At 72.4% G+C, this 113,897-nt stretch carries 97 protein-coding genes (2 of these 97 running past the window's edge); 50 read left to right on the forward strand and 47 right to left on the reverse strand.

The annotated features are described in order from the left end of the window. A protein-coding gene (gene ctaE, locus AC07B0_RS17300) for an aa3-type cytochrome oxidase subunit III (RefSeq protein ID WP_008738823.1) crosses the window boundary here: on the reverse strand, positions 1-530 show its 5' portion. 91 nt of this gene lie to the left of the window's left edge; 530 of the gene's 621 nt are visible here — the first part of the coding sequence; its start codon is at positions 528-530; its stop codon lies off the left edge, out of view. Between the two features lie 198 nt (positions 531-728). On the opposite strand from ctaE, the gene AC07B0_RS17305 reads away from it, so the two are divergent. Further along, a complete protein-coding gene (locus AC07B0_RS17305; protein ID WP_281204605.1) occupies positions 729-1,130 on the forward strand; it encodes a DNA-binding transcriptional response regulator in 402 nt (133 codons plus the stop codon). Between the two features lie 81 nt (positions 1,131-1,211). Here the strand turns inward: AC07B0_RS17305 and AC07B0_RS17310 are convergent, their stop codons facing one another. The 4 genes from AC07B0_RS17310 to ctaC form a co-directional block, all read right to left on the reverse strand. Beyond that, positions 1,212-2,459 (reverse strand): L,D-transpeptidase, encoded by a 1,248-nt coding sequence (locus AC07B0_RS17310; protein WP_356878722.1) that lies wholly within the window; start codon positions 2,457-2,459, stop codon positions 1,212-1,214. A gap of 144 nt (positions 2,460-2,603) precedes the next feature. Beyond that, the gene (locus tag AC07B0_RS17315; protein ID WP_356878720.1) at positions 2,604-3,002 is read right to left on the reverse strand and encodes a cytochrome c oxidase subunit 4; all 399 of its coding nucleotides are present in this window, start codon (positions 3,000-3,002) and stop codon (positions 2,604-2,606) included. Then, positions 2,999-4,732, reverse strand: a complete 1,734-nt coding sequence (ctaD, locus tag AC07B0_RS17320) for an aa3-type cytochrome oxidase subunit I (RefSeq protein WP_467291021.1) — start codon at positions 4,730-4,732, stop codon at positions 2,999-3,001. The genes AC07B0_RS17315 and ctaD overlap by 4 nt, the downstream gene beginning before the upstream one ends. Next, complete coding sequence (gene ctaC / locus AC07B0_RS17325) at positions 4,729-5,745, reverse strand: aa3-type cytochrome oxidase subunit II (protein WP_356878716.1); 1,017 nt, start codon at positions 5,743-5,745, stop codon at positions 4,729-4,731. The genes ctaD and ctaC overlap by 4 nt, the downstream gene beginning before the upstream one ends. 283 nt (positions 5,746-6,028) lie before the next feature. Between ctaC and AC07B0_RS17330 the strand changes: the two genes are divergently transcribed. Further along, positions 6,029-7,408 (forward strand): aminotransferase class V-fold PLP-dependent enzyme, encoded by a 1,380-nt coding sequence (locus tag AC07B0_RS17330; protein ID WP_478898534.1) that lies wholly within the window; start codon positions 6,029-6,031, stop codon positions 7,406-7,408. Between the two features lie 66 nt (positions 7,409-7,474). Here AC07B0_RS17330 and AC07B0_RS17335 read toward each other — a convergent pair whose 3' ends face one another. Further along, the gene (locus AC07B0_RS17335) at positions 7,475-8,452 is read right to left on the reverse strand and encodes a carbohydrate kinase family protein (protein WP_356878712.1); all 978 of its coding nucleotides are present in this window, start codon (positions 8,450-8,452) and stop codon (positions 7,475-7,477) included. Positions 8,453-8,584: 132 nt separating this feature from the next. Between AC07B0_RS17335 and AC07B0_RS17340 the strand changes: the two genes are divergently transcribed. Beyond that, positions 8,585-8,800, forward strand: a complete 216-nt coding sequence (locus AC07B0_RS17340) for a hypothetical protein (RefSeq protein ID WP_356878710.1) — start codon at positions 8,585-8,587, stop codon at positions 8,798-8,800. A 95-nt stretch (positions 8,801-8,895) separates the two neighbouring features. Further along, the gene (locus AC07B0_RS17345) at positions 8,896-10,386 is read left to right on the forward strand and encodes a hypothetical protein (RefSeq protein WP_356883662.1); all 1,491 of its coding nucleotides are present in this window, start codon (positions 8,896-8,898) and stop codon (positions 10,384-10,386) included. A gap of 145 nt (positions 10,387-10,531) precedes the next feature. Here the strand turns inward: AC07B0_RS17345 and erpA are convergent, their stop codons facing one another. Continuing rightward, positions 10,532-10,888 carry an iron-sulfur cluster insertion protein ErpA gene (gene erpA, locus AC07B0_RS17350; RefSeq protein ID WP_008738845.1) on the reverse strand — a complete coding sequence of 119 codons (357 nt, stop codon included), beginning with the start codon at positions 10,886-10,888 and terminating at the stop codon, positions 10,532-10,534. A 345-nt stretch (positions 10,889-11,233) separates the two neighbouring features. Here erpA and nadA point away from each other — a divergent pair, with 345 nt between their 5' ends. After that, positions 11,234-12,421: a quinolinate synthase NadA gene (gene nadA / locus AC07B0_RS17355; RefSeq protein WP_356883664.1), complete on the forward strand. Its 1,188-nt coding sequence runs from the start codon at positions 11,234-11,236 to the stop codon at positions 12,419-12,421. Between the two features lie 121 nt (positions 12,422-12,542). Continuing rightward, a complete protein-coding gene (locus AC07B0_RS17360) occupies positions 12,543-12,857 on the forward strand; it encodes a hypothetical protein (RefSeq protein ID WP_478898535.1) in 315 nt (104 codons plus the stop codon). A gap of 153 nt (positions 12,858-13,010) precedes the next feature. On the opposite strand, the gene AC07B0_RS17365 is transcribed toward AC07B0_RS17360, so the two are convergent. From AC07B0_RS17365 to AC07B0_RS17375, 3 genes are all read right to left on the reverse strand, one after another. Next, on the reverse strand, positions 13,011-16,133 hold the full coding sequence (locus AC07B0_RS17365; protein WP_478898536.1) for an efflux RND transporter permease subunit: 3,123 nt from the start codon (positions 16,131-16,133) through the stop codon (positions 13,011-13,013). Between the two features lie 179 nt (positions 16,134-16,312). After that, on the reverse strand, positions 16,313-17,032 hold the full coding sequence (locus AC07B0_RS17370; RefSeq protein WP_356883670.1) for a response regulator transcription factor: 720 nt from the start codon (positions 17,030-17,032) through the stop codon (positions 16,313-16,315). A 51-nt stretch (positions 17,033-17,083) separates the two neighbouring features. Then, the gene (locus AC07B0_RS17375; RefSeq protein ID WP_467291008.1) at positions 17,084-17,905 is read right to left on the reverse strand and encodes an adenosylcobinamide-GDP ribazoletransferase; all 822 of its coding nucleotides are present in this window, start codon (positions 17,903-17,905) and stop codon (positions 17,084-17,086) included. An 85-nt stretch (positions 17,906-17,990) separates the two neighbouring features. Here AC07B0_RS17375 and AC07B0_RS17380 point away from each other — a divergent pair, with 85 nt between their 5' ends. Continuing rightward, positions 17,991-18,809 (forward strand): hypothetical protein, encoded by an 819-nt coding sequence (locus tag AC07B0_RS17380; RefSeq protein WP_478898537.1) that lies wholly within the window; start codon positions 17,991-17,993, stop codon positions 18,807-18,809. 95 nt (positions 18,810-18,904) lie between these two features. On the opposite strand, the gene pspAA is transcribed toward AC07B0_RS17380, so the two are convergent. Further along, positions 18,905-19,183: a PspA-associated protein PspAA gene (gene pspAA / locus AC07B0_RS17385; RefSeq protein ID WP_478898538.1), complete on the reverse strand. Its 279-nt coding sequence runs from the start codon at positions 19,181-19,183 to the stop codon at positions 18,905-18,907. Between the two features lie 13 nt (positions 19,184-19,196). After that, positions 19,197-19,988 carry a PspA/IM30 family protein gene (locus AC07B0_RS17390; RefSeq protein WP_356883678.1) on the reverse strand — a complete coding sequence of 264 codons (792 nt, stop codon included), beginning with the start codon at positions 19,986-19,988 and terminating at the stop codon, positions 19,197-19,199. Positions 19,989-20,271: 283 nt separating this feature from the next. Here AC07B0_RS17390 and AC07B0_RS17395 point away from each other — a divergent pair, with 283 nt between their 5' ends. Then, entirely contained in the window at positions 20,272-20,880 is a 609-nt protein-coding gene (locus AC07B0_RS17395; protein ID WP_356883680.1) for a DUF3043 domain-containing protein, read from the forward strand. A 110-nt stretch (positions 20,881-20,990) separates the two neighbouring features. Then, entirely contained in the window at positions 20,991-21,698 is a 708-nt protein-coding gene (locus AC07B0_RS17400; protein WP_356883682.1) for a class I SAM-dependent methyltransferase, read from the forward strand. Between the two features lie 69 nt (positions 21,699-21,767). On the opposite strand, the gene AC07B0_RS17405 is transcribed toward AC07B0_RS17400, so the two are convergent. Beyond that, complete coding sequence (locus tag AC07B0_RS17405) at positions 21,768-21,980, reverse strand: hypothetical protein (RefSeq protein WP_356883684.1); 213 nt, start codon at positions 21,978-21,980, stop codon at positions 21,768-21,770. 93 nt (positions 21,981-22,073) lie between these two features. Between AC07B0_RS17405 and AC07B0_RS17410 the strand changes: the two genes are divergently transcribed. From AC07B0_RS17410 to AC07B0_RS17430, 5 genes are all read left to right on the forward strand, one after another. Next, positions 22,074-23,279 (forward strand): bifunctional adenosylcobinamide kinase/adenosylcobinamide-phosphate guanylyltransferase, encoded by a 1,206-nt coding sequence (locus AC07B0_RS17410; RefSeq protein WP_478898539.1) that lies wholly within the window; start codon positions 22,074-22,076, stop codon positions 23,277-23,279. 73 nt (positions 23,280-23,352) lie between these two features. After that, entirely contained in the window at positions 23,353-24,417 is a 1,065-nt protein-coding gene (gene cobT / locus AC07B0_RS17415) for a nicotinate-nucleotide--dimethylbenzimidazole phosphoribosyltransferase (RefSeq protein WP_467290999.1), read from the forward strand. A gap of 80 nt (positions 24,418-24,497) precedes the next feature. Continuing rightward, positions 24,498-26,381, forward strand: a complete 1,884-nt coding sequence (locus AC07B0_RS17420) for a phosphatidylglycerol lysyltransferase domain-containing protein (RefSeq protein ID WP_478898540.1) — start codon at positions 24,498-24,500, stop codon at positions 26,379-26,381. Next, positions 26,378-27,112 (forward strand): hypothetical protein, encoded by a 735-nt coding sequence (locus AC07B0_RS17425; protein WP_356883692.1) that lies wholly within the window; start codon positions 26,378-26,380, stop codon positions 27,110-27,112. The genes AC07B0_RS17420 and AC07B0_RS17425 overlap by 4 nt, the downstream gene beginning before the upstream one ends. An 81-nt stretch (positions 27,113-27,193) precedes the next feature. Further along, positions 27,194-28,369: a sensor histidine kinase gene (locus tag AC07B0_RS17430; RefSeq protein WP_356883694.1), complete on the forward strand. Its 1,176-nt coding sequence runs from the start codon at positions 27,194-27,196 to the stop codon at positions 28,367-28,369. Positions 28,370-28,562: 193 nt separating this feature from the next. Here the strand turns inward: AC07B0_RS17430 and AC07B0_RS17435 are convergent, their stop codons facing one another. The 5 genes from AC07B0_RS17435 to AC07B0_RS17455 all read right to left on the reverse strand — a co-directional run bounded on the left by AC07B0_RS17435 (position 28,563) and on the right by AC07B0_RS17455 (position 35,331). Continuing rightward, positions 28,563-29,366 (reverse strand): endo alpha-1,4 polygalactosaminidase, encoded by an 804-nt coding sequence (locus tag AC07B0_RS17435; RefSeq protein ID WP_356883210.1) that lies wholly within the window; start codon positions 29,364-29,366, stop codon positions 28,563-28,565. After that, positions 29,363-30,013: a spherulation-specific family 4 protein gene (locus tag AC07B0_RS17440; protein ID WP_356883252.1), complete on the reverse strand. Its 651-nt coding sequence runs from the start codon at positions 30,011-30,013 to the stop codon at positions 29,363-29,365. Before AC07B0_RS17440 ends, AC07B0_RS17435 begins: the two co-directional genes overlap by 4 nt. A gap of 62 nt (positions 30,014-30,075) precedes the next feature. After that, complete coding sequence (locus tag AC07B0_RS17445; protein WP_467290992.1) at positions 30,076-31,677, reverse strand: hypothetical protein; 1,602 nt, start codon at positions 31,675-31,677, stop codon at positions 30,076-30,078. After that, on the reverse strand, positions 31,674-33,188 hold the full coding sequence (gene pelF / locus AC07B0_RS17450) for a GT4 family glycosyltransferase PelF (RefSeq protein WP_356883214.1): 1,515 nt from the start codon (positions 33,186-33,188) through the stop codon (positions 31,674-31,676). The genes AC07B0_RS17445 and pelF overlap by 4 nt, the downstream gene beginning before the upstream one ends. Before the next feature lie 112 nt (positions 33,189-33,300). Beyond that, the gene (locus tag AC07B0_RS17455) at positions 33,301-35,331 is read right to left on the reverse strand and encodes a hypothetical protein (RefSeq protein ID WP_469379939.1); all 2,031 of its coding nucleotides are present in this window, start codon (positions 35,329-35,331) and stop codon (positions 33,301-33,303) included. Between the two features lie 359 nt (positions 35,332-35,690). Between AC07B0_RS17455 and AC07B0_RS17460 the strand changes: the two genes are divergently transcribed. The 5 genes from AC07B0_RS17460 (at position 35,691) to aceE (ending at position 44,581) form a co-directional block, all read left to right on the forward strand. Then, entirely contained in the window at positions 35,691-37,220 is a 1,530-nt protein-coding gene (locus tag AC07B0_RS17460) for a leucyl aminopeptidase (RefSeq protein WP_356883218.1), read from the forward strand. A gap of 310 nt (positions 37,221-37,530) precedes the next feature. Then, entirely contained in the window at positions 37,531-38,919 is a 1,389-nt protein-coding gene (lpdA, locus tag AC07B0_RS17465; RefSeq protein WP_356883220.1) for a dihydrolipoyl dehydrogenase, read from the forward strand. 53 nt (positions 38,920-38,972) lie between these two features. Next, complete coding sequence (gene sucB / locus AC07B0_RS17470) at positions 38,973-40,769, forward strand: 2-oxoglutarate dehydrogenase, E2 component, dihydrolipoamide succinyltransferase (protein ID WP_478898541.1); 1,797 nt, start codon at positions 38,973-38,975, stop codon at positions 40,767-40,769. Between the two features lie 185 nt (positions 40,770-40,954). After that, positions 40,955-41,578, forward strand: a complete 624-nt coding sequence (locus tag AC07B0_RS17475; RefSeq protein WP_356883254.1) for a GntR family transcriptional regulator — start codon at positions 40,955-40,957, stop codon at positions 41,576-41,578. A gap of 318 nt (positions 41,579-41,896) precedes the next feature. Then, positions 41,897-44,581, forward strand: a complete 2,685-nt coding sequence (gene aceE, locus AC07B0_RS17480; protein ID WP_469379934.1) for a pyruvate dehydrogenase (acetyl-transferring), homodimeric type — start codon at positions 41,897-41,899, stop codon at positions 44,579-44,581. Between the two features lie 70 nt (positions 44,582-44,651). On the opposite strand, the gene AC07B0_RS17485 is transcribed toward aceE, so the two are convergent. Then, positions 44,652-46,040: a serine/threonine-protein kinase gene (locus AC07B0_RS17485; RefSeq protein WP_478898542.1), complete on the reverse strand. Its 1,389-nt coding sequence runs from the start codon at positions 46,038-46,040 to the stop codon at positions 44,652-44,654. A gap of 126 nt (positions 46,041-46,166) precedes the next feature. Between AC07B0_RS17485 and AC07B0_RS17490 the strand changes: the two genes are divergently transcribed. Continuing rightward, positions 46,167-46,685, forward strand: coding sequence for a DUF4240 domain-containing protein (locus tag AC07B0_RS17490; protein ID WP_356883228.1), 519 nt, complete (start codon positions 46,167-46,169; stop codon positions 46,683-46,685). A 17-nt stretch (positions 46,686-46,702) separates the two neighbouring features. Here the strand turns inward: AC07B0_RS17490 and AC07B0_RS17495 are convergent, their stop codons facing one another. Continuing rightward, complete coding sequence (locus AC07B0_RS17495) at positions 46,703-47,473, reverse strand: SDR family NAD(P)-dependent oxidoreductase (protein ID WP_467290981.1); 771 nt, start codon at positions 47,471-47,473, stop codon at positions 46,703-46,705. 86 nt (positions 47,474-47,559) lie between these two features. Between AC07B0_RS17495 and AC07B0_RS17500 the strand changes: the two genes are divergently transcribed. Further along, a complete protein-coding gene (locus AC07B0_RS17500) occupies positions 47,560-48,225 on the forward strand; it encodes a TetR/AcrR family transcriptional regulator (protein ID WP_467290979.1) in 666 nt (221 codons plus the stop codon). Positions 48,226-48,261: 36 nt separating this feature from the next. Here the strand turns inward: AC07B0_RS17500 and AC07B0_RS17505 are convergent, their stop codons facing one another. After that, complete coding sequence (locus AC07B0_RS17505; protein ID WP_356883234.1) at positions 48,262-48,639, reverse strand: hypothetical protein; 378 nt, start codon at positions 48,637-48,639, stop codon at positions 48,262-48,264. Positions 48,640-48,801: 162 nt separating this feature from the next. Continuing rightward, positions 48,802-50,211, reverse strand: coding sequence for a type I glutamate--ammonia ligase (glnA, locus tag AC07B0_RS17510; protein ID WP_356883236.1), 1,410 nt, complete (start codon positions 50,209-50,211; stop codon positions 48,802-48,804). Positions 50,212-50,396: 185 nt separating this feature from the next. Here glnA and AC07B0_RS17515 point away from each other — a divergent pair, with 185 nt between their 5' ends. Beyond that, positions 50,397-50,864 carry an RDD family protein gene (locus tag AC07B0_RS17515; protein ID WP_478864725.1) on the forward strand — a complete coding sequence of 156 codons (468 nt, stop codon included), beginning with the start codon at positions 50,397-50,399 and terminating at the stop codon, positions 50,862-50,864. Positions 50,865-50,974: 110 nt separating this feature from the next. On the opposite strand, the gene AC07B0_RS17520 is transcribed toward AC07B0_RS17515, so the two are convergent. From AC07B0_RS17520 to AC07B0_RS17540, 5 genes are all read right to left on the reverse strand, one after another. Continuing rightward, positions 50,975-51,673: a DUF4191 domain-containing protein gene (locus AC07B0_RS17520; protein WP_356883240.1), complete on the reverse strand. Its 699-nt coding sequence runs from the start codon at positions 51,671-51,673 to the stop codon at positions 50,975-50,977. Positions 51,674-51,683: 10 nt separating this feature from the next. Then, positions 51,684-51,881, reverse strand: a complete 198-nt coding sequence (locus AC07B0_RS17525; protein ID WP_281210004.1) for an SCO2195 family GlnR-regulated protein — start codon at positions 51,879-51,881, stop codon at positions 51,684-51,686. A 212-nt stretch (positions 51,882-52,093) separates the two neighbouring features. Continuing rightward, on the reverse strand, positions 52,094-53,041 hold the full coding sequence (lipA, locus tag AC07B0_RS17530) for a lipoyl synthase (RefSeq protein WP_356883242.1): 948 nt from the start codon (positions 53,039-53,041) through the stop codon (positions 52,094-52,096). Positions 53,042-53,150: 109 nt separating this feature from the next. Further along, positions 53,151-53,948, reverse strand: a complete 798-nt coding sequence (lipB, locus tag AC07B0_RS17535; protein WP_478898543.1) for a lipoyl(octanoyl) transferase LipB — start codon at positions 53,946-53,948, stop codon at positions 53,151-53,153. A gap of 88 nt (positions 53,949-54,036) precedes the next feature. Further along, on the reverse strand, positions 54,037-54,345 hold the full coding sequence (locus tag AC07B0_RS17540) for a hypothetical protein (RefSeq protein ID WP_356883246.1): 309 nt from the start codon (positions 54,343-54,345) through the stop codon (positions 54,037-54,039). A gap of 173 nt (positions 54,346-54,518) precedes the next feature. Between AC07B0_RS17540 and AC07B0_RS17545 the strand changes: the two genes are divergently transcribed. Beyond that, complete coding sequence (locus AC07B0_RS17545) at positions 54,519-55,958, forward strand: NsdA family TPR-like regulatory protein (protein WP_356883248.1); 1,440 nt, start codon at positions 54,519-54,521, stop codon at positions 55,956-55,958. A 77-nt stretch (positions 55,959-56,035) separates the two neighbouring features. Here the strand turns inward: AC07B0_RS17545 and AC07B0_RS17550 are convergent, their stop codons facing one another. The 3 genes from AC07B0_RS17550 to AC07B0_RS17560 all read right to left on the reverse strand — a co-directional run bounded on the left by AC07B0_RS17550 (position 56,036) and on the right by AC07B0_RS17560 (position 59,413). Then, positions 56,036-57,310, reverse strand: a complete 1,275-nt coding sequence (locus AC07B0_RS17550) for an NAD(P)/FAD-dependent oxidoreductase (RefSeq protein WP_356883250.1) — start codon at positions 57,308-57,310, stop codon at positions 56,036-56,038. A gap of 194 nt (positions 57,311-57,504) precedes the next feature. Next, positions 57,505-58,395 (reverse strand): TIGR01777 family oxidoreductase, encoded by an 891-nt coding sequence (locus AC07B0_RS17555; RefSeq protein WP_469379920.1) that lies wholly within the window; start codon positions 58,393-58,395, stop codon positions 57,505-57,507. A gap of 331 nt (positions 58,396-58,726) precedes the next feature. Beyond that, positions 58,727-59,413, reverse strand: coding sequence for a VIT1/CCC1 transporter family protein (locus AC07B0_RS17560; protein WP_478898544.1), 687 nt, complete (start codon positions 59,411-59,413; stop codon positions 58,727-58,729). Between the two features lie 76 nt (positions 59,414-59,489). Between AC07B0_RS17560 and AC07B0_RS17565 the strand changes: the two genes are divergently transcribed. Both AC07B0_RS17565 and AC07B0_RS17570 read left to right on the forward strand, forming a co-directional pair. Next, positions 59,490-60,572, forward strand: a complete 1,083-nt coding sequence (locus AC07B0_RS17565) for a PP2C family protein-serine/threonine phosphatase (RefSeq protein ID WP_356877494.1) — start codon at positions 59,490-59,492, stop codon at positions 60,570-60,572. 142 nt (positions 60,573-60,714) lie between these two features. Continuing rightward, positions 60,715-60,963 carry a hypothetical protein gene (locus AC07B0_RS17570; RefSeq protein ID WP_356877493.1) on the forward strand — a complete coding sequence of 83 codons (249 nt, stop codon included), beginning with the start codon at positions 60,715-60,717 and terminating at the stop codon, positions 60,961-60,963. On the opposite strand, the gene AC07B0_RS17575 is transcribed toward AC07B0_RS17570, so the two are convergent. After that, positions 60,958-61,212, reverse strand: coding sequence for a hypothetical protein (locus tag AC07B0_RS17575; RefSeq protein WP_356877492.1), 255 nt, complete (start codon positions 61,210-61,212; stop codon positions 60,958-60,960). The two genes, AC07B0_RS17570 and AC07B0_RS17575, sit on opposite strands and share 6 nt — an antisense overlap. Before the next feature lie 107 nt (positions 61,213-61,319). On the opposite strand from AC07B0_RS17575, the gene AC07B0_RS17580 reads away from it, so the two are divergent. After that, positions 61,320-61,700: an ArsC/Spx/MgsR family protein gene (locus tag AC07B0_RS17580; protein WP_478898545.1), complete on the forward strand. Its 381-nt coding sequence runs from the start codon at positions 61,320-61,322 to the stop codon at positions 61,698-61,700. Between the two features lie 4 nt (positions 61,701-61,704). Here AC07B0_RS17580 and AC07B0_RS17585 read toward each other — a convergent pair whose 3' ends face one another. Further along, entirely contained in the window at positions 61,705-62,250 is a 546-nt protein-coding gene (locus AC07B0_RS17585; RefSeq protein ID WP_478898606.1) for an AAA family ATPase, read from the reverse strand. 181 nt (positions 62,251-62,431) lie between these two features. Here AC07B0_RS17585 and AC07B0_RS17590 point away from each other — a divergent pair, with 181 nt between their 5' ends. Then, a complete protein-coding gene (locus AC07B0_RS17590) occupies positions 62,432-62,968 on the forward strand; it encodes a hypothetical protein (protein WP_356877490.1) in 537 nt (178 codons plus the stop codon). Positions 62,969-63,040: 72 nt separating this feature from the next. On the opposite strand, the gene AC07B0_RS17595 is transcribed toward AC07B0_RS17590, so the two are convergent. After that, positions 63,041-63,994 (reverse strand): Gfo/Idh/MocA family protein, encoded by a 954-nt coding sequence (locus tag AC07B0_RS17595; RefSeq protein WP_478898607.1) that lies wholly within the window; start codon positions 63,992-63,994, stop codon positions 63,041-63,043. Between the two features lie 206 nt (positions 63,995-64,200). On the opposite strand from AC07B0_RS17595, the gene glnII reads away from it, so the two are divergent. The 3 genes from glnII (at position 64,201) to AC07B0_RS17610 (ending at position 67,202) form a co-directional block, all read left to right on the forward strand. Then, on the forward strand, positions 64,201-65,220 hold the full coding sequence (gene glnII / locus AC07B0_RS17600) for a glutamine synthetase (protein WP_356877489.1): 1,020 nt from the start codon (positions 64,201-64,203) through the stop codon (positions 65,218-65,220). A gap of 125 nt (positions 65,221-65,345) precedes the next feature. After that, complete coding sequence (locus tag AC07B0_RS17605) at positions 65,346-66,272, forward strand: DUF6891 domain-containing protein (protein WP_478898546.1); 927 nt, start codon at positions 65,346-65,348, stop codon at positions 66,270-66,272. Positions 66,273-66,620: 348 nt separating this feature from the next. Beyond that, positions 66,621-67,202 carry a winged helix-turn-helix domain-containing protein gene (locus AC07B0_RS17610; protein WP_356877487.1) on the forward strand — a complete coding sequence of 194 codons (582 nt, stop codon included), beginning with the start codon at positions 66,621-66,623 and terminating at the stop codon, positions 67,200-67,202. Positions 67,203-67,313: 111 nt separating this feature from the next. On the opposite strand, the gene AC07B0_RS17615 is transcribed toward AC07B0_RS17610, so the two are convergent. Both AC07B0_RS17615 and AC07B0_RS17620 read right to left on the reverse strand, forming a co-directional pair. After that, complete coding sequence (locus AC07B0_RS17615) at positions 67,314-68,759, reverse strand: PepSY-associated TM helix domain-containing protein (RefSeq protein WP_478898547.1); 1,446 nt, start codon at positions 68,757-68,759, stop codon at positions 67,314-67,316. A 75-nt stretch (positions 68,760-68,834) separates the two neighbouring features. Further along, positions 68,835-69,695: a hypothetical protein gene (locus AC07B0_RS17620; protein WP_478898548.1), complete on the reverse strand. Its 861-nt coding sequence runs from the start codon at positions 69,693-69,695 to the stop codon at positions 68,835-68,837. A 92-nt stretch (positions 69,696-69,787) separates the two neighbouring features. On the opposite strand from AC07B0_RS17620, the gene AC07B0_RS17625 reads away from it, so the two are divergent. The 8 genes from AC07B0_RS17625 (at position 69,788) to AC07B0_RS17660 (ending at position 77,659) form a co-directional block, all read left to right on the forward strand. Next, positions 69,788-70,372: a rhomboid-like protein gene (locus AC07B0_RS17625; RefSeq protein ID WP_469379909.1), complete on the forward strand. Its 585-nt coding sequence runs from the start codon at positions 69,788-69,790 to the stop codon at positions 70,370-70,372. Positions 70,373-70,472: 100 nt separating this feature from the next. Beyond that, positions 70,473-71,267, forward strand: coding sequence for a tyrosine-protein phosphatase (locus AC07B0_RS17630; RefSeq protein ID WP_356877483.1), 795 nt, complete (start codon positions 70,473-70,475; stop codon positions 71,265-71,267). A 140-nt stretch (positions 71,268-71,407) separates the two neighbouring features. After that, complete coding sequence (locus AC07B0_RS17635; RefSeq protein WP_356877482.1) at positions 71,408-73,327, forward strand: hypothetical protein; 1,920 nt, start codon at positions 71,408-71,410, stop codon at positions 73,325-73,327. A 262-nt stretch (positions 73,328-73,589) separates the two neighbouring features. Next, positions 73,590-74,486, forward strand: coding sequence for a metal-dependent hydrolase (locus tag AC07B0_RS17640; RefSeq protein ID WP_356877481.1), 897 nt, complete (start codon positions 73,590-73,592; stop codon positions 74,484-74,486). Then, positions 74,483-75,526, forward strand: a complete 1,044-nt coding sequence (locus tag AC07B0_RS17645) for a PDR/VanB family oxidoreductase (RefSeq protein ID WP_478898549.1) — start codon at positions 74,483-74,485, stop codon at positions 75,524-75,526. Before AC07B0_RS17640 ends, AC07B0_RS17645 begins: the two co-directional genes overlap by 4 nt. A 63-nt stretch (positions 75,527-75,589) precedes the next feature. Further along, entirely contained in the window at positions 75,590-76,300 is a 711-nt protein-coding gene (locus AC07B0_RS17650; protein ID WP_478898550.1) for a TetR/AcrR family transcriptional regulator, read from the forward strand. A 25-nt stretch (positions 76,301-76,325) separates the two neighbouring features. Next, entirely contained in the window at positions 76,326-76,850 is a 525-nt protein-coding gene (locus tag AC07B0_RS17655; RefSeq protein WP_356877478.1) for a GNAT family N-acetyltransferase, read from the forward strand. 194 nt (positions 76,851-77,044) lie between these two features. Further along, entirely contained in the window at positions 77,045-77,659 is a 615-nt protein-coding gene (locus AC07B0_RS17660; RefSeq protein ID WP_478898551.1) for a polysaccharide deacetylase, read from the forward strand. Between the two features lie 145 nt (positions 77,660-77,804). Here AC07B0_RS17660 and pulA read toward each other — a convergent pair whose 3' ends face one another. From pulA to AC07B0_RS17695, 7 genes are all read right to left on the reverse strand, one after another. After that, positions 77,805-83,183, reverse strand: coding sequence for a pullulanase-type alpha-1,6-glucosidase (gene pulA, locus AC07B0_RS17665; protein WP_478898552.1), 5,379 nt, complete (start codon positions 83,181-83,183; stop codon positions 77,805-77,807). A gap of 98 nt (positions 83,184-83,281) precedes the next feature. Continuing rightward, on the reverse strand, positions 83,282-84,988 hold the full coding sequence (locus AC07B0_RS17670) for a carbohydrate-binding module family 20 domain-containing protein (protein WP_478898553.1): 1,707 nt from the start codon (positions 84,986-84,988) through the stop codon (positions 83,282-83,284). A gap of 1,118 nt (positions 84,989-86,106) precedes the next feature. Continuing rightward, positions 86,107-87,123, reverse strand: a complete 1,017-nt coding sequence (locus tag AC07B0_RS17675; protein WP_356877473.1) for a LacI family DNA-binding transcriptional regulator — start codon at positions 87,121-87,123, stop codon at positions 86,107-86,109. After that, entirely contained in the window at positions 87,111-88,700 is a 1,590-nt protein-coding gene (locus AC07B0_RS17680; RefSeq protein WP_469379898.1) for a glycoside hydrolase family 13 protein, read from the reverse strand. Before AC07B0_RS17680 ends, AC07B0_RS17675 begins: the two co-directional genes overlap by 13 nt. Before the next feature lie 49 nt (positions 88,701-88,749). Further along, positions 88,750-89,706, reverse strand: coding sequence for a sugar ABC transporter permease (locus AC07B0_RS17685; RefSeq protein ID WP_478898554.1), 957 nt, complete (start codon positions 89,704-89,706; stop codon positions 88,750-88,752). Then, positions 89,703-90,746, reverse strand: coding sequence for a carbohydrate ABC transporter permease (locus AC07B0_RS17690; RefSeq protein WP_356877470.1), 1,044 nt, complete (start codon positions 90,744-90,746; stop codon positions 89,703-89,705). Before AC07B0_RS17690 ends, AC07B0_RS17685 begins: the two co-directional genes overlap by 4 nt. A gap of 6 nt (positions 90,747-90,752) precedes the next feature. Then, positions 90,753-92,027 carry an extracellular solute-binding protein gene (locus AC07B0_RS17695; RefSeq protein WP_356877469.1) on the reverse strand — a complete coding sequence of 425 codons (1,275 nt, stop codon included), beginning with the start codon at positions 92,025-92,027 and terminating at the stop codon, positions 90,753-90,755. Between the two features lie 222 nt (positions 92,028-92,249). Here AC07B0_RS17695 and AC07B0_RS17700 point away from each other — a divergent pair, with 222 nt between their 5' ends. The 3 genes from AC07B0_RS17700 (at position 92,250) to AC07B0_RS17710 (ending at position 96,127) form a co-directional block, all read left to right on the forward strand. Beyond that, the gene (locus tag AC07B0_RS17700) at positions 92,250-94,055 is read left to right on the forward strand and encodes a glycoside hydrolase family 13 protein (protein ID WP_478898555.1); all 1,806 of its coding nucleotides are present in this window, start codon (positions 92,250-92,252) and stop codon (positions 94,053-94,055) included. A 26-nt stretch (positions 94,056-94,081) separates the two neighbouring features. After that, entirely contained in the window at positions 94,082-95,125 is a 1,044-nt protein-coding gene (locus AC07B0_RS17705; RefSeq protein WP_356877467.1) for a LacI family DNA-binding transcriptional regulator, read from the forward strand. Between the two features lie 117 nt (positions 95,126-95,242). Next, positions 95,243-96,127 (forward strand): phosphatase PAP2 family protein, encoded by an 885-nt coding sequence (locus AC07B0_RS17710; RefSeq protein WP_467290928.1) that lies wholly within the window; start codon positions 95,243-95,245, stop codon positions 96,125-96,127. A 46-nt stretch (positions 96,128-96,173) separates the two neighbouring features. On the opposite strand, the gene AC07B0_RS17715 is transcribed toward AC07B0_RS17710, so the two are convergent. Both AC07B0_RS17715 and AC07B0_RS17720 read right to left on the reverse strand, forming a co-directional pair. Beyond that, positions 96,174-97,763, reverse strand: a complete 1,590-nt coding sequence (locus tag AC07B0_RS17715) for an amidohydrolase (RefSeq protein ID WP_356877465.1) — start codon at positions 97,761-97,763, stop codon at positions 96,174-96,176. Continuing rightward, positions 97,685-99,277 carry an APC family permease gene (locus tag AC07B0_RS17720; protein WP_478898556.1) on the reverse strand — a complete coding sequence of 531 codons (1,593 nt, stop codon included), beginning with the start codon at positions 99,275-99,277 and terminating at the stop codon, positions 97,685-97,687. The genes AC07B0_RS17715 and AC07B0_RS17720 overlap by 79 nt, the downstream gene beginning before the upstream one ends. Before the next feature lie 121 nt (positions 99,278-99,398). Here AC07B0_RS17720 and AC07B0_RS17725 point away from each other — a divergent pair, with 121 nt between their 5' ends. After that, positions 99,399-100,001: a TetR/AcrR family transcriptional regulator gene (locus tag AC07B0_RS17725; protein ID WP_356877463.1), complete on the forward strand. Its 603-nt coding sequence runs from the start codon at positions 99,399-99,401 to the stop codon at positions 99,999-100,001. A gap of 57 nt (positions 100,002-100,058) precedes the next feature. On the opposite strand, the gene AC07B0_RS17730 is transcribed toward AC07B0_RS17725, so the two are convergent. After that, positions 100,059-103,046, reverse strand: coding sequence for a bifunctional [glutamine synthetase] adenylyltransferase/[glutamine synthetase]-adenylyl-L-tyrosine phosphorylase (locus AC07B0_RS17730; protein WP_356877462.1), 2,988 nt, complete (start codon positions 103,044-103,046; stop codon positions 100,059-100,061). Positions 103,047-103,235: 189 nt separating this feature from the next. Between AC07B0_RS17730 and AC07B0_RS17735 the strand changes: the two genes are divergently transcribed. The 5 genes from AC07B0_RS17735 to AC07B0_RS17755 all read left to right on the forward strand — a co-directional run bounded on the left by AC07B0_RS17735 (position 103,236) and on the right by AC07B0_RS17755 (position 109,399). Continuing rightward, a complete protein-coding gene (locus tag AC07B0_RS17735; protein WP_478898557.1) occupies positions 103,236-105,713 on the forward strand; it encodes a PIG-L family deacetylase in 2,478 nt (825 codons plus the stop codon). Positions 105,714-105,908: 195 nt separating this feature from the next. Then, a complete protein-coding gene (locus AC07B0_RS17740; protein WP_356877460.1) occupies positions 105,909-107,981 on the forward strand; it encodes a PIG-L family deacetylase in 2,073 nt (690 codons plus the stop codon). 216 nt (positions 107,982-108,197) lie between these two features. Continuing rightward, positions 108,198-108,356, forward strand: coding sequence for a hypothetical protein (locus tag AC07B0_RS17745; RefSeq protein WP_356877459.1), 159 nt, complete (start codon positions 108,198-108,200; stop codon positions 108,354-108,356). Between the two features lie 147 nt (positions 108,357-108,503). Next, on the forward strand, positions 108,504-109,094 hold the full coding sequence (locus AC07B0_RS17750; protein ID WP_356877458.1) for a sigma-70 family RNA polymerase sigma factor: 591 nt from the start codon (positions 108,504-108,506) through the stop codon (positions 109,092-109,094). A gap of 116 nt (positions 109,095-109,210) precedes the next feature. Further along, positions 109,211-109,399 carry a hypothetical protein gene (locus AC07B0_RS17755; RefSeq protein ID WP_478898558.1) on the forward strand — a complete coding sequence of 63 codons (189 nt, stop codon included), beginning with the start codon at positions 109,211-109,213 and terminating at the stop codon, positions 109,397-109,399. Positions 109,400-109,682: 283 nt separating this feature from the next. On the opposite strand, the gene AC07B0_RS17760 is transcribed toward AC07B0_RS17755, so the two are convergent. Next, entirely contained in the window at positions 109,683-110,957 is a 1,275-nt protein-coding gene (locus AC07B0_RS17760; RefSeq protein ID WP_478898559.1) for a Gfo/Idh/MocA family protein, read from the reverse strand. Between the two features lie 80 nt (positions 110,958-111,037). Beyond that, on the reverse strand, positions 111,038-112,399 hold the full coding sequence (locus AC07B0_RS17765) for a glutamine synthetase family protein (protein ID WP_285542283.1): 1,362 nt from the start codon (positions 112,397-112,399) through the stop codon (positions 111,038-111,040). 174 nt (positions 112,400-112,573) lie between these two features. On the opposite strand from AC07B0_RS17765, the gene AC07B0_RS17770 reads away from it, so the two are divergent. From AC07B0_RS17770 to AC07B0_RS17780, 3 genes are all read left to right on the forward strand, one after another. Next, entirely contained in the window at positions 112,574-112,951 is a 378-nt protein-coding gene (locus AC07B0_RS17770) for a hypothetical protein (RefSeq protein ID WP_356877455.1), read from the forward strand. A 74-nt stretch (positions 112,952-113,025) separates the two neighbouring features. Next, complete coding sequence (locus AC07B0_RS17775; protein WP_356877454.1) at positions 113,026-113,688, forward strand: DUF3105 domain-containing protein; 663 nt, start codon at positions 113,026-113,028, stop codon at positions 113,686-113,688. Continuing rightward, positions 113,685-113,897: the 5' end (the start) of a DUF305 domain-containing protein gene (locus tag AC07B0_RS17780; protein ID WP_478898560.1), read on the forward strand. Its footprint extends 465 nt past the window's final position; 213 of the gene's 678 nt are visible here — the first part of the coding sequence; it begins with the start codon at positions 113,685-113,687; the stop codon falls past the right edge of the window. Before AC07B0_RS17775 ends, AC07B0_RS17780 begins: the two co-directional genes overlap by 4 nt.

Genomic DNA, 113,897 nt, shown 5'->3' on the forward strand with positions numbered 1-113,897 from the left:
TGTTCGTGGGTGAACCTCTTGGCCGCGTACGTCCGGCCGAGGACCAGCAGGAAGGCGATGAGACCGCCCGTCACGTGCAGACCGTGGAAGCCGGTGGTCAGGTAGAAGACCGAGCCGTACGGTCCGGACGAGAGGGACATCCCCTCGTGCTTGACCAGCTCGGTGTACTCGAACACCTGGCCGCCAATGAAGATCGCACCCATGACGAACGTGATGATGAACCACGTCCGGAGCTTCTTCACGTCACCGCGCTCGGCGGCGAAGACGCCGAGCTGGCAGGTGAGCGAGGAGAGCACCAGGATCGTTGTGTTCGTCGCCGAGAAGGGCAGATTCAAGGCCGAAGCCTGCTCTGTCCAGTACTCGGCACCCGTCACGGATCGCAGGGTGAAGTACATCGCGAAGAGGGCCGCGAAGAACATCAGCTCGGAACTCAACCAGATGATGGTTCCGACGCTGACGAGGTTCGGCCGGTTGACCGTCGGGTGCGCGTGCCCGGTATCTACTGTCGTTGCTGTCGCCACGACCGACATTATGTCGGTCGCTTATCCCGCCCTCACCCCGGGGGGTGCCGTTCGGAGTGTCAGGGGCGTGTGCAAGGCCCGAACGGCCCATCAGATCGTCCTTCCGGCGTCTCGGGCGGGGCTGTGCGAACCGATGTTGACAGCGGGTCGGACGGAGTAGCATCCCGCGCATCATCAGCGTGATTCACGGACACGTGGAGGAACGAAATGCGGGCGACTGCGCGGGTTCTGGTCTACAGCGACGACGCGGGCACCCGGGAGCAGGTGCGGCTGGCGGCCGGGCGCAGGCCGGCGGCGGACCTGCCCCCGGTGGAGTTCCTGGAGTGCGCGACGCTTCCGGCGGTCCTGACGGCGCTGGACGAGGGCGGCATCGACGTGTGCGTGCTGGACGGCGAGGCGGTTCCGGCCGGGGGCATGGGCGTGTGCCGGCAGATCAAGGACGAGATCTTCCGGTGTCCCCCGGTGCTGTTGCTGATGGGGCGTCCGCAGGACGCCTGGCTGGCCACGTGGAGCCGCGCGGACGCCGCGGTCACCCTTCCGGTGGATCCTGTCGACTTCCCCGAGGTCCTGGCGGGTCTCCTGCGCCCGCGGCTGTCCCTGGACGCCTAGCAGGGGCCCCAGAGGGCCCCTAAGGCCCCGAACGGCCCACGGGCGCCCGTACGGACGCCCGTGGGCCGCTGTGGGCCCGTACTAGACGGTCGGGCGGAGGCGGGCCTGGTCGATGGGGCTGCGGCCCTCCTGGGTGCCCTTGAGGAGGGCACTGCCCTCCCTCCAGTCCTTCCAGTCCATGTTCCAGTCGCCGAAGCCGTTGCCGAAGATGTCCATGTCGTCGCCGATGCTGTTGATCACCTTGACGATGTCGCCCTCGGTGATGTTCTCGTAGAACCAGGCGGCGTTGCCGGTGCTCATGCCGGTGCAGCCGTGGCTGACGTTGGCGACGCCGTGGGAGTCGACCGACCACGGTGCGGCGTGCACGTATTCACCACTCCAGGTGACACGGGTCGCCCAGTAGACGGGCAGGTTGTAGTACTCGCTGCCGCCGATGCCGACGGTGTCACCGCGCATCTGGACGTAGTACTGCTTGCCGAGCACCACCTTGATGCCGTTGCGGGTGGAGAAGCCGGGCTTGCCCGTGGTCACCGGGAGGGTGGTGACCACCTCTCCGTTCCGGCGGAACGTCATGTAGTGCGAGGAGGCGTCGGTGGTGACCTCCACCCGGTCGCCGAAGTCGATCTTCAGCGGCTTCGAGGCGGCGCCGTGGAGCTCGTCGGAGACGCGGACGCCCTCCAGGTTGCTCCGTACGGTGACGCTGGTGTTGGCGGGCCAGTAGTCCTTGGGCCGGTAGTGGAGGTTCTTGTCGTCGATCCAGTGCCAGGCGCCCTCGGTGCCGGCGGCCGCGTCGACGACCAGGGCCCGTTCCACGACGGCACGGGCCGCCTTGTCCTTGACGGGTTCGTTGAGCTCGGCCGTGATGGGCTGCCCGACGCCGTACTTGCCCTCGTCCGGGCCGAACTCGACCTTGAGGACCTTGTCGGCCGGTGTGGTGTCGAAAGCCAGCGTGCGCTGCCCCGGAGCGCCCTTCTGGTTCTCGGTGCTCACGGTGACGGCGTAGTGGACGCCCGCGGCCATCGGGGTGGTGCTGTGCCAGCGGTCCCCCTTGGCGGAGAGTTCGCCCGCCAGACGGCGTCCGTGGGTGTCCACGACCGTCACGTCGGTGATCCGGGACTCGGCTCCCTTGACGGTGACTTCCAGGGGCTTGTCCGGATCGGCGGGACGGCCGCCGGAGGCCTGGTTGAAGGCAACGTGGTCGCCCGCGTCGTACGGGCGGGCTGACAGCGGGTTCTTCTCGCCGGACCCGCATGCGGTGGCGCCGGCCCCGAGGGACGCGACCAGCAGGGAGCAGCTGAGTACCGTCCAAAGACGCGGTGAGTGCTTCATGGAGCCAACGCTATGAAGATATGACAATTACGGCGCGCGGGGTGACTGCAAACGAGGGGCCCGGACTCCTCCGAAGAGGTGTCCGGGCCCCAAGTGCGCGGTCGGGCCGCGAGGTCCTGCTGGTGCTGCCCTGCTGGTGCTGTCCTACTGGTTCTGGTTCTCACCGCGGTAGTACTCGTACACCCAGCCCCACAGGCCGATCAGGATGATCGGGGCCGAGAAGTACATGAGCCACCAGCCGAAGATGACGCCCATGAACGCGAGCGCGCCACCGATGGCGAGCGAGAGCGGCTGCCAGCTGTGCGGGGCGAAGAACCCCAGCTCGCCCGCCTCGTCGGCGACGTCGGCCTCCAGGTTGTCCTGGGCCATCTCGTCCACGCGCTTGGCCGTGAAGGCCAGGTAGTAGCCGATCATGACGCTCAGGCCGAAGGCCAGGAAGAGCGCGGTGGTGCCTACGGGCTCCTTCGACCACACGCCGTACACGACGGCCATGACCAGGATGAAGAAGGAGAGCCACAGGAACATCTTGCCCTGGATCTTCACTTGTCGGCCTCCTTGCCGCCGGTGACGGCCTTGGCGGCGACGCTGTGGTCCTCGAGGTGGTCGAGGGCCGCGATCTCAGGGTGGTGCAGGTCGAACGCCGGGGATTCGGAACGGATCCGCGGCAGGGTGAGGAAGTTGTGCCGCGGCGGCGGGCAGGAAGTCGCCCACTCGAGCGAACGGCCGTAGCCCCACGGGTCGTCGACCTCGATCTTCTTGCCGTACTTCGCCGTCTTCCAGACGTTGTACATGAAGGGCAGCATCGACAGGCCGAGCAGGAACGAGCTGATCGTGGAGATCGTGTTCAGCAGGGTGAACCCGTCGGCGGCCAGGTAGTCCGCGTAACGGCGCGCCATGCCCTCGGCGCCCAGCCAGTGCTGCACCAGGAAGGTGCCGTGGAAGCCGACGAACAGCGTCCAGAAGGTGATCTTTCCGAGGCGCTCGTCCAGCATCTTGCCGGTGAACTTCGGCCACCAGAAGTGGAATCCGGAGAACATCGCGAAGACCACGGTGCCGAAGATGACGTAGTGGAAGTGCGCGACGACGAAGTACGAGTCCGAGACGTGGAAGTCCATCGGGGGCGAGGCCAGGATGACGCCGGTCAGACCACCGAAGGTGAAGGTGATCAGGAAGCCGACGGCCCAGAGCATCGGGGTCTCGAAGGACAGCGAGCCCTTCCACATCGTGCCGATCCAGTTGAAGAACTTCACACCGGTCGGAACCGCGATGAGGAACGTCATGAAGGAGAAGAACGGCAGCAGCACACCGCCGGTGACGTACATGTGGTGGGCCCACACCGTCACCGAAAGACCGGCGATGGCGATGGTCGCCGCGATCAGACCGATGTAACCGAACATCGGCTTGCGCGAGAAGACCGGAATGACCTCGGAAATGATTCCGAAGAACGGCAGCGCGATGATGTACACCTCTGGGTGTCCGAAGAACCAGAAGAGGTGTTGCCACAGCAATGCGCCGCCATTGGCCGCGTCGAATACGTGCGAACCGAATTTGCGGTCGGCCTCCAGCGCGAAGAGCGCGGCGGCCAGCACCGGGAAGGCGAGCAGGACCAGGACACCGGTCAGCAGCACGTTCCAGGTGAAGATCGGCATGCGGAACATCGTCATGCCGGGCGCGCGCATGCAGATGATCGTGGTGATGAAGTTGACCGAACCGAGGATCGTGCCGAAGCCGGAGAAGGCCAGACCCATGATCCACATGTCGGCGCCGATACCCGGCGAACGGACGGCGTCCGACAGCGGGGAGTAGGCGAACCAGCCGAAGTCGGCGGCACCCGAGGGGGTGACGAAGCCGGCCACCGCGATGGTCGAACCGAAGAGGTACAGCCAGTACGCGAACATGTTCAGCCGCGGGAACGCCACGTCGGGCGCGCCGATCTGGAGCGGCATGATCCAGTTCGCGAAGCCCGCGAACAGCGGGGTGGCGAACATCAGCAGCATGATCGTGCCATGCATGGTGAACGCCTGGTTGAACTGTTCGTTCGACATGATCTGCGTGCCCGGACGGGCCAGCTCGGCGCGCATGAAGAGCGCCATGATCCCGCCGATGATGAAGAACACGAACGACGTGACCAGGTACATCGTGCCGATGGTCTTGTGGTCGGTGGTGGTGAGCCACTTCACGACGACATTGCCCGGCTGCTTGCGCCGTACCGGCAGCTCGTTCTCGTACGAGTCAGCTGCGGCGGCACCCTGAGATTCGTTGAGGATGCTCACAGTTTGTTCACTTCCGCATTCCGGGCCGGGTCAGTCTGCTGGATACCGGCCGGGAGGAAGCCGGTCTGCCCCTTCTCGGCCAGCTCCTTCAGGTGCGCCCGGTACTCCTCCGGCGAGACGACCTTCACGTTGAAGAGCATCCGGGAGTGGTCGACACCGCACAGCTCGGCACACTTGCCCATGAAGGTGCCTTCCTGGGACGGCGTGACCTCGAAGACGTTGGTGTGACCGGGGATCACGTCCTGCTTGAACAGGAAGGGGACCACCCAGAAGGAGTGGATGACGTCGTTCGACGACAGGATGAAGCGGACCTTCTCGCCCTTGGGCAGGTAGAGGGTCGGCCCCGGGTTGCCCGTCTCCGGGTTCCGGTCGCCGGGGACGCCCTTCTCGTAGACGCCTTCGGCGCCCGCCGGGAAGTCCTTGGTGAAGCGGTCCGGGATGGCGTCGAGCTCCTTGGGAACCTGCGTGGTCCCGAGCTTGCCCTCGCCGGCCTGCTTCGCCCGCTCGCGCGCGGCGGGGGTGCCCGCGTCGCCGTCGACGTTCTCGACGTAGTTGAAGCCCCAGCTCCACTGGAAGCCGATCACGTTGATCGTGTGCGCCGGCTTGGCGGAGAGGGACAGCAGCTTCGACTCGTCGCGCGCGGTGAAGTAGAAGAGCACCGAAACGATGATGAGCGGGACCACGGTGTACAGCGCCTCGATGGGCATGTTGTACCGGGTCTGCGCGGGGACCTCGATCTTCGTCCGGCTACGCCGGTGGAAGATGACGCTCCAGATGATCAGGCCCCAGACCAGGATGCCCGTGATGAGAGCAGCTGCCCACGACCCCTGCCACAGGGACAGGATGCGAGGCGCCTCCTCCGTGACCGGATAGGGCATTCCGAGGCGGGGGAAGTCTTGCCAGTTGTACGTGCAACCAGTGGCGGTCGCCAGGACCGCGCCCGCAGTCAGCGCCTGCAGCAGCTTCCGCCGCATCGGGCGCCGCGGCGAGCGGTCGGAGCCGTAGGGACTCACGTAGCGCCTTCCCGAGAGTCTCGGCCCGCGCGGCCGGCTGCGGCCGTGTTCGGGTCGGTCGCCGGCCCTGACGCAGGCAGGGGTTTGGATGTTTATGCGGACCAAACCCTACTGGACGCTATTTGGGGTCGCGCGGGGAGGGTGCCCAACGCGCCGTTACTGACCCCGAAGGGGTGGATCCGCCGTACGGGGGACGGGCCATCCGGCCCTGAATGGCCCGCTCCGGACGACATCTGACGGCCCCTGACCCGGCCGTTCGCGGGGCGGGGGTTAGCGTGGCCCGATGCCGTACTTCGACACCGCGTCCGCCGCCCCGCTGCACCCCGTCGCCCGACAGGCCCTGCAGGCCGCCCTGGACGAGGGCTGGGCGGACCCGGCCCGGCTGTACCGGGAGGGCCGGCGCGCGCGGCTGCTGCTGGACGCGGCGCGGGAGGCGGCCGCCGACGCGGTGGGGTGCCGCCCCGACGAGCTCGTGTTCACTCCTTCGGGAACGCACGCGGTTCACACGGGCGTCGCGGGCGCCCTCGCGGGCCGCCGCCGGGTCGGCGGCCATCTGGTCGTGTCGGCGGTCGAACACAGTTCCGTCCTGCACGCGGCGGACGCGCACGCGGCGGCCGGGGGCACGGTCACGGAGGTTCCGGTGGACCGGCTCGGGGCGGTGGACCCCGGCGCGTACGCGGCCGCGCTGGCCCCGGACACCGCCCTGGCCTGCCTCCAGTCGGCGAACCACGAGGTCGGCACGGTCCAGCCGGTGGCGGAGACGGCCGAGGCCTGCGCGGCGGCCGGGGTTCCGCTGCTGGTCGACGCGGCGCAGTCGCTGGGCTGGGGACCGGTCGAGGGGGCGTGGTCGGTGCTGACGGCGAGCGCCCACAAGTGGGGCGGCCCGCCCGGGGTGGGGCTGCTGGCGGTGCGCAAGGGCGTCCGCTTCTCTCCCCAAGGCCCCGCCGACGAAAGGGAGTCGGGGCGCTCCCCCGGCTTCGCGAACCTCCCGGCGGTCGTCGCGGCGGCGGCCTCGCTGCGCGCGGTGCGGGCGGAGGCCGACGCGGAGGCGGCCCGGCTGCGGATCCTGGTCGACCGGATCCGGCGGCGGGTGGCCCGGCTGGTCCCGGACGTGGAGGTGGTGGGCGACGCCGAGCGCCGGCTCCCGCACCTGGTCACCTTCTCCTGCCTGTACGTCGACGGCGAGACGCTGCTGCACGAGCTGGACCGGGCCGGCTTCTCGGTGTCGTCCGGCTCCTCCTGCACGAGCTCCACGCTGACCCCCAGTCACGTGCTGCGGGCGATGGGGGTGCTGTCGGAGGGGAACGTACGGGTGTCCCTGCCGCCGGGCACGACCGCCGATCAGGTCAACGGCTTCCTGGAGGTGCTGCCGGGTGTGGTGGCGGGCGTCCGGGAGAAGCTCGGCGTGGCGGAGGCGCCGGTGGTGACGCCGGTGGCGGACTCCCTGGAGGTGGACGCCCTCGGGCTGCGGTGCCCGCAGCCGGTAATCGAGCTGGCCCGGGTCATCGGCACGGTCGAGGTCGGGGGGACGGTGACCGTCCTGTCCGACGACGAGGTGGCGCGGCTGGACATCCCCGCCTGGTGCGGGATGCGGGGCCACGCGTACCTGGGGGAATCGCCCCGGCCGGCGGGCGTGGCGTACACGGTCCGGCGCCTGGTCTGAGTCCGGCGCGACGGATCCCGCCCGCCGGGCCGGCGGGCGGGATCGGTCACGCGGTGGTGCGGTGCGTCAGGACGCGAGGTGGGCGCGGACCTCGGCGGCGGCGTCGTCGCCGTACGCCTTGGTGAAGCGCTCCATGAAGTGCGCCCGCGCCAGGGTGTACTCCTGGGTGCCGAGGGTCTCGATGACCAGGGTGGCCAGCATGCAGCCGAGCTGCGCGGACCGCTCCAGGCCGACGCCCCAGCCCAGGCCGGTCAGGAAGCCCGCGCGGAACGCGTCGCCGACGCCGGTCGGGTCGACCTTCGCGGTCTCCTCCGGGCAGCCGACGACGATCGGCTCCTGGCCGGCGCGGTCGATGCGCACGCCCTGCGAGCCGAGGGTGGTGATGCGGGTGCCGACCTTGGCGAGGATCTCCTCGTCCGTCCAGCCGGACTTCGACTCGATGAGGCCCTTCTCGTACTCGTTCGAGAAGAGGTACGTCGCGCCCTCCATCAGGGTGCGGATGTTCTCGCCGTCCATGCGGGCGATCTGCTGCGAGAAGTCCGCGGCGAAGGGGATCCCACGGGTGCGGCACTCCTCCGTGTGGCGGAGCATCGCCTCGGGGTCGTCGGCGCCGATGAGGACGAGGTCGAGGCCGCCCACGCGGTCGGCGACGGCCTTCAGCTCGATCTGGCGGGCCTCGCTCATGGCACCGGTGTAGAAGGAGCCGATCTGGTTGTGGTCGGAGTCCGTGGTGCAGACGAAGCGCGCGGTGTGCAGCACCTCGGAGATGCGCACGGAATCGGTGTCGACGCCGTGCCGGTCCAGCCAGGCGCGGTACTCGTCGAAGTCCGAGCCGGCCGCGCCGACGAGGATCGGGCGGCTGCCGAGCTGACCCATGCCGAAGCAGATGTTCGGGCCGACTCCGCCTCTCCGGACGTCGAGGTTGTCGACGAGGAAGGAGAGGGAGACCGTGTGGAGCTGGTCGGCGACCAGCTGGTCGGCGAAACGGCCCGGGAAGGTCATGAGGTGGTCGGTGGCGATGGAGCCGGTGACTGCGATGCGCACGGCGTGGACGCTCCTGCGGAGGACGGCAAGGGGACAGTCAAAACTACCCGGTCGGCGACCTGCGGCCGACCGTCCGAAACTACCCCGTAGTAGGACTTCCTTCACTCGCCGTGGCGTGCTTAACGTGCCTCCATGACCTCTACCGATGGCTTCGGGTACGCCGAGTACGCCGCCGACGGGCGGCCCGGCTTCGCACGGCTCCTGGGTGACTGCGCCCGCATGGCCCCGCACTGGGGGGTCCCGGAGGGCCCCCGGCCGGTCCGCGTGGCGCCCTCCCAGATCCACGGCGTCTCGGTCCCGCCGGACTCGGCCCGCCTGATCGCCGCCACGGCCGCCTACGGGGACTAGGGGACCAAGGAACCAGAGGACCCGGGGGAACCGGTTCCGCCGCTGCCACGTCACACCCGCATCACGTACGGCGGGACAGGCGAAGGAGCGAATCGGTGACCAGCGAACAACCCGACACATCACGCGCCACACGACGGCGGCCGTCCTGGGCCATCGGCTCGATCGCGGCCGCCGTCCTGCTGGCCGGCGGTGGCACGGCCTACTGGGCCTCGACGGCCCACGGGGACGGTACGGGTGGCGGCGGCCGTACGGGTGACAGGGCGGCCTCCGCGCCACGCGACGCGGCGACGCCCTCGGCCCCGCCCTCCGCGCCGAACGGCATCGCCCCCGGAGAGCCGGACCCGTCCGGGTCCGGGGTGACCTACAAGGCCGACGTACCGCTGCCGGAGGCCCCGGCGACCGCGCCCTCGTTCGCGGCGTCCGGCGAGATCACCTCCGACGAGGTGGCTCGGCTCGCGAAGGCCCTCGGGATCGACGGCGCGCCCCGGCTGAGCGGCGACGTCTGGCAGGCGGGCGAGTCCGCCGACGGCTCGGGGCCCCGGCTGACGGTCACCCGCAAGGCACCCGGCACCTGGAGCTTCTCGCGCTTCCAGGGCGTCCCGGGGCAGGGCGACGGTACGGGCAACGGCGTCGGCGACGACTGCGTGCGGGGCAAGGACACCTGCGGTCCGGCGACCCTGCCGCAGGGCGGCGCGGACGCTCCGGCCGCACGGACCGACTCGGGCGGCAAGCCGGTGTCGGAGGAGGCGGCGAAGGCCGCGGCGGCCCCGGTGCTCGCGGCGGCGGGCCAGGGTGACGCCCGCGTCGACGCCCGGCTGGTGCAGGGTTCGGTGCGGGTGGTGAGCGCCGACCCGGTGGTGGGCGGGCTGCCGACCCAGGGCTGGTCCAGCAAGGTGAGCGTGGGGGCGGACTCCAAGGTGGTGGCCGGCAGCGGTGAGCTGAAGGCCCCGGTCCGGTCCGGCGAGCAGCCCGTGGTCGGGGCGGTCGAGGCGCTGGCCCGGCTGAACGCCCGGAACACCGGTGACGGCACCGGTCCGGGCCCGAGCGGCTGCGCGACCTCCGTCCCGCTGACCCCGGACACGCCGACGGGAGCCACGGACACCGTGCCGTGCAACCCGGAGCCGCGCCCGATGAAGCCGCCGCGGACGGAGTCCGTACGGGGAGCCGTGCTCGGTCTGGCGCCGGGGACGGTGGACGGCGGGCGGGGCCTGGTGCCGGCCTGGCTGTTCGAGGTGGCCGGGAAGTCCGGCGGAGCGGGCCACACCGTGGTGGAGCCGGCCGCGGCCGAGGGCGGCGGGGGAACCCCGGTGCCCCCGCAGGGCCGTACCGTGCCCGGGTTCTCGTACGCCGAGGCCGACCGGAAGCTGACCGTGAACTTCTGGGGCGGGGTGTGCAGCAGCTACGCCGTGGAGGCGCGGGAGGAGGGCCCGTCCGTCCTGGTGAAGATCACCGACACTCCGAACAAGCCCGGTCAGGCCTGCATCATGGTCGCGCAGGAGATGGCGCAGACGGTGACGCTGAAGGAGCCGCTCGGGGACCGGAAGGTGGTCGACGCGACGACGGGGAAGCCGCTCCCCCGCCAGTAGCGGCCGCCGGGGAACGCACGAGGGCCCGGGCCCCGGTCGGATTCGACCGGGGCCCGGGCCCTCGCCGCTGTGCTGGACGACGCTGTACTGGACGGCGCTGTACTGGATCGCCGCCGTACTGGTTGAGCCGTACGGCTCGGCAGGACTAGCTGAACGAGTCGCCGCAGGCGCAGGAGCCGGTGGCGTTCGGGTTGTCGATCGTGAAGCCCTGCTTCTCGATGGTGTCGACGAAGTCGATCGAGGCACCGTGCAGGTACGGCGAGCTCATGCGGTCGGTGACGACCTTGACGCCGTCGAAGTCCTTGACGACGTCACCGTCGAGGGAGCGCTCGTCGAAGAAGAGCTGGTAGCGCAGGCCGGAGCAGCCACCGGGCTGGACGGCGACGCGCAGCGCCAGGTCCTCGCGGCCCTCCTGCTCCAGCAGGGTCCTGACCTTCTCGGCGGCGGCGTCGGACAGGAGGATGCCGTCGCTCACAGTGGTCTTGTCGTCCTGTACGGACATCTGCATTCACTCCCGAAGTGGGCGGCTCCCCGCCGGAGGCTGGGGAAACGTCGGACTCTTGCCGTCGGTGGCAACCAGCGCGACCGCGGATTCATTCCGGGTCCCGCTCCTTGTTTCAGACATTCATGCTCGCACACCCGCGCGTGGGGGTGGGCCCGGCGAAGCGGACCGGCCCGGGAGCCCGTCCGGGGGCCGCCCCCGGACGGGCGAATGCGTCACATCGACACTATCGGCATCGTCAAAGTGACGTGAAGCGGCTATGATAGATAGCGTCAAATAGACGAGAAGTGGTAGCGCTGTCGTCTGGCGATGTCTTCAGAAGTTCCTAGTCGCAGAACAGAAAGGGTGCGTGTCGTGACCACCGCCCAGCCCTTGGACGTCCAGCCGACGCCCCTTGCCCTGCTGCTGCTCGGCCGCGAGGCCGACCCCAAGAGCGAGCGCGGGGTGGAGTGCCCCGGCGACCTGCCCTCCCCGTCGGACCCGAACCTCGTGGCGCGCGCCCGCGCGGCCAAGGAGAAGCTCGGGGACAAGGTGTTCATCCTCGGCCACCACTACCAGCGTGACGAGGTCATCGAGTTCGCCGACGTCACCGGTGACTCGTTCAAGCTGGCCAAGGACGCCGCCGCCAAGCCGGAGGCCGAGTACATCGTCTTCTGCGGCGTCCACTTCATGGCCGAGTCCGCGGACATCCTGACCGGCGACGACCAGAAGGTCGTCCTGCCCGACCTCGCGGCCGGCTGCTCGATGGCCGACATGGCCACCGCCGAGCAGGTCGCCGAGTGCTGGGACGTCCTGACGGAGGCGGGCATCGCCGATGTCACCGTCCCGGTCTCGTACATGAACTCCTCCGCCGACATCAAGGCCTTCACCGGCAAGCACGGGGGCACGATCTGCACCTCGTCCAACGCGAAGAGGGCCCTGGACTGGGCGTTCGAGCAGGGCGAGAAGATCCTCTTCCTGCCCGACCAGCACCTGGGCCGCAACACCGCCGTCCGCGACATGGGCATGTCCCTGGACGACTGCGTGCTCTACAACCCGCACAAGCCGAACGGCGGCCTGACCGTCGAGCAGCTGCGGAACGCCAAGATGATCCTGTGGCGCGGCCACTGCTCGGTCCACGGCCGGTTCTCGGTGGACTCGGTCAACGACGTGCGCGCGCGGATCCCCGGCGTCAACGTGCTGGTGCACCCCGAGTGCAAGCACGAGGTCGTGGCGGCCGCGGACTACGTCGGTTCGACGGAGTACATCATCAAGGCGCTGGAGGCGGCCCCGGCCGGCTCCAAGTGGGCCATCGGCACCGAGCTGAACCTGGTCCGCCGCCTGGCGAATCGATTCGCCGCCGAGGACAAGGAAGTCGTCTTCCTCGACAAGACGGTCTGTTTCTGCTCGACGATGAACCGCATCGACCTCCCCCACCTCGTGTGGACACTGGAGTCCCTGGCCGAGGGCAACCTCGTGAACCGGATCCAGGTCGACAAGGAGACGGAGAGCTTCGCCAAGCTCGCGCTGGAGCGGATGCTCGCCCTCCCGTAGGGGCCCGTACGACGCGCCGAAGGGGCGCCCGGCACCCGCCGGGCGCCCCTTCGGCATTCCCTTCCACCGGGCGGCCCAAGCGGGCGGGCGGCGGGCGTCGCCCGAGCGCACCCTGGGACCCATGGGCGATCTCGTGAGGCAGCAGCTCCGCACGGGGCACACCTGGGTCGCGAGCATCGCCTCGGTGGCCGCCCTGGCGTTCTCGGGCTACAACTTCTCGCAGTTGCAGGAAACCCCGCAGACGGAGCTCGCCCTGCCCGTGACCCTGAAGCTGGACCGGGACGAGAGCGGGACGTCCGTCATGCTGCAGCCGACCGTGTCCACCCGGTACGACACCAGCGACGTGGAGATGATCACCGACGTCCGGCTGGAGCCGACCCGATCGTGCGGCCGTTCTGCCTGGCGCTGCGCTCCGAGGACATCAAGACGATCTTGAACGAACCGGGGAGCTACTTCGAGTTCCGCAGGGACGTCCCCGGGAAGCACGCGGGCGGCTGCTACCACCGGTACGGGTGAGCTCCGGGAGGGTACGGGCAAGGCCCCGGACACCAGCGCGCGGCGGTGTCCGGGGCCTTGGGGGCCGGCCCGGTCAGACCTTGACCGGGGGTTCCGCTTCGGCCGGGGACGGGACGGGCTTCAGGCGGGCCGCCTTCTTCGCGCGGCGGCGCTCCTTGCGGAGCTCCACCATCGTGTAGAGGGTCGGCACCAGCAGCAGGGTCAGCAGGGTGGAACTGACCAGGCCGCCGATGACCACGACCGCGAGCGGCTGCGAGATGAAGCCGCCCTCGCCGGTGACGCCGAGCGCCATCGGGAGCAGCGCGAAGATCGTCGCCAGGGCGGTCATCAGGATCGGGCGGAGCCGGTGGCGGCCGCCCTCGACGACCGCCTCGACGACGCCGAGGCCCTGCGCGCGGTACTGGTTGACCAGGTCGATCAGGACGATCGCGTTGGTCACCACGATGCCGATGAGCATCAGCATGCCGATCATCGCGGGGACGCCCATGGGGGTGCCGGTGACGATCAGCAGGCCGAGCGCGCCGGTGGCCGCGAACGGGATGGAGACCAGCAGGATCAGCGGCTGGACCAGCGAGCGGAACGTCGCGACCAGCAGCATGAAGACGATCGCGATGGCCGCGAGCATGGCCAGGCCCAGCGAGCCGAAGGCCTCGTCCTGGTCCTCGGAGACGCCGCCGATGGAGGCCGACGCCCCCTCGGGCAGGTCCAGCGCCTTGATCTTCGTCTGGAGGGTGGTGCTGACGGCGCCGGTGTTCTCGCCGACGGGCCGGGCGGTGATGGTGGCGGCGCGGGCGCCGTCGATCCGGGTCATCGCGACGGGGCCGGGGACCACCTTGACCTCGGCGATGTCGCCGAGCTTGAGCGGGCCGACGGGCAGGGCCTGGAGCTCGGCCAGGGTGGTGGCCGGCTGGGCGGACCTGATGACGACGTCCCGCTCGGTGTCGTCCAGTACGGCCTTGCCGACCGGGTTGCCCCGGACGGCCTGCGCGACGACGGCGCCGAGCGCGGCCTGGTCCAGGCCCGCCTCGGCGGCCTTGGGGGTGGCGGTGACGGAGATGCGGGGCACCGACTGCGCCAGGTCGCTCTGGACGTCGGCGACGTCCTTGAGGGTGGCCACCTCGGCGCGGACCTGCTCGGCGGCCTTCGCGAGCGTGCCGGCGTCGCCGGCCTTGACGACCACGCTGAGGTTCTGGCTGCCGAAGCCGTCGCCGGCCGCGATACGGGTGTCGCCGATGCCGTCGAGCTTCGCCAGCTCGCCCTCGATGCGCTTCTTCACGGCCTCCCCGTCACCGGAGTCCTTCAGCATCACCTGGTAGGAGGCCTGGTTGGAGCCCGTACCGCCGCCGAAGGCGGCCATGAAGCCGGAGGAGCCGACGGTGACCTGGTAGCTCTTGATCCCCTCGACGGAGGAGAGCACCTTCTCGATCTTGCGGCTGGACTCGTCGGCGGCGGACAGCGAGGTGCCGGGGGCCAGCTCCTGCTTGACCGTCAGGACGTCCTGCTCGCCCTGGTCGAAGAAGTTGGTCTTCAGCAGCGGGGTCATCCCGAACGTGCCGATCAGGACGACCACCGCGATGGCCACACTGGTCAGGCGGCGCCGGGTGGCGAAGCCCAGGACCCGTACGTAGAACCGCTGGAGGCGGCTGCGCGCCTCCTTCTCCTCGGCCGCGCGGCGGGCCTCGGCGGCGCTCTCGGCGTCCCCGGCGGTCACGCCCTTGGGCGCGCTCAGGAACCAGTACGAGAGCACCGGGACGACCGTCAGCGACACGAGCAGCGAGGCCAGCAGGGCGGCGGTGACGGTGAGGGAGAACGAGCCGAAGAGCTCGCCGATCATGCCGCCGGTCAGGCCGATCGGCAGGAAGACGGCGACGGTGGTGAGCGTGGAGGAGGTGACCGCGCCGGCCACCTCCTTGACCGCGGTGAGGATCGCCGCCTCGCGCTCCTCGCCGTAGCCGAGGTGGCGCTTGATGTTCTCCAGGACCACGATCGAGTCGTCGACGACGCGGCCGATGGCGATGGTGAGCGCGCCCAGCGTCAGCATGTTGAGCGACAGGTCGCGGGTCCACAGCACGATGAGGGCGAGGACCACGGACAGCGGGATGGAGACCGCGGTCACCAACGTCGAGCGGAGCGACGCGAGGAAGACCAGGATCACGATCACCGCGAAGACCAGGCCGAGGAGGCCCTCGGTGGTGAGGCTGGAGATCGACTTGGCGACGGCCGGGCCCTGGTCGCTGACCACGGTCAGGGCCGCGCCGGAGCCGAGGGCGGAGCGCAGCTCGGGAAGCTTGTCCTTGACGGCGTCCGAGATGGCGACGGCGCTGCCGTCCTTGTCCATGGTCAGGACGACGGCGAGGCTGGGCTTGCCGTTGGTGCGCGTGATGGAGTCGGCCCTGGCCGGCTCCTGCTTGACGGCGGCGACGTCACCGAGGCGGACGGCGGGCTTGCCGGGGCCGGGGCTCAGGCGCAGGTCCTCGACCTGGGCGAGCGAGGTGTAGCCGGCGCCGACGCGGACGGTGCGGTTCTTGCCCTCCTCGTCGAAGGAGCCGGCCGGGACGGTCGCGCCGCCCGCCTGGAGGCCCTTGGCGAGGGAGCCGCCGTCGAGGCCGGCGGCCGCGAGCTTGGCGTTGTCGGGGGTGACGGTGACCTGGAGGTCCCGGACCCCGTCGATGCTGACCTGGCCGACGCCGTCGATGTCCTCCAGGACGGGGACGACGGAACGCTCCAGCTGGTCGGCGAGGGCCTGCTGGTCCTTGTCGGAGGTGACGGCGAGGATGACGGTCGGGATGTCGTCGGTGGAGCCGGCCACCACCTGCGGGTCGACCTCGGCGGGCAGCCGGACGCGAGCCCGGTTGACGGCCTGCTGGACGTCGGCGACGAGCTGCTCGGTGCCGCTGTCGCCGTAGTCGAAGGTGGCCATGACGAGGGCGTTGCCCTCGCTCGCGGTGGAGGTGATGCCGGTGATGCCGTCGACGCCCTTGAGGGTGGCCTCGATCGGCTCGACGACCTGCTTCTCCACGACGTCGGGCGACGCGCCCTGGTACGGCGCGAGCACGGACACCATGGGCAGTTCGATGGAGGGCAGCAGCTGTTGCTTGAGCTGCGGGATGGCTATGGCGCCGAAGAGGAGCGCGACGATCGACACGAGGCCGACCAGTGCTCTCTGCGAAAGGCTGAAGCGGGACAGCCAGGACATGGATGGGATCTCTCTGCAGTGACGTGTACGTACTCATGCCGTCAGGCAGGCGCGAGGGAACCCCAGCCTTTCGTACGCCGGGGGCCGATCGCGTCGCTCGCAGGTCCCGTCCTTATCTGCGGCATACCGCGTCCGCAGTAGTCCCTCCTACTGCGGCGAGCGCCGCACGCTCCGGCCGGTCACTCGGCGCGCGGCCGCACCAGGCCCGATTCGTACGCGATGACCACCAATTGCGCCCGGTCCCGCGCGCCGAGCTTGGCCATGGCCCGGTTGACGTGGGTCTTGACGGTCAGCGGGCTGACCTCCAGGCGGGCGGCGATCCCGTCGTTGGACAGGCCCCCGGCCACGTGGACGAGGACCTCGCGCTCGCGGCCGGTCAGCGCGGCGAGCCGTTCGGCGTGGGCCGAGCCGGCGGCGGGGGCGTCGGCGTGTCCGCCCTGCGCGAGGAAGCTCGCGATGAGCCCCTTGGTCGCGGCCGGGGACAGCAGGGCCTCCCCGGCGGCCGCCACGCGGATGGCGTTGAGGAGCTCGTCGGGCTCGGCGCCCTTGCCGAGGAAGCCCGAGGCGCCGGCGCGCAGGGCGGCGGCGACGTACTCGTCGACCTCGAAGGTGGTCAGCATGACGACGCGGACCGCGGCGAGTTCCGGGTCGGCGCTGATCATCCGGGTGGCGGCGAGGCCGTCGGTACCGGGCATCCGGATGTCCATGAGGACGACGTCGGCCCGCCGTTCACGGGCGAGGGCGTACGCCTGCGCCCCGTCGGAGGCCTCCCCGACGACCAGCATGTCGGGCTCGGAATCGACGAGCACCTTGAACGCGCTGCGCAGCAACGCCTGGTCGTCGGCGAGCAGCACCCTGATGGGAGCCCCGCCCTGCGTCTGCTGCACGCTCTCGTCCACGCCCCGAGGGTACGCGGCACACGGCGTCGGCCACGGGCCAGGGGGGCGGCGTCAGCCCAGGGCCAGGAGGAGGAGGGTGGTGGTGGCGGCGGTTTCGCTGAGGGCGCCGAAGACGTCGCCGGTGACTCCGTCGAAGCGGTGGACGCAGCGGCGCAGGAGGAATTCGGCGGCGGCCAGCGCGGCCAGGACGGCCGCCGCGTACTGGGCGGCGGCGGGCAGGCCCAGCGGCAGGGCGGCGAGGGCCGCCGCCGCCGTGACCAGGACGGTCACCGCGACCGCCGCGCGGTACGGGACGACGCCCGCGACCGTCGCGCCGAGCCCCTCGGGGCGGGCGGCGGGGACGCCTTCGCGGGAGGCGAGGGTCATCGCGAGCCGTGCGGTGACGGCGGCGACGACGGTGGCGAGGGCGCCCCGTACCCAGCTGTCGGCGTAGATGTCGGCGAGGGCGGCCGCCTGCACGAGGAGGACGATCAGCAGGGCGATGACCCCGAAGGGGCCGATGTCGGACTGCTTCATGATCCGCAGCGCGTCCTCGGCGGGCTTGGCGCTGCCCAGTCCGTCGGCCGTGTCGGCCAGGCCGTCGAGGTGCAGCCCGCGGGTCAGCGCGGCCGGCACGGCGACGGTGACCGCGGCGGCGAGCAGCGGCCCGCCGTCGAGGAGCACCATGAGGGCGCCGGGCACGGCGGCGAGCAGCCCGACGGCGAGGCCGGCGAGGGGGGCGCAGGCCATGCCGGTGCGGGCGGCGGGCCGGTCCCAGCGGGTGATGCGCGCGGGCAGCACGGTCAGCGTGCCGAACGCGAAGCGGAGCCCGTCGGGCAGGGAGGCGCGCTCGGAGGGCGGCACGGGGGGCGGATCGTCGAACGAATCTTTCATCGGCGGGAACGCTACCCGCTCCGGGAGGACGGTAAATTGCCTCATACGCGCCAAATCGGGAGCCGCCACACAGAGAGCTGGTGCGATGGGTCACTGGTGGTACCGCAACATCGTCGAACCAGGGAAGCTCCCGCTGCTGCTCGCCCTGCTGGCGTTCGTGACCTCGTTCCTCGTCACCCGGGTGATCACGCGGATGATCCGCGCCGGGAAGGGCCCCTTCAAGAACATCACTCCGGGCGGGATCCACGTCCACCACGTGGTCCCCGGGGTGGTCCTGGTGATCGTCGGCGGGTTCGGGGCCGTCGGCAGCGGCCGGCACGGGTTCGGCGCGGGCCTCTCGGCCGTGCTCTTCGGGCTCGGTGCGGGCCTGGTGCTGGACGAGTTCGCGCTGATCCTGCACCTCGACGACGTGTACTGGAGCGAGCAGGGCCGCAAGAGCGTCGAGGTCGTGGTGGTGACGGCGGCGCTGGTGGCGCTGGTCCTGGGCGGGTTCCTGCCGTTCGGGGTGAACGAGCTGACCGCCGACGAACGGCAGAACCGCGGGCTGGTGGTCATGAACACCGCCACCAACTTCTTCCTGGCCCTGATCGCCCTGTGGAAGGGCAAGGCGCGCACCGCGGTCTTCGGCCTGGTGGTCCCCTTCGTCGCCCTGATCGGCGCGGTGCGGCTGGCCCGGCCCGGCTCCCCGTACGCGAAGAGGTTCTACGCGAACCGCCCGCGCGCCCGCGCCAGGGCCGGGCTGCGCGCCTTCCACCACGACCGGCGCTGGGCGCACCCGCGCCGCCGCTTCGAGAACTTCATCGGCGGGACCCCCGACCCGGACCGGGCCGCGGTGGAGAAACAGGAGCGGCAGGAGAAACGGGAAAAGCACGAGAGGCACGAGAAACGCGGTCGGCGGGAGTGAGCGGGCGCGTATGCGAAGGGCCCGCCCCCTGAGTCAGGGGGCGGGCCCTTCGCACGTCGGTGTCCTGGTGCCCGTACGGCCGGCCGGCGAGGAGGTCAGCCGGGGATCAGCCCGTCGTCGCTGAGCATGTCCCTGACCTCGTCGAGCGTGGCGTCGGGTCCGGGCAGGATCAGCTCGGACGGCTCCAGCGCCTCGTCCGGGAGCGGCTCGCCGAGCCGCCGCACGGCTTCGAGCAGTGCGCCCAGCGTGCGCCGGAAGCCGTCCTCGTCACCGCTCTCCATCTCGGCGAGCAGTTCGTCGTCCAGCTTGTTGAGCTCGGTGAAGTGGTCGTCGGCCATCCTCACCTGCCCCTCCCCCATGATGCGGACAATCATGACGGGCCCCGTCCTACTGCTTGTCGAACCGGTGCTGGGTCTGCGACGGCTGGGTGGTGCCGGGGGCGCCGCCCTCGATGGCCTGCTGCTGCGCCGAGGGGCCGCCCGCCAGTTCGGCCTTCATCCGCTGGAGTTCCAGCTCGACGTCGGTGCCGCCGGAGAGGCGGTCCAGTTCGGTCTGGATGTCGTCGCGCGCCAGCCCGCTCTGGTCGTCCAGCGCACCGGAGGCCAGCAGCTCGTCGATCGCGCCGGCCCGGGCCTGGAGCTGTGCGGTCTTGTCCTCGGCCCGCTGGATCGCCAGGCCGACGTCGCTCATCTCCTCCGAGATGCCGGAGAAGGACTCGGCGATCCGGGTCTGCGCCTGGGCCGCGGTGTACGTGGCCTTGATGGTCTCCTTCTTCGTGCGGAAGGCGTCCACCTTGGCCTGGAGGCGCTGGGCGGCGAGGGTCAGCTTCTCCTCCTCGCCCTGGAGGGTCTGGTGCTGCACCTCCAGGTCGCTGACCTGCTGCTGGAGCGAGGCGCGGCGGGACAGGGCCTCACGGGCCAGGTCCTCGCGGCCGAGGGCGAGCGCCTTGCGGCCCTGGTCCTCCAGCTTGGCCGACTGGCCCTGGAGCTGGTTCAGCTGCAGTTCCAGGCGCTTGCGGGAGGTCGCCACGTCGGCGACGCCGCGGCGTACCTTCTGGAGCAGTTCCAGCTGCTTCTGGTACGAGTAGTCAAGGGTCTCGCGCGGGTCCTCGGCCCGGTCAAGGGCCTTGTTCGCCTTCGCGCGGAAGATCATCCCCATACGCTTCATGACACCGCTCATGGGCTTCGCGCGCCCCCTTCTGACGGACTTCGCTCAAGGTCACCGACAGGACCACAGTACGGGCCCTGCATCTATTACCGCACTGTTCGCGTACGGATGCGCTCCTCCTCCAGGACGACTACGCCCGCACCGTGTCAGGCGTAAGGAGTAGGTGATCCCCGAGAACCCCGGAAACGCTCCGGGGCCTCCCGGGAGTGCCCACGGGAACCGCTACTGGGAAGACGCCCGCCGTTGCCGGATCGTTCCCCGCCGGGGTGGGGCACGTGCCCTCGACCACGTAGGCTTGGGTTTTGTGTTTGGTAGCCGCTCCTCCAAGGAAGAGAAGGCCGCCGCCACCGACAAGGTGAGCGCCGACCTCTCGCAGCCCCGTGACCCGCAGGCCCCGAAGGGCCGCCCGACGCCGAAGCGTGCTGTGGCCCAGTCGCAGCGCAAGGCCGTGGTGGCCTCGACCGGCAATCGCAAGGAGGACGCCAAGCGAGCCCGTGAGCGCCGCCGCGTAGAGATGGCCAAGCAGCGCGAAGCGCTGGCCAGTGGTGACGAGCGTTATCTGCCCGCCCGTGACAAGGGCCCCGTCCGCCGGTTCGTCCGCGACTTCGTGGACTCCCGTTTCTCCGTCGCCGAGATGTTCCTGCCGCTGGCAGTGATCATCCTGGTGCTGAGCATGGTCCGGGTGCCGTCGATCCAGAACATCGCCCTGATGCTGTGGCTCGGTGTGATCGCCCTGATCATCGTCGACTCCGTCGGCCTGGTGTTCCGTCTCCGCAAGGCGCTGAACGAGCGCTTCGCGGACGAGCCCCGCCGCGGCGCCGTCGCGTACGGCCTGATGCGCACCCTCCAGATGCGCCGGCTCCGCCTGCCGAAGCCGCAGGTCAAGCGCGGGGAACGGCCCTGAGCCGAGCGACGCCCGGAGCATCTGGGGCGTCGGGGGACGGTTTCTCCGGGGGAGCCCGGCTGTGGCTGGAGGGTCTGGGCGGACTGCGCAACGCCGTCCGCCAGGAACTCGTGGGCCGGCAGGTCGAGGAACAGATCGCGCACCGCTTCCCCGTCGGGCAGCGGCTGCGCGTCCTCGACGTCGGCATGGGCCAGGGCACCCAGGCGCTGCGCCTCGCCCGCGCCGGGCACAAGGTCACCGGCCTGGAACAGGACCCGGCCATGCTGGAGGTCGCCCGGGCCGCGCTGGCCGCGGAACCCGCCGGGATCCGCGACCGGGTCACCCTGCTGGAGGGTGACGGCCGTGAGACCGGAGCCCACTTCGGGCCGGGCAGCTTCGACGTGGTGCTCTGCCACGGCGTCCTGATGTACGTGGCCGAACCCGACGCCATGCTGGCCGGGCTCGCCCGGATGCTGGCCCCGGGCGGACTGCTGTCCCTGCTCGTGCGCAACGGCGACGCGCTCGCCATGCGGCCGGGCCAGTCCGGTGACTGGACGGCCGCGCTGGCCGCCTTCGACACCGTGGACTACAGGAACCGGCTCGGCCTGGACGTACGGGCCGACCGGCTGGCCGGGCTGACGGCGACGCTGTCCGGGATCGGCGCGCCCCTGCACACCTGGTACGGGGTCCGGGTCTTCACGGACGGCACCGAGGCCGGGGACGAGCTGCCGCGCGACGAGGAACTGGAGCGGCTGCTGGCCGCCGAGGAACGCGCCGGGCGGACCGACCCCTACCGCGCGGTGGCGGCGCTCCTGCACCTGTGCGGGGTCCGCGGCTAGGCAGTTTCTTCCGGTACGCCGCTTCCCCGGACCCCGCTTCGGCGGGGTCCGGGGGCGGGCCCGGCCGGATCAGGCGTCGAGGGCCGCGCGGAGGCTCATCGTGTACAGCTCGGTGCCGCTGTCGTCGGACAGCTTCACCTGCTCGGTGCCGCCTTCCAGCAGGTCCTTCCAGTACTCACCGATCCAGGACTCCGCGTCCCCCTGCGTGGTGAACTCCTCCGGTACCACCGCCGGTGCGGTCTCGGTGCCCTCGGCCGTCTCGAACCGCCACGTCCACGCCATGTCCGCCTCCGTTGCTCGTCCGCTTCTCACCTTGAGTGTGCCCGCAGAGTAACCGGGCGCGCACCAGTCCCGGCGACGCGGGAGGATCTCCGTGTGGAACTCACTCTGCTCGGCACCGGTACACCCGAAGGACTGCCCCGCCCCGGCTGTCCCTGCGCCGCCTGCGCGGTCTCCGTGGGCACCCGGTCCCGCGCCGCGACGGCCGTACTCGTGGACGGGGCGCTGCTGCTCGACCTGACCCCGGGGGCGGTGCTGGCCGGTGCCCGCGCCGGGCATTCGCTGGCCGGCGTACGGCAGGTCCTCCTGACCCATCCGCACGACGGGCCGGCCGTCGAGCTGCCGCCGGGCCTGCCGGCCGCGGGGCGGGTCCCGGACGGGCGGGAGCTGTCGGTGATCAGCGGGCACCGGGTGCGGGCCGTGCCGATGGACGCGCCGGGCACCGGCTACGAGGTCACGGGCCCCGACGGCAGCCGGCTGCTGTACCTCCCCCCGGGCGGGGCCCCGGCCGGCACGAACGGGACGTCGGCGCAGCGCGCGTACGACATGGTCCTCGCGGACGTGCTCGGCCGGCCGGAGGCGCTGGCACGGCTGCGGGCGAGCGGCGCGGTCGGCCCGGCCACCGACGTGATCGCCGTGCACCTGGACCACGACACCCCGCCGGGCCGGGAGCTGGAGCGGCGGTGCGCGGCGGCCGGGGCGCGGGCGGTGCCGGACGGGACCACGGTGGTGGCCGGCGAGTACCACGCGGTGCCGGACGTGCCGCGCCGGACGCTGGTGCTGGGCGGGGCCCGTTCGGGCAAGTCCTTCGAGGCGGAGCGGCGGCTGGCGGCCTACCCGGAGGTGGTCTACGTCGCCACGGGCGGTACCCGCGACGGTGACGCGGAATGGGCGCAGCGGGTCGGCCTGCACCGTGAGCGGCGGCCGGCGAGCTGGCGGACGGTGGAGACCTGCGAGCTGGTGCCGCTGCTGGAGGAGGCCGGGCCGGCGCTGCTGATCGACTGCCTGTCGCTGTGGCTGACCGACGCCATGGACCGGGCCGGGGCCTGGGACGACGCGGTGTGGGCGGCGGGCGGGCAGAAGGAGCTGCGCGAGCGGGTCGCCGACCTGGTGGCCGCGGTCCGCGCGACGCGCCGTCCGGTGGTGCTGGTGAGCAACGAGGTGGGTTCCGGGGTGGTCCCCGCGACGGCGTCGGGACGCCGCTTCCGGGACGAGCTGGGGCGGCTGAACAACGCGGTGGCCGGGGAGTGCGAGCACGTGCTGCTGGTGGTCGCGGGACAGGTGTCGGTGCTCAAGGAGTAGCCGTCGCGGACGGGCCCGCCGACCCCCTCCCAGGGGGCTTGGGCAGGGCCTCACCGGCTGTACGCTCTGGCAGATGACCACGCTGAATCTCGACGACTTCTCCGATCTGATCGAGCGCCCCGACGGGGGCGTCCGGCGTGACGCCGAGGATCGCCGTGAGCGGCTGGCGGTGCCGCCCGGCGCGCTGGGCCGGCTCGACGACCTCGCCGAGTGGCTCGCCGCCGCGCAGGGCCGGGTCCCGGTCCGGCCGATCGGACGGCCGCGCGTCGTGCTGTTCGCCGCCGACCACGGGATCGCCGCCGAGGGGGTCTCCGCGCGGGCCGCGGGCACCGCCCACGAGCTGGTGCGCTCCGTCCTCGACGGGAACAGCCCGGTGTCCATCCTGGCCGGGCGGCTCGGTGCCACCGTACGGATCGTGGACGCGGGGCTGGACTGCGATCCGGAGCTGCTGCCCGAGGACGTGGTGCGCCACCGCGTACGGCGCGGGAGCGGGCGGATCGACCGGGAGGACGCGCTGACGGCGGAGGAGGCCCGCGCCGCCCTTGAGCTCGGCATCCGCATCGCCGACGAGGAGGCCGACTCCGGTACGGACCTGGTCGTGCTCGGGGACCTGAGCGTCGGCGGCACCACGGTGGCCGCCACCCTCGTCGCCGCGCTCTGCGGTACGGACGCCTCCGTGGTCACCGGCCGCGGCGGGGTGCCGATCGACGACCTGACCTGGATGCGCAAGTGCGCGGCGATCCGCGACGCGCTGCGCCGGGCCCGGCCGGTCCTCGGCGACCAGGTGGCGCTGCTGGCGGCGGTCGGCGGCGCGGACGTCGCCGCGATCACCGGGTTCCTCCTCCAGTGCGCGGTGCGCCGTACGCCCGTCATCCTCGACGGGGTCGTCTCGGCGGCGTGCGGGCTCGTGGCCCAGCGGGCGGCGTTCCGTGCCCCGGACTGGTGGCTGGCGGGCCAGGCCAGCGGCGAACCGGGCCAGGCGAAGGCACTGGACCGGATGGCACTCAACCCTGTGCTCGACCACGGCGTCACTGTGGGAGAAGGAACCGGGGCATTGCTGGCGCTCCCCCTGGTCCAGGCGGCTGCCGCGCTCGCGGCGGACCTCCCGGAGCGGGTGGTGGAACAGCCGGTGGAGTGAGGCGACGGGCGCCACGGACCCGACCAGTCCGCGGCGCCCGGACCGTCCGTGGACAGCGATGCCCCATATCATCGCTTTTCATGGGAGAGGTCCGCTTGACCAGCGCAGAGACCGACCGGAGCCCCGCACAGGCGTCCGGCAAGGGTTCCAACGGCAGGAGGGAAACCGGCGGCGACCCCGCCGGGAGGCCGGAGACCCGCAGGGGGAGCACGCGTTCGCGGCGTGCCGCGGGCTTCGCGGTCTGGTACCTGAGAACCGTCACCTTCGTCAACTTCCTGAGCGCGGTGTGGCTTTCGCTCGGGCAGGACCTGCGCCGGCACAACACCGCCGACTTCTACACCCCGTACCTGCTCACCGCGGGCTTCGCCTCCGGGCTGTTCTCGCTGCTGCTGGCGGTGACGATGGGCCGCCGCAAGCGGGCCGCCTGGATCCTGAACCTCGTCGTCAGCGGAATGCTGCTGCTGGCGTTCGCGGTCGCCGCCTTCGCCCCCTGCACCGGCGGCGAACTCGACTTCTGCTACCCGGAGTTCCGCGACCACGCGCAGAACTGGTTCTCGCTCGCCCTGACCGCGGCCTTCGTCGGCGCCCTGCTGCTGGGCCGCCACGAGTTCTACGCCAAGGGCGACCGCTCCAACCCCAAGCTGGCGACCGCCGTGGGCGCCGTCGGCCTGCTCGTCACCTCGCTGGTCGCCGCCCTGCTCGTCGGCGCGACCAACACCGACGCCGACCGCGCCGACGCGACGTTCCTGGCCCGCTGGCGGTACGGCGTGATGCGGCTGATCACCCTGGCGCCCGACGACAAGGCGTACAACGCGATCACCACGCCCGCCTGGGTGGACGTCTTCGTCAACGTGATGTCGATGCTGCTGCTCCTCGCGGTGCTGTTCGCGGCCTTCCGTTCGCGCCGCGCCGTCGACCCGCTCACCGCCGACGACGAGGAGCGGCTGCGGGCCCTGCTCGCCCGGCAGGGCGACCGGGACTCGCTCGGCTACTTCGCGCTGCGCCGCGAGAAGTCCGTCATCTGGTCCCCGACGGGCAAGGCCGCCGTCACCTACCGGGTCGTCGGCGGGGTCTCGCTCGCCTCCGGCGACCCCATCGGCGACCCCGAGGCCTGGCCCGGCGCGATCGAGCCGTGGCTGGCGGAGGCCCGCGAGCACGGCTGGGTTCCGGCCGTGATGGGCGCGAGCGAGGAGGCCGGGCAGATCTACGCCCGGCACGGCCTGGACGCGCTGGAACTCGGCGACGAGGCCATCGTGGAAACCGCCGAGTTCACGCTGGAGGGCCGGGCCATGCGCACGGTCCGCCAGGCCTACAACCGCGTCAAGCGGGCCGGGTACACCGTCCGGATCCGCCGCCACGCCGACATCCCGGCCGACGAGATGGCCGTCCTCCTGGAGCGCGCCGACGACTGGCGCGACGGCGCGACCGAACGCGGCTTCTCCATGGCGCTGGGCCGGCTGGGCGATCCTGACGACGGCCAGTGCGTGATGCTGGAGTGCACCGACGGGAACGGCGACCTGCGCGCCGTACTGTCCTTCGTGCCGTGGGGCCCCAAGGGGCTCTCCCTCGACCTGATGCGCCGTGACCGGGATTCCGAGAACGGCCTGATGGAGTTCATGGTCATCGAACTCCTGGAACGCTCCAGGGAGATCGGGGTCACACAGGTCTCACTGAACTTCGCGATGTTCCGTTCCGTCTTCGAGCGGGGATCGAGGCTCGGAGCGGGTCCGGTGCTGCGCATGTGGCGCTCGCTGCTGAGTTTCTTCTCCCGTTGGTGGCAGATCGAGTCCCTCTACCGGGCCAACGCCAAATACCGGCCCATCTGGGAACCGCGGTTCATGCTCTTCGAGAAGAGTTCCGACCTGTTGCGGATCGGTATCGCGGCGGGCCGGGCCGAGGGCTTCCTGGAGGCGCCCGGCCTGCCGAAGTGGCTGCACCGCAGACATCTGGAGACGATTCGTTGACGGCTCGGACGACGACCCGGACGAAGGCCCCGCTACGACGGTTCGCCCGCCGGGAGTGGGGCCCCCTGTTCCGGACGGTCCGGGACGCCCTCGTCCGCGACTCGTGGCGGGCGGTCCCGATGACGATCGGCGCCGTCTGCCTGACCTCCGCCTTCCAGATCGTGCAGAACACGTCCTGGGGCTTCCAGCCGGTCCAGAACCTCGGCTCGGTCAAGGCCGCCGACCCGCTGTGGCTGGCCCTCCTGCGCACGCCGCTGTCGCTGTTCGTCCCCGCGCTGGACCTGCCGGTGTGGGGGGCGCTCGCGCAGATCCTGCTGGTCTTCGGGATCTCCGAGATCTGCATCGGCTGGTGGCGGACCCTGCTGATCGGCTACGTCGCCACCCTCGCCGGGACCACCTACGCCCGGATCGGCCTCTCCGTGGGCCCCGACCATCCCCTCGGCCTGCCGGAGTCCGACCGGATCGTCAACGACACCGGGCCCTCGGCGGCGGTGGTGGGCCTGGCCATCTACGTGTGCTGGCGCTACCGGGCCTACCTCACCGGGGCCCTGGTGATCGTGGTGATGATCGCCGAGGTGCTGTTCAAGAACAACCTCGCCGGCAAGGAACACCTGGCGGCCATCGCCGCCGTCATGGCCCTGTGCGCGGTCCGCGCGAAATGGGGGCCGGTCCGCTCCCGGACCCCCCTCGGGCGACGGCCTCCGCCGCCCCCTCCCCCGCGGCCCGCCTGAGCCGTACGCGCCGCGCGCGGGAGCCCGTACCGTATCCGCGTGAGCACAGACCTCGGGCCGTTCGCCCCCACCCGCCAGTGGATGCGCGCCCATCCGCTGGCCACCGACGCGGTGCTCGCGTTCGGGGCGCTCGTGGCCATGGTCGTCGGGTCCTTCGCCGATCCGCACGGACCGCACGGGCCCACCTTCGGGACCCGCGCCCCGGATCCGTTCTCCCTGCTGCTGATGGTCCTCGGCGCGGCGGCCCTGGTGCTGCGGCGCCGACGGCCGCGCGCCGTACTCGCCGTCACCTGCGGGCTGTCCCTGCTGGAGCTGACGACCGGCGAGCCGAGGGCGCCCGTCGCCATGTGCACGGTGATCGCCCTGTACACCGTGGCGGCCCGCACCGACCGGCCCACGACCTGGCGGATCGGCCTGCTCACCATGGCCGGGCTGACGGGCGTGGCCATGCTGGCCGGACCGCTGCCCTGGTACGCGCAGGAGAACCTCGGCATCTTCGCCTGGACCGGGATGGCCGCGGCCGCCGGGGACGCGGTGCGCAGCCGCCGGGCCTTCGTCGACGCGATCCGGGAGCGGGCCGAACGGGCCGAACGGACCCGGGAGGAGGAGGCGCGGCGGCGGGTCGCGGAGGAGCGGCTGCGCATCGCCCGGGACCTCCACGACGTGGTGGCCCACCACATCGCCCTGGTCAACGTGCAGGCGGGGGTGGCGGCGCACGTCATGGACAAGCGCCCCGACCAGGCGAAGGAGGCCCTCGCCCACGTACGGGACGCGAGCCGGTCCGCGCTGAACGAACTGCGCGCCACGGTCGGGCTGCTGCGGCAGTCCGGCGACCCGGAGGCTCCGACCGAACCGGCCCCCGGACTGGCCGTACTGGACGAGCTGCTGGACACCTTCCGGCACGCCGGGCTGCCGGTGGAGGTGTTCGTGGAGCTGGGGCGGGAGCGGGCGGCCCTGCCCTCCGCCGTGGACCTGGCGGCGTACCGGGTGATCCAGGAGGCGCTGACCAACGTGCGCAAGCACGCGGGCCCGGGAGCCAGGGCCGAGGTCAGCGTGGTGCGGGTCGGCGCCTCGGTGGAGGTGACCGTGCTGGACGACGGGGGTGACGGCGCGGACCCGTCGCCGGAGCCGTCCGATCCGAACGGCGGCCACGGCCTGCTCGGCATGCGCGAACGGACGGGCGCCCTGGGCGGCTCCTGCTTCGCCGGCCCGCGCTTCGGCGGCGGCTACCGCGTCCACGCGATCCTGCCGACCTGACCCCGGCCCGGTCACGGCACTAGGGCCTGTCGTCAAACTCCCGTCGTCGCCCGGAGGGCGGCCCTGCGGCGTCTGGTGCGTGCTCTCGGTGCGCCGGGCGGAAGCCCGCGTACTGGACGTACTTGGCTTTCGCCCGGTGCGGCGAGAGCGCGTGCCAGGCGTCGCGGGGCAGACGGGAGTTTGACGACAGGCCCTAGCACTCCTTCCGCCAGGCCCCCAGTTCGTACTTCTTCTCCAGGGAGCTGAGCTTGAGCGCGCGCGTGCCCTCGCAGAAACGGTCCGCGGGGAGTTCGTACTCGACGTGGAAGACGGCCTTGCCGGCCTCGATGAAAGGTGTCAGCCGCTCGCACTCGCGGTACTCGGCGCACTGCTCGTTGACCGCGAAGTCGAAGTCGCCGACCAGCTGAGGGATCTGGTCGAGGTCGTTCTTGAGGCCTACGGCGAGCCCCCGGTCGTGGGCGAGGCGGGCGATCAGCCGGTTGTACTTCAGCTGGTCGTCGGCGGTGAGGGGGAAGCCGGAGGCGTTGCGGTAGGCGTCCATGTTGTCGGGTTCCACGGCGTCGAAGCCCTTGTCCCGGCACATGTCGAACCGTTTGGCGACGAGCGGTTCGAGCTCGGCGAGGCGGCGGATGTCGAGCCAGCGTTCGCCCTCCCAGCCGTTGCCCTTGCCGAGCATCGACTCCGGGAAGTCGCCGGCGTCGGGACGGAAGTCCTCCCAGGCACCGGTGGACAGGTAGCAGATGGTGCGCCGGCCGTCCTTCTTGAGCCGGGCCACCTGGTCCTTCGTCGTGGTGAACCCGTCGACGTCGTAGACGGGCACGTCGACGGAGGTGTCGAGCTTCCCGCTGAGCTGCCACTGCCAGGCCGTGCCGGGTCTGGGCTGCCAGCGTTCCCCCGGCGCCGGGTCCGGGCCGGGCCCCGGGTCGTCGTCCGGTTCGGCGCTGCACGCGGTGAGCAGGAGCAGCGCCGTGACCAGCAGGACGGCGAAACGCTTCATCCGGCCGCCTCCAGGGCGTACGGGAGGGTTCCCCACGGGTGCGCGCCCGTGCCGGGGACCGCGCAGTGCACTCCGGCCCGGCGCTGCGCCGCGAGTTCGGCGGCGGGGGCGTCCGGGGGAACGGCGTACACGAGGTGGCAGAAGCGCTGTGCGGGGTGGTCGGCGGTCCAGGGCGGGGCGGTGGCCGCGTCCCGGTAGGCGTCCCAGGGGCCCTCGAAGGTGACGAGCAGGTCGGCGAGCCCGGCGTACCCGGGGTGCGGGTGGACGCCGTGGTTCAGTACGAGCGTACGGGCCCCGGCGGCGCGGGCGGCGACGGCGAGCCGCGTGTAGTGCGGCAGGAGTTCCGGGTCGGCGGCGGCCTGGTCGAGGAAGGCCCCGTCGGTGGCGTACCAGTCGCGGTGCCGGAGCAGGTCCTGGACGACGGCCGCGTGCGGGCGCCGCCCGTAGTCGGTGTCGGCGTACCCGAGGACGGGCACCCCGGCGTCGCGCAGGCGGTCGGCGACGGCGGCGAACCGTTCGTCGCGGGCCCGGCCCGGCCCGCTGTCGGGGTTGAGCACCACCGAGTGCAGCCGGCCCGCGGAGCGGATGAGCCGCTCCCACTCGTCGGGGCGGTCGGCGGGGTGCTCGTACAGGGGCACCAGCAGCATGGGGTCCTTCTTCTCGTACGGGCGGGCCGGGCCGCCGAAGGCGTGGGCGTCGCGGGCGGCGCTCACCGGTGGGCCGTCGCACGGCCGAGGAGCAGGCAGACAAGGACGGCCAGGGCCGCGGCGGCGGTCCCGGCGACCACGAGCTGGACGAGCCGGGGCTGTCCGAGGCCGGTCAGCAGCGCCAGGCTCTGGGCGACGGCCGCCGAGGCGCAGACCACGGCGGCGGGCCGGACCGCCCCGAAGGACTGCAGGAGCAGGCCGGTCCACATCACGGCGCCGAGGAGGAGCAGGGTCGCGACGCGTACGCCCGTCAGACCGGGGGCGTCGGGCCACAGCAGGGTTCCGGTGACGCCGAGGGCCAGCAGCACCACCAGGTAGGAGGCCAGGCAGCGGGCCAGCGTGGTGAGCATCCGGCGCCGGAAGGCGTGCGGGGAGCGGGCCGCGCGCAGCCCGGCGAGGCTGCCGCTGCGGAACCGGTGCAGGAGCCATTCGGCGGGGCCCATGCTGAGGGTGAGGGCCACCGCCGAGGGGGCGGCGACCGCCTCGGCGGGGCCCCCGGCGAGGACCTCGCCGAGTGCGGCGTACAGCACCAGCAGGCCGGTGCCGAGGCCGAACACCCCGTACGGGACGGAGTCCCCGATGCGGGGGCCGCGCCGGGTGTACTCCTCCTCGGCGCCGCGCAGCATCTGCCAGCGCACGGGGCCGCGTTCGCCCGGGCGGTGCCGCGTCCAGCCGCGGACCCGGCGGGCGGCGGCCCGCAGGCCGCCCGCCAGCGGCAGTTCCCGTACGGCCAGGAAGCAGGCGGCCAGCAGGGACACGACCAGCAGGGTGACCCGCAGGGGCACGGGCAGGTCGAGGAACAGGGCGAGGACGGCCCCGGCGGCCATCGGGCCGAGCGCGGCGAGGAGCACCCGTTCCCGGCCGAGGACCAGCAGGACCGTGGCCGCCCCGACGTACAGGGCCTGGCCGGCGGCGAAGGCGTACGAGAACGGCGGCCCGCCGGGCACGGTCAGCGCGGCGGCGGTACCGAGGAGGGCCCCGGCGGGGGCTCCGACGAGGAGGGTGCGCCCGGCGGCGGCCCGGTCCCCGAGGCCGAGCCAGGAGTAGGCCCGGTGGGACAGGGTCTGGTCCCAGACCCAGCCGATGAGGGCCCCGGCGAGCAGGGTCAGGGTGCCCGCCGGCAGCCCGAGGCGGTCCGGGGGGCCGTCGAGCAGGGGCGCGCCGAGCACGTAGGCCAGACCGGGCAGGGCGAAGATCACCCCGCGGAGCAGGCAGGCGGTGAGGGACACCTTCCATGGGTCGGGGACGCGTTCGGGCTCCGGGAAGGAGCGGGGCACCCGGGCGTAGAGCTCCTCGGCGAGCCCGAAGGAGTCGTGGCGGCCGTAGGTGAGCCGGATGTACTCGTCGGTCATGCCGTCGGATTCAAGGATCGCGGCGATCTCGTCGGGGTGGACGGCCGCCGAGATGAACGGGTCGAGCCGTTCGGCGAGTTCGTCCATCGGGTCGGCGGCGGGCGCCCCCCGGCGCGGCCGGGGGATCGCCGGCAGGGTGCCGTCGGCGGAGCCGGACGGCCGCGGTGCGCGGCGGCCGCCCGGGGAGCCGTGGCCCACGGGTACCCAGGTCCCTTCGGGGCCGGGCGGTTTGAGCCAGAGGGATCCGCTCACCACAGGCTCCCGTCGGCCGCGAGTTCCTTGTACCAGGGGTCGGCGAGCCGCTGCGTCCAGGTGTCGCCCGCGTGGACGGGCAGGACGGGCTGGCCGGCGAGTTCCCGGTAGATGTGCCGGAAGCCGTCCACGGACTGGTGGAGGGTGAACTTCTCGACGACGCGCTTGCGGGACAGCCGGCCCAGTTCGGCGCGGCGTTCGTCGTCGCGCAGCAGGGCGAGGGTGGCGCGGGCCATGGTCTCCGGTTCCCGGGGCGGGACGACGAGTCCGGTGTCGCCGACGGCCTCGCGCACTCCCCCGACGTCGGTGGAGACCGTGGTGCGGCCGCAGGACATGGCCTCGATGATGCTGAAGGGGAAGCCCTCGCTGATGCTGGACAGCATCACGACGCTGCCGGCCGCGTAGGCCCGCGCGACCTCCTCGATGCGGCCCTCGTAGGTGATCCCGTCGCTCACGCCGAGTTCGGCGCCGAGCTCCTCCAGGCGCAGCCGGTACTCCTCGCAGCCGGCCGGGACCGGGCCGAAGAGGCGCAGCCGCAGGGCGGGCAGTTCCTCGCGCATGAACGCGTAGGCCCGGATGAGGGTTTCGAGGTCCTTGATGGGGTCGATGCGGCCGCACCAGCTGAGGGTGGGCACCTCGGGTTCGGGACCGGCCTCGGGGAAGGCGTGCGGGTCGACGCCGTTGTAGACGGTGCGGATCCGTTCGGAGTCGGCGCCTCCGCGCTCTTCCCAGCGGCGGTTGTACTGGTTGCACGGGGTGATCAGGTCGGCCTGCCGGTAGCCCTCGGTGTTCAGCTCGCGGTAGAAGCCGAGCATGAGGGCCTTGACTGGCCAGCGCTGTTCGGCGGTGCGGTAGCCGAGGTAGCGCTCGCGGAGGTAGATGCCGTGCTCGGTGAGCAGGAAGGGCACCCCGTCGAGGCGTTTGGCGGCGAGGGCGGGGAGGGTGGCGAGGCCGCTGCTGACCGCGTGGGCGACGCTGTCGGGCGGGATGCGCACGGACAGCGGGCGCAGGGCGTGTTCCAGCAGGTCGGTGGCGGTGAGCGCGTCGTGGATGGTGGGTTCGGCCTCGGCGGTGACGAGTCCGGGCCGGGTCCACACGTTCATCAGCAGGCGCAGGACCGATTCGGAGCGCAGGGCCGGGGCGAGGCGTCCGGCCCGGGCCAGCTCGGCCAGTTCGCCGAGGGCCTCGGAGAACCCTCCGTGGAGGGGGTCGATCAGGGAGAGCAGGAAGCCCTCGTAGGTTTCGGTGAAGCGGCGGTGGGCCCTGCCGCGCAGTGCGGACCGGCGGGTCCGGGACGGTGCCGGACCCCAGAGGGGGACGGCCGTGTGCCGGTAGACGTTGCGCGGGAGGTCCCAGGTGACCGGCTCGCGTCCGGAGCCGGTCAGGGCTATGACGTTGAAGTCGACCTCCGGCATGCCCCGGACGAGTTGGTCGCACCAGGTGCTGACGCCCCCGTGGACGTGCGGATAGGTGCCTTCGGTGAGCATGGTGACATGGCGCCCATGGCTCATGCGGTGTGTCCCCCCAGGACGGAAAAGGGGCCGGCGCCCGTGGGTTCGCGGTGCGCCGGCGCTAGGTGGAACGAGTGGCGGCTTGCTCGGGCCGGACGGTACGGCCCGCAGGTCAGAGGAGCTTGAGCGTGACCGCCGACTGGAGCAGCTCGGGAGCCGCCCAGGCCGATCGGTTGCCGGCGTACGCGGTGCCGAAGTCCGCGGTGCCGAGCAGGAGTTGCTTCTTCGTCCCGTTGGGCGCGGTCACCGGGGCGACGACGCCGGAGGGCGCCTTGACCGTGACGTCCTTGCCGATGCGGTACGCGGTGACCTTGTTCTCGGCCACGGCCTTGTCCCAGGCCGCGCGGCGGCTGAGTTCGACGCCGGTGTCCTTCATGCTCTGGTTGACGATCGGGGCGCTCGGCGCGTAGAGCGCCCGGTAGGTGTCGAGGACCCGGTTGACCACCGGGTAGAGGGTCCGGTCCTCGGCCAGGTTCGACTGGTGGACGTAGTGCGGACGCGGGTCGTTGGCCAGGACGTGCCGCAGGGCGGTGCGGGCTTCCTGCGGGACGACGTAGTCCAGGTAGCCGGTGCTGACGTCCAGCGGGGCGGGCAGGCAGGTCGAGGTGCCCGGGTTGTCCTCGCACGCGCCGCTGCCGCCGTGGGCCCGGCTGGTGTAGATCCAGTTGTACTCGTCGGCCATCTCCGCGTTGGTGCCCGTGTTGTAGTACACGTTCATCGGGTGGCGCGGGACGGTCAGGGCGGCGCCGACGGCCCGCTGTGCCGGTTCGCGGGAGTTGTCGCTGCCGGCCCACTTCACGCCGTTGTCCGCGAGCGCGCCGGCCAGGTTGGGGTTGTCCTGGGGCTGCTGCGGGGCGGTCTTGAGGCCCGAGTGCTCGCCGGTGACGAGTTCGGTGCGGTCGAGGGTGATGCCCTTGGAGGCGGCCCAGTTGTTGTTGTCGCGGATCTGCGCGGAGATCTCGGCCCGGCTCATCCAGTTGATCGCGCCCTGGGCGTTCTTCGTGCAGGTCCACGGGACGGTGGTGACGTCCTGCACGCAGCCGAGGAACGGGTGCGTGTAGGTGTGGTTCATCCAGCGGTACTTGGCCCGGTCGGCGACCAGCTGCGCGGTCATCGCGTCGACCCCGCCGTTCTCCGCCTTCCACTCCTCCCCGGCGCCCGCGTTGAACAGCATGTCCAGCTTGAAGTTCTTGGACGTCTGCCACTGCGCCGCGTACTGGGCGTCGGCCGCGGTCATCCGGATCGTGGACTCCTGGCCCTCGCCGCCCGCGCAGGCGTAGTCGCCCGGGGTGCAGTTCAGGTCCTTGTTCCAGCGGGCGTCCGGCGCGAACACGTCGTCGACGTGGACGGCGAAGTAGTTGCGGCTCTGGCCGAGGTGCACCCCCTGCGTCAGCCAGTCGACGATGCCCCGGGCCAGCAGCCGGTACTGCTGCTGGTGCTGGTTGTAGCCGAAGGTGACGACCAGCTCGCTGCGCCCGTCGTGCGTGTACTCGCCGACGAGCGAGGCCCGTCCGGACCCGTTCGGGACGGGGGCGTCGAGGAGGCTCGTGTAGCCGGCCCTCGGCTTGCCCATGAAGCCGTAGCTCTCCAGGATCAGGCTCGAATTGTCCTCGAAGGCCACCTGACCCCCGAGGTAGCCGAAGGGCCCCGCCTTCCCGGCGGCGGTGACGGCGGCCTGGGTGCCGTCGAGCTGGCCGCCGTAGCCGCCGTTGTCCGTGTACTCCAGGCCGACCCCGGGGTGGGCCCAGGTGTAGGCGTCGACCTGGCGGATCCCGTACGTCGTCTCGTACGAGGTGAGCGCCGCCATCTCGGCCGAGCCCGCGGGGAACGGGTTCTCGTTCGGCAGCACGACCCCCTGGTACTTGGCCCGCGGCCGCCCGTCGACGGTGTCGCTCAGGAAGGCGGCGTTGATGACCGGGCGCGTGGTGCTGCCCAGGTCGACACGCGTGTACGGCACTCCGGTGTCCCGGAGCTCCGCGGTGATCGCCTCGACCGAGCTGCCGCCGTCGTCGACGACGAGCACCTTCAGGTCGACGCGCGGCGTCACGGCCGCCTGAGCGGTCGCGGCGGGTACTGCCACGGACATCAGGGCCGCGGCCGCCATCGCGGCGGCAACCCTGTTCATCCGGTTCTTGTTGACCATTTCGGCCTTTCCCCCCGCAGGCGTCCCTCGGCGCGGCCCTTGGCGGTCGGCCGGGCCCGGGAGGCTCTGTGGAAAATCATGCAAAGGAACCCCGCGTCCCCTTGCGAGAGTGGCTCGAGTCTCTCGGACCTCGTCAGGTCTAAAGGGCAAACCTGGAACAGAGGCCACAGATGGGTGAACCTGATGCCCTCTTGATCGAACAACTTGCCAAACCTTCGAGTGGCGTACGGACGAGTGGCTGCGCGTAGGCTCGTTTCCGGCGGCCGTCGGGCCCGGAATACGATCGCTGCGGAGCGGCCGGCGACCCCGACGTGACCGCAGCGACCACATACATAAAACGGAAGCGAGACTTCACCACCGTGACTGCTCTGACTCTCAGCACTGCCGGCGCGGCGACGCTGCGCGCCGACGCCCTCGTGGTCGGCGTGGCGAAGGGCCCCAAGGGCCCCGTCGTGGCCGCCGGCGCCGAGGCCGTGGACAAGGCGTTCGACGGAAAGCTCGCCGCCGTTCTGGACGCGCTCGGTGCCTCGGGCGCCGAAGGCGAGACCACCAAGCTGCCCGCCCCGGCCGGCCTCAAGGTCCCGGTCGTGCTGGCGGTCGGTCTGGGCCCCGTGCCCGAGCAGGACGAGTCCTTCGACGAGGAGGCCCTGCGCCGCGCCGCCGGCGCCGCCGCCCGCGCCCTGCACGGCGCCAAGAAGGCGGCCTTCGCGCTGCCCCTGGACGACGCCTCCGCCGTCACCGCCGTGGCCGAGGGCGCGCTGCTGGGCGCGTACGCCTTCACCGCCTACCAGGGCGGCGAGAAGAAGGGCGCCAAGAACTCCGGCCCCAAGCAGCCCCTCGCCGAGGTGACCCTGCTCGGCGCCAAGCCGCGCGACAAGGACCACAAGGCCGCGGCCGAGCGCGCGAGCGTCGTGGCGGCCGAGGTCAACATCGCCCGCGACCTGATCAACACCCCGCCGAACGACCTCACCCCCGAGGCCTTCGCCGCCGTCGCCTCCGCGACCGCGAAGGAGAACGGCATCAAGGTCCAGATCCTGGACGAGAAGGCCCTCGTCAAGGGCGGCTACGGCGGCATCATGGGCGTCGGCAAGGGCTCCGAGAACCCGCCGCGCCTGGTCAAGCTGACCTACACCCACCCCAAGGCGGAGAAGACCCTCGCCTACGTCGGCAAGGGCATCACCTACGACTCGGGCGGCATCTCCCTGAAGCCGGCCGGCCACAACGAGACGATGAAGTGCGACATGGCCGGCGCAGCCGCCGTGTTCGCCGCCGTCGTCGCGGCCGCGAAGCTGGGCCTCCAGGTCAACGTGACCGGCTGGCTCGCACTCGCCGAGAACATGCCCTCCGGCTCCGCCACCAAGCCCGGCGACGTGCTGCGCATGTACAGCGGCAAGACCGTCGAGGTCCTCAACACGGACGCCGAGGGCCGCCTGGTCCTGGGCGACGCCCTGACCAAGGCCTCCGAGGAGACCCCGGACGCGATCGTCGACGTCGCGACCCTGACCGGCGCCATGGTGCTGGCGCTGGGCGACCGCACCTTCGGGATCATGGCGAACGACGACGCCTTCCGCACCTCGATCCACGAGATCGCGGAGGAGGTCGGCGAGGCCTCCTGGCCGATGCCGCTCCCCGAGGACCTGCGCAAGACCATGGACTCCCCCACCGCCGACATCGCCAACATGGGCGTCCGGATGGGTGGCGGTCTGGTGGCCGGCCTCTTCCTCCAGGAGTTCGTCGGCGAGGGCATCACCTGGGCCCACCTCGACATCGCCGGTCCCGCCTTCCACGAGGGCGCCCCGTACGGCTACACCCCCAAGGGCGGCACCGGCTCGGCCGTGCGCACCCTGGTGCGTCTGGCCGAGCGCACCGCCACCGGCGACCTGGGCTGACGTCCCGCCCCCTGGGACGCCCCAGGTGGGCGGGGGTGCGCCCCGGGACCCGACCGAGGTCCCGGGGCGCACCCGCTCTGGAATAAACGTCGAGGATCAGTAGCTTTCTACGCACGGGTAACCGTTACTTCGGGCAGAACGACGGTCCACCCCGGGGGCCCGGCGTCCCGCGTTCCCCCGACAAATGCGAAGATGGGTTCTCGGCAGGACAGGGCCCCCACCACAGGGCCGAAGAAACAAGCGGCCGATTACCAGCCGCCGCCCGGTCACAGAGGACCGGTGCCCGGCGCACATGCATGGAGGACGTGACGTGGCGAACGACGCCAGCACCGTTTTCGACCTAGTGATCCTCGGCGGTGGCAGTGGCGGTTACGCCGCGGCGCTCCGCGCATCCCAGCTGGGTCTCGACGTTGCGCTGATCGAGAAGAACAAGCTCGGCGGCACCTGCCTGCACAACGGCTGCATCCCCACGAAGGCTCTGCTGCACGCCGGTGAGATCGCGGACCAGGCGCGCGAAGCCGGACAGTTCGGTGTCAAGGCCTCTTTCGAGGGCATCGACATCGCGGGTGTGCACAAGTACAAGGACGATGTCATCTCCGGCCTGTACAAGGGCCTGCAGGGGCTGGTCGCCTCCCGCAAGGTGACCTACATCGAGGGTGAGGGCCGCCTCTCCTCCCCGACTTCCGTCGACGTGAACGGCCAGCGGATCCAGGGCCGGCACGTGCTCCTGGCGACCGGCTCCGTGCCGAAGTCCCTGCCGGGTCTCGACATCGACGGCAACCGCATCATCTCCTCGGACCACGCGCTGGTCCTGGACCGCGTGCCCGAGTCCGCGATCATCCTGGGCGGCGGCGTCATCGGCGTCGAGTTCGCCTCGGCGTGGAAGTCCTTCGGCACCGACGTGACCGTCATCGAGGGCCTCAAGCACCTCGTCCCGGTCGAGGACGAGAACAGCTCGAAGATCCTCGAGCGCGCGTTCCGCAAGCGCGGCATCAAGTTCAACCTCGGCACCTTCTTCGAGAAGGCCGAGTACACGGAGTCCGGCGTCCGCGTCACGCTCGCCGACGGCAAGACCTTCGAAGCCGAGGTGCTGCTGGTCGCCATCGGCCGCGGTCCGGTCTCCCAGGGCCTCGGCTACGAGGAGCAGGGCGTCGCGATGGACCGCGGCTACGTCCTGGTCGACGAGTACATGCGCACCAACGTGCCGACCATCTCGGCCGTCGGTGACCTCGTCCCCACCCTCCAGCTCGCGCACGTCGGCTTCGCCGAGGGCATCCTCGTCGCGGAGCGCCTGGCCGGCCTCAAGGCCGTGCCGATCGACTACGACGGCGTGCCGCGCGTCACGTACTGCCACCCCGAGGTCGCTTCCGTCGGCATCACCGAGGCCAAGGCCAAGGAGATCTACGGTGCGGACAAGGTCGTGGCCCTGAAGTACAACCTCGCGGGCAACGGCAAGAGCAAGATCCTGAAGACCGCGGGCGAGATCAAGCTCGTCCAGGTCAAGGACGGTGCCGTGGTCGGCGTCCACATGGTCGGTGACCGGATGGGCGAGCAGGTCGGCGAAGCCCAGCTGATCTACAACTGGGAAGCCCTGCCGGCCGAGGTCGCGCAGCTCATCCACGCGCACCCGACCCAGAACGAAGCGCTCGGCGAGGCCCACCTGGCCCTGGCCGGCAAGCCGCTTCACGCACACGACTAATCGTCACGGGCGCGACGACCACTTCCGCACTTTCGTTAGGAGCAACTGAAACCATGTCGGTTTCCGTAACCCTTCCGGCGCTCGGTGAGAGCGTCACCGAGGGCACTGTCACCCGCTGGCTGAAGGCCGAGGGCGAGCGCGTCGAGGCCGACGAGCCGCTGCTCGAGGTCTCGACCGACAAGGTCGACACCGAGATCCCGTCGCCCGTCTCCGGCATCCTGGCTTCCATCAAGGTCGCCGAGGACGAGACCGTCGAGGTCGGCGCCGAGCTGGCCGTCATCGACGACGGCTCCGGCGCCCCGGCTGCGGCTCCGGCCGCCGCCGAGACCCCGGCCGCCCCTGCCGCCGAGGCTCCGGCCGCCCCCGCCGCCGAGGCCCCCGCGGCCCCGGCTCCGGCCGCCGAGGCCCCCGCCGCCGAGGCCGCTCCGGCCGCGTCCGGCACCGATGTCGTGCTGCCCGCGCTGGGCGAGTCCGTCACCGAGGGCACCGTCACCCGCTGGCTGAAGGAGGTCGGCGAGTCCGTCGAGGCCGACGAGCCGCTGCTCGAGGTCTCGACCGACAAGGTCGACACCGAGATCCCCGCACCGGTCTCCGGCACCCTGCTGGAGATCCTGGTCGCCGAGGACGAGACCGCCGAGGTCGGCGCCCGTCTGGCCGTCATCGGCGTCGCCGGTGCCGCTCCGGCGGCCGCCCCCGCCACTGCCGCCCCGGCTCCGGCCGAGGCTGCCCCGGCCGCCGCCGCTCCGGCCCCCGCGGCCGCTCCCGCCGCTGCCGCTCCGGCTCCGGCCGTGGCCGCTCCGGCCGCCGCCGCCCCGGTCGCGGCTCCGGCTCCGGCCGCAGCCCCGGCTCCCGTGGCCGCTCCGGCTCCGGTGGCCCCGGCCGCCCCCGCCGCCCCCGCCGCCGCCGCTCCGGCCGGCGACGAGGGTGCGTACGTGACCCCGCTGGTGCGCAAGCTCGCCTCGGAGTCCGGCGTCAACCTGTCGACGGTCTCGGGCACCGGTGTCGGTGGCCGCATCCGCAAGCAGGACGTCCTGGCCGCCGCCGAGGCCGCCAAGGCCGCTGCCGCCGCTCCGGCGCCGGCCGCCGCTGCCGCTCCCGCCGCCAAGGCTCCGGCCGCCGCGGTGTCCGAGCTGCGCGGTCAGACGGTCAAGATGACCCGCATGCGCAAGGTCATCGGCGACAACATGATGAAGGCCCTGCACTCGCAGGCGCAGCTCAGCTCCGTGGTCGAGGTGGACATCACCAAGATCATGAAGCTGCGCGAGAAGGCCAAGGCCGGCTTCCTCGCCCGTGAGGGCGTCAAGCTGTCCCCGATGCCGTTCTTCGTCAAGGCCGCGGCCCAGGCGCTGAAGGCCCACGCGGTCGTCAACGCCCGGATCAACGAGGACGAGGGCACCATCACCTACTTCGACTCGGAGAACATCGGCATCGCCGTGGACTCCGAGAAGGGCCTGATGACCCCGGTCATCAAGGGTGCCGGTGACCTCAACCTGGCGGGCATCTCCAAGGCGACCGCCGACCTGGCCGCCAAGGTCCGCGGCAACAAGATCACGCCGGACGAGCTGTCGGGCGCGACCTTCACCATCAGCAACACCGGCTCGCGCGGTGCGCTGTTCGACACGGTGATCGTGCCCCCGAACCAGGTCGCCATCCTGGGCATCGGTGCCACGGTCAAGCGCCCGGTGGTCATCGAGACCGCCGAGGGCACCAACATCGGCATCCGCGACATGACGTACCTGACCCTGTCCTACGACCACCGTCTGGTGGACGGCGCGGACGCGGCCCGGTACCTCTCGGCCGTCAAGGCGATCCTCGAGGCCGGCGAGTTCGAGGTCGAGCTCGGCCTCTAAGGTCCGTCCGACCTGAAGATCCGCTTACGAGGCCCCCGCCCGGATTCGTCCGGGCGGGGGCTTCGGCGTTGTAACGAGCCTCACCAAGGGTCACCCGCCAGGAACGCATCGCAGCAGGCCACGACCGCCGTATTGTCTACGGCATCAGGCCCCGCGTGTCCCCCACAGGAGTTGAAGCGCCGATGATCACCCCACCCGTCGTGCACTCGCTGCGCGAGCAGATCCGCGAGCACATCGTGGAGGGGATCGTCAGCGGGCGCTGGAAGCCCGGCGAGCGCATCGTCGAGCGCCGCATCGCCGTCGAGCTGGAGGTCAGCCAGACGCCCGTGCGCGAGGCCCTGCGCGAGCTGGAGACGCTGCGCCTGATCGAGTCGGCGCCGAACAAGGGCGTCCGCGTAAGGAACCTGTCCGCGGCGGACCTGGAGGAGATCTACCCGGTCCGGGCCGGCCTGGAGCAGATCGCCGCCGAACTGGCGGCGCCCCGGCTGGCGGCCGACTGCACGGCCCTGGAACCGCACGTGGCGGCCCTGTGGGAGGCCGACCGCACCGAGGACGGCACCGCGCAGGTCCGGCACACCGTGGGCTTCCACCGGGAGATGGTGCGGGCCGCCGGGAACAGCGTGCTGCTGCACACCTGGGAGTCCCTGGGCATCGAGGTGTTCACGGCCCTGTCCATCCGGTGGCTGGGAACGGTCCAGAAGTCCTACGCCGAGGAGCACGAAGCCCTCGTGGCGGCCTTCCGCAGCCAGGATCCGGACATCGGACTGCTCGTGAAGCGGCACGTCCTCGGCTGCGCCCCGCGCGCCTGAGCACCTCCCGCCGAGCCCTGCCGGTGCACTCTGCGGCGCACTGGCCGCACCCCGTCTGACCTGCGGTTTCGAGGGGATCTCCAGGGGTCCGCCAGCGCCGTGTCGTGCACTCTCACCACCGGCACGGCGTGCCTCCGGCCCTGGCACCGGGTGCCGACTTTTGTCGTAGTGACATTTATTCGTCACTTTTATTTGATCGATCATCGATCAGCGCTTTACAGTCAACGCGGACCCCACCCGGGTCCGTCGACCCTGTCCTGCCCGTCAGGGTGTTTCTTCACCACCTCCTCTCCTTTGTCCGGAAGGCGGCGCACACCGATGTCCGACCCCGTAGGAAAGCTTCCGAGCGAGCTCGACCAGCTCCCGGACCGCGACACCGAGGAGACCGCCGAATGGGCGGCCTCCCTCGACGCCGTCGCCAAGGCCGCCGGTACGCGCCGCGCCGAATACCTGCTCCGCCGCACGCTCCAGCACGCCGAGGCCGCCGGCCTCGCCCTGCCGAAGCTGCTGGAGACGGACTACGTCAACACCATCCCCACCGCCGCGGAGCCCGAGTTCCCCGGTGACATGGAGATGGAAGCCAAGATCACCGCCTGGAACCGCTGGAACGCGGCCGCCATGGTGACCCGCGGCTCCAAGTACGGCGTCGGCGGCCACATCGCCACCTTCGCCTCCGCCGCGTGGCTGTACGAGACCGGCTTCCAGCACTTCTTCCGCGGGAAGGAGGCCGACGGATCGGGCGACCAGCTCTACATCCAGGGCCACGCCTCCCCCGGCATCTACGCCCGCGCCTTCCTCGACGGCCGGATCTCCGAGCAGCAGCTCGACAACTTCCGCCAGGAGTCCGGCGGCAACGGCCTGCCGTCCTACCCGCACCCGCGGCGCCTGCCGTGGCTGTGGGAGTTCCCGACGGTGTCCATGGGCCTCGGCCCGCTCTCCGCGATCTACCAGGCGCGCTTCAACCGCTACCTGCAGAACCGGAGCATCAAGGACACCGCCAACTCGCACGTCTGGGCCTTCCTGGGCGACGGCGAGATGGACGAGCCCGAGTCGACCGCCGCCCTGGCCCTCGCCTCCCGCGAGCAGCTCGACAACCTGACCTTCGTCATCAACTGCAACCTGCAGCGCCTCGACGGTCCGGTCCGCGCCAACTTCCGCGTGGTCCAGGAGCTGGAAGCCCAGTTCCGCGGCGCCGGCTGGAACGTCATCAAGTCGCTGTGGGGCTCCGCCTGGGACGAGCTGTTCCAGCTCGACACCACGGGCGCCCTGGTACGCCGCCTGCGCGAGGTACCGGACGCGCAGTTCCAGACGTACGCGACCCGCGACGTGGCCTACATCCGCCAGCACTTCTTCGGCGCCGACGCCGAGCTCGTGCGGCTGGCCGCCGTGCTCTCCGACGCCAAGATCGCGGAGTGCTTCCACAGCTCCCGCGGCGGCCACGAGCCCCGCAAGGTCTACGCCGCGTACAAGGCCGCCCTGGAGCACAAGGGCGCGCCGACGGTCATCCTCGCGCAGACCGTCAAGGGCTACACGCTGGGTGCCGGGTTCGAGTCGAAGAACGCGAACCACCAGATGAAGAAGCTGACGATCGACGAGTTCAAGGACATGCGTGACCTCCTTGGCCTCCCGATCCCGGACAGCGCCTTCGCCGACGGCGTCGTGCCCTACGGCCACCCCGGTGCGAACAGCCCCGAGGTCCGGTACCTGAACGAGCGCCGCGCGGCCCTCGGCGGCCCCGCCCCGGCCCGCAAGGTCAAGCAGGTCGCCCTGCCGGCCCCGGCCGACCGTTCCTTCGCCCCGCTGCTCAAGGGTTCCGGCAAGCAGGAGATGGCCACCACCATGGCCTTCGTCCGCCTCGTCAAGGACCTGATGCGGGACAAGGAGACCGGCAAGCGCTGGGTGCCGATCGTCCCCGACGAGGCCCGCACCTTCGGCATGGAGTCCCTCTTCCCGTCGGCCGGCATCTACTCGCCGCTGGGCCAGACGTACGAGCCGGTCGACCGTGACCAGCTCATGTACTACAAGGAAGCCAAGGACGGCCAGATCCTCAACGAGGGGATCACCGAGGCCGGCGCCATGGCCGACTTCATCGCCGCCTGCACGTCGTACGCGACGCACGGCGAGCCGATGATCCCCTTCTACATCTTCTACTCGATGTTCGGCTGGCAGCGCACCGCCGACCAGATGTGGCAGCTCGCCGACCAGCTCGGCAAGGGCTTCATCGTCGGTGCCACCGCCGGCCGCACCACGCTGACCGGTGAGGGCCTCCAGCACGCGGACGGCCACTCGCACCTGATCGCGTCCACGAACCCGGCGTCGCTGAACTACGACCCGGCGTTCGCGTACGAGATCGCGGTGATCGTCAAGGACGGTCTGCGCCGGATGTACGGCGAGAAGCCGGAAGACGTCTTCTACTACCTGACGGTCTACAACGAGCCGAAGGTGCAGCCCGCGATGCCCGAGGGCGTCGAGGAAGGCATCATCAAGGGCCTGTACCGCTTCAACACGGCGGCGGACCTGGCGGAGGCGGCTCCGGCCGCCGACGCCCCGAAGGTCCAGCTGATGGCCTCCGGCACGGCGATCCACTGGGTGCTGGAGGCGCAGAAGCTCCTCGCCGCCGAGTGGAACGTGTCCGCCGACGTCTGGTCCGCCACCTCCTGGGGCGAGCTGCGGCGCGACGCGCTGGAGTGCGACGAGGCGCTGCTGCGCGGCGAGGTCCGCACCCCGTACGTCACCCGCGCGCTGGAAGGCGCCCAGGGCCCGGTGCTGGCCGTCTCCGACTGGATGCGTCAGGTCCCGGACCAGATCAGCCAGTGGGTGGAGCAGGACTACACGTCGCTGGGTACGGACGGCTTCGGTCTGTCCGACACCCGTGAGGGTGCCCGCCGCCACTTCGGCGTCGACGCCCAGTCGATCGTCGTGGCCGCGCTGGCCCAGCTCGCCCGCCGCGGCGAGGTACCGGCGTCCTCCGTCAAGGAGGCCCGGGAGCGCTACGGCCTCTGAGCCCCCGCGCGTCCGTCCGCGAGGCGGCCCGTCCCTTCGGGGAGGGGCCGCCTCGCGGCGTCGTGGGGCCTCAGCGTCCGGGTTTCCCGCCGGGCCCGGCGGGGCCCGGCGTCGTGGTCGCCGGCGCCGCCCGTTCCGGGGGCACGGTGCCGGGCGGTACCCCCGGCGGGGGCGGAACCGGAGTGCGCACCGCGCCTGCCGGGGCGTCGGGAGACGGGGGCGGGGCCGGGGTGCGCGCGGCCGGGCGCCTGCCGGCGGAGGACCCGGGCCGGGGCTCGCGCCAGGTGGCGTACGGCTCGAAGGCCGCCGCCCGGCCGTCGGTCAGCAGGTCTCCGAGTCCGGCGAGGGCGTCGGCCACCTCCCGGCGGCGGGCCTCCAGCTCGGCGAGGTCCCGGCGGACCGCCTCGGCCTCGGCCCGGGCCGAGGCCAGCTGCTCCGCGGCCCCGGCCTGGAGCAGGTGCGCCGTCCGCCCGGCCTCCCTCAGCAGTTGTTCGGAGTCCTCGGCCGCCGACCGGCGCACCGCTTCCGCCATGGCCCGGGCCTCGTCGATCAGCTCGACCGCCCGCCGGCCCTCGTCGGACCACGCGAAGTGCTGCTTGCCGGCGATGCCCGGGACGCGGCGGAGCGCCGCGAGCACCAGGCGGGCGTCGGCCGGCCGGTGCCCCGCGTCCTTGGTCAGCAGGTTCCGCACCAGGGCGTCGAGTTCCTCGGGCAGGCCGCGCACCTGGGGGGCCAGGGGCGCGGGCTCCTCCGAGATCTGCCGGTGCAGTACGGCGAGCTGGCTGTCGGCGCGGAACGGGGGTGCGCCCGTCAGCCCGTGGTACATCAGGCAGCCCAGCGAGTAGAGGTCGCTGCGCCGGTCGACGTCGCGTTCGCCGCGCGCCTGTTCCGGGGACATGTACTCGGGGGTGCCCACGGGGGTCCCGGTCGCCGTCCGGCCCTCCCGGTACAGGGTCTCGCCGAGGAACTTGGCGATGCCGAAGTCGAGGACCTTGACGACCCCGTCCTCGGCGAGCATCACGTTGGAGGGCTTGATGTCGCGGTGGACCACGCCCCGGGCGTGCGCGGCGGCCAGGGCGGAGGCGATCTGTCCGGCCCAGTCGACCAGCCGGTACCAGGGGACGCGTCCCGATTGACGGAACACCTCGGCCAGGGTCCGGCCGTCGAGGCGTTCCATCACCATGTAGAGGGTGCGCCGGCCCCCGATCTCGGCCTCGCCGCAGTCGTGCACGGTCACGGTGTGCCGGTGCGGGAGGTTCCCGGCCGAGCGCACCTCGGCCATGAACCGGCTTTCTACCTGCCCGGAGTCCATGCCGTGAGCGGCGGGTACGGGAGCGACCAGCTTGGCCGCGACCGGCCGCCCCATCCGTTCGTCCCAGGCGCTCCACACCTCACCCATGCCCCCGTTGCCGAGCCGGCCTTCGAGCCGGTACCGGCCATCGAGCATCTCCCCCCGCATCCGGGCCTCCCCGAATTCGACGTCCGTGGTCCGGTCCGAGTATGGGGCCGGGCGGGGGTCGGACACCGGCCTTTGGCCGTATGAGCGGTGGCGGCGCGGGGGTGGACCCGTGATGCTGGAGCGGTGATGGACGAGACGGAGTTCTGGGAGATCGTCGACCGTACCCGCGAGGCCGCCGAGGGCGACCCCGAGGAGCACGCCGAGCTGCTCGTCGAGCGGCTGGCACAGCTCGATCCGGACTCCGTCCTGGACTTCGCCCGGCACTTCGAGTCGCGCTACAACCGGGCGTACACCTGGGACCTGTGGGGTGCCGCGTGGGTCCTGCTGGACGGGGCGAGCGACGACGCCTTCGACTACTTCCGGTGCTGGCTGATCGGCCAGGGCCGGGAGGTCTTCGAGGGCGGGGTCCACGACCCCGACCAGCTGGCGGAGCTGCTGGGCGAGTTCGACGAGGAGATCGACGGGGACGGGGAGGAGCTGGGGTACGCCGCCGACGAGGCGTACGAGCAGCTGACCGGCGCGGTGGCCCCGGATCTGGGCGTTCCGCTCCAGCCGGAGGAGCCGGAGGGCACCCCGCTGGACTTCGAGGACGAAGCCGTGCTCGCGGAGCGCTTCCCCCGGCTCTGGGGCCGCTTCCGGGACTGAGGCCGCGGGCGGCGGTCTCAGTAGTGCGTGCCGCCGTCGATGCGGATCTCGGTGCCGGTGATGAAGGCGCCGTCCTCGGAGCCGAGCATGGCGACGACGCCGGCCACGGTCTGCGGGCCGGCGAAGCCCTGGCCGAGGGCCGGGGCGAGCTTGGTGAACAGGCTCCAGTCGGTGTCCTCGGGCAGGCCCGGGCCGGTGCCGGTGGTCATGCCGCTCTCGATCGAGCCCGGGGCCACCGAGACGAAGCGCAGGCCCTGCTTGCTGTACTCGGCTGCCAGGGCGTGGGTCATGGACTGGATGCCGCCCTTGCTGGCCGCGTAGGCGGACATGTAGGGGTGGGCGAAGGACGCCGACGTGGAGCTGAAGTTCACGACGACGGGCTGGTCTCCCGCGAGCAGCGCCGGGAGCGACTCGCGGATCATCAGGAAGGTGCCGGTCAGGTTGACCCCGATGACCTTGTTCCACAGGTCGAGGGTGGTCTGGTGGGTGTGCGCGGAGCGCAGGATTCCGGCCGCGTTGACCAGGACGTCGACTCCGGTGAGGGCGTCGACGGCGGCGGCCACGCCCGCCTTGACCGCGGCCTCGTCGGATATGTCCAGGACGGCGGTGCTGAGCCGGGCGGCGTGGCCGTCGGCGTCGGCCCGCTCGGCGGTGGCCTTGAGTCCGGCTCCGTCGACGTCCACGGTGTGGACGCGGCCGCCTTCGGCGAGGATGCGGTGGACGGTGGCCTGGCCGATGCCGGACCCGCCGCCGGTGATGAGGACGCGACGTCCTTCGTAACGGTTCATGGGGCGAAGCGTACCGAGCTGATGGCACGTTTTGCCAGACCGTCAAAGCGTGCAATCACCGGCATGCCGGACGGTACGCTTCACCTGTGAGATCTCCTCGTCCGTACTCCCCCCAGACCGGCCCCGGAACCCAGTCGCTGACCGAGCGCCGCAAGGCCGCCACCCAGCTCGACATCGCCCGCGCGGCCTGCGAACTGTTCGCCGAACACGGCCCCGACGGCACGACCGCCGAGGACATCGCCCTCCGCGCGGGTGTGGCGCTGCGCACGTTCTACCGCTACTTCCGCAACAAGCAGGAGGCCGTGGCGCCCCTGCTCGCCGGGGGCGGCGACGCCTGGCGGGCGCTGCTCGCGGAGGAGGACCCGGGAACCCCGCTGGGCGAGGCCCTCGCCCGGGCCATAACCCGCTCGCTGAGCGACTCCCAGGCCGTCGAGGAGGGGCTGGAGGTCACCCGCGGGCTGCTGCGCGCCGCCGCGCGGGACGAGGCCCTGCGGGCCGTCTGGTACCGGGTGAACCAGGATTCCGAGGAGCGCCTGGTTCCCGTGATCGCCCGCCTCGCCGGACCGGAGGCGGAGCCCCTCCCCGTACGCCTGCTGGCAGCGGCCGCCACGGACGCGATCCGCATCTCGCTGGAGCTCTGGTCGACCACCGACGCTCCCGTGTCGGGTCCCGGCTCCCCCGCCGAAATGGCGGTCCGCTGCCTGCACGACCTCACCGGCGCGATGCCGCTGCTGCGGCGCCCGGCGGGCTAGTGCCGTGACCGGAGCCAGGCGGCCCCGGCGTTGCGGCTAGTCGTTGTAGCGGTAGCCGTCCCAGCCGTCGTTGTAGCCGCCGTAGCGGTCGCCGTCGTAGTACCGGCCGGAGTCGTAGCCGCGCCAGTCCGAGTCGTACCGGTCGTAGCCGCGCCAGTTCGAGTCGTAGTAGTTCGAGTTGTAGTAGTTGTCGCGCCAGTTCGGGTCGTACCAGCCACCGACGCCCTGCGCGCACCAGCGGTTGTTCCAGTCGCGGTCGCAGCAGTCGTCGTAGCGCGAGTCGCACCAGCCGCCCCCGCCTCCGCCCCCTCCGCCTCCGCCGGTGACCGCGGCCGAGGCGCTTGCGGCCGGCAGGAGGCCCAGGCTGAGGCCCGCAGCTCCGGCGATGACTGTGGCGATGATCCTGCGGCGCATCTTCATGCACCTCCGAACGTGTCTCGCTTATCCGGCTTTCAGGTCATTCCCACCGTCACCCGGCCCGGGCGGCCTGTCAAAGCGGAAAGGCCCCCCGCCGCACTCCGTGGAGTGCGGCGGGGGGCCTCCCATCAGGCATGACTCTCGTCCGAGCCGGTCGGCTTAGAGGTCGAAGTACAGCTCGAACTCGTGCGGGTGCGGACGCTGCGCGATCGGGGCGATCTCGTGCGTGCGCTTGTAGTCGATCCAGGTCTCGATCAGGTCCGGGGTGAAGACACCGCCGGCGAGGAGGTACTCGTGGTCCGCCTCCAGGGCCTTGAGGACGTCCTCCAGGCTGGTCGGGACCTGCGGGACGCTCGCGTGCTCGTCGGGCGAGAGCTCGTAGAGGTCCTTGTCGATCGGCTCCATCGGCTCGATCTTGTTCTTGACGCCGTCGAGGCCCGCGAGCAGCAGCGCCGCGAAGGCGAGGTACGGGTTGGACGACGGGTCCGGGGCGCGGAACTCGACGCGCTTGGCCTTCGGGTTCGAGCCCGTGATCGGGATGCGCATCGCGGCGGAGCGGTTGCGCTGCGAGTACACCATGTTGACCGGCGCCTCGAAGCCCGGGACCAGGCGGTGGTACGAGTTCACCGTCGGGTTGGTGAAGGCGAGCAGCGACGGGGCGTGCTTGAGGATGCCGCCGATGTAGTAGCGGGCGGTGTCCGACAGGCCCGCGTAGCCGGCCTCGTCGTAGAACAGCGGGTCGCCGTTCGCCCACAGCGACTGGTGCACGTGCATGCCCGAGCCGTTGTCACCGAAGATCGGCTTCGGCATGAAGGTCGCGGTCTTGCCGTTGCGCCAGGCGACGTTCTTCACGATGTACTTGAAGAGCATCAGGTCGTCGGCCGCGGCGAGCAGCGTGTTGAACTTGTAGTTGATCTCGGCCTGGCCGCCGGTGCCGACCTCGTGGTGCTGGCGCTCGACCTGGAGGCCCTGGGCGTCCAGTTCGAGGGAGATCTCGGCGCGCAGGTCGGCGAAGTGGTCGACCGGGGCTACGGGGAAGTAACCACCCTTGTAGCGGACCTTGTAACCACGGTTGTTCTCCTCGGAGCCGGTGTTCCAGGCGCCGGCCTCGGAGTCGATGTGGTAGAAGCCCTCGTTCGCGGAGGTCGCGAAGCGCACGCTGTCGAACACGTAGAACTCGGCCTCGGGGCCGAAGTACGCGGTGTCGGCGATGCCGGTGGAGGCGAGGTACGCCTCGGCCTTCTTCGCGATGTTGCGCGGGTCGCGGCTGTAGGCCTCGCCCGTGATCGGGTCGTGGATGAAGAAGTTGATGTTGAGCGTCTTGTCCTTGCGGAACGGGTCCAGACGCGCGGTGGTGATGTCGGCACGCAGCGCCATGTCGGACTCGTGGATCGCCTGGAAACCACGGATGGAGGATCCGTCGAAGGCGAGCTCCTCCGCCGGGTCGAACGCCCGCGCCGGGATGGTGAAGTGCTGCATCACACCAGGCAGGTCGCAGAAGCGGACGTCAACGAACTTGACGTCGTTCTCCTCGATGTACTGCTTCACTTCGTCGGCGTTCTGGAACATCCAACTCCTCCTACTCCCGGCCCCGGGGCAGGGGCGGGTTTTATAGCTCGTGGTGCGTCAGTGCGGTGCCGCACGCTGACCCGACCATAAGCAGACGGGATTTCCCAAGCATGACCCATTTGTTTCGCACAAGTTAACCAGGGTCCCGTCGGAGGACGATGGAGCACCACCGGTACCGTGGTCGAGTGGACAACAGGCAAGCAATCGGATCCTGGCTCTCCGGCCCCCGTGCGGCCGCCGAGGACATGGGCGTCGACTTCGGCTATCCGGGCCAGCAGCTCGGCCTGCCCCAGTCGGGGCCCGGCTCCGTGGCCCGCTTCGGGCGCCGGATCGGCGCGGTCGTCATCGACTGGGTGGGCTGCCAGCTCATCGCGTACGGGCTCATCACCGGGGGCGACCTGGCCGGTACGGGCAACTGGACGCTGGGGCTCTTCGTCGCCCTGACGATCCTGACCGTGGGCACGGTGGGCTTCACCCCCGGCAAGCGGATGCTCGGCCTCCGGGTCGTCGGGCAGGACGGCAACCGTCTCGGCATCGTCCGCGTGGTCGTGCGCACGCTGCTCCTGGCCCTGGTCATCCCGGCTCTGATCTGGGACCGCGACGGACGCGGACTGCACGACCGGCTCGCCGGCGCGGTCCAGGTCCGCATCTGACGGTCCCCGCGGAACGGCGCGAAACGCACGGCACCACGACACAGGGGCGCCCCCGAGCCTGACGGCTTCGGGGGCGCCCCTGTGTCGTATACGAAAAGCGGTTCAGCGCATCAGCGCATCTTCCCGCCGCGCGGCATCCGCATGCCCTTCGGCATGGGGCCCTTCGGGACCGGCATGTTGCTCATGAGGTCGCCCATGGCCCGGAGCTTGTCGTTGACCTGGGTGATCTGCGGGCCGGACAGGACGCGCGGCAGCTTCAGCAGCGTCGTGCGGACCTTCTTGAGCGGCACCTCGCCCTCGCCGGTGCCCACGATGAAGTCGTGGACCGGGACGTCCGGCATGATCCGGGCCAGCTTCTTCTTCTCGGCCGCGAGCAGGGTCTTGACCCGGTTCGGGTTGCCCTCCGCGATCAGGACGACGCCCGCCTTGCCGACGGCCCGGTGGACGATGTCCTGGTTCCGGTTCATCGCGACGGCCGGGGTGGTGCTCCAGCCCCGTCCCACGTTGTCCAGTACGGCCGCGGCCGCGCCCGGCTGTCCTTCCATCTGCCCGAAGGCAGCCCGCTCGGCCCGTCGCCCGAAGACGATCGCCATCGCGAGGAACGCCACCAGGAAGCCCAGGATGCCCAGGTAGACCGGGTGGCCGATCAGGAAGCCGATCGCAAGAAAGACACCGAAGGTGACGATTCCCACGCCCGCGACGATCAGACCGACCTTCGGGTCGGCCTTGCGCGTCATCTTGTACGTGAGGGCGATCTGCTTCAGTCGCCCGGGGTTCGCAGCAGTCTCTGCGTTTGACTTCCTCGCCATAAGGCGAAGTTTACGTGGCCCGCGGGGTCCGGGTCGCCGCGGCCTCGAGTACGTGCTCGGTTTCGACCCGGTCCTTGGCCCGGCGGCGGTCCTCCAGGACGGCCGTCCAGGCGTTGCGGCGGGCGCCGCTCATGAGGAGCGATTCGATGCCGCGGAAGGCCTCGGCAACGGACGGGATGGCGATGGCGCGAACGGGCGCGGCCTGCATGATGTCGGTCCCTCTCTCGGAGCTCGCATCGATGGCGTGTGCGGTGCGTGGACCCAGCGTCACTGACTGGTGTTACCAGGGCATGACCGGCCGGTCAAACGTGATGAAATATTGACGCGGCCCCCAGGCTCTCCCACTGAAGAGCCTAGGGGCCGCGTCGACGCGGTGTTACTAACTAGTAAGCATTTGTGAACGACTTCACATCGCCGCGGTCACACCGCCGCGCGCTTCTCCATCGCCTGCGTGTAGAGACGGCCGGCCCGGTAGGACGAGCGGACCAGCGGGCCGGACATGACGCCGGAGAAGCCGATCTCCTCGGCCTCCTTCGCCAGCTCGACGAACTCCGCCGGCTTCACCCAGCGCTCGACGGGGTGGTGCCGCGGCGAGGGCCGCAGGTACTGGGTGATGGTGATGAGCTCGCAGCCGGCCGCGTGCAGGTCGCGCAGCGCCTCGCTGACCTCCTCGCGCTCCTCGCCCATGCCGAGGATCAGGTTCGACTTGGTCACCAGGCCGTAGGCGCGCGCCTGGGTGATCACGTCGAGGGAACGCTCGTAGCGGAAGCCGGGGCGGATCCGCTTGAAGATGCGGGGCACGGTCTCGACGTTGTGCGCGAAGACCTCGGGGCGGGAGGCGAAGACCTCCTCCAGCAGCTCCGGGACCGCGTTGAAGTCGGGGGCCAGCAGCTCGACCTTGGTGTGGCCGCTCTCGCGGCCCGCCGTCTGCTGGTGGATCTGGCGCACGGTCTCCGCGTACAGCCACGCGCCGCCGTCGGGCAGGTCGTCGCGGGCGACACCGGTGATGGTGGCGTAGTTCAGGTCCATGGTGACCACGGACTCGCCCACGCGGCGCGGCTCGTCCCGGTCGAGGGCCTCGGGCTTGCCCGTGTCGATCTGGCAGAAGTCACAGCGCCGGGTGCACTGGTCGCCACCGATGAGGAAGGTGGCCTCGCGGTCCTCCCAGCACTCGTAGATGTTCGGACAGCCGGCTTCCTGGCACACCGTGTGCAGTCCTTCGCCCTTCACCAGGGCCTGCATCTTGGTGTACTCGGGGCCCATCTTCGCCCGGGTCTTGATCCACTCGGGCTTGCGCTCGATGGGGGTCTGGGCGTTACGGACCTCGAGGCGCAGCATCTTGCGTCCGTCGGGTGCGACTGCGGACACGACCGGCTCCCTGTGACTTCGATTCTTCGGCGCCCACCAGGGTACGCCCGTAATTTCGTACGCTCTTACGTCGGCCAACCTGGGGGCGGCCGGACGCATTCCCCGGGGGTCAGCCCACGGCGGGCTCGATCTCGCGCGGCCGGAGCTCGGCCTGCTCCAACACGTCCTTCAGGTGGCGCTCCACGACGGGCAGCACCTCCGCGATGGTGATCTCGCGGCCCAGTTCGTACGAGAGCGAGGTCACACCGGCGTCCCGGATGCCGCAGGGGATGATCCGGTCGAACCAGGTGCTGTCGGGGTTCACGTTCAGGGAGAAGCCGTGCATCGTGACGCCCTTGGCGACGCGGATGCCGATGGCGGCGAGCTTGCGGTCCTCGCGGCGCTGGCCGGCGTTGGAGGGGGCGTACTCGGGGCCGTTCAGCCGGGCGTCGAACTCCTCGTCGTGCAGACGGGGGTCGAACTCCAGGGAGAGCCCGCCGATCTTCGGGCGCTCCTCGACGGGGTCGCCGAGCACCCACACCCCGGAGCGGCCCTCGATCCGGGTGGTCTCCAGGCCGAACTCGGCGGCGGTGCGGATCAGGGCGTCCTCCAGGCGGCGGACGTGGGCGACCACGTCCACCGGGCGGGGCAGCTTCATGATCGGGTAGCCGACCAACTGGCCCGGGCCGTGCCAGGTGATCTTGCCGCCGCGGTCCACGTCGATGACGGGCGTCCCGTCGAGGGGACGCTCGCTCGGGTCGGTGCGCCGGCCGGCCGTGTACACCGGCTGGTGCTCCACCAGCAGGCAGGTGTCCCCGATCTCGTCCGCGAACCGCGCGGCGTGGACGCGCCGCTGCTCGTCCCAGGCCTCGGTGTACTCGACCGCTTCCGGCCCGAAGCCCATATGGACAAACCGAAGCTCAGTCACCGCAGCGCCTCCTCGTTGAACCTGCCGTGTGCACGTATCCGCACCCAGCCAAGAGTACGGCGGCCCCGGCGCGGCCCCTCAGGGCCCCTCAGGCACCCGGTCCGGCACCCGGTCCGAGCAGCGTCCGCGCCTCCGGCGGCGGGCCCGGCAGCTGCCTGGGACGCCTGCGCCCCCGGGGCGGCCGGTCCGGGTCCTCGTCCGCCCTCGGCAGCCGGCGATGGCCCTCGGAATGGTCGTTGACCCAGCCGCAGACCCCGCACGCGTAGCGCCCGTCCAGTCCCGCGATGTACGTGCCGCACCGACGGCACTCGGCCTCGGTGAGCTCGGGAGCAGGCAGCGGAGCCGTGGTTTCCGCGTACGCGTCGGAGTGGTGCGCCCCCTGGGGCCGGCGGGTCATGGGCCGCAGCGTACGCGGAGGTGACGGGCCGGTCCGTAAAGAGCCCTACCCATTCTGCACACGATCGGATGAATGTGGGGCAGAGAGGGCGGTACGGGCGGAGTTCGCCGCTACATTCACGCCGTTCACAGGGCCGGGACTCCGGTCCGTCACGTCAGGAAACCGTGGAGCCGATGACGGAACGACCTGCCCAGCGCGTCCCCAACCGGCAGCTCGCGGCGCTGATCGCGGAAGCCGGGTTCTCCAACGCCGGGCTCGCCCGCCGCGTCGACCAGCTCGGCCTGGAGCACGGTCTGGACCTGCGGTACGACAAAACCTCCGTGACCCGGTGGCTGCGCGGCCAGCAGCCCCGCGGCACCACCCCGGCGCTCATCGCGGAGGTCTTCACCCGGCGCCTCGGCCGGCGGCTGTCGGCGCAGGACCTCGGCCTCGACGCCTGCGCCCCCGTCTACGCCGGGCTGGAGTTCGCGGCCACCCCCGAAGAGGCCGTGGACATCGCGAGCGGGCTGTGGCGCAAGGACTCCGGATCACACGCCGAGCTGCGCAAGATCGCCTTCACCCCGGCCGGGCTCGTGGTGCCCAGCCGGGACTGGCTCATCGGCCGGGCCGACGAACGCGTCGGACGCGGCGCGGACGCCACCGCCTCCCGGGTCCCCGCCCAGGGCCGCGCCTCCGTACCCCGGCAACGGCAGATCGACCGCGGCCCCGGACAGCGGGTCACCGGCGGCGACATCGCCGCCCTGCGCTCGGTCAGCGAACTGTTCCGCACCCTCGACCACGCCTACGGCGGCGGCCACGCCCGGCAGGCCCTCGTCCGCTACCTGGAGCACGAGGCCGAACCGATGCTCCGCGGCACCTACGGCGAGACCACCGGACGACGGCTGTTCTCCGCCGCCGCCGACCTGACCCGGCTCGCCGGCTGGACCTCGTACGACATCGCCGCCCACGGGCTCGCCCAGCGGTACTTCGTCCAGGCGCTGCGCCTCGCGCAAGCCGCCGGGGACCGGCCGTACGGGTCCTACGTGCTGGTCACCATGAGCCGGCAGGCGGTCTACCTCGGACACGGCCGGGAAGCGGTGCAGCTGGCCCGGGTCGCCCAGCAGGGCGTCGGCTCGGGCCCGCCGCCCGTGGTGCAGGCCCTGCTGCACGCCGCCGAGGCGCGGGGCCACGCGGTGCTCGGCGAGGTCCGGGCCGCGACCGCCTCACTGGTACGGGCCGAACGGGCACTGGGCGCCGCCCGGCCCGGGGACGACGTACCCCCGTGGGCCCGCTTCTTCGACGAGGCGCAGCTCGCCGACGAGTTCGGCCACTGCCACCGGGACCTCCAGCAGTACCGGGCCTGCGCCCAGCACGCGGAACGCTCCCTCCAGCTGCGCTCCCCCGGCTACGCGCGCTCCCGGCTGTTCTGCCGGGTGGTGCTGGCCACGGCCCGGCTGGGACTGGGCGAACTGGACCAGGCGTGCGCGCTGGGCGCGGAGGCCGCGCAGCAGGCGATGGAGATGCGGTCGGTGCGCGCGGTGGAGTACGTGCGGGACTTCGAGCGCCGGCTGGAGCCCTACCGCGACGCCTCGGCGGTGCGCACCTACCGGGACCGGGTGGCCGCGCTGTCGTAGTCCCGGCGCGGGGGCCCGGCCGGGGTACGACGGGGCCCGGCCCCCGTGCGCGGGCCGGGCCCCGGTGCGGGTGGTTCTCAGGCCGCCGCCGGAAGGGCGGGCTCCGGGGCGGCCGGGAGCGGGATGCCGAAGTCGCGCAGCAGGGCGGTGGCGGCCCGGCGGGCGGAGTGCAGGGCGCCCTGCACGGTGTTGGAGTCCCGGTGGTCCCCGCAGACGTAGAGCCCCGCCAGGACCCGTACCGGGCGCCGCAGGTCGTACGGCGGGGGCATCGCCGGCACGGCCTCCGGCGTGTGGTGGACGGCCAGCAGGTCCCAGTCCCGGGTCGAGGTCTCGTAGAGCCGGGCCAGGCGGGAGGCGACCGTCCGAGGGGGCGGCGGCGGGCCGTGCACGGTCGTGGTGACCAGGCTCCGTCCCCCCGGCGCCCGGGTCGGGTCGACCGCGCTCATCACGGTGGTGTGCGCGAGCGGCCACTTCGGGTCCGCGTCCAGCAGCAGCGACCCGTCCCAGGGCAGCGGCGCCGGGGTGGCGTGGTGGATGACGGTCACCTCGTGGAAGCGCGGCACCCGCAGCCCCGGCAGCAGTTCGGCGGCCGCCCTGGCGCCCGTCGCGAGGACCGCGGAGCGGCAGCGGAAGTCACCGTGCTCCTCCGTGGTGACCAGGCTGGTCGACACCGACCGCACCCGGACCCCGGTGCGCACGGTGCCCGGCGGCAGGGCCTCGGCGAGCAGCCGGGGCAGGACCGCCGCGCCGCCCTCGGGCACGGCGAGCCGGCCCCGGACGAAGGTGCGCAGGGCCAGGTCGGCGACCCGGCTGGAGGTGGTGAGCTCCGGGTCGCGGAGCAGGGTGGCGAGCAGGGGCCGCAGGACCCCGTTCACGGTGCGCGGTGGCAGGCCGCGGGAGCGCAGCGCGGCGAGCGCGGAGCGTTCCGGCCGGGCCAGGACCCGTTCCTCGGGCAGGGCGGCGAGCCGGCCGAGGGCCGCGCTGAGCCGCGCCTGGTCGAGGGAACCGCTGGCCAGCGCGCGGGCGGGGGTGAGCGCCCCGGCCCGCTGCTGCCTGCCGTCGACGCCGTGCACGAGGACCCCGGGGGCGAAGGGCCGCAGGACCAGGCCCTCCAGACCGGGGGTGCGGGCCGGCTCGGTGTACGAGGTGTTGAGGAGCTGCCCGATCCGGTCGAGCCGGAACCCGTCGCCGGATTCCGTGGCCATGCGGCCTCCGGGGTCGTCGGCGGTCTCCAGGACGGTGACCGTGACCCCCGCCGCGATCAGGTGGTGTGCGGCCGCGAGTCCTGAGACCCCGGCTCCTACGATGACGACGTCCGCATGGTGTGCGGCCTGGTGTGCGCTGCTGAGCACGTGCCCCTCCCCGAGGTCGGCGCGGCTGTGTGGGGACCTCCTTCCCCCAACGGGCTCCAGGAGAACCCGAGTCCGGTGGGGTATTGCGCACAACTCCGGTCGCATGACGGTCGCATACGGGTCACGAACGGTCGCACGTGGGCGCGGGGTGCGCCGGGGGTGTCCTGCCGGGCCGGCGGGAACCGGACGTGTTCTTACGGCAGCGCCGCCCTGATCGACTCCTCGATGCCGGGGTGGCGGAAGACGAAGCCCGACTCCAGCAGGCGGGCGGGGCGCACCCGCTGACTGCCCAGCACGTCCTCGGAGAACTCGCCGAGCGCGATCCGCAGGGCCGGGGCCGGGACCGCGAACAGGGCCGGACGGCGCAGCACGCGGCCCATGGCGGCGGTGATCTCACGGTTGGTCAGCGGTTCCGGCGCGGTCAGGTTCACGGGGCCGGACAGACCCGGCGTGTCGATGAGGTGCCGCAGGGCGGCGATCTCGTCGTGCATCGAGATGTACGACCAGTACTGGCGGCCGTTGCCGAGCCGGCCGCCGATCCCGGCCCGGAACACGGGGAACAGCTTCCCCCAGGCCCCGCCCTCGGCCGCGACCACCAGGCCGGTGCGGGCGAACACGGTACGCACCCCGGCGTCCCGGGCGGGGGCGGCGGCCGCCTCCCACTCCACGCAGACGGACGGGAGGAACCCCTCCCCCGCGGGCGCGCCCTCGTCGACGGGCCGGTCGCCCGTGTCGCCGTAGTACCCGATGGCGGAGCCGCTGACGAGGACCGGCGGCGGGTCGTCGAGGGCGGCGACGGCCCGGGCGATGGCGGCGGTCCCGAGGACCCGGCTGTCGCGGATCTCCCTCTTGTACGCCGCCGTCCAGCGGTGGTCGCCCACGCCGGCCCCCGCCAGGTGCACGACGGCCCCGCAGCCGGCGAGCCCGGCGGGGTCGACGTGACCGCTCCGCGGATCCCACCGCGCCTCCTCCGGCCCGGACGGTGCCCGGCGCACGAAGCGGACCACGTCGTGGCCGTCGGCGCGGAGGGAGTGGACGAGGGCCTGCCCGATGAGTCCGGAGGATCCGGTGATGGCGATGCGCATGCCCCCCAGTCTGTGGGATGCCGGGGGCTGAGAGGGGCTGGGCGTTGCCCGGGGCGGGCAGGGGCTGGGCGTGCGCCTGGCGGGGGCTGCGGGTGGGGCCGGGGCCGGGGTGGGGTGTCGTCCGGGACGGGCATGATTTATGGCGCCTGGTCCGGGCCCCTGTTGCCGGTGGGACAGGGCGCCAACAAATCACGTTTTAGTCCCGGACGACACCCCACCCCGGCCCCGGCCCCGGCCGATCGCCCTCCCGGCCGAGTCCAGCCCGCGCCGATGCCGGGTGGAGCCCCAGGGGGTGGCACATGGGTGGGTGGGGTGGGTGGGGTGGGTGGGGTCAGGTTGGGCCCAGCCAGGTGCCGGCCGTGTAGGTGACGGCCATCGCCAGTGCGCCGCCGGCCACGTTGCGCAGCACCGCCCGCGGTACCGGGGCGCCGCCCAGCCGCGCACCGGCCACCCCGCAGCAGACCAGCGCCACGAGCACCGCCGCCACCGTCACCGGCACCCGCGCGGACGCGCCCGGCAGGACGATCGCCAGCAGCGGCAGCACCGCCCCCACCGTGAACGCCGCCAGGCTGGCGAACGCCGCGTGCCACGGGTTCGCCAGCTCGTCCGGCTCGATGCCGAGTTCCACCCGCGCGTGCGCCCGCAGCGCGTCGCGTTCCGTCAGCTGCTCGGCGGCCTCCCGGGCCAGCTCCCGGCTGAGGCCCCGTGCGGCCAGCAGGCCGGTGAGTTCGTCGAGCTCCGCCTCCGGTTCCCGCGCCAGCTCGCGCCGCTCCACGTCCAGGGCCGCCCGCTCCGAGTCCCGCTGCGAGCTGACCGAGACGTACTCCCCCGCCGCCATCGACAGCGAGCCCGCCAGCAGCCCCGCCACCCCCGCCGTGAGGATCGCGGCCCGCGACGTGGTGGCTCCCGCCACGCCCACGACGAGGCCCGCCGTCGAGATGATCCCGTCGTTGGCGCCGAGCACACCCGCCCGCAGCCAGTTCAGGCGGCTGCTGATGGCCGCGCTGGTTTCCGTCACGGCTCCACTGTCGCGGGCGGTGCTCCGAGGGGCCACCCGGCGTGCGCGGCCCGGGTGCCCGTACCAGGGTGGAGGGGTGAGACGCGTACGGGAGGACCCGGGCGGGCTGCACGGGGCCCCGCCTCCGCGCTGGGCCCGGTTCGCGCCCGCCGTGGCCATGGTGGTGCTGTGCCTCGCCCAGTGGCTGACGCCCGGCACCGTCGAGCTCGGCTACTTCCTGGCGGCCCTCCCCGCCGTGGCCGCCTTCTCCTACGGCGCGGCGGGCACGACCGTCTTCGCCGCGCTGGTCCTCGCCCTGCTCGCCTTCCCCTCGCTCGGCGTCGGGCACGCCCGGGGCTCCGACCTGGCCACGGTGGCCGTCGTCGGGCTGCTCAGCGTGGTCATCGCCTGGGTGCGGCGCCGCCGCGACGCCCAGCTCGTCAGTGTCCGTACGGTCGCCGAGGCGGCCCAACTGGCCGTGCTGCCGCCGGTCCCGGACCGGGTGGGCCCGGTGCGCTGCGCCGGTCTCTACCGGGCCGCGCAGCGCGGCACGCTGGTCGGCGGCGACCTCTTCGACGTACGGGCCGGACCGTACGGGGTGCGGGCGGTGGTGGCGGACGTGCAGGGCCACGGTCTGGCGGCGGTCGGCACGGTGGCGGCGCTGCTCGGCGCCTTCCGGGAGGCGGTGCTGGACGACCGGGGGCTGGTGGCCGTCGCGGCACGGCTGGACCGGCGGCTGGTGGCGGACGCGGCCGCGGAGTCCGTGGAGCACCCGGAGCTGTTCGCGACGGCGGTGCTCCTGGAGTTCCCGACCGGCCTGGACCTCGTACGGATCGTGTCGTGCGGGCACCCCCCGGTGCTGCTGCTGCGGGACTTCACGGCCTCGGAGGTGACGGTGGAACCGGGCCCGCCGCTGGGTCTGGGGCTGACCGGTCCGGCCCTGCCACCGGTGACGGAACTGCGCCTGCTGCCGGGCGACCGGCTGCTCGCGCACACCGACGGCGTCACGGAGGCCCGCGACCCGGCCGGCTATTTCTACCCGCTCGCCAGCCGGGTCCCGGTACTGGCGGGCGACCCCGCGGGCCTGGTCGGAGCGGTGTGGAAGGACCTGGCGGCCTTCACCGGGGGCGGCCCGCGCGACGACGTGGCCCTGCTGCTGCTGTCGCCGGAGACGGAATGACCGGTCCGTACTGATCGGATGATCAGTTGGTAACAGTGCGGGCTCCGGTCCGCTTTCCGTGTTTCCCTCGGCAGCGACGGCACCCCCGAGCACGCAGAGACGAGGCCCACCGATGCACGCACCGCACAAGCACAGGAGGCGCATGGCGGCGGTCACGGCGGCGGCCGCCGCGGCCGGCCTGCTCACCGGCTCGATGCTCCTCGCGTACGCGGCCGGCGCGAGCCACGCCGCAGGGTCCGCCGCCGTGGTCCCGGCCGGGGTACGGACCGGCTCGGTGCACGCCGTGGAGGACGAAGGAGCCGGGGGCACGGTGGTCGGCGTGCCCTTCGCCCCCGCCGCACGGTCCGGCGGGGGCCCCTCCGGCCTCCAGGGCGTCATCGCCGCGTCATGAGCCGTCGCGGATGAAGGAGCGCACCATCTTGCAGGTGAGGTTGGACGGCCGGTGGATGCCCACCCGCGCCGCCATCGTCCGGATCTTGCGGTTGGTCGCGCGCTGAGCGTCGTAGGTCCCCGTGTCGAGCAGGGATATCGCGAGCCGCATCGCCTTCAGACGGCGGTTGTGGCTCTCGTACCACTCCCGGGGCAGCCCCGCCGGCAGCGGCTTCTTCTTGGGCATCACAATGATCGCGGCAGCGGCCATCTACAGCCTCCCAAACGGTAGTTGGCTTCCTGTCGTTCTCCTTCGATTTTACCGGGGGGCACTGACAAAAGCCCCTGGCCAGACGGAGTCTGACTAGGCTTGCCGCCATGGAGATCTGGATCAATCCCGCCTGCTCGAAGTGCCGCAGCGCCCTGACCGTGCTGGACGCGGAGGGCGCCGACTACACGGTGCGCCGCTACCTGGAGGACGTACCGTCCGAGGCCGAGATCCGCGAGGTGCTGGGGCGCCTCGGGCTGGAGCCCTGGGACATCACCCGCACCTCCGACCCCCTCGCGAAGGAGACCGGCGTACGGGACCTGCCGCGCGAGGAGACCGACGAGGCCCGCCGGCGGTGGATCACCCACCTGGCCGCCCACCCGAAGCTGATCCAGCGCCCGATCATCACCGCCGAGGACGGCACGGCCGTCGTCGCCCGCTCCGAGGAAGCCGTGCGCGACGCCATGTCCCGCAAGGGTGCGGGCGGGTAGGGCACTAGGCGCTGGGCGAGCGCAGCCAGTTGGTGGCGCCCGCCACTTCGCGCGCTATGTCGGACACGGAGCGTCCGTCGGTCGCCACTCGCACCGCGTCCAGGGGCATCCGCTCGTCCAGGATCCGCGCCTTGCGGGCGCTGCCCTCCAGCTCGTGCTCCAGCTCCGAGCCCAGTTCCCGGCCCGTCAGCCGCTCGCGGACGGTGGCGTCGGAGGCGGTGAGCACCACCCGCACGATCCTGACGTCCCCGCCCATGGCGCGCCGGAACATGCCCTCGTGCTCGGTCAGGACGCTCACGGTGTGCGTGTAGATCAGGCGGCGGTACCCGAGCTCGGCGTAGTTGGACCACAGCGCCGTCAGATTGCGTTCGGCGATCTTCCTGCGGCGGGGATCCCCCTCCGGAGCGGGGTGTGCCTGCCCCATGAAATCGCCCTCGATGACGCAGTGGGCAACCGTCTCGGCGCGCAGACGCGCCGAGACCTCCCACCCCACCGTCGTCTTGCCGACGCCCGCGCGGCCTCCGATGAGCAATACCTCTGCTTGATCCATTCGATCCATGGCCGCACCCTGCCACCGGACGGCCGAGCCGCGCGAACCACTTGCGCACGGATCGGGGAGACGGGCCCGGGCGGTCCCCGCTCCACCCTCTAGGGTGAACCCGTACCAAAAGGAGCAAAGCGCACCAACAGCAGCAACAGCGAAGCGGAACCAGAAGCAAGCGAAGGCCCCCATGGATCAGCAGCCGCCCCCCACGCCCCCCATCGCCGCCGGGCATCCGATTCCGCCGCCCCGGCGCGGGGCCGACTGGATGTTCGGCGGGGTGTACGGGACCGTGCTGGCCAGTGCCCTGCTCGCCGCGCTGGACCAGAAAGGCGGGGAGTACACCCCGTTCTACGACGCCAGCTGGGTCCTCGTCACCGCTGCCGCGGCCGGGCTCGCCCACGGGTACTCGCACCACATGGCGACCCATCAGCCCGGTTCGGCCGGGTACCGGTGGCGGGTGATGGGCCGCGCCCTGTGGAACGAGTGGCCGATGATCGCGGCCACCCTGCCCACCGTGCTCCTGCTGCTCCTGGCCGGGCTCACGGAGTGGGAGCGTTACGGGGTGACGGCCGTCGGGCTCGGCCTGAACACCGCGCTGCTCTTCGCCTGGGGGGCCTTCGTGGCCGTACGCGTCGGCTACCGGCTCCGCGCGGCGCTGCTGATCGGCCTGGCCGACGCGGCGATCGGCCTGGCCATCATCGCCGCGAACGCCGTCATCAAGTAGAGCCGTCATCGGGCCACGCCGTCATCAGGCAATGCCGTCGCCAGGCAATGCCGTCCTCAGGCAACGCCGTCGTCAATCGGCGAGCTGCCCCTCCGCCCGCGCGAGGATCTCCGTCAGCCGCGCCCCGAACTCCGCCCCGCGCGGGTCGGGTACCCCCGTCCGGGCGGAGGTGAGCAGGGCGTCCAGGGCGCGGCCGTAGGCGCCGGGTACGTCGCTCCAGTCGGGCAGGGCGAAGACGCCCTCGGCCCCGCGCAGTTCGAGCCCGACGCCGGCGGCGGCCCGGGGCGCGCCGAGGCTGAGTACGGCGGTGCTGGCGGCGCCGGAGGAGTGGCGCAGGGCGAGCTGGACGACGTCGGAGGGGCCCCGTGCGGCGGTGACGTCGGTGACGTCGCCCAGTACGGGGATCAGGACGGACAGGGCGTGCGGGCCGACGTCCCACAGGCCGCCCTTGGACTTGCGCCAGGGGGAGTCGGCGTAGGCGCTGGGCGTGCCGTCGGGCGGGAAGACGGCGCCGAGCCAGTGGGCGGAGGCGGTGAACCAGCCGGTGCGCGCGGCCTGCTCGTCGACCCATCCGGCGGTGGGTTCGGCGAAGCGGAGGGTGAGGAAGACGACGGAGGCGACCTGGTGGTGCGCGGCGGCGTCGGCGACGGCGCGGGCGTCCTCGACGGTCGTGGCGACGGGTTTGTCGAGCAGCAGGTGGCATCCGGCGGCGGCCGCGCGGACGGCGAGGGGGGCTTGTACGTCCGGCGGGAGGGCGAAGGCCACGGCGTCGCAGTCGGCGAACAGCGCGTCGGGGTCTTCGTACACCTTCACGCCGTACGCCTGGGCCAGCTCGGCGGCGGCTTCGGGGCGCCGCCCCCACACTCCGGCGAATTCGGAGCCGGTGTGGGCGGCGAGGGCGGGGGCGTGGGTGCGCTGGGCCCAGGGGCCCGTGCCGAGCAGGCCGACCCGGGGGCGGGGGCTGCCGGAGGCCTGGTGGGGGGCGGGGCCGGGGGCTGCCTCGGGGGCGCCGTCGGCGGAGTTCAAATCGTACGAAATGCTCACGCGCCCAGTCTGCCGCACTCGGACGGGCGTGCGGCCGCCAACCCGCACAACCCGTCCCACCTGCGGGGTAAACCTCGGTAACACGGGGTTCACACACGGGCAACGGAAGAGAAATCGCGGCGGGGGACTCTGCGGAGGACGGAGGACACCAGGCGATCCGCAGCACCCGCAGAGTCAGGATGGGGCCCGTGAGCTACAAGGCTGAGTACATCTGGATCGACGGCACCGAGCCGACGGCGAAGCTTCGCTCCAAGACGAGGATCCTGGCGGACGGCGAGGCGCTGCCGATCTGGGGCTTCGACGGGTCCAGCACGAACCAGGCCGAGGGTCACGCCTCGGACCGCGTGCTCCAGCCGGTGTTCTCCTGCCCGGACCCGATCCGCGGCGGTGCCAACCTCCTCGTGCTGTGCGAGGTCATGAACATCGACATGACGCCGCACGAGTCGAACACCCGGGCTCTGCTGCGTCCGGTCGCGGAGGAGTTCGCCGGTCAGGAGCCGATCTTCGGCATCGAGCAGGAGTACACCTTCTTCGACGGTGCCCGCCCGCTCGGTTTCCCGGTGAACGGCTTCCCGGCGGCGCAGGGCGGTTACTACTGCGGTGTCGGTTCGGACGAGATCTTCGGCCGCGAGATCGTCGAGAAGCACCTGGACCACTGCCTGGCGGCGGGTCTGAGCATCTCCGGGATCAACGCCGAGGTCATGCCGGGCCAGTGGGAGTTCCAGGTGGGTCCGGTGGGTCCGCTGGAGGTGTCGGACCAGCTGTGGATCGCGCGCTGGCTGCTGTACCGCACGGCCGAGGACTTCAACGTGTCGGCGACGCTGAACCCGAAGCCGGTCAAGGGTGACTGGAACGGCGCGGGCGCGCACACCAACTTCTCCACGAAGGCGATGCGCGAGGACTACCGGGCGATCGTCTCGGCGTGCGAGGCGCTGGGCGAGGGCTCCAAGCCACTGGACCACGTCAAGAACTACGGCGCGGGCATCGACGAGCGTCTGACGGGGCTGCACGAGACGGCTCCGTGGAACGAGTTCAGCTACGGGGTGTCCGACCGCGGCGCGTCGGTGCGCATCCCGTGGCAGGTGGAGAAGGACGGCAAGGGTTACATCGAGGACCGCCGCCCGAACGCGAACGTCGACCCGTACGTGGTGACGCGACTGATCACGGACACCTGCTGCACGGGCCTGAAGAAGGACGGCCTGGTCTGAGACCGGCGCCACCGGCAGACCGGCGCCACTGACGGACCGGCGCCACCCGGACAGCACGGCCGCCCGTCCTCCCCCGTGGGAGGGCGGGCGCCGTGCTGTCGGTGGCGTCTGTCAGGGTGTGGCCCATGCTGCCCGTGAAGATGCACACCGAGCGCGCCGAGTCCTACGAGCGGCCCGCGGTCCCGCTGTTGTCCGAGTTGGTGGAGCGGATCGGTGCGGACGGGGACCGGTTCCTGGTGGTGAACCGGGTCCCCGACGATCCGGACGTCTTCGTCCAGGTGTGGCACGAGGCGGGCGGGGAGTACCAGCTGGAGCACCGGGCGGGCGGTCCGGACCGGCACTTCCAGGCGTTCGTGCCCTCGGCGGCGGGGGTGGTGGAGGTGATGCTCCGCTGGGCCCGGCAGGAGGAGGGCTGGGATGCGGGGCCGGCGTGGAAGCGGCTGGACTTCCCGGTGGAGGAGGTGCCGGCGCTCGACGCGGCGGTGGAGGAGCAGGTGGCGGGGCTCGTCCGGGAGAAGCTGGTGTGCGGCTACGAGGGCCGGGCGGAGCTGGCCGAGTACGCCGGGTACGTCCTCGGGGACGCGGAGGGTGGCGGGCCCGCGGTCTCGGCCGCCCAGGCGCGGCTGCTGGTGGACCGGTTGTGGCGGGAGCGGGTGGCCGAGCAGGCCGGCTGGGAGGGCGAGACCGATCCCGAGCGGGTGACGCGGGCGTTCGAGGCGCTCGGCGCGAGCGGGCTCACGGCGCGGGAGAACTTCACCTGCTGCCGCAACTGCGGGACCGGGGAGATCTGGGGTGACGGCGAGGAGGACGCGCGGGGGTTCGTCTTCTTCCACTCGCAGTGCACGGAGGGCGCGGCCGCGGGGGGCGACCTGTGGCTGCTGTACGGGTGTTTCGAACCGCCCGCGGAGCTGCGGGAGGAGCTGACGGCGGCGATCGGCCGGGAGGTGGTGGCCGCGCTGGACGGCGTGGGGCTGTCGTGGGCGTGGGACGGGTCCGCCCAGGATGCGATACGGGTGACCGGACTGGACTGGCGGAAGCGGCTGACGGGCTGACTGTTTGTCGGGAATGTGACGTCTTTACGACACCTTGATCACGGAATATGAGATTCCGCTCCACCTGGTGAGACGGGGCCTGCCCCGGGCCCCGCACATCTGCTTCAATGAGCCCATGGCCAGCCATTCGCACTCCTCGACAGGTCGCAGCGACCTCGAGCCGTTCTGGCCCTCCCGTCAGGATCACGATTTCGACCGGGTGTGTTGCCGCGCGAAGAACGCGCCGGCCCTCTAAAGCCTTCCGGGACCTCCCAAAGACCCGCCCGAGGCCTTCGGTCTGCGCGGTACGACAACGACGACGTACGTACGTCTCCTGCCGACCACTCCGCGTGAAAGAGCTGACCACTCATGGCTAACACCCGTTCCATCGCTTCTGCCGCCTCCGCTGCGACCTCCGCTCCCCTGACCTTCCCGCCCAGTCCGCGCCATCGGCTGCGGGCCGTGGACCGGGACGAGGTGGCCCGCGTCGTGGACCTGCTCCCGCCCGGCGCCACCTGGCTCCCCGCACCCCAGCACACCCTGCCGGCGCTGCCCGGCCAGCCGCCGATGGTCGGCTACCTGGTCCTCGTACCGGCCGACCAGCAGCCCATCGCCTTCGCCCCGCAGTCCGTCCCGCTCCCGGCGCCCGAAGCCCCGCGGACCACGGGCGACGCGCTCGTCCGGATCGACGCGGCGCAGCGCACCGCCGAGGTGGACGGCCAGGTCCTGGACCTGACCTACCTGGAGTTCGAGCTGCTCGCCCACCTCGTGGCGCACCCCCACCGGGTGCACAGCCGGGACCAGCTGGTGACCACGGTGTGGGGCTACGGCCACGTCGGCGACGGCCGTACGGTCGACGTCCACATCGCCCGGCTGCGCCGCAAGCTGGGCGCGGCGCACCGCGGGACGATCCAGACCGTCCGCCGGGTGGGCTACAAGTACGCGCCCTGACCGGTCCGTTCGGCCGCGGGCCGGCCATCGGGCCGAAGGCCGGTGAGCAGGCCGGCAAGCGGGCGGGCCCGCACTCCCCGGGGGAGTGCGGGCCCGCCTGTTTCGTACGTACTAGGCCTGCGGCGCGGAGGCTCCGGCCCGGCGGCGGGCCGCCGCGAAGCCGAGGAGCACGTCACCCGCGAGGAAGACGAGCAGGCTGATCCCGAGCATCGGGACGAACCACCCGGTGAGCGCGGTCAGGCAGGCCAGCGGCAGCAGGACCGTCACCGGCAGCTTCCGCCAGGCGCCGCGCGGCTGCGGCCGGCCCACCGAGAGCTTGCGCTCCTTCGTGGGCCGGCGCATCCACCACATCCGGTAGCCCCAGACGACGAGGAACATCACGGCGACGGCGAGGGCCGCGAGGGCGAGCTGGTTGACGAGCCCGAAGGTCAGGCCCATGTGCAGGTCGATGCCGAAGCGGGTCAGCTTGGCGAGCAACGGGTAGTCGGCGAAGCGCAGTTCGTCCATGATCCGGCCGTCGGCGGGGTCGACCGCGACGGAGTCCAGGTGCACGGGGAACTGCTTGTCGGTCTCCTTGACGACGTAGCCCTTGCCCTGGGCGGGAAGGGTGACGCGCAGGCTCTCGGTGACCCCGGCGGCCCGGGCGGCTTCCACGGCGCGGTCGATGCCGACGTCGGCGGTGGGCGGCGGCGGGGGCATCTCCATGCCCTCCGTCATGACGTGCCCGGCGTGCTCGTCGGCGCCGCCCGCGGCCCCGGTCAGCGAGGCGGCGACGGACGGGGTGGCCCCGCCGAGGCGGTCCTGGAGCTGCCCGATGTTCTCGCCGGCGTACCGGGACCAGGTCAGGCCCGTGGCGGACAGGACGACGAGTCCGGCGACGGCCCACAGGCCGACGGCGCCGTGCCAGGACAGGGTGCGGCGGCGGCCGGTGGCCTTGCGGTCGGGGACGACGAGGTGGGCCTTGCGGGAGCGGCGGCGGCCGATCCACAGGGCGAGCCCGCCGAGGGCGACGACCCACAGCCAGCTCGCGGCGAGCTCGCTGTAGTTCCGGCCGAACTCCCCGAGCTGGAGGCTGGCGTGGAACTCGCTGAGCCAGGCCCGCAGCGGCAGCGCGTCCCCGGCGGTGGTGAGCTGCCCGCGCACGTCGGCCGTGTACGGGTCGACGAACACGGTGAGGGTCTCGCCCTCGCCGAGTCCCGGGCTCTCCATGACGACCCGGGTGGTGGCCTCCTCCTCGGGCGACGGCCACACGCCGAGGACCTTGCCCTGGGGCGCGGCGCCCCGGGCGGCCTGCACCTGGGCGCTGAGCGGCAGGGCGCTCTCGCCGACCCGGGCGACCGTCAGTTCGTCGGAGTAGAGGATCTTCTCGGCCTGCCAGGAGCCGGCGTACAGCAGGCCGGTGGTGGCGGCGAGGAACAGGATCGGGGCTATCAGCAGCCCCGCGTAGAAGTGCAGGCGCAGGAGCAGCGGGCGCAGGGCGGCCCAGGTGCCGCCGGTGCGCTTCGGCGGTGCGGCGGAGTCCCCGGTGGGGGCGTCCGGAAGCACGTCGAGGGACATGTCGGTCCTAAGGGTTGGCGAAGACATGGGTGGGCGGCCCCAGGTCTCGCCCCCTCGCCGAAGGAGGTGCGCCGGTCAGGCGCGGGCAGGACGGCCGGGGGCCGTGGCTCGGGTGTTCCACCCGGCGGGCGGGCCGCGCCGGACCGCCGTGTGCGCGTGGACGGCTCCGCGCAGCCGGCGCGGCCGGTCGCAGGGGGCGCAGTGCGCGGGCGGGGTCGGTACGAGGGCCACGCGGGTGCGGACCAGCGCGAGGGCGCGGGCGAGCGGGCGGGCCGCCAGCAGCGCGGTCGCGCCGAGGGCGCCGGCCAGCCGGAAGACGGCGGCCTCGCCCCACGCGAGCCAGGCGGCGCAGAAGAGTCCGGCGAGGACGTGGGCGGCGATCATGCCGAAGCCGCCGTGACCGGCCATGGAGGCCATGTCGGCCATCGAAGCCATGTCGGCCATGCCTGACATTGCGTCGGCCGCGCCCGACGCGCCGTCGACCGTCCCGGTCATCCCGGCCATGCCGTCGGACGTGCCGGACGGCACCGGCATGCCCTCGGCCGTGCCCATGGGAGCCGCGCCCGGCACGTGCGTCGTCCCCGCCGGGCCCTCGGCCGCGGGCATCGCGTGCGCGTGATGGTGGCCGGGCATCGGCTCCGGCGGGGCGACGGGAACGGGAGCGGCGGTCGCGGGGTGGTGCGCCTGGCCCGCGGAGAAGGCCAGGTGGAGCGCCCCCTGGACGGTGAGCAGGGCGGCGGTGATCCCGGCGGGCCCGCGGCGGCGGCCGGCGGCGAGCCAGGCGAGTCCGCCCGTCACCGCGAAGGCGCCCGCCAGCCAGCCGACGGGGACATTCATCCTGGACATGTACGAATGCCCCAGCGCGCCCAGCGCGACGCACACGGCCGCGAACATCGCGGCCCGCACGACGCGCACCGGCGCGGGGGTTCCAGACATGTTCCGGTCATTTTCCCACGAGGCCCGGTGGTGTCCGCAGCGGGGCGGTATCCGATCATGGGCGGGTGAATCCATTGCCATGGTCATGGTCATTGCCCCTCGGCGCGGTGTACACGGCGGGGGTCCAGCTCGGGGCCCACGCGCTGGAGCGGCTGGGTCCGCCGCGCCGCGACCGGGTGCTGCGCGGCTGCTCGACGAACGTCGACAACCTCGCCGCCGGACACTGGGAGACCCTGCTCGCCAGCGCCTTCGTCGTCGAGGAACCGATGCCGCTGCCGTACGCGCTGCTGCTGGTCGCGGTGCTCGGGTACGCGGAGTACGCGTACGGCGCCTGGTGGACGGCCGCCGTGTTCCTCTTCGGGCACGCCTCGGCGACCCTCCTCGTGTACGGGGCGCTGCGGCGCACCGCCGACCGCGAGACCCGGCGCGCCCTGGACGTGGGCACGAGCTACGGGTTCAACGCCGTGCTCGGCGCCCTGACCTCGGCCCTGCCTCGGGGGATCGTGCGCAACACCGCCCGGGTGGGCCTGCTGGCGCTGGCGGCGCAGCCGGTGCTGCGCCGCGGCCGGACCTTCACCGACGCCGGGCACCTCGCGGCGCTGGGCGTGGGGATCGGCCTCTCCCTGGCCTTCGACCGGCATGCGGGACAGGATCATCGGAAAATCGCTCTTGCGTGACCTGAATGATACGAATGATGTGAATGACACGAGTAATCCAGTTGCTCGTCCCCACCCGCTCGCCCTTCCCCGCCGCGCGCATACCGCTGGAGACGCCACGATGACCGCCAAGCCCTCCACCACCGTCGCCAACCTCCGCGACCTCGGTGGCACCCCGCTCGCCGGCGGCCGGACCGTCCGCCCCGGCCTCGTGCTGCGCTCGGGCGCCCTCGACCGGCTCGACCTCGCCGCCGACCCGGTGGTGGCCGCGCTGGGGCTGCGTACGGTCATCGACTTCCGCAGCGACTCCGAGCGCGCCGACCACCCCGACCGGCTGCCGCAGGGGGCGCGGCTGGTGGTGCGCGACGTGCTGGCCGACAAGATGAACGACGGCAAGATGCCGGCCGCCACGCAGCTCAAGGACCTGCTCGCCGATCCGGTGGTGGCCGAGGAGCACCTGGGCGGCGGCCGGGCGCAGGCACTCTTCGGGTCGGTCTACCGGTCGTTCGTGAGCTCCGGCTCCGCGCAGGCCGCGTACCGCACGCTGCTCATCGAGGCGGCCGATCCGGAGTCGGGTCCGCTGCTGTTCCACTGCACGGCCGGCAAGGACCGTACGGGCTGGGGCGCGACGCTGATCCTCTCGCTGCTCGGCGCCGACGACGACACCCTGATGGCGGAGTACCTGTCGGTGAACCCGGCGGTCAAGGTGGCCTTCGCGCCCATGATCGAGGGCTTCACGGCGGCGGGCGGGGACCCGGACATCGCGCTGGCGCTGATCGGGGTGTTCCCCTCCTACCTGGAGGCGGGGCTGGACGAGGTGAGCACGCGGTACGGGTCGATGGAGAAGTACGTGCGCGAGGGCCTGGGCGTGCCGGACGGGACCGTCGAGGCGCTGCGGGCCAGGCTCGTCGCCTGACGGGCGGGGCCGATCGCCCCACGGGCCCGGCCCGGGGCCGGCGGGCCGGGGAGCCCGGACGCGTCGCGGGCCGCCCGGTTCGTCCGAACGTGTGCGCTGGGGACGGGTGACCATCCGACGAATCGCTCGTTCTGCTGAACGTGACTGCGCCGGATACCGCCACCCGCCCCCTGCCTCCCGACGTCGAGCAGGCCGAGGCCGCCATCGTCGAGCACTACCCGCGGCTGGTGCGGCTCGCCTATCTGGTGCTGCCGCCCGCCCTCGGCCGCAACCGGCGGGTGCTCACCGCCCACTCGCTGACCCAGCGGGCCCTGCCGCGCGGCCGGCGGGCCCCGGAGGCCGACGCGGTGCGCGGCGGGGTTCCGGCGCAGCGCGGGGCGGACGGGCCCGAGTCGGGGTACGCGTACGTCCGGCTGCGCGTGCTGCGCTCCGCCCTGGAGGCGGGGATCCCGCTGAGCTTCCGGGCGCTGCCGCTGCGCGGGCAGCTGCCGCCGCTGCTCCCCCAGGTGTGGGGGCTGCGGCTGTTCCCGCGTGCGGGCGGGGCCGAGGAGCTGGCGCTGGACCAGTGGCTGGCCACCCTGAACGGGCCCGGGCGGGCGGCGTGCGTCCTGCGGGCCCTGGAGGGGCTGGCGGAGCCGGACGTGTTCCGGGTCCTCACCGAGGCCGGGGTCGCCGATCCGGCGGCGGCCATCGCGGAGTCGGGGGATCCCGCGCACGACGGCCTCTTCGCCTCCCCCGAGTTCGATCCGTGCGTGCTCCAGGCCCGGCCCACCGACCTGCTGCGCCGGCGCCGTCTCACGCGGGCCGCCCTGGCGGCGGGCGCGGCCCTCGCGGTGTGCGGGGCGCTGCTGGCGCTGCCGGGCGGGGGGTGGGGCACCGACGGGCCCGCGGCCCCGCCGTACGCGCTCAACGCGGCGGCGGAGCAGGCCCTGGATCCCGGCCAGCTGGTGCGGGCCGCGCCGGCGGCCTGGCGCACCTCGTCCCGTACTGACTACTCGGCGTGGCCCGCCCGCGGCGACCGCGCCGACGACGCGGAGCTGCTGCGCCGGGCGCTGGCCGTGTGGGCGCGGCCGGGGAAGTCGGTGGTCGTCTCGGCGACCCCGGGGACGCCGTCCGGGCCGGCGATGGGGCCGCCGCAGCTGTTGTTCGCCGGGACCGTGGACCAGGCGGTGGTGGTGCTGCTGCACGACGGGCTGCGGGTGGTCCGGTACGCGGAGCCGCGCTCCGGGACGGCGGGCGCGGCCCTGGACTTCGCCCGGACGGACGGGGCGTCCGCGGACACGGCGACGGGGCTGGTGCTCAGCCGGGTCGACGGCAACGTCCGCTACCTGACGGCCCCGTGGGTCACCGGCGCGGCGCTGCGGGACCTGCTGAAGCCCGGTGAGGCGCCGGTGCCGCTGAAGCTCACCGCGGACGGGATCACCCCGCCGGTCGCGAGTCCCGCCCCGGGCGGCAGCTGTACCAGCTGGAACGCGCTGGCCCTGACCGGCGACGGGGCGACCCGGCTGGTGACGGACCTCGGGGAGCTGACCCCGGCCCGGCTGACCTCGGGTGCGCCGGGGGCCTCGCGGGACGTGTCGGAGGCGGCCGAGCTGGGCGAGTGGTCGAGGATCGCCTGCCTGCTGCCGTCGGTCCGTTCGCACGGCGTGCGCAGCGTCAACGCCTGGACGTACGCGAAGCAGCCGCTGCCCGAGGGCGACGGTACGGCGACGTGGCTGTGCACGCGGGCCGAGACCTGGCAGGGCCTGTCGGACCGGGTGCAGGCCCAGTTCCTGGCCCCCGGGGCCACGCCGGCCGCCCAGGCGGCGAAGGCCGAGGGGTCGGCGGCGTGCGGGCCCCGGGAGCCCAAGGTGCTGGCCGGGGTGCTGTGGAAGTCGCGGGCGGGGAGCTGGTACGTACTGGCGGCGGGCAGTGCGCAGTTCGCCTCGCTGTCGGTGTCGGGCAGTGGGGTGAACGGTTCCGCGAACGGGAACCGGCTGGCCCTCAAGGCTCCGGAGGGTGCGCAGGTGGATCTTTCCGGCAAGCTGACGGACGGCACGAAGGCCGGGGTGCTGCGCTAGGGCCTGTCGTCAAACTCCCGTCTGCCCCGCGACGCCTGGCACGCGCTCTCGCCGCACCGGGCGAAAGCCAAGTACGTCCAGTACGCGGGCTTCCGCCCGGCGCACCGAGAGCACGCACCAGACGCCGCAGGGCTGCCCTCCGGGCGACGACGGGAGTTTGACGACAGGCCCTAGGGGCGTGACCGGGAGGCTCGGTGGGCCGGCGGGAGATTGGCGTGTCGGAGGGGTTTTCCTCTCCGGTACCCATCAGTACATTGACGCCATGTCTAATACGCCGCTCGTGCCCGCCCCCGTGGCGTCGGAACACATAGACCTCCAGCCCCGGAACGTGTCCTTCTCCTGGCAGGACACCCCGCTCCACTGGCTGCCCGGCGATCCCTTCGCCGGGCACACCATCAACGTGCTGCACCTGCTGCTGCCCGCCGGTGAGCGCTGGTTCGTCCACGTCTACAAGCAGGTCCTCCCGTACATCACGGACGAAGGGCTGCGGGCGGACGTCATCGGCTTCATCGGGCAGGAGGCGATGCACGCCGCCGCGCACGACGACGTGCTCCCGCACCTGAGGCGCCTGGGCCTGGACCCCACCCCGTACACCGCGCAGGTGGACTGGCTGTTCGAGAAGCTCCTCGGCGACCGGACCCTGCCGCCGGGGCGGCCCCGCAGGTGGTGGCTGATGGAGCGGGTCGCGATGATCGCCGCGATCGAGCACTACACGGCGTTCCTCGGCGACTGGATCCTCAACGCCGGGGAACTGGACCGGCGGGGCGCCGACCCGACGATGCTGGACCTGCTGCGCTGGCACGGCGCGGAGGAGGTCGAGCACCGTTCGGTGGCCTTCGACCTGTTCATGCACGTCGACGGCAACTACCGCCGCCGGGCCCGGACCTGGGCGACCGCCTTCACCGCCCTGGTGTTCCTGTGGCAGCGCGGCGCCCGCTTCTTCATGGAGAACGACCCGCACCTGCCCGCCGCGAAGGCCTCCCTGGGGCAGTTCTTCCGGGCGGGGCAGCAGGGCGTCCTGCCCTCGACGGGGGCGATGCTGAAGTCGATCCCGACCTACCTCTCCCGTACCTACCATCCCTCGCAGGAGGGGTCGACGGCCCAGGCGGTGGCCTACCTGGCGACCTCGCCCGGCGCCAACGGCGGGGTGCGGCCGTGAGGCGGGCCCTGGCCGTGACGGCGGTCGCCGGTGCGGCGCTCCTGACGCGGCGCGCGCTGCGGCGGCGCATCGGCCGCTCCCCGCTCTGGCCGCTCCCGGCGCTGGAGAACCCGGTGTCGGGGCACTCCCCCCGCCGGCTGCTGCGCGCCCTGATCGTCTCCCGTACGGAGCCCGCCGACGGGGTGCTGCGGCTCGTCCTGGAGTCCGCGGAGCTGCCGGCCTGGACCCCGGGCGCGCACGTGGACGTCGTCCTCCCCTCGGGCCTGGTCCGCCAGTACTCGCTGTGCGGGGACCCCGCCGACACCGGCCGGTACACGATCGCCGTCCGCCTGATCGAGGACGGCCGGGGCGGCTCCCGCGAGGCGCACGCACAGCTCGTGGAGGGCGCCGAGCTGGAACTGCGGCCGCCGCGCAACCGGTTCGAGCTCCTCCCGGCCCCTTCGTACGCGTTCGTCGCGGGCGGCATCGGGATCACGCCGCTCCTGCCGATGCTCCGCGCGGCGACGGCGGCCGGCGCGGACTGGACCCTCCTCTACGGGGGCCGCTCGCGCGCCTCGATGCCGTTCCTGCCCGAACTCGCCTCCTACGGGGACCGGGTCACCGTCCTGCCCGAGGACGAGACGGGCCTGCCCGACCTGAGCCCCCTCGCCGCGCTCGCCCCGGGCACGCTGGTCTACTGCTGCGGCCCCGACGCCCTGATGCGGGCCGTCACCGCGGCGGCCGCGGACCCTGCGGCGGTCCGGCTGGAGCGGTTCAGCCCGGAAGCGACCGGTCCCGCGCGGGCCTTCACGGTGGAACTGGCCCGCTCGGGCACCACCGTCGAGGTCGCCGCGGACGAATCGGCCCTGACCGCGGTGCGCCGCGTCCTGCCCGACACCCCGTACTCCTGTGAGCAGGGCTTCTGCGGCACCTGCCAACACCGGGTCCTGGCGGGCGACATCGACCACCGCGACGAACTCCTCACCGACGCCGAGCGCGCCGACTCGATGCTCCTGTGCGTCTCCCGAGCCACGACGAACCGGCTGACGCTGGACCTGTAGGTCCGGCGAAAGGGCCCGGACCAGCGAGGAGCCCCTGGCCGGACGGCGAAGTAGGGTGTCGGCATGACAACCGGGGTGCGGCGCAGGATGGGTGTCGAGGAGCGGCGGCAGCAGCTGATCGGGGTTGCCCTGGAGCTGTTCAGCAACCGCTCGCCCGACGACGTGTCCATCGACGAGATCGCGGCGGCCGCGGGGATATCCCGGCCGCTCGTCTACCACTACTTTCCGGGCAAGCTGAGCCTGTACGAAGCCGCGCTGCGGCGGGCCGCCGACGAGCTGGCGCAGCGGTTCGTGGAACCGCACGAGGGACCGCTCGGGGCGCGCCTGCTGCGGGTGATGGGGCGGTACTTCGCCTTCGTCGACGATCACGGGCCGGGTTTCTCCGCGCTGATGCGGGGCGGTCCGGCGGCCGGGAGCAGCCGGACGAACGCGATGATCGACGAGGTGCGGCAGGCCGCGTACGAGCAGATCCTCGCGCACATCGGCGTACAGCGGCCGCCCGCCCGGCTGGAGCTCGTGGTGCGGTCGTGGGTGTCGCTCGCCGAGTCCACGGCGCTGCTGTGGCTCGACGGGCGCCGGATCCCGCGGGCGGAGCTGGAGCTGCAGCTGGTGCACGACTTCGCGGCGCTGGCGGCGGTGAGCGCGGCGTACGACGCGGAGATGGCGGGGATCCTCGTGCAGATCCTCGTGGACGAGCCGGCCGACGGACCGTTCGGCGAGCTGGTCGGGCGGCTGGCCGGGCTGGTTCCGGGCGGGCCCGCCGAGCCTCGTTGACCTGGCGCGCGGCGATAATGCCCGCGTGATCATTGACGACGGGGTGTTGTTCCGGCCGGCCGAGGAGAAGGACGCCGGCATTCTGGTGTCGCTGTACGACCAGGCCGCCCGGTGGATGCGCAAGAACGGGATCGACCAGTGGAAGCCGGGCGAGAAGGACGCCGCGCACTTCCGCGCGAAGATGCGCGAGGGTGAGGTGTGGCTCGCCGAGGATGCCGACGGCCGGGTCGTCGGCGCGTACGAGCTGTGGTGGTCCGACGAGGAGGCCTGGGGGGTCCAGCCGCCCGTCGCGGGCTACGTGCACCGCCTGATGGTGGAGCGGGAGGCCGCGCCCGCCGGGACGGGCCGTCGGATCCTGGAGCACGCCGAGTGGCGGATCGCCCGGACCGGGCGGGAACGGGCCCGCCTGGACTGCGTGTCGACGAACCCGCGGCTGCTCGCGTACTACCGCTCCGCCGGGTACCGGGTGGTCGGCGAGTTCCCGTCCAAGCAGGGCCGGGACGGGAAGGTGTACGGGGTGATCCTGCTGGAGCGGCGCCTCGACGTCTGACGGCGCGCGCACCCGCCCCGGCGCACGCCCCCCGCCCCGGCCCGCGCCCCCGCACGGGGGACGTCCCGGGCGCAACCACCCGGCCCGCGCCATGCCCGGTCCGCTCTCGGCCTCTGCCCGGGCTTCCGCTTGCCGCCCCTTCCGGCGCGCCGGTACTGATGGGCGCGACCAGTCGGTACCAGGAGGGGAACACCATGAGGAATTCCGGGAGCAGGACCGCGGGAGCCGTCTTGGGCATGGCGCTGGCGTGCGTGCTGGGGGCCGCGGGGGCGGCCGGGGCCCAGCAGCAGCCGTCGGCGCCTTCGGCGGCCGGTGTCACGGCGGCCGCGGGCACCGCGTCCGTGCAGGCGCCCGCCGCGGTGGTCGAAGAGGTCAGGGCGGCGACGGCCAGGCAGCGTGCGCTGGCCCCGAACGCCCGCGTCGTCTGTTACGCGGCCCACGTTCAGGACGTCGGCTGGCAGTCGACGGTGTGCGACGGCGCGGTGGCCGGGACCACCGGGCAGAGCCGCCGGATGGAGGCCGCGGTGATCGCGACCGGCGGGGTCGGCGGGGTCTGTGCCAACGCCCACCTCGCCGACGTCGGCTGGCAGGGCTGGCGGTGCGCCGCGGACGGCGCGGCCGTGACGGTGGGCACCACCGGCCAGTCGCGGCAGATGGAGGCGCTGGGGCTCCAGGTCGGCTCCGGGAGCGTCGCGGCGCAGGCGCACGTACAGGACCACGCCTGGCTGAACACGGCCGCCGGGAACCCGGTCTACGTGGGGACCACCGGGCAGTCCCGGCGGATGGAAGCCCTCCGCATCTGGGTCTGACCGGGCCCGGCTCCGCCCGCGGCGGGGTGACATGGCGGGGGCGGTGCCGGTCGTGATGACCGGCACCGCCCTGTCGTCCTGCGCGTTCCTGTCGCTCCTTTACGTTCCTGCCGTTCCTGCCGTTCCTGTCAGCCGGTGCCGCCGTTCAGGAGCGCTTGAAGACCGCCACCGTGCGGGCCGGGGTGGTGAACTCCCCCGTCGCCGCGTCGTGGACGGCGGACTTCACCGCCGGGTCGGCGCCGTTCGCCTGCACCGGGTGCAGGGCGTACCGGCTGCCCGCGAGGGCGGGAAGGCGCTGCTCCTGGGCGGTGGGCGTGGCGTTGAAGACCACCACCAGGTCGCCCAGGGTCATGGTGATCACGCCCGGGGTCTCGCCGGTGCCCGAGAGCGGGAAGGCCAGCTTCGCCTGGACGGCGTCCGCCGTGGTGAGGGCGAAGGCGCTCTCCGTCGTACGGATCCTCAGCAGGTCCCGGTAGGCGGCCGAGGCGCCGTTGATCTCGGCGCAGCCGGGGGCCGGGCCGCTCAGCAGGGGCTTCGCGTACGGCCACTTGGAGGCGTTGTCGGCGGCGGGCGGCAGGCCCCGGCCGAAGCCGTTGCCGTCGCGGCAGTCCCAGTGGAGGGCGTTGAACCAGTCGCCGCTGTCGTAGGAGTTGCGGTCCAGGGACTTGGAGCGGAGCAGGTCGGTGCCCGCCTGGGAGAGGGCCGGGCCCTGGGACAGCGCGGCCGTGGCCATGGCCAGGACCTGCATCCGGGCCTGGTCGGCGGTGGAGGTGCCCTGCGGGAGCTTGAAGGTGAGGGCGTCGGCCAGGGTCTCGTTGTCGTGGGCGTCCACGTAGGCGAGGGCGTCGCCGGGGGCGGCCGCGTAGCCGGCCGGGGCGCCGTTGTAGTCCACCTCGGAGCCCTTGACGCGGCGGCCGGTGGTGTCGGTGAACGCGTACGAGGCGAGGTTCCCGGACAGCCCCACCTTGATCAGGTCCTGGGAGTGCAGGAGGCGGGTGCGCTGTTCGGCCGGGGTGCCGTTCGCGGGCGAGGCGTTCGGGGCGGTGAACAGTCCGGAGGCGAAGCCCTGCACGCGCGGGTCCTCGTCGAAGGGGCCGCCGCCGCGCACGGCGTCGCGGGCCCGGTCGGAGAAGGTGGCGATGCCCGTGCCGGCCATGTTCTTCTGCGTGGCCTGGACGAAGCGGGCGTCGTCGGCGATCTCGCCGAAGTTCCAGCCCTCCCCGTAGAGGACGATCTTCTTGCCGTCCACCCCGTCCTTGGCGGGGGTGAGCGCGTCGAGGGCCTTGCGGACGGCCAGGATGTTGTCCTTCGGGTGGTGGCCCATCAGGTCGAACCGGAAGCCGTCGACCTTGTACTCCTTGGCCCAGGTGACCAGGGAGTCCACGACGAGCCGGCCCATCATGGCGTTCTCGGGCGCGGTGTTGGCGCAGCAGGTGGAGGTGGCGACGCCGCCGTCCGCGAGGAGCCGCTGGTAGTAGCCGGGGACGATGCGGTCGAGCACCGACTTGTCGGCCTGCCCGGAGGCGACGGTGTGGTTGTAGACCACGTCCATGACGGTGCGCAGTCCGGCGCCGTTCAGGGACTGGACCATCTTGCGGAACTCGACCGTGCGGGCGGTGCCGTTCGGGTCGCTCGCGTACGAGCCCTCCGGGACGGTGTAGTGCAGCGGGTCGTAGCCCCAGTTGTAGGAGTCCTTGGCGGCGGCCGCCGCCACGCAGGCCTGCTGCTCCTCGCTGTCGGGGGCGTACACCTTGAGGTCGCAGGCCGGTTCGGTGCGGTCGGCGGGCTTCTCCGGGATGGTGCCGATGTCGAAGGCCGGCAGCAGGTGGACGTACGAGGTGCCGGAGGCGGCCAGGTCGCGCAGGTGCCGCATGCCGGCCGAGCCGGTGTCGGTGAAGGCCAGGTACTGGCCGGGGTGGGTGCTGGTGCGGTCCGCGACGGAGAAGTCACGGACGTGCAGTTCCTGGATCTGGGCGGAGGTGAACGGCACGGCCGCCGGCTTGCGGAGGTCCTTCCAGCCGGGCGGGGCGAGCTTCGGGTCGGCGAGGTCGACGGCGAGGCTGTGCGTCGAGTCGGCGGTGAGGGCGGTGGAGTAGGGGTCGGTGACGAGGTTGCGGACGACCTGGCGGGTCGTCGGCGCCCAGACGGTCACGGCGTAGCGGTAGGGCTTGCCGGTCCAGGAGCGTTCGCCGCGCACCGACCAGACGCCCGTGGTGTCGTCGCGGCGCATGGGGACGCTGCGGCCGTCGAGTTCGAGGGCGACCTGCTGGGCGGTCGGCGCCCACACGGACAGGGTGGGGCGGCCGTCCTTGAAGACGGGGCCGAGCGGGCTGTTCGTCGCGTACAGGTCGTCGAGGACTCCGGCGAGCTGGACGCCGGTGGCGGCGAGGACGGCGCCGTTCGCGGCGCGGGCGCTCGCGACGAGCTGGCCGCGCAGGGCCTCGCGGACGCGTTCGCGGTCGCGGGGGTCGACGGTGAAGGCCGGGTAGGCCGCCAGGTGCGGGAACTTCTGCTTCTGGGCGGCGGTGAGCTCGGAGCGGTTCAGCCGCAGCCAGGCCGCTCCGGCCTCCCGGAGGGTGCCGTTCTCCGCCGTGATCCGGCCCTCGCGGGAGGCGAGGAGCTGGACGGACGCGGCGGCCGCGGGTGCCTTCCACGCGACGGTGTCCCGGTCGATCCAGACGGCCTCGGCCTTGGTGAGGTCGAGGGCGGCGGCCGATCCGGCGGGCTGCGGCAGGAGGTACGCCGCGCGGCCGCCCAGCATCCACACCTCGTGGCCGGTGGCCTTCAGGTCCAGGGACTGGTCGGTGGGGAGGTCCTTCTCGTCGCCCTTGTGGAGGATGTAGCTGAGGCTGGTGGCGCCGGCCGCGAGCGGAACCTCGTAGACCGCCCCGTAGGAGTCGGTGCGTACGGGCATCAGCGGCTTCGACCAGTCGGTGGGGTTCGCGGCGCCGGCCCAGACGTGCAGGCCCCAGCCGTCGTACGCGCCGTCGGGGCGCTGGTAGTGCAGCACGGCCTTGGTCTGGTCCTGCGGCGGGTAGGCGGGGCGGTCGGTGCGGGCGGGTTCCTTGCCCTGCTCCAGCCAGATCTCCCCGGTCTTCGTCACGTCGACGGTGCGGTCGGTGGCGACGTCCTTGTTGCCGTCCTTGTCGATGACGAGGTAGCTGACGGAGGAGGCGCCGGGCTTGAGCCTGACGTACGCGAACGCCCCGTAGGCGTCGCGGCCGGTGAAGGCGTGCCCCTCCGGCCACGGGGTCGTCTCGCCTTCCGCGAGGTTTCCCCAGGCGTAGAGCCGCCAGTTCGCGTAGTCGCCGTCGGGGCGGTTGTAGTGGACGACCGCGTAGTCGCGCTGGGTGGCGGTCGGGGTCTCCTTCGGCGGGGCCTGCCCGGCGACGGACGCGGCTCGGGCGCCCGCCGTGCGCCCGGCGGAGTCGACGACGACGGCCTTGTACCGCAGGGGCGTCCCGGCCGGGGCCGTGACGTGCTGCGTCACCTTGTACGGGGCGTGGTCGGCGGAGCCGAGGACCTGCCACGCGCCGGTACCGGCCTGCGCGGCGAACACGACCCGGTTCAGGCCGCCGCCGGTGACCTCCGCGGACAGCTCGACGGTGCCGGTCGCGCCGGGCGCCGGGGCCTTCAGGGTGAGCGCGGGCCCGGCCGTGGGCGCGGCGAGCGGTGCCACGGCCTGGAGGACCACCGAGCCGAGTGCGGGCAGCGGGACGGTGAGCTTGCCGGCCGCGGAGGCGCGGATCAGCGCGGTGCCCCCGTACAGGGTGCGGTACTGGGCGCCGGCCGGGGCGTCGACCTCGACGGTGCGGGCTCCGGCGGCGTTGTTCGCGGCGACCAGGTACTCGGTCCGGGTGCGGACGTCGGTCCGTGCGAAGGCGTACGCGGACCCGTCGGCGAGGCGCTCGCTCTGTACTCCGTCGCGCAGGGCCGGGTGGTCCTTCGTCAGCTTCGAGAGGGCGCTGATCTGGCGGTAGAGCGGGTGCTGGGGGTCGTAGGCGTCACTCGCGTGGGTACGGGCGGTGCCCAGCTGGTCGTCGTCGAGGTAGTCGGCGGTCCGAGAGGCGAAGAGGGGCTGGCGGGCGTCCTTGTCGCCGCCCGCGCCCGTGAACCCCTGCTCGTCACCCGAGTACACCACCGGGTTGCCCCGGGAGAGGAACATCAGCTCGTTGGCGAGGCGGTATCGGTCCAGGAGCTCCTGCTCCCCCGCGCCGGGACGATCCTGCTTCAGGAAGGTCCCGAAGCGGCCCATGTCGTGGTTGCCGAGGAAGGTGACCTGCTCGTAGGCGTTCGCCTTGTCGGTGGTGTACCGGTAGTCGTCGGCCAGTACGGAGCCCAGCCGGCCGGCGCCCGCGCCCTGGGAGGCGTACGCGCGGATGGCGTCCTGGAGCGGGAAGTCGAGGGTCGCGTCGAGGCGGCCGCGGGTGACGTAGGGGGAGGTGACGGCGGTGTCGGCGGAGTAGACCTCGCCGAACATGAAGAAGTCGTCCCGGCCGCGCTTGGCGGCGTACGCGTCGAGGGCGGTGGCCCACTGGGTCCAGAATCCGGTGTCGACGTGCTTGACCGTGTCGATCCGGAAGCCGTCGATGTCGAAGTCCTTGACCCACTTCTCGTAGATCTTCTCCATGCCGCTGACGACCTCGGGACGCTCGGTCCACAGGTCGTCGAGCCCGGAGAAGTCACCCTGCTCGGAGGACTCGCCGGCGAAGGTGGAGTCACCGCGGTTGTGGTACATCTGCGGGTCGTTGAGCCAGGCCGGGACCTTCAGGTTCTTCTTCGCCTCGGGCACGAAGGGGGTACGCGGGAAGGAGGCGGGACCGGTCTTCGGGAACTTGTCCCTGTCGTTGCCCTTGTCCTTCCCCTTGTCCTTCGTCTCTCCCCCGGAGTAGTCGGCGTCGTCGAAGGGGACGCCGTCCTTGGTCAGGTAGGGGAACGCGCCCTTCGACAGGTAGGAGCGGGAGCCCTCGCGGTAGTCGACGACGTCGGCGGTGTGGTTGGTGATGACGTCGAAGAAGACCTTCATCCCCTTGCGGTGCGCCGCGTCGATGAGCTTCTCCAGGTCGGCGTTGGTGCCGAAGTGCGGGTCGACCTGGGTGAAGTCCGTGATCCAGTACCCGTGGTAGCCGGCCGAGGCGGCATCGCCCTCGCCCTGCACCGGCTGGTTCTTGAAGATCGGCGCCATCCAGATGGCGGTGGTGCCGAGGCCCTTGATGTAGTCGAGCCTGTCGGTCATCCCCTTGAGGTCCCCGCCCTGGTAGAACCCCTTGTCCGTCGGGTCCAGTCCGGTCTGGAGCCGGGTGCCGGTCAGGCCGCCGGTGTCGTTGCGGGGGTCACCGTTCGCGAACCGGTCGGGCAGGACGAAGTAGAACTGCTCCCGGGTCAGGTCGTGCCGGGCCGGCTCGGCGGCCAGTTTCGCGTCCGGGGGCGGGGCGGGGGCCTGTGCGGCGGCCGCCGCCGGGAGGACGGGCAGCAGCGTCACGGCCAGGGCGGCGGCGAGCACTCCTGCGGCAGGGCGTATCAAGGCGGGTTCTCCTCGGTCGCGTGGGTCACGGGATGGAGGGCCGCCCGGCGGTGGCGGGTTCTGGGGTGCCGGGCGGCCCTGGTCTGCGGGGCGGCGGCTCAGCCGCGCCAGGTGTCGGCCGCCGTGACCTTGCCGCTCGCCGGGACGGTGGCGGTGCGGTTGGCCCCGCCCTCCCAGGTGACGTTCCCGGCGGCGTCCTTGCGCACGTACTTGTAGGCGAAGGCCGTACCGGCCGGGAGGGCGACGTCGAGCTTCCAGACGGGGTAGGCCGCCGGGTCCAGCTTCAGGGCGGCGGCCGTGTTCCAGTTGCCGAGCTCGGCCCGGTCGCCGGTGACGTACACGTCCTGGCCGGGCACGGTCGTCGCGTTGACGGCGAAGGAGACCCCGGTGGTGGCCGGGGTGGACGGGGTGCCGGTGCAGGTACGGGCGTTGACGTGCAGGGCGAGCGCCGTACCGGCGGCGACGGTCGCGGTGAACTGGCCGGAGCCGTTCACGGAGACGGGCCGTCCGCTCTGCACGTCGCAGTAGTCACCGGCCGGGAGGGAGGTCTGGAAGGTGCGGGTGAGCGCGGACCCCTCGTGGTTGACGACCACGTACGCCTTGGCGCCGCGCCCGAAGGCGATCTGGTCGCCGCCGTTGTCCCACCAGTTCGTGACGGACTGGCCCCGGGCCGCGTTGCGGAAGCCGACCATGGAGGAGATCTCCCGCCAGGCGTGCTGGCACTTCCATCCGTCGGCGTAACAGGCGTTCACGGAACCGCCGTTCGGCGGGCCGGCGTCCTTGTCGGACCATTCGTAGCCGGAGTGGACGTCCGGGGAGCCGTAGGGCCAGGCCAGCATGAAGACGTTGGCCAGGGTGTAGGCGGAGCCGTTCTTGTAGCTGAGGGTGTCACCGACGCGCTCGGTGTCGTGGTTGTCGACGAACACGCCGCTCTGGGCGGAGGGCATGTGACCCCAGGCCTCGCCGAAGTTCTTCAGGTAGGCCAGGTTCTCGTTCTGGAAGACCCGCTTGAGGTCGCGGGCGTAGCGGAACTCCTGCACGTCGCCGCTGCCGAGGTACTCGGCGGGCGAGACGGCCTCGCCCGCCCCGAATATGGCCTCCTGCTTCCAGTAGACCCCGGGGTTCGTCAGCCGGGACTTGATGTTCGCGAGGTCGGCGGCGGGCATGTGCTTGGCGGCGTCGATCCGGAACCCGTCGACGCCGAGGGAGAGCAGGTCGTTCAGGTAGCCGGCGATCTTGCCGCGTACGTGGTCCTCGCCGGTGTCCAGATCGGCCAGCTGCACCAGCTCGCAGTTCTGGACGTTGCCCCGGTCCTGGTAGTTCGAGATCGTCGCCCGGCAGTCGTCCATGTCGGCGCCGGAGTAGAGGCCCGGGTATCCGTACTTCGTGTACGAACTCCCCCCGGTCCCGGTGCCGTCGCCGGCGGCCATGTGGTTGACGACGGCGTCGGCCACCACCTTCACCCCGGCGGCGTGGCAGGTGTCCACCATCCGCTTGAACGCGACCCGGTCGCCGAGCCGGCCGGCGATCTTGTAGCTGACGGGCTGGTACGAGGTCCACCACTGGGGGCCCTGGATGTGCTCCTGGGGAGGCGAGACCTGGACGAAGCCGTACCCGGCGGGGCCGAGGGTGGTGGTACAGGCCGAGGCGACGGAGTCGAACCGCCACTCGAAGAGCACGGCGGTGACGTCCCGCTCCCCGGGCGCGGCGGCCCGCGCCTGCGGCGCCTGCGCGACGAGGGACCCGGCGGCGGCAACTGCGGCGACGGCGAAAAGGGTTGCAGCTCTGGCGGCTCTGACAGGCATGCGGGGGGCCTCCTGGCGTAGAGGTGGGGATTGCACGCGACCGTAGGGCCAGGCCGGAAGTGTTGCAAGAGTTTGCGCAAGAGGTTGCAGATTTGTTTCCGGGGGGCGGGCGGGGTTGCGCGGGGCGGGGCTCAACTCATCCGCATCAGGGAGGGTTTGGCGGTTTCCCGTCAGTCTCATCGTCTCTCCGGGGCGGACCGGTCCCTCAAGGGCGCTCACTTCGTTCGCGTCGCTACGCGATGGCCTTCGGCCACCCTTGACCGACCGCCCCACCCCGGAAAGCCGAAGACCGACGGGAACCCCCCAAAAGAACGGTCACGGGGAAGAGGGGGAGGAGCGGCCCCGTCAGCGCAGCGACGACGGGCCGGGGCCCGCCCGACCGGGCACACGACCCCCTCACAGCCCCTCCCGGGACCGGGCTCCTGGCTTACCCACCCGAAATGACGACCAGATCAGCCTGGGGTGCCGTCAGGCGCATCTGATCGCTACGCGCTCCTCATTGCATAGCGGCAGCGGCCCGTCTAGGGCTGGACATAGACCGCAGGAGGCACCTGTTCCCCGGTGTCGTCTCAGCGGCTGACGACCAGCCGTGGTCACTCTCATGGGCAGTCTGGGGTCTTTCCTGCCGGGGGGCGTCGCCGCAGGAGTACAGGCGGGCGATAGCCGCACGTCAAGGCCCATGGGTGGGGCGTGTGGGCGGTCTATGTCCAGCCCCAGGCGGTCGTCGGACGCTAAGCCGAGAGGAGCGCGTAGCGATCCGACGCGCCTGACTGCGCCCCAGGTTGATGTAGTCGTCATTTCGGGTGGGTAGCCGGTGGCTCGGTCCCGGAAGGGGGCGCGAGGGGGCCGTATGCCCGGCCTACCGGCCCCCGGCCCCTCGCCTCATCGCTGACGGGGCCGCTCCTGTTTGTCCGTCCCCGTGACCGTTCTTTTGGGGGGTTCCCGGCTGTCTTCGGCTTTCCGGGGTGGGGCGGTCGGTCAAGGGTGGCCGAAGGCCATCGCGAAGCGACGCGACGACGAAGGAGGAGCGCCCTTGAGGGACCGGTCCACCCCGGAGAGACGATGAGACTGACGGGAAACCACCAAACCCTCCCTGACGCGGACCGGCCAGGACCCCGCTACTCCCCCGGCCCCGGCCCCGTCGAGCCCCTGACCACCAGCTCCGGTTGGAAGACGTACTCCGTGCGCTGGACGGGGGTGCCCGCCACCGCTTCGAGGAGGGCGCCGACCGCGGCCGTGGCCATGGCGCGGACCGGCTGGCGGACCGTCGTCAGGGGCGGGTCGGTGAAGGCGATGAGCGGGGAGTCGTCGAAGCCGACCACCGACACGTCCTCCGGCACCCGCAGCCCCCGTTCGCGGGCCGCCCGTACGACGCCGAGTGCCATCGGGTCGCTGCCGCACACGATGCCGGTGCAGCCCCGGTCCAGGAGGGCGCCGCCGGCCGCGTGGCCCCCTTCCACCGTGAACAGGGTGCGCTGGATCAGCCCTTCCTCCTCGGCGGAGGGCACCGCCGCGAGGAACCCCTGCTCCTTGCGGGCCGAGGGCACGTACCGGGTGGGCCCGATGGCCAGGCCGATGCGCCGGTGCCCGAGTTCCTCCAGGTGCCGGACGGCCATGTCCGCGGCCGCACGGTCGTCCGGGGAGACGAAGGGGGCGCTGATGCGTTCGTTGAACCCGTTGATGAGGACGAACGGCACTCCGCGCGCCGCCAGCCGCTGGTAGCGCGCCGGGTCGGCGTGGCCGTCGGCGTGCAGGCCGGACAGGAAGACGATCCCGGTGACGCCGCGCTCCTCCAGCTGCTCCACCAGTTCGTCCTCGGTGGCCCCTCCCGGTGTCTGCGTGCACAGCACGGGCGTGTACCCGTGCCCGGCCAGGGCCTGCTCGATGACCTGGGCGAACGCCGGGAAGATGGGGTTGGTGAGCTCGGGGATGAGCAGCCCGACCAGGCCGTTGCTGCGCCGCTTGAGCCGTACGGGCCGCTCGTAGCCGAGCAGGTCGAGCGCGGCCAGCACCTTGTGACGGGTGCCGGCGGCCACGCCCGACTTGCCGTTGAGCACGCGGCTGACGGTCGCCTCGCTGACCTGGGCCTGCGCGGCGATGTCCGTCAGCCGCAGCGGGGAAGTCACCCCCGCCACCACACGGTGCTGTCGGCGGGAAGGACACCGGCCGCGTCGAGCTCCGCGCTGGACAGCAGCACTTCGCCGGGCGCCGCGAACGCGACGGGTTCGCCGGTGGTGTTGACCGTGCAGACGAAATCGCCGCGGCGGAACGCGAGGACCCCGGCGGGCGCGGGCAGCCATGCGACGGCGTCGCCGGCGCCGAGGTCGGCGTGCTCGCGCCGGATCCGCAGGGCGGCCCGGTACAGCTCCAGGGTGGAGGCGGGGTCACCGGTCTGCGCCTCGACGCTCAGGCCGGCCCATTCGGCGGGCTGGGGCAGCCAGCTGCCGCCGTCGCCGAAGCCGTACGGGGCCTGGTCGCCGGACCACGGGAGGGGGACGCGGCAGCCGTCGCGGAGGCCGTCCTGGCCGTTCTCCTTGAAGAAGGAGGGGTCCTGGCGGACCTCGTCGGGCAGGTCGGTGACCTCGGGCAGGCCGAGTTCCTCGCCCTGGTAGACGTATGCCGATCCGGGCAGGGCCAGCATGAGGAGCGCGGCGGCGCGGGCCCGGTCCAGGCTGCCGAAGCGGGTGCGGTGGCGTACGACGTCGTGGTTGGACAGCACCCAGGTGGTGGGGGCGCCGACGGGCCGCATCGAGTCGAGGGAGTCGTCGATGGCGCCGCGCAGGGCCTCGGCGTCCCAGCCGGTGCTGAGGTAGTGGAAGTTGAAGGCCTGGTGGAGCTCGTCGGGGCGCAGGTAGAGGGCGGTGCGGTCGGCGCTGGGGGTCCAGGCCTCGGCGACGCCGATGCGGTCGCCCGCGTACTCGTCGAGGACGGTGCGCCAGGAGCGGTAGATCTCGTGGACGCCGTCCTGGTCGAAGAAGGGCAGGACCTGGTTGCCGAGGAGCTTGAGCTGTTCGTCGCGGCCGAGGTCGGGCAGGCCGGGGGCCTTGACGAGGCCGTGGGCGACGTCGATGCGGAAGCCGTCGGCGCCGAGGTCGAGCCAGAACCGCAGGATGGAGCGGAACTCGTCCTGGACGGCGGGGTGTTCCCAGTTGAAGTCGGGCTGCTCGGGGGCGAAGAGGTGCAGGTACCACTCGCCGTCGGCGACGCGGGTCCAGGCGGGGCCGCCGAAGATGGACTCCCAGTCGTTGGGGGGCTCCGCGCCGTCGGCTCCCCGGCCCGGCCGGAAGTGGAAGCGTTCGCGCAGCGGGGTGCCGGGGCCTTCCCGCAGTGCCTGCTTGAACCATTCGTGCTGGTCGGAGCAGTGGTTGGGGACGAGGTCGACGATGATGCGCAGGCCCAGGGCGTGGGCTTCGCGTATGACGGCGTCGGCGTCGTGCAGGGTGCCGAACATGGGGTCGATGGCCCGGTAGTCGGCGACGTCGTAGCCGGCGTCGGCCTGCGGGGAGGCGTAGAAGGGGCTCAGCCACACGGCGTCGACGCCGAGCTCCTTGAGGTAGGGCAGTCGGGTGCGGATGCCTTCGAGGTCCCCCATGCCGTCCCCGTTGGAGTCGGCGAAGCTGCGCGGATAGACCTGGTAGATCACCGCTTCTCTCCACCAACCGGGCCGGGTGCCGGTCGGGGCGGGAAGTGCGTCGGCGAGGTGCTGGGTCATGTCGTCCTTGGAGAGGTCTGGCCGGGTGGTACGGGGCGGGCGCGGGTGGTCAGCCCTTGGTGGCGCCTGCCGTCATCCCGGCGACGAGGTGACGCTGGGCGAAGAGGAAGAAGACGGCCGCGGGGATGGCGATGAGGACGGAGGCCGCGCTCATGGCTCCCCAGTTGGAGGTGTACTGGGTGACGAAGGTCTGGAGTCCGCCGGCCAGGGTGAGGTTCTCGTCGCCGACCATGAAGGCGGAGGCGTAGGCGACTTCGCCCCAGGCGGTGATGAAGGCGTAGAAGCCGGTGACGGCGAGGCCGGGCTTGGCGAGCGGGAGGATCAGCCGCCAGAAGGTGCCGAAGGGGTTGAGTCCGTCGACGCGTCCGGATTCGTCGATCTCGACGGGGATGGTGTCGAAGAAGCCCTTCATCATCCACGCGCAGAACGGCACGGCGATGGTGAGGTACGTGATGATCAGGCCGAGCGGCTGGTTGAGCAGCCCGAGCTCTCCCATCAGGTTGTAGAGCGGGACGATGAGGATGGCCATGGGGAACATCTGCGTGATGAGCAGGGTCCACATGAGGGGTTTCATGCCGGGGAACTTGAAGCGGCTGACGGCGTATCCGGTGGTGGCGGCGATGAACACGCCGAGGACCGTGGTGACGCCGGCGACGAGGACGGAGTTCGCGAACCAGCTGAGGAAGTGGGTGTCGTCCAGCAGGTGGCTGTAGTTCGCGAGCGTCGGTTCCTTGACGAAGTCGGTGGTGATGGCGTGCTGCGCGGGCTTGAGCGAGGTCAGCAGGATCCAGAGCACCGGGAAGACGGCGATCACGGACGCGACGACGAGCGTGGCGTGCAGGCCGAAGGAGGCGAGCGGGGAGCGGCTGCCCCGGGGGCGGACGGGGTTCGGCGCGGCCGGGCGGCTCGCGGTCGCCCCGGTGGCCCCGGTCGTCCCGTCGGCCGTACCGGCCCCGTTGGCACCGTTGGCCCCGTTGGCGGCAGTGGTCTCGGTGGTCATGGTCACCACACCTCTCCCTGCTTGCGCAGCGACCGCCGGTAGACCAGCGCGAAGATCATGAGCAGCGCGAGGATGAGGACGCCCCACGTCGCGGAGCCGGCGAAGTCGCGCGGGCTGGCGATGAAGGCCTCGCGGAAGGCCTGGGTCACGAGGATCTCGGTGGAGTCCCCGGGTCCGCCGCGGGTGAGCAGGAAGATCACCGGGAACATGTTGAAGGTCCAGATGGTGGAGAGCAGGATGACGGTCATGCTCACCGCGCGCAGGCCGGGCAGGGTGATGTGGCGGAACCTCTGCCAGGGGCCGGCGCCGTCCATCTCGGCGGCCTCGTAGAGCTCGCCGGGGATGGACTGGAGGCCGCCGAGGAGGGCGACCATCATGAAGGGGACGCCGAGCCAGACGTTGACGGCGATGACGGAGAACTTGGCCCAGGTGGGGTCGTCGAGCCACGGGATCGCGGCGATGCCGCCGCCGTCGAGGACCTTGTTGAGGATGCCGTTGTCGCGGTTGAAGAGGAACCGCCAGGCGAAGACGGAGACGAAGCCGGGGACGGCCCAGGGGAGGATGAGCGCCATCCGGTAGGCGGCGCGGCCCCGGAACTGCCGGTTGAGCATGTTGGCCAGGGCGAGGCCGAGGGCGAAGGTGATGGACACGCACGCGACGGTCCACACCACCGTCCACACCAGCCGCTGCAGGAACACCGGGTCGCCGAGCACGGCCGCGTAGTTGTCGAGGCCGACGAACTCGTAGGTGGCCTCGATGTGGCGGGCGCCGATGGTCCGGGCGACGTTGCGCTCGTTGGCGTCGGTCAGCGACAGGTAGACGCCGCGCACGAGCGGCCAGCCGATGATCACGCCGAGGACGAGCACGACCGGGGCGATCATGGCCCAGGCGTACCAGTGCGTGGCGAGGGCGCGCTTGATCCCGCCGCGCCCGCCGCCGCGGGTGCTGTCGCTGTCAGTCCTGCGGCTCCGGCCGCGGGCGGGGTCGGTGGTGCCGACTTCCCCGCCCGCGGCCTTCGCCACCGACTGGCTGGTGTGAGCAGCCATGGTTCGTTACTTCCAGCCCTTGAGGATCTTGCGGAACTCGGCGCCGGCGGCCTTGGCGGCCTCCTCCGGGGTGGAGGTGCCGGTGACGGCCTTGGTGTACTCGACCTTCAGCGGCTCGAAGAGGGAGCCGTTCTCCGGGATCCAGGCGCGCTCGACGGCCTTGTCGACGGCCGGCTTGAAGAACTGGACCATCTCGCTGCTCTTGACGTCCGGCTGCTCGTAGGCGGCGGTACGGGTGGGCAGCAGGCTCAGGTCCTTGGCGGACTGGACCTGCACCTCCTGGGAGGTGAGGTACTCGACGAAGGCGTGCGCGGCGGCGCGGTTCTTGGAGCCGGCGTACACGGCGAGGTCGTGGCCGCCCTGGGGGGCGCCCGCCTTGGCGGAGCCGGCCGGGACGGCGGCGACGCCGAGGTTGGCCTTGTCCTTGAACTGCTCGCCGGCGTAGCTGTCGGCGACGGCCCAGGGGCCGTTGATCATCATGGCGGCCTCGCCGGACTTGAAGGCCGTCTGCATGTTGGTCCAGCCGTCGGTCGCGTTGGTGACCGCGGCGCCCGAGGAGACGAGGTCGCGGGCGGCCTTGAAGGCCTTGACGCCCGCGGCGTTGTCGACGGTGACCGTCTTGTTCTTGGCGTCGACGAGGTCGCCGCCCTCGCCGTAGATGAAGGGGAGGAACCAGTACGAGTCGTCGCCGCGCAGGTAGAGGCCGGTCTTGCCGCTCTTCGCCTTGATGGCGGCGGCGGCCGTCTTCAGCTCCTCCAGCGTGGTGGGGGGCTGGACCCCGGCGTCCGCGAGCATCTTCTTGTTGTAGAAGAGGCCGAGGGTGTCGATGACCTGCGGGACCGCGTAGGTCTTGCCCTCGAACTTGCCGCTGGCCGCGGCCTGCGGCAGGAACTCGGCGTCGATCTTCTTGGCCGTCTCGGCGGGGACCTCGTCGAGGTAGCCGAGGGAGGCGAAGTCGGCGACCCAGCCGACGTCGGCGCGGATCACGTCAGGGGCCTCGGCGCCGGTGTTGAAGGCGTTCTTGACCTTGTTCTGCGCGTCGCCGTACGGGACGTTGACGTACTTGACCGTGACCTTCGGGTGCTTGGCGGTGAACGCCTCGGCGATCTTCTGGAAGCTCGCCTTCTCGGCCTCGTTCGAGGTGTCCCACCAGGTGACCGTGCCGCTCAGTTCGCCGCCGGTCTTGACGTCACCGCCGTCGTCCTTGGTGTCACCGCCGCAAGCCGTCGCCGCGAGCGCCAGGGCCGCGACCAGCGCGGTGGCCGCTATGCCACGCCGCATATGAACTCCTTCGATGATCCCGGCCGCGTCCCTGCGGTCCCGAGTTGCCAGGAACGTAACAAGACTGAAAGCCGTCCGAAAGAGCTTGCGGCAATTTTCTGCAAGACGTGCTGATCGTTACATGCGTGTGTCCGTACGGTTGCCGCAGCTTGCTGTTAGTTCGAGGCACCTTCGAGTGACCGGGCCCGCAACCATGGGGTGTGTACCCGCGTTGACCCCGATATGACCCACGAGTTGACGGCCTCCGGGCTTGCAAGCGCTTCCAGCAAAACGTCCGCGAGCGGCGGCTGGTGGCGCGATGCCGTCATCTACCAGGTCTACGTGCGCTCCTTCGCGGACAGCGACGGGGACGGCGTCGGCGACCTGCGCGGGGTCCGCGAGCGGCTCCCGCACCTGGCCCGGCTCGGCGTCGACGCCGTGTGGCTGACCCCCTTCTACGTCTCGCCCCAGGCGGACGGCGGCTACGACGTCGCGGACTACCGCGCCGTCGACCCCCTCTTCGGGGACCTCTCCGACGCCGACGACCTGGTCCGCGCCGCGCACGCGCTCGGCCTGCGGGTCATCGTCGACGTGGTCCCGAACCACACCTCCGAGCGGCACCCCTGGTTCCAGGAGGCCCTCGCCGGGCAGCCGGGCGCCCGCGAGCGGTACCTGTTCCGCCCGGGGCGCGGCGCGGACGGCTCCGAGCCGCCGAACGACTGGGAGTCGGTGTTCGGCGGTCCGGCCTGGACCCGGGTGCCGGACGGGGACTGGTACCTGCACCTCTTCGCCCCGGAGCAGCCCGACCTCGACTGGGAGCATCCGGAGGTCGCCGCCGAGTTCGCGTCCGTCCTGCGGTTCTGGCTGGACCTGGGGGTGGACGGCTTCCGCGTCGACGTGGCCCACGGCATGGTGAAGGCGCCCGGGCTGCCCGACATCGGCCGCGGCGCCCAGGCCACGCTGATCGGCACCGAGCCGCTCCCCTTCTTCGACCAGGACGGGGTCCACGAGATCCACCGCTCCTGGCGGCGGCTCCTGGACTCCTACGGGGGGCAGCGGATCGGGGTCGCCGAGGCCTGGGCGCCGACCTCGGACCGGCTGGCGCTGTACGTCCGCCCCGACGAGCTGCACCAGGCGTTCAACTTCCGGTTCCTGAACTGTCCGTGGGACCCGGCCGCGATGCGGACGGTCATCGACGAGTCCCTGGCGGCGACCGCGTCGGTGGGGGCGCCGACCACGTGGGTGCTGTCGAACCACGACGTGGTGCGGCACGTGACGCGGTACGGGGGCGGGGCGCGGGGGCTGGCCCGGGCGCGGGCGGCGGCGCTGCTGATGCTGGCCCTGCCGGGTTCGGCGTACGTGTACCAGGGCGAGGAGCTGGGTCTGCCGGAGGTGACCGACCTGCCCGAGGAGGCCCGCCGGGACCCGGCGTTCCGGCGGGGCCGGCGCCGGCCGGAGGCGGCCGGGGCGGCGGGCGCCGGAGCCGGGGCGGCGGGCGCCGCCGGGGTGACGGGTCCGGCAGGGGGCGCCGTACCCGCCGAGGCCCCGGTCCCCGGCGATGCCGCCGGGGCCGCCGAGGCCGCCGAGGCCGCCGGGCAGGACGGGCTCCGTGACGGCTGCCGGATCCCGCTGCCCTGGTCCGGCGAGGAGCCGCCGTACGGCTTCGGCGGCGGCGGGACCTGGCTGCCGCAGCCCGCGGGCTGGGGCCCCCTGAGCGTCGCCGCGCAGACCGGGGATCCGCATTCCACCCTGGAGCTGTACCGGGCCGCGCTGGAACTGCGGCGGGCCATCCCGGGGCTGGGCGCGCCGGAAGCGGGCCGGCCGGCTCCGGAGTGCGGGGCCGCGGCCCCGTCGGGGATGGAGTGGCTGCCGGCGCCCGAGGGGGTGCTCCTGTTCTCCCGTCCCGGCTTCGCCTGCACCCTCAACACCCGGCCGGAGTCGGTGGAGCTGCCCTGCCCGGGGCGGCCCGTGCTGTCCAGTGCGCCGGTGGAGACGGACGGGCGTACGGTCCGGCTGCCCGCCGATTCCTGCACGTGGTGGGCAATCTGAACGTGCGCCCGGTACAGTCCAATCCCGTGACCGCACGGCTAGCCGACATCGCAGCCCAGGCGGGGGTCAGCGAAGCCACAGTCAGCCGCGTGCTCAACGGCAAGCCCGGTGTGGCCGCAGGCACCCGCGAGTCCGTGCTGGCCGCGCTCGACGTGCTCGGCTACGAGCGGCCCGTACGGCTGCGGCAGCGCAGCGCGGGGCTCGTCGGCCTGATAACTCCCGAACTGGACAACCCGATCTTCCCGGCGCTCGCGCAGGTCATCGGGCAGGCGCTGACCCGGCAGGGGTACACCCCGGTGCTGGCGACGCAGACGCCGGGCGGGTCCACCGAGGACGAGCTGACCGAGATGCTGGTCGACCGGGGCGTCTCGGGGATCATCTTCGTCTCGGGGCTGCACGCCGACACCACCGCCGACATGGGCCGCTACGACCAACTCCGCGGCCAGGGCGTCCCGTACGTCCTGATCAACGGCTTCTCCGACAAGGTGCGGGCGCCCTTCGTGTCCCCCGACGACCGGGCCGCGATGCAGCTCGCGGTGACCCACCTGACGGCGCTCGGGCACACCCGGATCGGGCTCGCGGTCGGGCCGAAGCGGTTCGTGCCGGTGCTCCGCAAGATCGAGGGCTTCCGGCTGGGGATGAAGGAGCGGCTCGGGCTCGACGAGGCCGGGACGGAGGAGCTGATCCAGCACTCCCTCTACACCCTGGAGGGCGGTCAGGCCGCGGCGGCCGCGCTGATCTCCCGGGGCTGCACCGCCGTGGTGTGCGCGAGCGACATGATGGCGCTGGGTGCGATCCGGGCCGCCCGGCAGCAGGGGCTGCGCGTCCCGCACGACGTGTCGGTCGTGGGCTTCGACGACTCCCCCCTCATAGCGTTCACCGATCCGCCGCTGACGACGATCCGCCAGCCCGTGCAGGCCATGGGGCAGGCGGCGGTGCGGACCCTGCTGGAGGAGATCGGCGGTACGCCGGCCCCGCACAGCGAGTTCGTGTTCCTGCCCGAGCTGGTGGTCCGCGGCTCGACGGCCTCGGGGCCGGGGCAGCGCCGCGGCGGCCGGGCGGCCCCCTGACAGCGGGGCCGGACCGTCGTACGGACCCGGGGGTAGTCCGCAGGGCGGACGGGGGGCACCCAAGACCGTCCGGAGGGATGATCGGAGGCGAGATCCCATCTGGCAGACTCTCTCCCCATGGGTGAAGCGAGCGTGAAGACACTGGAAACCCGGACGGACCTCTCGTCACCCCACGTGACCGAGCACGAGGCCCGTCCGGCGTCGGAACGCACCCTCCTGACGCGGCTCCGCGCACCCCGGCGGCCCCGGATCTGGTTCGAGATCCTGCTGATCGCCGTCAGCTACTGGACGTACTCGCTGATCCGCAACGCCGTGCCCGAGCAGAAGGCGGCCGCGCTCGCGAACGCCGACTGGATCTGGGGCGTGGAGCGGGACCTCGGCATCGCCGTGGAGCAGTCCGTCAACCACGCCGTGAACTCGGTGACGTGGCTGATCGTCGGCATGAACTACTACTACGCCACCCTCCACTTCGTGGTGACGATCGGCGTACTGGTGTGGATCTACCGGTTCCACCCGGGGCGTTACGCCGCGACCCGCCTCATCCTGTTCGCCACCACGGGCGTCGCCCTGGTCGGCTACTACCTGTACCCGCTCGCGCCGCCCCGGCTGATGAACGGGCAGGACTTCATCGACACGGTGATCGTGCACCACACCTGGGGCTCCATGGCCTCCGGGAACCTGAAGAACATGTCGAACCAGTACGCGGCGATGCCGTCCATGCACATAGGGTGGTCGCTCTGGTGCGGGCTGACGATCTTCGCGGTCGCCTCGGCGCCGTGGGCGCGGATCCTGGGCCTGCTCTACCCGACGGCGACGCTGGTCGTCATCGTGGCCACCGCGAACCACTTCTGGCTGGACGCGGTCGGCGGGATGATGTGCCTGGCCTTCGGGTACGCCGTCTCGCGGGCCTGGTACGGATCGCTGCCGCACCGGCTTCCGCGTCACCCCCTGCACACCGGCCCGCATCCCGCCGCGGCGCTGCTGGACCGCTTCCGGCGGTAGCCCCTCCCCTTCTTCCGGAGGCCGTCTCTTCTAGAGGCCGTGCCTTCTAGAGGCCGTCCGCGCGGTGGGTGATCCGGCCGCCGGACATGGTGAGGCCGACCGGCGCCTCGGCGAGTTCGTCGGGAGCCGCCGTCACCGGGTCGAGGGCCAGTGCCGTCAGGTCCGCCCGCAGGCCCACCGCGATCCGCCCGGCCACCCGCTGCTCCCCCGCCGCGAGCGCCGCGTGCGAGGTCATCCCCTCCAGTGCCATCAGCCCGGTCAGGTACCGGCCCGCCGCGGCCGCGCCGCGCGGGCGCAGCGCCGTGGCGAGGACCTGGCGGGCGTCGTGGTGGGCGATGGGCCAGTCGGAGCCGAGGGCCAGGACGGCGCCCGCGTCCCGCAGGTCGCGGCACCGCCAGGCCCGGGCCGCGCGCTCGTCGCCGAGCCGCTTGGACCACTCGTCGGTGTGGTCGGCGCGGGTGTACGCGGTGTGCGGGGGCTGCATGGAGGCGATGACCCCGAGCTCCGCGAACCGCTTCAGCTGGCCGTCGGGGACGGTTTCGATGTGCTCGATCCGGTGCCGCATCGCGGCGTGCGCGCCCAGCGAGGCGACGGTGTCGAGGACGTGGCGGACGGCCGCGTCGCCGATGGCATGGGTGGCGGTGCGGACCCCGGCGGCATCGAGGATCCGTACGGCCCGGGCGTACTCCTGGAGGTCGGGCCAGAACGCGTCGGTGCCCTGGCCGTGGCAGTCGGCGTGCTCCAGCCAGGCCGTGCCGCCCTCGACGGTGCCGTCCATGAAGAACTTGACGCCGCCGACCTGCCAGTGGCGGCCGCCGGTCAGCTGGAGCTCGATCAGTTCGGCCAGGTCCTCGTCGCCCGCGCCCGGCATGCACCAGGGGGCCAGGCGCAGCCGGAGCGGCAGGTCTCCCTCGTACTCGACGGTGGACAGGAGGGCGGGTACGTCGCCGTCGCCGAGGTCCATGACGTGGGCGCCGGTGAGGCCCGTGGCGGCCATCTCGCCGAGCAGGGTGAGGAGGCGGGCGCGGCGGGCGGCCGGGGTGGGCTTGGGGGCGAGGGCTCCGACGAGGGCCATCGCGGCGTGTTCGACGAGGTGTCCGGTGGGGCGGCCGTCCTCGTCGCAGACGATCTCGGAGCGCTGGGCGAAGGTACGGGGTCCGGTGATGCCCGCCGCGGCGAGGGCCGGGCCGGTGGCGAGGGCGGAGTGGCCGTCGTAGAGGCGCAGGAAGGCGGGGGCGCCGTCGAGGGTCTCCTCGATCAGGGTCCGGTCGACGGGGCGGCCGCCGAAGGCGTTGTGGTCGAGGCCGTACCCGAGGACCCAGCCGCCGGGGCCGCGGTCCGCGGTGCGCAGGGCGGCGCGCAGCTGGTCGAGGTCGCGCACGGCGGAGAGGTCGGTTCCGGTGGCCATCTCGACGCCCCAGACGGGGTGGCTGTGGGCGTCGGTGAGGCCGGGGGTGAGGGTGGCGCCGGCGAGGTCGAGGACCTGGGTGCCGGGTCCGCGCCAGTCGCGTACGTCGCTCTCGTGGCCGACGGCGACGATGTGTCCGTCGCGGACGGCTACCGCGCCGGCCTCGGGGCGGGCGGGGTCGAGGGTGCGGACGCGGGCTCCGGTGAGGACGGTGTCGGCAGCGGGCACGGCTGTGCTCCTTCGAGGGGTTCGAGAGGGGGGTGTGCGGTGGGGGCGGCTTCGGCGGACGGGTCTTCGGCGAAGCTCGCGTAGACCTCGGGGCGGCGGGTCTTGAGCCGCTGGGCGAGGGCGAGGCCGGTGAGGAACACGGCGGGGACGAGGGACACGAGGACGGTGTTGACGGTGGTGGAGGCCAGGGTGAACAGGCCGACCTTGGAGACGACCAGGAAGATCGCGACGGCCAGCAGGACGGCCGCGGTGACGGGGGCCACCAGGGTGCGCCAGGGCCCTTCGTCGTGGGCGGTGCGCCGGAAGTAGACGGGTACGGCGATGGCGGCGAGCAGCATCAGGGCCATGAGGCCGATCATGCCGGGGGTGTTCACCCAGAGCAGGAGCTGTTGGTACGGGTCGGCGTCGGCGAGGGCGAAACCGAGGACGATCACGGCGCCGAGGGCGGTCTGGGCGGCTCCGGCCAGGTACGGGGAGCCGTGGCGGGGGTGGACGCGGCCGAGGGCGGCGGGCAGGACCCCCTCTTCGGAGAGGGCGAGGACGTAGCGGTTGATGGCGTTGTGGAAGGCGAGGAGGGAGGCGATGACGCTGGTGACGATGAAGACGTGCATGAGGTCCGCCGCCCAGGGGCCCACGTAGGTGGTGATGGCGGCGAAGAAGAGGCCGCCGGGGTCTTCGGCGGCGGCCGCGAGGACCTCTTCGGCGCCGAAGGCCTGGATGACGGTCCAGACGACGAAGGCGTAGAAGAGGCCGAGGAAGGCGACGGCGATGTAGGTGGCGCGGGGGATGGTGCGGTCGGGGTCGCGGGCCTCGCGGCGGTAGATGACGGTGGACTCGAAGCCGGTGAAGGCGGCGAACGCGAAGGCCAGGACGGCGGCGGTGCCGGGGACGAGGACGGCGCCGGGGGCGAAGGAGCCGGCGGAGAGGCCGTGGGCGCCGCCCTCGGCGAGCACTCCGGCGGCGAGGAGGACGAGGATCCCGGTCTCGGCGACGAGGAGGACTCCGAGGAGCTTCGCGCCGAAGTCGATGGAGCGGAAGCCTCCGTACCAGACGAGCAGGAGCCCGGCGAGGGAGACGGGCAGCCAGGGGACGTCGAGGCCGGCGAGGGCGTGTCCGGTGTCGGCGGTGGTGGTGCCGAGGAGGCCGTAGACGCCGATCTCCATGCCGTTGTAGCCGATGAGGGCGAGCAGGGCGGCGCCGATGCCGACGCGCTTGCCGAGGCCGCGGCTGATGTACGCGTAGAAGGCGCCGCCGCTGCGGACGTGGCGGCTCATGGTGGTGAAGCCGACGGCGAAGACGGCGAGGGTGAGGCCGGCGAGGAGGTAGCCGGCGGGGGCGCCGACGCCGCCGAGGAGGATCGCGACGGGGGCGACGCCGGCCATGACGGTGAGGGGGGCGGCGGCGGAGACGACGAAGAAGGTGATGTCGGCGGCGCCGAGGGCGCCCTGGTGGAGGGCGGTCGTGGGGGTCGCGCCGGCAGGGGGTCTGTGTGCGGGCTCTGGCGTTTCGGGCATGCGGGGGCACCCTTCTGCGAACGGCAGGCGGCGGGGATCCGAAAACCTAAAGGCTTTCGGTTTGCGGCAATGTAGCCTCCGGTTTTGGCGTACGGGAAGACCTTGACGAGGGAGAACAGCCATGGCACGGCCGCGCACCCCCCTACTCGACCGGGAGCGGATCGCCGCAGCCGCCCTGCAACTGGTCGCGGAGCAAGGGGAGTTCAGCGTTCCGCAGATCGCCCGGGCGCTCGGGGTACAGACGGCGTCGGTGTATCACCACGTGGACGGCCGGGCCGGGGTGGTGGAGCTGGTCCGGGAGCGGGTCTGCGACTCGATCACCGGTTCCGCGCTGGAGCTGACCCCCTGGGACCGGGCGCTGGAGGAGTGGGCGCGCTCCTACCGGGCCGCGTTCGCCGCCTACCCGCGCGCCATTCCGCTGCTGATGACCACACCGGTCCGGGCCCCCCGCGTGCTCGCCCAGTACGAGCGGGCGGTCGCGCTGCTGCTCGCGGCCGGGTTCCGCCGGGAGCAGGTGATGCCGCTGCTGACCGGGCTGGAGAACCTGGTCCTGGGCTCGGCCCTGGACCTGGCGGCGCCCGAGGCCATGTGGGAGCCGTCGGAGCGGACCCCGCTGCTGGCCGGCGCGCTGGCCGCCGGGGGCCCGGGACGCGCGGACGCGGCCTTCGACCTGGGCCTGGCCGCGTTCCTGGCGTACGCGCGGGGGCTGCGGGAGGCGGCCTAGGACCGGACCCGACCCGGCTGGGCCCGACCTGGCCGGGCCGGGCCGGGCCCGGGGAGCTCAGTCCGCGTAGAACAGGTCGTCCACGACGGCACGCGCGCGGCGCGTCGTACGGCGGTAGTCGTCCAGCATCTCGCCGACCCGGCCCTCCGGGTAGCCGAGGTAGCGGCCGACCGCCGCCAGCTCGCGGGCCTCGGAGGGGAAGGTGTCCCCGGCCCGGCCGCGGACCAGCATGACGGCGTTGCGGACCCGGGTGGCGAGCACCCAGGCCTCGTCGAGGATCTGCGCCTCCTCGGTCGGGATCAGTCCGGCGGCGTGGGCGGCGGACAGGGCCCGGCGGGTCCGGGTGGTGCGCAGGCCGGGTTCGGCCCAGGCGTGCCGCATCTGGAGCAGCTGGACGGTCCACTCCACGTCGCTGAGGCCGCCGCGGCCCAGCTTGGTGTGCAGGGTGGAGTCGGCTCCGCGCGGCATCCGCTCGGTCTCCATGCGCGCCTTGAGCCGGCGGATCTCGCGGACGGCCTCCTCCCCGAGGCCCTCCACGGGGTAGCGCAGGGGGTCGACGAGGTCGATGAAGCGCCGGCCGAGTTCCTCGTCCCCGGCGACCGGGACGGCGCGCAGCAGGGCCTGGCTCTCCCAGGTGAGGGACCAGCGGCGGTAGTAGGCGGCGTACGAGGACAGGGTGCGCACCAGGGGGCCGGAGCGGCCTTCGGGGCGCAGGTCGGCGTCGATGAGCAGCGGCGGGTCGGCGGTGGGCAGCTGGAGCAGTCGGCGCATTTCGGAGATGACGGTCTGGGCGGCCTTGGCGGCTTCCTGTTCGTCGACGCCTTCGCGGGGTTCGTGGACGAAGAGGACGTCGGCGTCGGAGCCGTAGCCGAGTTCGTGTCCGCCGAAGCGGCCGACGCCGATGACGGCGAAGCGGGTGGGGAGCGTCTCGCCCCAGTGGTCGCGTACGGCGGCGCGCAGGGCTCCGGCGATGGTGGCGGCGGTGAGGTCGGAGACGGCTTCGCCGACCCGGTCGACGAGGGCGCCGGGGTCGGTCTCGGCGGGGCTGTCCTCCGTGCCGTACGAGGAGATGATGTCGGCGGCGGTGGTGCGGAAGAGCTCGCGGCGGCGGACCCCGCGGGCCGCGGCGACGGCGGCCTCACCGCTTTCGGCGCGGCCGACGGCGGCGAGCACCTCCTGTTCGAGGGCTTCGTGGGTCCGGGGCTTGAGGTTCTCGGGGTCGCCGAGCAGGGCGACGGCCTCGGGTGCGCGCATCAGCAGGTCGGGGGCGAGGCGTCCGGCGGACAGGACGCGGGCGAGGTTCTCGGCGGCGGCGCCCTCGTCGCGCAGCAGGCGCAGGTACCAGGGCGTCTTGCCGAGGGCGTCGGAGACCTTGCGGAAGTTGAGGAGGCCGGCGTCCGGGTCGGCGGAGTCCGCGAACCAGCCGAGGAGGACGGGCAGCAGGGTGCGCTGGATGGCGGCCTTGCGGCTGACGCCGGAGGCGAGGGCTTCGAGGTGGCGCAGGGCTCCGGCCGGGTCGGCGTAGCCGAGGGCTTCGAGGCGCTGGCCGGCGGCTCGGGGGGAGAGCCGGGTCTCGCCGGGGGTGAGCTGGGCGACGGCGTCGAGGAGCGGCCGGTAGAAGAGCTTCTCGTGGAGGCGGCGGACGGCGGTGGCGTGGCGGCGCCAGGCCTTGTTGAGTTCGGCGACGGGTTCGGTGCGCAGGCCCATGGAGCGGCCGAGGCGGCGCAGGTCGTGTTCGTCCTCGGGGACGAGGTGGGTGCGGCGCAGCCGGTAGAGCTGGATGCGGTGTTCCATGGCGCGCAGGAACCGGTAGGCGTCGTTGAGCTGGGCGGCGTCGGCGCGGCCGACGTAGCCTCCGGCGGCCAGGGCGTGGAGGGCGTCGAGGGTGGTGCCGGAGTGGAGGGTGGCGTCGCCGCGGCCGTGGACGAGCTGGAGCAGCTGGACGGCGAACTCGACGTCGCGCAGGCCGCCGGGGCCGAGTTTCAGTTCGCGGTCCACCTGGGCGGCGGGGATGTTGTCGACGACGCGGCGGCGCATCTTCTGGACGTCGGCGACGAAGTTCTCGCGTTCGGCGGCCTGCCAGACGAGGGGGGTTATGGCCGCGATGTACTGGGCGCCGAGCTCGGGGTCGCCGGCCACGGCGCGGGCCTTGAGGAGGGCCTGGAACTCCCAGGTCTTGGCCCAGCGCTGGTAGTAGGCGAGGTGGGAGGCGAGGGTGCGCACGAGGGGGCCGTTGCGGCCTTCGGGGCGCAGGTTGGCGTCGACGGGCCAGATGGTGCCCTCGACGGTGGTCTCGGAGCAGATCCGCATGAGGTGGGAGGCCAGGCGGGTCGCGGCCTGGATGGCCTTGCCCTCGTCGGCGCCGGGCGCGGCGTCCCCGACGAAGATCACGTCTACGTCGGAGACGTAGTTGAGCTCGTTGCCGCCGCACTTGCCCATGGCGATGACGGCGAGCCGGCACTGGGCGGCGTCCTGGGGGGCGGCGGCGGTCGCGATGCGCAGGGCGGCCCGGAGGGTGGCGGTGGCGAGGTCGGCGAGCTCGGCGGCGGTCTGGGCGACGTCGGTGGTGCCGCAGACGTCGCGGGCGGCGATGGAGAGCAGGCAGCGGCGGTAGGCGACGCGCAGGGCGACGGGTTCGTGGGCCTCGGCCAGTCCCTGTTCGAACTCGGGGAGCCCGGGGTGCAGGTCGGCGGCCTCGTAGGTGACGAGGGCGAGCCAGTCGCGGGGGTGGCGGGCGAGGTGGTCGGCGAGGGCCTCGGAGGCGCCGAGCACGCCGAGGAGCCGGTCGCGCAGGGGTTTGGCGCTGACGAGGGTGTCGAGGAGCCGGGGCAGCTGGTCCGGCGGCTGCGCTTCGGCGAGGCGCACGAGTCCGCGCAGCGCGAGGTCCGGGTCGGCGGTCGCGCCGAGGGCGTCGAGGAGCACCGGGTCGGTGCGTACGGAGGCCAGCGCGTCGGCGTCGAGGAGCCGGGCGGCGGCGGAGGGGTCGGTGAAACCGCTGCGCAGCAGCCGGATGAAGGTGCTGCTCCTGCGTCCCGGGACTGTCATCCCGCCGCCTCCCGCGTGCGTCGCTGCCGGTGGCCCGGCCAGGTCCTGTGGTGAGCCTAGCCGGAGCGGCGTTCGATTCATCGGCGCGCCGTGGCGTAGATCATGAGGCTGATTATCAGATTTTCTGAATACTTATGGATCTATGCGTGAGGGGGCCCGGTCCCCGCTCGACCGGCAACGAGGAGCCCCATGACCGAAGGACGCCCCCTCCTCGATCCCTTCAGCCCCACTGGGCCCAACGGCCCCACCCTGCCCGCCCGTACCGGGCTCAGGCGGGAGGAACACGCCGGGAGGCCGTCGGCGGAAACCGCCGGGGCACGGTCCGGGCACGAGCCGTCCCCGACCACAGGTCCGCCGACGGTCGAGCCGCACGCCGCGGGAGGCCCGGGCGGCGAACCGGGCGCCGACGCCGCGGGAGGCCCGGGGCTCGAACCGGACGCCGACGCCACGGGCGGCCCGGGTCGCGAACCGGACGCCGACGCCGCCGGTGAGCCCGGTGCCGGAGCGGATTCCGGCGCGGAAGCGGACCCCGGCTCCCGGCCGGCTCCGGGACGTTGGGGCCGTGCGCACCGGGGGTACGCCCAGCACCCCCGCCTCGCCCGGCTGGTCACGGCGGTCGCCGTCTGCGCGGCCACCACCGCGGGCGGCATGCTCCTCCTGCGCGGCAACGAGGCCCTGACCGGCTTCGGCGCCCCCACCACCGCCGACTCGCGGTCCACCACCGCCACCGCCGTGGGCCCGCCGGACCCCGGGCGGGTGCTCCAGGTCGTCGCCCATCCCGACGACGACCTGTACTTCATGAACCCCGACCTGCGGTACTCCATAGCCGCCGGGCACGCCGTCACCTCCGTCTACCTCACCTCCGGCGAAGCCGACGGCATCAACGCGGGCGCCGGCAAGGAGGGTTCCGTCCGGCCCGACAAGCCGGCCTACGCCGAGGCCCGCCAGAACGGCATCCGCGCCGCCTACGCCCAGATGGCCACCGGCGACCGCAGCAGCGCCTGGAAGCGCACCGTGATACCGACCGACGGCGGCGGCCACGCCGAGCTCGACGTCCTCGTCGCCCGGCCCGAGGTCAACCTGGTCTGGCTGCAGTTGCGCGAAGCGGGCCACGTCCACCACGACGTCCCCGACAGCCTGCGCGGCCTGTGGGAAGGCAAGGTACCGCGCCTGGAGTCGGCCCTGGCCTCCGGGACCCCGGTCACGCAGCCGTTCTCGTACACGAAGGACCAGGTCGTACGGACCCTCGCGGGCATCCTGGACCGGTACCGGCCGACCACCATCCGTTTCCAGGACCCCACGCCCGGCCGGTTCCCGGACACCAAGCGGTACACCGACCACCAGGACCACTTCTACGGCGCCCGGTTCGTGCAGCTGGCGAGCGCCGCCTACGCGAGGGACGTCAAGGACCGGCCGCACTTCGCGACGCAGAACTACGTCGGCTACTTCAACGGCTCGCTCCCCAGCGCCCTCGGCCCGGACGAGGCCCGGCAGAAGCTCGACATACTCGACACCTACGCCTGGCTCGACCGGCAGGACCACTGCGGCAGCAAGGCCGGTTGCGGGGACCTCAAGGTCGCCGAGCACCCGTCGGGCAACCGCTGGACGGAGTCCATCAACTACGCCCGCGGAAACGGCACTTCCTGGCTGGCCTCCGACGAGCGCCACGGCCTGTGGGCCTTCAAGGTGCTCGACGGCCAGGTGGCGCTCTGGCACCGCAACGGGCTGATAGGCCGCTGGACCGGACCGCGCCTGCTCGCCGGCACCGGCATGGACCAGGGCGTCTCGACCGTCACCCTGAAGGACGGCCGGATCGCGGTCTTCGGCACCCGCACCTCCTTCGGGGAGCATCCCGGCGACTACCGGCGCGAGGTCGTGTACGCCGCCCAGCGGGCCCCCGGCTCCGAGGAGTTCGGGGACTGGGAGTCGCTGGGCACCCCCGAGGCCTCCGACGAGGACTGGACCTCCGACATCAGCGCGCCCGCCGTGTCGGTCGACGGCACCGGGCAGGTCGGCGTGTACGTGCGCGACGGCGCGTACACCCTGCGCGGCCGCACGCTGCGGCCGGACGGCGGCTGGGGGCCGTGGGAGCGGCACGGCGGCGCCGATCTGCACGGCACGCCCGTCACCGCGACGGACGGGGCCGGGCGGCGGATGGTGTTCGCCGCGACGACCCGCTCGGTGACCGGCTGGGCGCAGCCGGAGCAGGGCGCCCCGCTGGGCCCGGCCACCGGCACCGGACTGCCGGAGACCACCCTCCCGCTGACCGCCGACGGCCGCGGGGGCGGGGTGCGGCTCTGGTTCCGCAAGCCGGGTTCGGGCAACGTCCGTACGGCCCTGATCACCGGCGAGGGCGGGCTGACGGTGACCGGCCTCACCGATCTGGGCGGGCTCCAGGGCTTCGGCTCGGTGACGGCGAGCGGGCACCTCCTCGCCGGCCGGGCGGCGGGCGGGCAGCTGGGTTCGGACGTCGGCCGGGGGCGGCCCTGGCAGCGTTCGCCGCTGATGTTCGTCGGCGCCCCGTCCAGCACGATGACCGGGAAGAACCTGGTCAGCCTCGCGGTGCTCGGCCTGGACGCGCGGCTGTACGTCACCTCCTCCGCGGACGACGTGAACGCCTACCTGGCGCCGTGGCAGCCGGTGGGACGGCGCACCACCCGCCCGTAGGAGGGCCCGCGGCGGTCGGCCGCGTCCACGATCCGGACACGTGGGCGGCTCCGGTCCCGGGCGGGCACCATCACATCCGGTCGTTTTCGGAAAGCGTGCGTCATCGGCGGAATCGGTGAACCAACTCCCCCGATTTCGCCTCTCACTGACTGCACAGCGGTTCTTCCCGCCCGGAACGACCTCAAGGCGTGACCGATGCCCGTATCCCGCCGCCGCTTCCTCCTCGCGGCCGTGCTGCCCATGCTCACCGTGGGCGCCACCGGCGTGCTCGCCGTCGCCTCCGGCCAGCAGACCTCGGCCGAGGCCAACGGGGCGATGAAGCCGGCCCCCGCCCTCCCGGCGAGCACCACGGCCGGGACGGTGGTGCAGGTCGTCGCCCACCCCGACGACGACCTGTTCTTCATGAACCCCGACCTCAGCCGGTCCCTGGCCGCCGGGACCCGGGTCACCACCGCCTACCTGACCTCGGGCGAGGCCGACGGCCGCAACGAGGCCCGCGGCGGCGAGGCCAAGGACCCCGAACAGCCCGCCGACCGCACCCACTACGCGGAGGCCCGGCAGAACGGCATCCGCGCCGCCTACGCCCAGATGGCCACCGGCGACCGCACCAGCGCGTGGAAGCGCACGGTCATACCGACCGCGGGCGGCGGCGAGGCCGAGCTCGACGTCCTCGTCGCCCGCCCCGAGATCCACCTCGTCTGGCTCCAGCTGCGCGAGGCCCGCAGCCCGGCCGGGAACAACCCGGACAGCCTGCGCGGCCTGTGGAACGGGGAGATACCCGCGCTCGGAACCCAGCCGGCCTCGGGCACCCCGGCCAAGCGGCCGTTCACGTACACCAAGGACCAGGCGGTCCAGGCGATATCCGGGATCCTGGAGCAGTACCGGCCGACGACGATACGGATGCAGGACCCCACGCCCGGCCGGTACGAGCAGACCGGCAAGTACACCGACCACCAGGACCACATGTACGGCGCCCGCTTCGTGCAGGCCGCCACCGCGGCGTACGCGGAACGGGTCACCGACCGCCCCCGCTTCTCGGTCCAGAACTACCTCGGCTACCACAACGGAGCCCTCCCGCACGCGCTGGACCCGCAGACCGCCGAGACCAAGACCGGCTTCCTGCGGACGTATGCCTGGCAGGACCGGGCGGACTACTGCGGCAGCCCCTCGGGCTGCGGCGACCGCAAGGTGGCGGGCAGTCCCACCGGCCGCAACTGGGCCCAGTCGCTGCGCTACGCGCGGGCCGACACCACCTCCTGGCTGACCGAGGGCACGCCCGGCCGGCTCTGGGCCTTCGCCGTACTGGACGGCCGGACGGCGGTGTGGACCCGCGACCGGGCCGGCACCTGGACGGGCCCGGCCCTGCTCCCCGGCACCGGCATCGACCCGGGCGCCACCACGGCCCGCCTCCCCGACGGCCGCATCGCGGTCCTCGCCACCCGCACCACGCTCGGCCCCCGGCCCGCCGACTACCGGCGCGAGGTCGTCCTCGCCCTCCAGACGGCGCCCGACGGGCCGTTCGGGGCCTGGCAGTCGCTCGGCACCCCCGAACCCGGGGACGAACCCGGCACCTCCGCGATCAGCGCGCCCGCCGCCGCCGTCGACGCGGCCGGCCGGCTCACCGTCTACCTCCGCGACACCCGCCGGACCCTGCGCGCGAGCGTCCAGGAGCCGTCGGGCGCCTTCGGCGGATGGCAGCGCCTGGGCGGCGAGGACCTGCAGAGCGACCCGGTGGCCGTCGTGGACGCGGCCGGCCGGCGCCACGTGTACGCCAGCACCGCCAAGTCCGTCCTCGCCTGGACGCAGCCCTCCCCCGGAGACCCGCTCGCCGGGCCCTACCCCACCGCGCTCCCCGCCACCACCGTCCCCCTGACCGCGACCCCGGACGGCCCGGGCGTCCGCCTCTACTTCCGGCGCCCCGACTCGGGCGCGGTCCGCAGCGCCCTGGTGACGGCGGGCCCCGGAGCACCCCGGGTCTCCGCCCTCGCGGAGGCCGGCGGCCGGGCCGGGTACGGGGCCGTGGGCGTCGCGGGCCGCCTGGTGACGGGCCGCGCCGACACCGGCACCATCGCCGCAGCCCCGCTGGGCGGGCCGCCCGCCTGGACCGAGTCCCGGATGCTGTACGCGGGCGCCCCCTCGGCCGTCCTCGAAGCGGGCGGCGCCACCACCACGGCCGTCCTGGGCCTCGACGCGCAGCTCCACACCGCCACCGCCGGCCCCGCCCCCACCTGGCGCCCGGCGGTCCCGCCGCCCCTGCCGGCGGTCTGACCAGGCCCCTGCGGCCCTGCCCGGCCCCCACGGCCCCTGCCGGCCCTGCCCGGACGGCGGGGCCGTACGCGGGTCCGCTCCGCGTGACGCGGCCCACATTCGGGAGCCGTCCGCCCCGTCCGGGCCCGCGCCGGACGGCGTAAGGGACGACACTCCGCGCACGGCGGGGGTCCCCAGGCCGCGGCCGCGGCCCCGAGTCCCGGGAGCAGCACACCCATGAACCCCGACCCCGTCCTGGCGAAGATGCGCCTGATCCTGCTCACCCTGATCGTCGCCGGTCTGGTGACGTACCTGGCCTTCCTCTCCCCGCTGCTGGGCACGGCGCTCCTGGTCGGCGTCGGCGTGGCCCTCTTCCTCCTCCACGTCCTCGGCTGACCCGCCCAACTCACCGGCCCCCGCTCGGCCTTGGCCAGGGCCGAACGGAAAGTTACGTAGATCGAATGCCCCATCTCCGTTTCTTTCCAACGGCGTTCATGGCAAGAGGTCCGCGCAGCGACCTCGGAAGTCGAGGAAAGGAACCAGATGCACAACGCACCCGTGGCGCACGACGCCGGGCCGCCGACGCACCTGACCGGTCCGGGCCGGAACCTCCCCCCGGAACGGGTCGCCGAGCTCGAACGGCTGATGCCCTTCATCAACCGGCGGATCCTCGCCAAGGGCCTCGCCCGGGACCGTGACGACATCGTGCAGAACGTCCTCGTCCGGCTCTTCCTGCGGTGGTCGGACCCGGACTTCACGCTCGACCGGGACGACGGCGGCCGGGCCTTCGCGGCGAAGGTCACCGCCGACGAGATCGCCGAGGCCTGCCGCCGCTACGACCGGGACCGGTCCTACCCGGCGGACGTGCTGCCCGAGGGCTCCTACACCGATCCGGAACCGAAGGCGTACCTCGCCCAGCGGGCGGTCGAGGAGCTCCTGGAAAAGGCCCTGCCCGAGGAGAAGGGAATTCGCGATGTAGGACGGCTCTACATTGCGGAAGGTCTCAGTAAGACGGAAATCGCCCGGTACCTGGGGATCGACCGCAAAACGGTCAGCCGCAGGCTGGAAAAGGTGAACCTGTACCTGACTCCGCACGGACGCGCCGTCCTGGATGAATTCGGAGCAGCCGACTAGAGCTCTTCTCGGGATCACGGGCCGCGCCCGTCGCGGCGCGGCCCGTGATCCCAGGTTGGGTCCTAGGGACCCGCAGCGGACTCGATACAGCCCTTCACCGAAAGCCGAGGTAACACATGCCAGAACTGGCCGACCTGCTCCGCTCCTGCCTTGAGAGGAACGAGGAGTCCCTGGTGGCAGAGCACGGAGAGCTCACCGGTCCCTCGTGGGACGCCCTCCTCGACCGGGTCGCGGACCGCCTGCGGACCGAAGGAGCCGGAACGGGAACAGAAACGGAACCGGTGCCCGCCCTGCCACGGGGGTGACGGCGAGCCCGGGACCACAAGCACGGCCCAGCACGACACAGCACGGCACGACGAACGCGGCCCACGCCCGGAGGAATTCTCGTGAGAATGAGCGAAGAAGATGACGAAGAGGCCCCACGCGGGGCCCCGTTGACGCATTCACGATAAGGAAAACAACCCTTGCGCATGACCGGGATCCTGAAGACCGGCCGCTCTCCCCGCTGCGCCCCGGGAGGGCGGCCCGTCGTCGTTCCGACAGCCGGAGGCGACCGGATCCGCACCCGCGTCGGGCCCCGAGTCCGCGTCAGGAGGCACCGTCGCCCTGCCGTACGACGGTCTCGACCGTGCCGTCACGCCTGGCCCGTTCGGCGGCCAGCACCGTCAGGTGGCTGGTGAGGGACTCCCGCGGACCCGACTTCACCAAGCCGGGGTCGCCCGCCGCCACGGCGGCGACGAAGGCGTCCATCAGACCGGCGTCGCCGCCGCCGTGACCGCCCCCGGCGTCCATCGTCCCCTCGGCGTCGAACTCGACGAGCTCCTCGGTGCGGGTCAGGAAGTCGTACACCCGCACCCGCCTGCCGTCGCCCCGCAGTTCGCCCCTGGTGCCGAAGACGCGGGTCTGGCGGTCTGCCTGTTCGGTGAACGCGGTCATGGTGAAGGTGGCCGTGGCGCCGGAGTCGAACTCCATGGCCACCACCTGGTGGTCGACCACGTCGTTGTCGCAGGCGTACACGCACCGGCCGTACGGCCCCTCCCGCAGCGCGGCGTCCAGGGCCCGCGGGGTGAACTCGTCGACGACCACGCTCAGCGGCCATCCGTGCCGTCCGGCGGCGAGCCGGTCCCCGTAGTCGCGCGGGGCGGAGTACGGGCAGGCCGCTTCCACCGCGCAGTCCAGGCAGCGGTCGGCGGCGCCCACGGGCCGGTTCTCGGGGCGGAAGTGGCTCAGCCGCCCGAAGCTGGAGACCCGTGCCGGCGGCCGTCCGAGGACGTACTGCAACCAGTCCAGGTCGTGGCAGGACTTCGCCATCAGCATCGAGGCCGCCCGGTCCTCGCGGCGCCAGTTGCCCCGTACGAACGAGTGGGCCTGGTGCCAGAAGCCGACCGGTTCGAGGTGCTGGACGCTGACGACCTCCCCCAGCCGGCCGGAGTCCACGACGCCCTTCAGGGCCCGCGTGTAGGGCGTGTAGCGCAGGACGTGGCCGACCGCGAGGATCACCCCGGCCTCCTCCACCGCGGCGACGATCCGCCGGCACTCGCCCTCCGTGAGCGCCATCGGCTTCTCCAGCAGGATGTGGTGGCCGAGCGCGGCGAACGCCAGGACGGGCTCCAGGTGATCGCGGTCCAGCGTGCAGACCAGCACCGCGTCCGCGACGCGTCCCCGGGCCGCCAGGGCCCGCCAGTCGTCGACCGCCGCACCGGCGCCCAGACCGTGGGCGGCCGCGAACCGCTCCCGCCGGACCCGCAGCGGCTCGGCCACCGCCACGACCCCGGCCCGCTCCGGATGCGCCAGCGCCCAGGCCCCGTACCCCGTACCGCGCTCCCCGGCACCCAGCACCGCGAGCGTCACCTTCGACGGCATGCCGCCACCTTCCGGACCGACGGATACGACTCCGGGCCGACGGTCGTCGACCGTCGGCCCGGAGGTGCTGTGACCTGCGGCTACAGCACCGGGAGGTTCTTGCGGAGTTCGAAGGCGGTGACCTCCGAGCGGTACTCCTCCCACTCCTGCTTCTTGTTGCGGAGGAAGAAGTCGAAGACGTGCTCGCCGAGGGTCTCGGCGACCAGTTCGCTGCGCTCCATCAGGGAGATGGCCTCGCCGAGGTTCTGCGGGAGGGGCTCGATGCCCATCGCGCGGCGTTCGGCGTCGGACAGGGCCCACACGTCGTCGTCGGCGCCCGCCGGGAGTTCGTAGCCCTCCTCGATGCCCTTGAGGCCCGCCGCGAGGAGGACGGCGTACGTCAGGTACGGGTTGGCGCCCGAGTCGATCGAGCGGACCTCGACGCGCGAGGAGCCCGTCTTGCCCGGCTTGTACATCGGGACGCGGATCAGCGCGGAGCGGTTGTTGTGGCCCCAGCAGATGTACGAGGGGGCCTCGCCGCCGGAGCCGGCGGTGCGCGAGGAGCCGCCCCAGATCCGCTTGTACGAGTTGACCCACTGGTTGGTGACCGCGGCCGTCTCGGCGGCGTGCTTCAGCAGGCCCGCGATGAAGGAGCGGCCCACCTTCGACAGCTGGTACTCGGCGCCCGACTCGTAGAAGGCGTTGCGGTCGCCCTCGAAGAGGGACAGGTGGGTGTGCATGCCCGAACCCGGGTACTCCGAGAACGGCTTCGGCATGAAGGTGGCCTGGACGCCCTGTTCCAGGGCGACCTGCTTCATGACGAGGCGGAAGGTCATGATGTTGTCGGCCGTGGAGAGGGCGTCCGCGTAGCGCAGGTCGATCTCCTGCTGCCCGGGCGCGCCCTCGTGGTGGCTGAACTCCACCGAGATGCCCATGGATTCGAGCATGGTGATCGCCTGGCGGCGGAAGTCCATGCCGACGTTCTGCGGAGTGTGGTCGAAGTAGCCGGAGTTGTCCGCCGGGACCGGGCGGGAGCCGTCCAGCGGCTTGTCCTTCAGCAGGAAGAACTCGATCTCCGGGTGGGTGTAGAAGGTGAAGCCCAGGTCGGAGGTCTTGGCGAGGATCCGCTTGAGGACGTAGCGGGGGTCCGCGAAGGACGGGGAGCCGTCCGGCATGAGGATGTCGCAGAACATCCGGGCGGTCCCCGGGGCCTCGGCGCGCCACGGCAGTATCTGGAAGGTGCTCGGGTCCGGCTTGGCGATCATGTCGGACTCGTAGACCCGGGCGAAGCCCTCGATCGCGGAGCCGTCGAAACCGATGCCCTCGTCGAAGGCCTGCTCCAGCTCGGCGGGGGCGACCGCGACGGACTTCAGGAAGCCCAGTACGTCGGTGAACCACAGGCGCACGAAGCGGATGTCTCGCTCCTCGAGCGTCCGGAGGACGAATTCCTGCTGCTTGTCCATGCCTTCATCCTCGCAGTTCAGACGGCCTGTGCACCACCGCCCCGAGGAGCAGGGGGGCACAGTCGGGCCGGCCCAGTATCGCCAGCGGTGGTTTCCGCCACATTACGCACCCCCGAAAGGTGATGACACCCCGCACTGACCGCAGGCCCGTCATGAGCATTACCATCGGCGCCCATGGGGGCTGGGGAGCACATCGGGCGCGGGGACCGCGGGCGGCCGCCCGTGCGCCGGGCCGCCGTCCTCCTGCTGATCGCGTTCGCGGTGGCGGCCGGCGTGGCGTTCCTGTGCGTGCGGCCCGCCGACGCGCACGTGCCGGATCCCGTACGGGCGCAGGCCCCGCACGCCGTCTGCGCGTCCCCGTACGACCTGCCGGGCTGTTCGCCGCTCTCCCACGTGACACCGGCCGTCCTGCCCGCCCCGCCGCCCGCCGTGGCCGTCGCGGGGGCCGGGCCCGGACCCGCCGTGCGTACGGCGTCCGCGGGGCCCGTACGGCCGCCCGGGACGCTCGCACGGGCCCCCGACCTGCACGCCCTGCAGGTGCTGCGGACCTGACGGGTCCGGCGCCCCACCGCACAGCAGCACAGGCTCCACCCCGACACCCCCCTCAGCAGAAGGAACCAGGGCACATGGCCAGCAGGACGTCCGACCAGCACTCCCGCCAGGCACGCATAGCCGAGATGCGCCGCGCCGACAAAGCACGCGACCGGCGTAACAAGGCCATCGCGATCACGGCTTCGACGGCCGTCGTCGCCGGGCTCGTCGGCTTCGCCGCGTGGGTGATGATCGACCAGAAGCAGAAGGACGAGGCCGCGGACAAGGCCAAGGCCGCGGCCATCAAGAACCCGGTCGGCGGCGAGCAGGAATGGGACGCGAAGAAGCTCGGCCGCAACCACGTCGAGACGCCGGTCAAGTACGAGATGAACCCGCCGGTCGGCGGGGACCACCACCCCCGATGGATGAACTGCAACGGCGACGTCTACAAGAACCCGGTGCCGGAGGTGAACGCCGTCCACTCGCTGGAGCACGGCGCGGTCTGGGTGACGTACAACGAGAAGGCCCCCAAGGCCGACCTCGACAAGCTCGCCGAGAAGGTGGGCAAGACCCCGTACACGCTGATGAGCCCGGTCAAGGAACAGACCGGCGCGATCATGCTCAGCGCGTGGGGCAAGCAGGTGACCGTGGACGGTGCGGCCGATCCCCGGGTCGAGCAGTTCTTCACCAAGTACGTGATGGGCGCGCAGACCCCGGAGCCGGGCGCCGCCTGCACGAACGGGCTGGCCGACAAGTGAGCCGTACGTACTGGGCCGCGGGCGCGGCCGTCGTCCTGGCGGTGCTGCTCGCGGTGGGGGCCACGGTCGCCACCGCGAGCGGCTCGGGCGGCGGCTCCGACGCGGCCCGTACGCCGGCCCTGCACTCGCCGGACGCGGGCTTCGCCCGGGACATGGCGACGCACCACCAGCAGGCGGTGGAGATGTCCTTCCTCGTCCGGGACCGCACC

Source organism: Streptomyces sp. NPDC044704 (assembly GCF_056433525.1).

Excerpts from the sequence above, each read along its gene's own strand:
- AC07B0_RS17360 (WP_478898535.1), top strand. The coding sequence starts at position 12,543 with ATGGGCGATCTCGTGAGGCAGCAGCTCCGCACGGGGCACACCTGGGTC.
- AC07B0_RS17605 (WP_478898546.1), top strand. The coding sequence starts at position 65,346 with ATGCTGCCCGTGAAGATGCACACCGAGCGCGCCGAGTCCTACGAGCGG.
- AC07B0_RS17735 (WP_478898557.1), top strand. The coding sequence starts at position 103,236 with ATGACCGAAGGACGCCCCCTCCTCGATCCCTTCAGCCCCACTGGGCCC.
- AC07B0_RS17420 (WP_478898540.1), top strand. The coding sequence starts at position 24,498 with ATGGGAGAGGTCCGCTTGACCAGCGCAGAGACCGACCGGAGCCCCGCA.
- AC07B0_RS17455 (WP_469379939.1), bottom strand. The coding sequence starts at position 35,331 with ATGGTCAACAAGAACCGGATGAACAGGGTTGCCGCCGCGATGGCGGCC.
- AC07B0_RS17310 (WP_356878722.1), bottom strand. The coding sequence starts at position 2,459 with ATGAAGCACTCACCGCGTCTTTGGACGGTACTCAGCTGCTCCCTGCTG.
- AC07B0_RS17545 (WP_356883248.1), top strand. The coding sequence starts at position 54,519 with ATGACGGAACGACCTGCCCAGCGCGTCCCCAACCGGCAGCTCGCGGCG.
- AC07B0_RS17440 (WP_356883252.1), bottom strand. The coding sequence starts at position 30,013 with ATGCTGCTGGTGCCCCTGTACGAGCACCCCGCCGACCGCCCCGACGAG.
- glnA (WP_356883236.1), bottom strand. The coding sequence starts at position 50,211 with ATGTTCCAGAACGCCGACGAAGTGAAGCAGTACATCGAGGAGAACGAC.
- AC07B0_RS17615 (WP_478898547.1), bottom strand. The coding sequence starts at position 68,759 with ATGTCCCTCGACGTGCTTCCGGACGCCCCCACCGGGGACTCCGCCGCA.
- AC07B0_RS17680 (WP_469379898.1), bottom strand. The coding sequence starts at position 88,700 with ATGACCCAGCACCTCGCCGACGCACTTCCCGCCCCGACCGGCACCCGG.
- AC07B0_RS17570 (WP_356877493.1), top strand. The coding sequence starts at position 60,715 with ATGGCGGCGGTCACGGCGGCGGCCGCCGCGGCCGGCCTGCTCACCGGC.
- AC07B0_RS17710 (WP_467290928.1), top strand. The coding sequence starts at position 95,243 with ATGGGTGAAGCGAGCGTGAAGACACTGGAAACCCGGACGGACCTCTCG.
- AC07B0_RS17435 (WP_356883210.1), bottom strand. The coding sequence starts at position 29,366 with ATGAAGCGTTTCGCCGTCCTGCTGGTCACGGCGCTGCTCCTGCTCACC.
- AC07B0_RS17775 (WP_356877454.1), top strand. The coding sequence starts at position 113,026 with ATGGCCAGCAGGACGTCCGACCAGCACTCCCGCCAGGCACGCATAGCC.
- AC07B0_RS17485 (WP_478898542.1), bottom strand. The coding sequence starts at position 46,040 with ATGCGGGGGGAGATGCTCGATGGCCGGTACCGGCTCGAAGGCCGGCTC.
- pspAA (WP_478898538.1), bottom strand. The coding sequence starts at position 19,183 with ATGATTGTCCGCATCATGGGGGAGGGGCAGGTGAGGATGGCCGACGAC.
- erpA (WP_008738845.1), bottom strand. The coding sequence starts at position 10,888 with ATGTCCGTACAGGACGACAAGACCACTGTGAGCGACGGCATCCTCCTG.
- AC07B0_RS17330 (WP_478898534.1), top strand. The coding sequence starts at position 6,029 with ATGCCGTACTTCGACACCGCGTCCGCCGCCCCGCTGCACCCCGTCGCC.
- AC07B0_RS17730 (WP_356877462.1), bottom strand. The coding sequence starts at position 103,046 with ATGACAGTCCCGGGACGCAGGAGCAGCACCTTCATCCGGCTGCTGCGC.
- AC07B0_RS17390 (WP_356883678.1), bottom strand. The coding sequence starts at position 19,988 with ATGAGCGGTGTCATGAAGCGTATGGGGATGATCTTCCGCGCGAAGGCG.
- AC07B0_RS17660 (WP_478898551.1), top strand. The coding sequence starts at position 77,045 with ATGAGGAATTCCGGGAGCAGGACCGCGGGAGCCGTCTTGGGCATGGCG.
- AC07B0_RS17760 (WP_478898559.1), bottom strand. The coding sequence starts at position 110,957 with ATGCCGTCGAAGGTGACGCTCGCGGTGCTGGGTGCCGGGGAGCGCGGT.
- AC07B0_RS17525 (WP_281210004.1), bottom strand. The coding sequence starts at position 51,881 with ATGCAGGCCGCGCCCGTTCGCGCCATCGCCATCCCGTCCGTTGCCGAG.
- AC07B0_RS17755 (WP_478898558.1), top strand. The coding sequence starts at position 109,211 with ATGCCAGAACTGGCCGACCTGCTCCGCTCCTGCCTTGAGAGGAACGAG.
- AC07B0_RS17305 (WP_281204605.1), top strand. The coding sequence starts at position 729 with ATGCGGGCGACTGCGCGGGTTCTGGTCTACAGCGACGACGCGGGCACC.
- AC07B0_RS17630 (WP_356877483.1), top strand. The coding sequence starts at position 70,473 with ATGACCGCCAAGCCCTCCACCACCGTCGCCAACCTCCGCGACCTCGGT.
- AC07B0_RS17750 (WP_356877458.1), top strand. The coding sequence starts at position 108,504 with ATGCACAACGCACCCGTGGCGCACGACGCCGGGCCGCCGACGCACCTG.
- AC07B0_RS17430 (WP_356883694.1), top strand. The coding sequence starts at position 27,194 with ATGCGCGCCCATCCGCTGGCCACCGACGCGGTGCTCGCGTTCGGGGCG.
- AC07B0_RS17620 (WP_478898548.1), bottom strand. The coding sequence starts at position 69,695 with ATGTCTGGAACCCCCGCGCCGGTGCGCGTCGTGCGGGCCGCGATGTTC.
- AC07B0_RS17700 (WP_478898555.1), top strand. The coding sequence starts at position 92,250 with ATGACCCACGAGTTGACGGCCTCCGGGCTTGCAAGCGCTTCCAGCAAA.
- AC07B0_RS17590 (WP_356877490.1), top strand. The coding sequence starts at position 62,432 with ATGGATCAGCAGCCGCCCCCCACGCCCCCCATCGCCGCCGGGCATCCG.
- AC07B0_RS17505 (WP_356883234.1), bottom strand. The coding sequence starts at position 48,639 with ATGCGCCGCAGGATCATCGCCACAGTCATCGCCGGAGCTGCGGGCCTC.
- aceE (WP_469379934.1), top strand. The coding sequence starts at position 41,897 with ATGTCCGACCCCGTAGGAAAGCTTCCGAGCGAGCTCGACCAGCTCCCG.
- AC07B0_RS17580 (WP_478898545.1), top strand. The coding sequence starts at position 61,320 with ATGGAGATCTGGATCAATCCCGCCTGCTCGAAGTGCCGCAGCGCCCTG.
- AC07B0_RS17745 (WP_356877459.1), top strand. The coding sequence starts at position 108,198 with ATGAACCCCGACCCCGTCCTGGCGAAGATGCGCCTGATCCTGCTCACC.
- AC07B0_RS17540 (WP_356883246.1), bottom strand. The coding sequence starts at position 54,345 with ATGACCCGCCGGCCCCAGGGGGCGCACCACTCCGACGCGTACGCGGAA.
- AC07B0_RS17365 (WP_478898536.1), bottom strand. The coding sequence starts at position 16,133 with ATGTCCTGGCTGTCCCGCTTCAGCCTTTCGCAGAGAGCACTGGTCGGC.
- AC07B0_RS17670 (WP_478898553.1), bottom strand. The coding sequence starts at position 84,988 with ATGCCTGTCAGAGCCGCCAGAGCTGCAACCCTTTTCGCCGTCGCCGCA.
- AC07B0_RS17340 (WP_356878710.1), top strand. The coding sequence starts at position 8,585 with ATGACCTCTACCGATGGCTTCGGGTACGCCGAGTACGCCGCCGACGGG.
- AC07B0_RS17650 (WP_478898550.1), top strand. The coding sequence starts at position 75,590 with ATGACAACCGGGGTGCGGCGCAGGATGGGTGTCGAGGAGCGGCGGCAG.
- AC07B0_RS17585 (WP_478898606.1), bottom strand. The coding sequence starts at position 62,250 with ATGGATCAAGCAGAGGTATTGCTCATCGGAGGCCGCGCGGGCGTCGGC.
- AC07B0_RS17770 (WP_356877455.1), top strand. The coding sequence starts at position 112,574 with ATGGGGGCTGGGGAGCACATCGGGCGCGGGGACCGCGGGCGGCCGCCC.
- AC07B0_RS17575 (WP_356877492.1), bottom strand. The coding sequence starts at position 61,212 with ATGGCCGCTGCCGCGATCATTGTGATGCCCAAGAAGAAGCCGCTGCCG.
- AC07B0_RS17640 (WP_356877481.1), top strand. The coding sequence starts at position 73,590 with ATGTCTAATACGCCGCTCGTGCCCGCCCCCGTGGCGTCGGAACACATA.
- AC07B0_RS17380 (WP_478898537.1), top strand. The coding sequence starts at position 17,991 with ATGGGTCACTGGTGGTACCGCAACATCGTCGAACCAGGGAAGCTCCCG.
- AC07B0_RS17375 (WP_467291008.1), bottom strand. The coding sequence starts at position 17,905 with ATGAAAGATTCGTTCGACGATCCGCCCCCCGTGCCGCCCTCCGAGCGC.
- pelF (WP_356883214.1), bottom strand. The coding sequence starts at position 33,188 with ATGAGCCATGGGCGCCATGTCACCATGCTCACCGAAGGCACCTATCCG.
- AC07B0_RS17555 (WP_469379920.1), bottom strand. The coding sequence starts at position 58,395 with ATGCGCATCGCCATCACCGGATCCTCCGGACTCATCGGGCAGGCCCTC.
- AC07B0_RS17690 (WP_356877470.1), bottom strand. The coding sequence starts at position 90,746 with ATGGCTGCTCACACCAGCCAGTCGGTGGCGAAGGCCGCGGGCGGGGAA.
- AC07B0_RS17740 (WP_356877460.1), top strand. The coding sequence starts at position 105,909 with ATGCCCGTATCCCGCCGCCGCTTCCTCCTCGCGGCCGTGCTGCCCATG.
- AC07B0_RS17765 (WP_285542283.1), bottom strand. The coding sequence starts at position 112,399 with ATGGACAAGCAGCAGGAATTCGTCCTCCGGACGCTCGAGGAGCGAGAC.
- AC07B0_RS17695 (WP_356877469.1), bottom strand. The coding sequence starts at position 92,027 with ATGCGGCGTGGCATAGCGGCCACCGCGCTGGTCGCGGCCCTGGCGCTC.
- AC07B0_RS17610 (WP_356877487.1), top strand. The coding sequence starts at position 66,621 with ATGGCTAACACCCGTTCCATCGCTTCTGCCGCCTCCGCTGCGACCTCC.
- sucB (WP_478898541.1), top strand. The coding sequence starts at position 38,973 with ATGTCGGTTTCCGTAACCCTTCCGGCGCTCGGTGAGAGCGTCACCGAG.
- AC07B0_RS17725 (WP_356877463.1), top strand. The coding sequence starts at position 99,399 with ATGGCACGGCCGCGCACCCCCCTACTCGACCGGGAGCGGATCGCCGCA.
- AC07B0_RS17490 (WP_356883228.1), top strand. The coding sequence starts at position 46,167 with ATGGACGAGACGGAGTTCTGGGAGATCGTCGACCGTACCCGCGAGGCC.
- AC07B0_RS17720 (WP_478898556.1), bottom strand. The coding sequence starts at position 99,277 with ATGCCCGAAACGCCAGAGCCCGCACACAGACCCCCTGCCGGCGCGACC.
- cobT (WP_467290999.1), top strand. The coding sequence starts at position 23,353 with ATGACCACGCTGAATCTCGACGACTTCTCCGATCTGATCGAGCGCCCC.
- AC07B0_RS17405 (WP_356883684.1), bottom strand. The coding sequence starts at position 21,980 with ATGGCGTGGACGTGGCGGTTCGAGACGGCCGAGGGCACCGAGACCGCA.
- AC07B0_RS17495 (WP_467290981.1), bottom strand. The coding sequence starts at position 47,473 with ATGAACCGTTACGAAGGACGTCGCGTCCTCATCACCGGCGGCGGGTCC.
- AC07B0_RS17520 (WP_356883240.1), bottom strand. The coding sequence starts at position 51,673 with ATGGCGAGGAAGTCAAACGCAGAGACTGCTGCGAACCCCGGGCGACTG.